The organism is Nitrospira sp. (assembly GCA_029194675.1).
Taxonomy (GTDB): domain Bacteria; phylum Nitrospirota; class Nitrospiria; order Nitrospirales; family Nitrospiraceae; genus Nitrospira_D.
Map to the genome: position 1 here is coordinate 1 of JARFXP010000003.1, position 115,343 is coordinate 115,343.

At 55.8% G+C, this 115,343-nt stretch carries 92 protein-coding genes, 4 tRNA genes and 1 pseudogene (1 of these 97 running past the window's edge); 46 read left to right on the top strand and 51 right to left on the bottom strand.

Annotation, left to right across the window (positions count from 1 at the left end; all coding sequences use genetic code 11):
• From P0120_14990 to P0120_15030, 9 genes are all read right to left on the bottom strand, one after another.
• Positions 1 to 931 (bottom strand): multicopper oxidase domain-containing protein (locus P0120_14990; protein MDF0675627.1); only part of this gene is annotated, 931 nt, incomplete at its 3' end.
• 648 nt (positions 932 to 1,579) lie between these two features.
• Positions 1,580 to 2,086 carry a hypothetical protein gene (locus tag P0120_14995; protein ID MDF0675628.1) on the bottom strand — a complete coding sequence of 169 codons (507 nt, stop codon included), beginning with the start codon at positions 2,084 to 2,086 and terminating at the stop codon, positions 1,580 to 1,582.
• A gap of 22 nt (positions 2,087 to 2,108) precedes the next feature.
• Positions 2,109 to 2,924 (bottom strand): 2OG-Fe(II) oxygenase, encoded by an 816-nt coding sequence (locus P0120_15000; GenBank protein ID MDF0675629.1) that lies wholly within the window; start codon positions 2,922 to 2,924, stop codon positions 2,109 to 2,111.
• Between the two features lie 232 nt (positions 2,925 to 3,156).
• On the bottom strand, positions 3,157 to 3,969 hold the full coding sequence (locus P0120_15005) for a methane monooxygenase/ammonia monooxygenase subunit C (GenBank protein ID MDF0675630.1): 813 nt from the start codon (positions 3,967 to 3,969) through the stop codon (positions 3,157 to 3,159).
• Between the two features lie 348 nt (positions 3,970 to 4,317).
• Positions 4,318 to 5,706 (bottom strand): sigma-54 dependent transcriptional regulator, encoded by a 1,389-nt coding sequence (locus P0120_15010; GenBank protein ID MDF0675631.1) that lies wholly within the window; start codon positions 5,704 to 5,706, stop codon positions 4,318 to 4,320.
• Between the two features lie 334 nt (positions 5,707 to 6,040).
• On the bottom strand, positions 6,041 to 6,430 hold the full coding sequence (locus P0120_15015; protein ID MDF0675632.1) for a response regulator: 390 nt from the start codon (positions 6,428 to 6,430) through the stop codon (positions 6,041 to 6,043).
• 357 nt (positions 6,431 to 6,787) lie between these two features.
• Positions 6,788 to 8,311, bottom strand: a complete 1,524-nt coding sequence (locus P0120_15020; protein ID MDF0675633.1) for a PAS domain S-box protein — start codon at positions 8,309 to 8,311, stop codon at positions 6,788 to 6,790.
• A gap of 159 nt (positions 8,312 to 8,470) precedes the next feature.
• Entirely contained in the window at positions 8,471 to 9,850 is a 1,380-nt protein-coding gene (locus tag P0120_15025; protein MDF0675634.1) for a sigma-54 dependent transcriptional regulator, read from the bottom strand.
• 128 nt (positions 9,851 to 9,978) lie between these two features.
• On the bottom strand, positions 9,979 to 10,221 hold the full coding sequence (locus tag P0120_15030; protein ID MDF0675635.1) for a hypothetical protein: 243 nt from the start codon (positions 10,219 to 10,221) through the stop codon (positions 9,979 to 9,981).
• Between the two features lie 302 nt (positions 10,222 to 10,523).
• On the opposite strand from P0120_15030, the gene P0120_15035 reads away from it, so the two are divergent.
• From P0120_15035 to P0120_15045, 3 genes are all read left to right on the top strand, one after another.
• Positions 10,524 to 10,754 carry a hypothetical protein gene (locus P0120_15035; protein ID MDF0675636.1) on the top strand — a complete coding sequence of 77 codons (231 nt, stop codon included), beginning with the start codon at positions 10,524 to 10,526 and terminating at the stop codon, positions 10,752 to 10,754.
• A gap of 156 nt (positions 10,755 to 10,910) precedes the next feature.
• The gene (locus P0120_15040) at positions 10,911 to 11,105 is read left to right on the top strand and encodes a hypothetical protein (GenBank protein ID MDF0675637.1); all 195 of its coding nucleotides are present in this window, start codon (positions 10,911 to 10,913) and stop codon (positions 11,103 to 11,105) included.
• Positions 11,106 to 11,474: 369 nt separating this feature from the next.
• Complete coding sequence (locus tag P0120_15045) at positions 11,475 to 11,717, top strand: hypothetical protein (protein MDF0675638.1); 243 nt, start codon at positions 11,475 to 11,477, stop codon at positions 11,715 to 11,717.
• Positions 11,718 to 12,676: 959 nt separating this feature from the next.
• On the opposite strand, the gene P0120_15050 is transcribed toward P0120_15045, so the two are convergent.
• From P0120_15050 to P0120_15080, 7 genes and pseudogenes are all read right to left on the bottom strand, one after another.
• The gene (locus P0120_15050; protein MDF0675639.1) at positions 12,677 to 13,126 is read right to left on the bottom strand and encodes a helix-turn-helix domain-containing protein; all 450 of its coding nucleotides are present in this window, start codon (positions 13,124 to 13,126) and stop codon (positions 12,677 to 12,679) included.
• Positions 13,127 to 13,936: 810 nt separating this feature from the next.
• The gene (locus P0120_15055) at positions 13,937 to 16,534 is read right to left on the bottom strand and encodes a DUF499 domain-containing protein (protein ID MDF0675640.1); all 2,598 of its coding nucleotides are present in this window, start codon (positions 16,532 to 16,534) and stop codon (positions 13,937 to 13,939) included.
• Positions 16,535 to 16,939: 405 nt separating this feature from the next.
• A pseudogene (locus tag P0120_15060) lies at positions 16,940 to 17,302 on the bottom strand (Swt1 family HEPN domain-containing protein).
• Positions 17,303 to 17,305: 3 nt separating this feature from the next.
• The gene (locus P0120_15065; protein MDF0675641.1) at positions 17,306 to 20,197 is read right to left on the bottom strand and encodes a DUF1156 domain-containing protein; all 2,892 of its coding nucleotides are present in this window, start codon (positions 20,195 to 20,197) and stop codon (positions 17,306 to 17,308) included.
• Between the two features lie 13 nt (positions 20,198 to 20,210).
• Positions 20,211 to 21,920 carry a DUF262 domain-containing HNH endonuclease family protein gene (locus P0120_15070; GenBank protein ID MDF0675642.1) on the bottom strand — a complete coding sequence of 570 codons (1,710 nt, stop codon included), beginning with the start codon at positions 21,918 to 21,920 and terminating at the stop codon, positions 20,211 to 20,213.
• Between the two features lie 333 nt (positions 21,921 to 22,253).
• Positions 22,254 to 25,835, bottom strand: a complete 3,582-nt coding sequence (locus P0120_15075) for a helicase-related protein (GenBank protein MDF0675643.1) — start codon at positions 25,833 to 25,835, stop codon at positions 22,254 to 22,256.
• A 238-nt stretch (positions 25,836 to 26,073) separates the two neighbouring features.
• Positions 26,074 to 26,505 carry a hypothetical protein gene (locus P0120_15080; GenBank protein MDF0675644.1) on the bottom strand — a complete coding sequence of 144 codons (432 nt, stop codon included), beginning with the start codon at positions 26,503 to 26,505 and terminating at the stop codon, positions 26,074 to 26,076.
• Positions 26,506 to 27,046: 541 nt separating this feature from the next.
• Here P0120_15080 and P0120_15085 point away from each other — a divergent pair.
• A complete protein-coding gene (locus tag P0120_15085) occupies positions 27,047 to 27,331 on the top strand; it encodes a hypothetical protein (protein ID MDF0675645.1) in 285 nt (94 codons plus the stop codon).
• Positions 27,332 to 27,577: 246 nt separating this feature from the next.
• A complete protein-coding gene (locus P0120_15090; GenBank protein MDF0675646.1) occupies positions 27,578 to 27,991 on the top strand; it encodes a hypothetical protein in 414 nt (137 codons plus the stop codon).
• A gap of 488 nt (positions 27,992 to 28,479) precedes the next feature.
• Here P0120_15090 and sthA read toward each other — a convergent pair whose 3' ends face one another.
• From sthA to P0120_15115, 5 genes are all read right to left on the bottom strand, one after another.
• Positions 28,480 to 29,883 (bottom strand): Si-specific NAD(P)(+) transhydrogenase, encoded by a 1,404-nt coding sequence (gene sthA / locus P0120_15095; protein ID MDF0675647.1) that lies wholly within the window; start codon positions 29,881 to 29,883, stop codon positions 28,480 to 28,482.
• A 769-nt stretch (positions 29,884 to 30,652) separates the two neighbouring features.
• On the bottom strand, positions 30,653 to 30,871 hold the full coding sequence (locus P0120_15100; protein MDF0675648.1) for a hypothetical protein: 219 nt from the start codon (positions 30,869 to 30,871) through the stop codon (positions 30,653 to 30,655).
• 131 nt (positions 30,872 to 31,002) lie between these two features.
• Positions 31,003 to 31,078: transfer RNA gene (locus P0120_15105), tRNA-Lys, on the bottom strand.
• Positions 31,079 to 31,345: 267 nt separating this feature from the next.
• A complete protein-coding gene (locus tag P0120_15110) occupies positions 31,346 to 32,662 on the bottom strand; it encodes an adenylosuccinate synthase (protein MDF0675649.1) in 1,317 nt (438 codons plus the stop codon).
• A gap of 354 nt (positions 32,663 to 33,016) precedes the next feature.
• Positions 33,017 to 33,091 (bottom strand) — tRNA-Val (locus P0120_15115).
• Positions 33,092 to 33,251: 160 nt separating this feature from the next.
• Here P0120_15115 and P0120_15120 point away from each other — a divergent pair.
• The 8 genes from P0120_15120 to P0120_15155 all read left to right on the top strand — a co-directional run bounded on the left by P0120_15120 (position 33,252) and on the right by P0120_15155 (position 43,865).
• A complete protein-coding gene (locus tag P0120_15120; GenBank protein ID MDF0675650.1) occupies positions 33,252 to 37,271 on the top strand; it encodes a DUF4062 domain-containing protein in 4,020 nt (1,339 codons plus the stop codon).
• A 136-nt stretch (positions 37,272 to 37,407) separates the two neighbouring features.
• Positions 37,408 to 38,724, top strand: a complete 1,317-nt coding sequence (trmFO, locus tag P0120_15125; GenBank protein MDF0675651.1) for a methylenetetrahydrofolate--tRNA-(uracil(54)-C(5))-methyltransferase (FADH(2)-oxidizing) TrmFO — start codon at positions 37,408 to 37,410, stop codon at positions 38,722 to 38,724.
• Positions 38,697 to 39,638: a tyrosine recombinase XerC gene (gene xerC, locus P0120_15130; protein ID MDF0675652.1), complete on the top strand. Its 942-nt coding sequence runs from the start codon at positions 38,697 to 38,699 to the stop codon at positions 39,636 to 39,638. Before trmFO ends, xerC begins: the two co-directional genes overlap by 28 nt.
• Positions 39,635 to 40,171, top strand: coding sequence for an ATP-dependent protease subunit HslV (gene hslV / locus P0120_15135; protein MDF0675653.1), 537 nt, complete (start codon positions 39,635 to 39,637; stop codon positions 40,169 to 40,171). Before xerC ends, hslV begins: the two co-directional genes overlap by 4 nt.
• Positions 40,172 to 40,174: 3 nt before the next feature.
• Complete coding sequence (hslU, locus tag P0120_15140; protein MDF0675654.1) at positions 40,175 to 41,578, top strand: ATP-dependent protease ATPase subunit HslU; 1,404 nt, start codon at positions 40,175 to 40,177, stop codon at positions 41,576 to 41,578.
• A 30-nt stretch (positions 41,579 to 41,608) separates the two neighbouring features.
• A complete protein-coding gene (gene argB / locus P0120_15145; GenBank protein ID MDF0675655.1) occupies positions 41,609 to 42,505 on the top strand; it encodes an acetylglutamate kinase in 897 nt (298 codons plus the stop codon).
• Between the two features lie 24 nt (positions 42,506 to 42,529).
• Entirely contained in the window at positions 42,530 to 43,396 is an 867-nt protein-coding gene (locus tag P0120_15150) for a M28 family peptidase (GenBank protein ID MDF0675656.1), read from the top strand.
• 253 nt (positions 43,397 to 43,649) lie between these two features.
• Positions 43,650 to 43,865 carry a hypothetical protein gene (locus tag P0120_15155; GenBank protein MDF0675657.1) on the top strand — a complete coding sequence of 72 codons (216 nt, stop codon included), beginning with the start codon at positions 43,650 to 43,652 and terminating at the stop codon, positions 43,863 to 43,865.
• A 123-nt stretch (positions 43,866 to 43,988) separates the two neighbouring features.
• Here the strand turns inward: P0120_15155 and P0120_15160 are convergent, their stop codons facing one another.
• The gene (locus tag P0120_15160) at positions 43,989 to 47,795 is read right to left on the bottom strand and encodes a hypothetical protein (GenBank protein ID MDF0675658.1); all 3,807 of its coding nucleotides are present in this window, start codon (positions 47,793 to 47,795) and stop codon (positions 43,989 to 43,991) included.
• A gap of 364 nt (positions 47,796 to 48,159) precedes the next feature.
• On the opposite strand from P0120_15160, the gene P0120_15165 reads away from it, so the two are divergent.
• The 5 genes from P0120_15165 (at position 48,160) to P0120_15185 (ending at position 50,860) form a co-directional block, all read left to right on the top strand.
• The gene (locus tag P0120_15165) at positions 48,160 to 48,372 is read left to right on the top strand and encodes a DUF2283 domain-containing protein (protein ID MDF0675659.1); all 213 of its coding nucleotides are present in this window, start codon (positions 48,160 to 48,162) and stop codon (positions 48,370 to 48,372) included.
• A 192-nt stretch (positions 48,373 to 48,564) separates the two neighbouring features.
• Entirely contained in the window at positions 48,565 to 48,771 is a 207-nt protein-coding gene (locus tag P0120_15170; GenBank protein MDF0675660.1) for a hypothetical protein, read from the top strand.
• Positions 48,768 to 48,992 (top strand): DUF2283 domain-containing protein, encoded by a 225-nt coding sequence (locus P0120_15175; protein MDF0675661.1) that lies wholly within the window; start codon positions 48,768 to 48,770, stop codon positions 48,990 to 48,992. The genes P0120_15170 and P0120_15175 overlap by 4 nt, the downstream gene beginning before the upstream one ends.
• A gap of 349 nt (positions 48,993 to 49,341) precedes the next feature.
• Positions 49,342 to 49,908: a hypothetical protein gene (locus P0120_15180; protein MDF0675662.1), complete on the top strand. Its 567-nt coding sequence runs from the start codon at positions 49,342 to 49,344 to the stop codon at positions 49,906 to 49,908.
• Between the two features lie 256 nt (positions 49,909 to 50,164).
• A complete protein-coding gene (locus P0120_15185) occupies positions 50,165 to 50,860 on the top strand; it encodes a hypothetical protein (GenBank protein ID MDF0675663.1) in 696 nt (231 codons plus the stop codon).
• Between the two features lie 30 nt (positions 50,861 to 50,890).
• On the opposite strand, the gene P0120_15190 is transcribed toward P0120_15185, so the two are convergent.
• Positions 50,891 to 51,427 (bottom strand): gamma carbonic anhydrase family protein, encoded by a 537-nt coding sequence (locus tag P0120_15190; GenBank protein ID MDF0675664.1) that lies wholly within the window; start codon positions 51,425 to 51,427, stop codon positions 50,891 to 50,893.
• Between the two features lie 81 nt (positions 51,428 to 51,508).
• On the opposite strand from P0120_15190, the gene rimO reads away from it, so the two are divergent.
• Together rimO and purU are read left to right on the top strand one after the other, a co-directional pair.
• On the top strand, positions 51,509 to 52,990 hold the full coding sequence (gene rimO / locus P0120_15195) for a 30S ribosomal protein S12 methylthiotransferase RimO (protein ID MDF0675665.1): 1,482 nt from the start codon (positions 51,509 to 51,511) through the stop codon (positions 52,988 to 52,990).
• A gap of 59 nt (positions 52,991 to 53,049) precedes the next feature.
• Positions 53,050 to 53,916 carry a formyltetrahydrofolate deformylase gene (gene purU / locus P0120_15200; GenBank protein ID MDF0675666.1) on the top strand — a complete coding sequence of 289 codons (867 nt, stop codon included), beginning with the start codon at positions 53,050 to 53,052 and terminating at the stop codon, positions 53,914 to 53,916.
• Between the two features lie 60 nt (positions 53,917 to 53,976).
• Here purU and P0120_15205 read toward each other — a convergent pair whose 3' ends face one another.
• From P0120_15205 to P0120_15220, 4 genes are all read right to left on the bottom strand, one after another.
• Positions 53,977 to 55,461: a DegQ family serine endoprotease gene (locus tag P0120_15205; GenBank protein MDF0675667.1), complete on the bottom strand. Its 1,485-nt coding sequence runs from the start codon at positions 55,459 to 55,461 to the stop codon at positions 53,977 to 53,979.
• 141 nt (positions 55,462 to 55,602) lie between these two features.
• Entirely contained in the window at positions 55,603 to 57,006 is a 1,404-nt protein-coding gene (locus P0120_15210) for an ATP-binding protein (protein ID MDF0675668.1), read from the bottom strand.
• A gap of 109 nt (positions 57,007 to 57,115) precedes the next feature.
• The gene (locus P0120_15215) at positions 57,116 to 57,787 is read right to left on the bottom strand and encodes a response regulator transcription factor (protein ID MDF0675669.1); all 672 of its coding nucleotides are present in this window, start codon (positions 57,785 to 57,787) and stop codon (positions 57,116 to 57,118) included.
• 99 nt (positions 57,788 to 57,886) lie between these two features.
• Complete coding sequence (locus tag P0120_15220; protein ID MDF0675670.1) at positions 57,887 to 58,519, bottom strand: hypothetical protein; 633 nt, start codon at positions 58,517 to 58,519, stop codon at positions 57,887 to 57,889.
• Positions 58,520 to 58,834: 315 nt separating this feature from the next.
• Here P0120_15220 and gcvP point away from each other — a divergent pair, with 315 nt between their 5' ends.
• Together gcvP and P0120_15230 are read left to right on the top strand one after the other, a co-directional pair.
• Complete coding sequence (gene gcvP, locus P0120_15225) at positions 58,835 to 61,723, top strand: aminomethyl-transferring glycine dehydrogenase (protein MDF0675671.1); 2,889 nt, start codon at positions 58,835 to 58,837, stop codon at positions 61,721 to 61,723.
• A 117-nt stretch (positions 61,724 to 61,840) separates the two neighbouring features.
• Positions 61,841 to 63,160, top strand: coding sequence for an aminotransferase class V-fold PLP-dependent enzyme (locus P0120_15230; GenBank protein MDF0675672.1), 1,320 nt, complete (start codon positions 61,841 to 61,843; stop codon positions 63,158 to 63,160).
• Between the two features lie 47 nt (positions 63,161 to 63,207).
• Here P0120_15230 and P0120_15235 read toward each other — a convergent pair whose 3' ends face one another.
• From P0120_15235 to P0120_15260, 6 genes are all read right to left on the bottom strand, one after another.
• The gene (locus P0120_15235; GenBank protein ID MDF0675673.1) at positions 63,208 to 65,463 is read right to left on the bottom strand and encodes a hypothetical protein; all 2,256 of its coding nucleotides are present in this window, start codon (positions 65,461 to 65,463) and stop codon (positions 63,208 to 63,210) included.
• 100 nt (positions 65,464 to 65,563) lie between these two features.
• A complete protein-coding gene (locus P0120_15240) occupies positions 65,564 to 66,787 on the bottom strand; it encodes an SUMF1/EgtB/PvdO family nonheme iron enzyme (GenBank protein MDF0675674.1) in 1,224 nt (407 codons plus the stop codon).
• A gap of 180 nt (positions 66,788 to 66,967) precedes the next feature.
• Positions 66,968 to 67,468: a tetratricopeptide repeat protein gene (locus P0120_15245; GenBank protein MDF0675675.1), complete on the bottom strand. Its 501-nt coding sequence runs from the start codon at positions 67,466 to 67,468 to the stop codon at positions 66,968 to 66,970.
• Between the two features lie 323 nt (positions 67,469 to 67,791).
• Entirely contained in the window at positions 67,792 to 68,166 is a 375-nt protein-coding gene (locus tag P0120_15250) for a hypothetical protein (protein ID MDF0675676.1), read from the bottom strand.
• Positions 68,167 to 68,509: 343 nt separating this feature from the next.
• Positions 68,510 to 69,472 (bottom strand): ATP-grasp fold amidoligase family protein, encoded by a 963-nt coding sequence (locus P0120_15255; GenBank protein ID MDF0675677.1) that lies wholly within the window; start codon positions 69,470 to 69,472, stop codon positions 68,510 to 68,512.
• A gap of 1,537 nt (positions 69,473 to 71,009) precedes the next feature.
• A complete protein-coding gene (locus P0120_15260; protein ID MDF0675678.1) occupies positions 71,010 to 71,591 on the bottom strand; it encodes a hypothetical protein in 582 nt (193 codons plus the stop codon).
• Between the two features lie 213 nt (positions 71,592 to 71,804).
• Between P0120_15260 and P0120_15265 the strand changes: the two genes are divergently transcribed.
• Positions 71,805 to 72,119: a hypothetical protein gene (locus P0120_15265; protein ID MDF0675679.1), complete on the top strand. Its 315-nt coding sequence runs from the start codon at positions 71,805 to 71,807 to the stop codon at positions 72,117 to 72,119.
• 87 nt (positions 72,120 to 72,206) lie between these two features.
• Here P0120_15265 and P0120_15270 read toward each other — a convergent pair whose 3' ends face one another.
• Both P0120_15270 and P0120_15275 read right to left on the bottom strand, forming a co-directional pair.
• Entirely contained in the window at positions 72,207 to 72,527 is a 321-nt protein-coding gene (locus P0120_15270) for a hypothetical protein (GenBank protein MDF0675680.1), read from the bottom strand.
• A gap of 88 nt (positions 72,528 to 72,615) precedes the next feature.
• Positions 72,616 to 72,885, bottom strand: coding sequence for a hypothetical protein (locus P0120_15275; GenBank protein MDF0675681.1), 270 nt, complete (start codon positions 72,883 to 72,885; stop codon positions 72,616 to 72,618).
• Positions 72,886 to 73,158: 273 nt separating this feature from the next.
• Here P0120_15275 and P0120_15280 point away from each other — a divergent pair, with 273 nt between their 5' ends.
• Positions 73,159 to 73,788, top strand: a complete 630-nt coding sequence (locus tag P0120_15280; protein ID MDF0675682.1) for a hypothetical protein — start codon at positions 73,159 to 73,161, stop codon at positions 73,786 to 73,788.
• Positions 73,789 to 73,971: 183 nt separating this feature from the next.
• Here the strand turns inward: P0120_15280 and P0120_15285 are convergent.
• A protein-coding gene (locus tag P0120_15285; GenBank protein MDF0675683.1) for an IS5 family transposase occupies positions 73,972 to 74,729 on the bottom strand; the annotation gives its coding sequence in 2 pieces (ribosomal slippage) (positions 73,972 to 74,388 and positions 74,391 to 74,729; 756 coding nt in all).
• 1,334 nt (positions 74,730 to 76,063) lie between these two features.
• Positions 76,064 to 76,519, bottom strand: coding sequence for a tyrosine-type recombinase/integrase (locus tag P0120_15290; GenBank protein MDF0675684.1), 456 nt, complete (start codon positions 76,517 to 76,519; stop codon positions 76,064 to 76,066).
• A 219-nt stretch (positions 76,520 to 76,738) separates the two neighbouring features.
• On the opposite strand from P0120_15290, the gene P0120_15295 reads away from it, so the two are divergent.
• A complete protein-coding gene (locus tag P0120_15295; protein MDF0675685.1) occupies positions 76,739 to 76,936 on the top strand; it encodes a hypothetical protein in 198 nt (65 codons plus the stop codon).
• Positions 76,937 to 77,288: 352 nt separating this feature from the next.
• Here P0120_15295 and P0120_15300 read toward each other — a convergent pair.
• Positions 77,289 to 77,375: transfer RNA gene (locus tag P0120_15300), tRNA-Leu, on the bottom strand.
• Positions 77,376 to 77,580: 205 nt separating this feature from the next.
• Positions 77,581 to 79,035 (bottom strand): AAA domain-containing protein, encoded by a 1,455-nt coding sequence (locus P0120_15305; protein ID MDF0675686.1) that lies wholly within the window; start codon positions 79,033 to 79,035, stop codon positions 77,581 to 77,583.
• Positions 79,036 to 79,181: 146 nt separating this feature from the next.
• Between P0120_15305 and P0120_15310 the strand changes: the two genes are divergently transcribed.
• Positions 79,182 to 79,451 carry a hypothetical protein gene (locus P0120_15310; protein ID MDF0675687.1) on the top strand — a complete coding sequence of 90 codons (270 nt, stop codon included), beginning with the start codon at positions 79,182 to 79,184 and terminating at the stop codon, positions 79,449 to 79,451.
• 53 nt (positions 79,452 to 79,504) lie between these two features.
• Here the strand turns inward: P0120_15310 and P0120_15315 are convergent, their stop codons facing one another.
• Together P0120_15315 and P0120_15320 are read right to left on the bottom strand one after the other, a co-directional pair.
• Positions 79,505 to 80,536 carry a tetratricopeptide repeat protein gene (locus tag P0120_15315; GenBank protein ID MDF0675688.1) on the bottom strand — a complete coding sequence of 344 codons (1,032 nt, stop codon included), beginning with the start codon at positions 80,534 to 80,536 and terminating at the stop codon, positions 79,505 to 79,507.
• Between the two features lie 16 nt (positions 80,537 to 80,552).
• On the bottom strand, positions 80,553 to 82,040 hold the full coding sequence (locus tag P0120_15320; protein MDF0675689.1) for an FAD-dependent thymidylate synthase: 1,488 nt from the start codon (positions 82,038 to 82,040) through the stop codon (positions 80,553 to 80,555).
• Between the two features lie 158 nt (positions 82,041 to 82,198).
• Here P0120_15320 and hisS point away from each other — a divergent pair, with 158 nt between their 5' ends.
• The 9 genes from hisS (at position 82,199) to smpB (ending at position 94,115) form a co-directional block, all read left to right on the top strand.
• On the top strand, positions 82,199 to 83,467 hold the full coding sequence (gene hisS, locus P0120_15325) for a histidine--tRNA ligase (protein ID MDF0675690.1): 1,269 nt from the start codon (positions 82,199 to 82,201) through the stop codon (positions 83,465 to 83,467).
• A 94-nt stretch (positions 83,468 to 83,561) separates the two neighbouring features.
• Entirely contained in the window at positions 83,562 to 83,882 is a 321-nt protein-coding gene (locus P0120_15330; GenBank protein MDF0675691.1) for a DsrE family protein, read from the top strand.
• 11 nt (positions 83,883 to 83,893) lie between these two features.
• Positions 83,894 to 84,235 (top strand): hypothetical protein, encoded by a 342-nt coding sequence (locus P0120_15335; protein ID MDF0675692.1) that lies wholly within the window; start codon positions 83,894 to 83,896, stop codon positions 84,233 to 84,235.
• A 565-nt stretch (positions 84,236 to 84,800) separates the two neighbouring features.
• Positions 84,801 to 86,144 (top strand): chromosomal replication initiator protein DnaA, encoded by a 1,344-nt coding sequence (gene dnaA / locus P0120_15340; GenBank protein MDF0675693.1) that lies wholly within the window; start codon positions 84,801 to 84,803, stop codon positions 86,142 to 86,144.
• Positions 86,145 to 86,165: 21 nt separating this feature from the next.
• A complete protein-coding gene (gene dnaN / locus P0120_15345; GenBank protein ID MDF0675694.1) occupies positions 86,166 to 87,293 on the top strand; it encodes a DNA polymerase III subunit beta in 1,128 nt (375 codons plus the stop codon).
• A 102-nt stretch (positions 87,294 to 87,395) separates the two neighbouring features.
• Positions 87,396 to 89,864, top strand: coding sequence for a DNA topoisomerase (ATP-hydrolyzing) subunit B (gyrB, locus tag P0120_15350; protein MDF0675695.1), 2,469 nt, complete (start codon positions 87,396 to 87,398; stop codon positions 89,862 to 89,864).
• A gap of 181 nt (positions 89,865 to 90,045) precedes the next feature.
• Positions 90,046 to 92,523, top strand: a complete 2,478-nt coding sequence (gene gyrA, locus P0120_15355; protein MDF0675696.1) for a DNA gyrase subunit A — start codon at positions 90,046 to 90,048, stop codon at positions 92,521 to 92,523.
• 25 nt (positions 92,524 to 92,548) lie between these two features.
• A complete protein-coding gene (locus tag P0120_15360) occupies positions 92,549 to 93,160 on the top strand; it encodes a hypothetical protein (protein ID MDF0675697.1) in 612 nt (203 codons plus the stop codon).
• Between the two features lie 481 nt (positions 93,161 to 93,641).
• A complete protein-coding gene (gene smpB / locus P0120_15365) occupies positions 93,642 to 94,115 on the top strand; it encodes an SsrA-binding protein SmpB (protein ID MDF0675698.1) in 474 nt (157 codons plus the stop codon).
• A gap of 1,780 nt (positions 94,116 to 95,895) precedes the next feature.
• Here smpB and P0120_15370 read toward each other — a convergent pair.
• From P0120_15370 to P0120_15385, 4 genes are read right to left on the bottom strand one after another with little or no spacing between them, the layout of a single operon-like run.
• On the bottom strand, positions 95,896 to 97,314 hold the full coding sequence (locus P0120_15370) for an ATP-binding protein (GenBank protein MDF0675699.1): 1,419 nt from the start codon (positions 97,312 to 97,314) through the stop codon (positions 95,896 to 95,898).
• Positions 97,311 to 97,994 carry a response regulator transcription factor gene (locus tag P0120_15375; protein ID MDF0675700.1) on the bottom strand — a complete coding sequence of 228 codons (684 nt, stop codon included), beginning with the start codon at positions 97,992 to 97,994 and terminating at the stop codon, positions 97,311 to 97,313. Before P0120_15375 ends, P0120_15370 begins: the two co-directional genes overlap by 4 nt.
• Positions 97,995 to 98,045: 51 nt before the next feature.
• Positions 98,046 to 98,663, bottom strand: coding sequence for a hypothetical protein (locus P0120_15380; GenBank protein ID MDF0675701.1), 618 nt, complete (start codon positions 98,661 to 98,663; stop codon positions 98,046 to 98,048).
• Positions 98,660 to 99,100 (bottom strand): ferredoxin-thioredoxin reductase catalytic domain-containing protein, encoded by a 441-nt coding sequence (locus P0120_15385; GenBank protein ID MDF0675702.1) that lies wholly within the window; start codon positions 99,098 to 99,100, stop codon positions 98,660 to 98,662. Before P0120_15385 ends, P0120_15380 begins: the two co-directional genes overlap by 4 nt.
• A 107-nt stretch (positions 99,101 to 99,207) precedes the next feature.
• Between P0120_15385 and P0120_15390 the strand changes: the two genes are divergently transcribed.
• The 9 genes from P0120_15390 (at position 99,208) to folE (ending at position 107,778) form a co-directional block, all read left to right on the top strand.
• Positions 99,208 to 102,195 (top strand): VWA domain-containing protein, encoded by a 2,988-nt coding sequence (locus P0120_15390; GenBank protein MDF0675703.1) that lies wholly within the window; start codon positions 99,208 to 99,210, stop codon positions 102,193 to 102,195.
• A gap of 11 nt (positions 102,196 to 102,206) precedes the next feature.
• Positions 102,207 to 102,614 (top strand): hypothetical protein, encoded by a 408-nt coding sequence (locus tag P0120_15395; protein ID MDF0675704.1) that lies wholly within the window; start codon positions 102,207 to 102,209, stop codon positions 102,612 to 102,614.
• Between the two features lie 14 nt (positions 102,615 to 102,628).
• Positions 102,629 to 103,570, top strand: coding sequence for a malate dehydrogenase (gene mdh / locus P0120_15400; protein ID MDF0675705.1), 942 nt, complete (start codon positions 102,629 to 102,631; stop codon positions 103,568 to 103,570).
• 156 nt (positions 103,571 to 103,726) lie between these two features.
• Positions 103,727 to 104,314, top strand: coding sequence for a urate hydroxylase PuuD (locus tag P0120_15405; GenBank protein MDF0675706.1), 588 nt, complete (start codon positions 103,727 to 103,729; stop codon positions 104,312 to 104,314).
• Between the two features lie 224 nt (positions 104,315 to 104,538).
• Positions 104,539 to 105,843: an NADH-quinone oxidoreductase subunit NuoF gene (gene nuoF / locus P0120_15410; GenBank protein MDF0675707.1), complete on the top strand. Its 1,305-nt coding sequence runs from the start codon at positions 104,539 to 104,541 to the stop codon at positions 105,841 to 105,843.
• An 8-nt stretch (positions 105,844 to 105,851) separates the two neighbouring features.
• Positions 105,852 to 106,187 carry a 2Fe-2S iron-sulfur cluster-binding protein gene (locus P0120_15415; protein ID MDF0675708.1) on the top strand — a complete coding sequence of 112 codons (336 nt, stop codon included), beginning with the start codon at positions 105,852 to 105,854 and terminating at the stop codon, positions 106,185 to 106,187.
• Between the two features lie 76 nt (positions 106,188 to 106,263).
• Positions 106,264 to 106,584: an iron-sulfur cluster insertion protein ErpA gene (gene erpA / locus P0120_15420; GenBank protein MDF0675709.1), complete on the top strand. Its 321-nt coding sequence runs from the start codon at positions 106,264 to 106,266 to the stop codon at positions 106,582 to 106,584.
• A gap of 124 nt (positions 106,585 to 106,708) precedes the next feature.
• Positions 106,709 to 107,113: a 6-carboxytetrahydropterin synthase gene (locus P0120_15425; protein MDF0675710.1), complete on the top strand. Its 405-nt coding sequence runs from the start codon at positions 106,709 to 106,711 to the stop codon at positions 107,111 to 107,113.
• Between the two features lie 98 nt (positions 107,114 to 107,211).
• A complete protein-coding gene (folE, locus tag P0120_15430) occupies positions 107,212 to 107,778 on the top strand; it encodes a GTP cyclohydrolase I FolE (GenBank protein ID MDF0675711.1) in 567 nt (188 codons plus the stop codon).
• Positions 107,779 to 107,808: 30 nt separating this feature from the next.
• On the opposite strand, the gene P0120_15435 is transcribed toward folE, so the two are convergent.
• A complete protein-coding gene (locus P0120_15435) occupies positions 107,809 to 108,636 on the bottom strand; it encodes an alpha/beta fold hydrolase (GenBank protein MDF0675712.1) in 828 nt (275 codons plus the stop codon).
• 79 nt (positions 108,637 to 108,715) lie between these two features.
• Between P0120_15435 and P0120_15440 the strand changes: the two genes are divergently transcribed.
• On the top strand, positions 108,716 to 110,011 hold the full coding sequence (locus P0120_15440; GenBank protein ID MDF0675713.1) for a replication-associated recombination protein A: 1,296 nt from the start codon (positions 108,716 to 108,718) through the stop codon (positions 110,009 to 110,011).
• 83 nt (positions 110,012 to 110,094) lie between these two features.
• Complete coding sequence (locus P0120_15445) at positions 110,095 to 110,454, top strand: PilZ domain-containing protein (GenBank protein ID MDF0675714.1); 360 nt, start codon at positions 110,095 to 110,097, stop codon at positions 110,452 to 110,454.
• 67 nt (positions 110,455 to 110,521) lie between these two features.
• Here P0120_15445 and P0120_15450 read toward each other — a convergent pair whose 3' ends face one another.
• From P0120_15450 to P0120_15470, 5 genes are all read right to left on the bottom strand, one after another.
• Positions 110,522 to 112,363, bottom strand: coding sequence for an ABC-F family ATP-binding cassette domain-containing protein (locus P0120_15450; GenBank protein ID MDF0675715.1), 1,842 nt, complete (start codon positions 112,361 to 112,363; stop codon positions 110,522 to 110,524).
• A gap of 390 nt (positions 112,364 to 112,753) precedes the next feature.
• Positions 112,754 to 112,829, bottom strand: a tRNA-Ala gene (locus P0120_15455).
• A 121-nt stretch (positions 112,830 to 112,950) separates the two neighbouring features.
• Positions 112,951 to 114,084: an ISNCY family transposase gene (locus P0120_15460; protein ID MDF0675716.1), complete on the bottom strand. Its 1,134-nt coding sequence runs from the start codon at positions 114,082 to 114,084 to the stop codon at positions 112,951 to 112,953.
• Between the two features lie 12 nt (positions 114,085 to 114,096).
• A complete protein-coding gene (locus tag P0120_15465) occupies positions 114,097 to 114,270 on the bottom strand; it encodes a helix-turn-helix domain-containing protein (GenBank protein ID MDF0675717.1) in 174 nt (57 codons plus the stop codon).
• Positions 114,271 to 114,369: 99 nt separating this feature from the next.
• Positions 114,370 to 115,343 (bottom strand): IS3 family transposase gene (locus P0120_15470; protein ID MDF0675718.1). Its coding sequence is split into 2 segments (ribosomal slippage): positions 114,370 to 115,268 and positions 115,268 to 115,343, totalling 1,176 coding nucleotides (it continues 201 nt past the right edge of the window); the frame shifts between segments, so codons are not numbered across the junction.

Below are 115,343 nucleotides of genomic sequence, written 5' to 3' on the forward strand. Positions count from 1 at the left end.
CGTTCGGATCTTCAATCATCGCTTCCCAGCCGCTGGGCATCGGCTTGCCGTCGAATGGACTCAAGTACCGGGAGCCGCGCGGCTCCACGACGAGCATGCCGATCAAGCCCTGATTGAACTGCTCGCGCGAGGCGTGGGAGCGGAAGAACCGTGCCCCTTCCTGCGTGTCGGGCTTGATGTACCATTCGAAGCTCTGCTGCTTGCCCGACGCCACAGTCGTGTCCCCGTTCGACGGGGTCGCCGGCTTGCCGGTGGACGACACGACCATCGACGAGCCATTGATGACGAGATTCGTCGCTTCGTCCGCGATGTCATTGTGCAGGGTGAGTTTAAGACAATCTCCCTGGTTCGCTCGGATTACGAGCGGTTGGATGACATCACCTTGCAAGCCGTTCGATATCGCACCGGGGTCATTCTCTTTCTCACGCGCCTCCCTGTTGGCTGTTTCCTCTCCCCGCGCCTTCTCCATGTTTTCGGTCAGCACGTACATGTAGCCGGGGAAATAGTCGAGGAATCGGCTCAAGGTGATTTCGACGTTGATGGCTGAGACGTGGTACTCTTTTACCGGCACATTGGCTGGGCAGCGCTGCCCGTTGTTCACCGCCACCTTGGACGGGTCTTCTGCTACCAGCAACACACCCTGTTGGAGCATGTGGCTATTGGCGCCACTAGTGTAACCGCCCTTCTCTCGGATGAATTCCTGCTGTCGCTTGACCTCGTCCATCATGCGGTCGTGCAGGATCGACCCGCCTTCACGATAGATGACCTTTTCCGACGACGCCTGTCCCGCATCTGCGTGATGATTGTGCCGCTCTGCCGCGAATCCCATCGGCGCAAAGGCAAGGCTACTCGCCAACGCCAGGCCTTGGAATCGCAGCATCACGCCGGCTCTTCTCTGTCTCCGACTGTGGTCAAACTGAGTGGACCTCATGTCTCGGCCTCCTCTCCCTGGTGTACTCGCCTCATCCGGCGATTAGTTGATATCTGTTCGTCAATCATGTGGACGAATCTTCTCTTCCTTGTGGCGATGGAATACGAACCGGCCTCCGAACTGACCTCCGGCCTCGCATCTCAGGAGGGTTAAGAGCTGGTGAAGGGTTCCTTCTTGCGAAGGAATGGGTCATTCGGAGGCCGGTCCAAAATCACCCAGACCCTCACCAGCACCACTTTCGTAGGGCAATCGTCGTGCCTTTCCACGGCCGTATGCCTGTCGAACAAGAATTCTTTTTTTGCGACGCGAAGTTACAGGTTGTTCGGCTGTGGAGAAGGAATCAGTTCAATTTGAGGAATTCTTCTACGGAATGAGACAACAAAGGGGATCTCAATGTGTCTATGGAAAGAAATCAAAGCGTTATACTGTCTAAGATCTTGGACGGTGTCTATCGGCAAACTGGGGCATGACGGGGCAAGGTTGAAGCACCGAGGAGCACGGTCCTCCTTTGAACAGTCAACTGACAGTCATCTGCTGCCCCAAGTCGTCAGCTTGATGAATAGTCGATTTCGTCCGTCTTCGTCGATCCAATAGATGCTTGTACCGCAAACCTTTCGACTTGGCTTCCATCAACTGCAACTTGTTAGTTCAGGCGCTCGATTTTGAAATGCTTAGGTTCGGACACCAGTCCACTTCCGCGTGCCGTGCCAGTTCGATGAGCTGAATCGGAACCGGACTGGCTGGTCGATCGCGCGATATTCCCACGCATCGTGAACAAATAAACTGACAGTGGGACAGACAGGATCGATCAGGACACCCTCCGTCGGCACCCACTTTTGCCGACTGCTGTAGACAGTAGGCAACCGCATCCGGCGCGCTGAGACTCTCGTGATAGCATCGGAGGGCGATGTAGAAATTTATCCGACTCACGACGGCTCTATCGTCGAGCGTGATACGGACATCGTGCAGGTCCCACGCCTCCTCAATCAGCCGCGCAACGATCTCGGCCGATGTTGGAAAGTCATCGAAGAGGGCAACGTACAGCGTACCCCCTTCATCGGCCTCTACGTCGCAGGCCGGGGCCATCCGGACCAGCCGGAGCAAAGCCGGAGCTTCGACTACCTGCGCCTCAGGAATCGCGATGGAAAGACGCACCAGTGGCCCCCGCGAGGAATTGTCATGTTGGATGATCCAACATCGTATCTGACTGCGATGTCGCGTCGTGGCTGATCGGGGTTCGTTCCGCCCTCGGCCGGTTTATCAAGGCCGCCGGACCGAAGTAGCCGAAGACGTCCTTTAGGTTTGAGAATGCACGGTGAAACGGCCCTATTTCCTGATCAGTCACATATTGCAACGTGAGCACGATCCGTTCTTCTCGGGGCCCGAGCGGGGTAACGGCATGCCATAACTTGTCGCCGTTAAAGATCACCAGCGACCCCGGATCAAGGGGAACAGCCTGCTCGCTTACTTCCTCCTTCGTGCCGGGCTTGCGCATGTGGGCCACCAGTCGGCATTGTTCGGATCGCTCTATCAAGCCCATCAGGACCGTATATCGCGTACCCTTGTAGTACGAGGCATCGTAATGGAATCCGATGTGGTCTCCCGGCCGCGTGTAGTAGTAGAGCGCACAGGAATGGGGATCGTTTTCCGGGCAGAGGAACAACTCCTCCTTGACGATGTCGCTTAGGAATCGGCGCAATGCGGGCGAGCGATAGAGAGAGATAATGGCGGATGCCTCATGCAGCTCATTCCAGATCGCATAATAACTGACGCTGCCTCCTTGCTTGTGACCAGGCACGTAATTGCGATAGATATTCTTCCGGAGCAGCTCGACCTCGGTGAGACAGGGATTGATGATCTTTTTAGGGATGAACCGATCGAGAATGAGGCATTCATTCTGGCCCCAATAGGTCCGCCCTGACTGCGCAAGATCCACCTCAGTCAACACACGATTCATGGTTTCTTCCACATCGTTCATCGTCCGGCACTGCATGGAACCTCCTCTCTCGTTAGATCAATCTGATCCATCGATCCACACATCCGTCGGCATCCCTGTCGGATCGCAGCCAATTCAGCCTGAATAGAAAATGAGGGGGTCACTCTCAGCTGTGACCCCCTCAGCGTATTTGGCCCGACCCCTTTCATTGGGAGGTGCCGGACCTCATCAGACCAATGGCGGCAATGGCCTGATACTACGGTTCATGGTCTGCTCTTCATCGCTTACCTCAGTACCCGGTCTTGGCCCCGGTGCCCACCTGTTTTGAAAACGGATCGAGAATATCTTTGGGTGCGCCATTCCAGATCACGTCCGCCAGATTCGACATCCGACTCACGATCTGCGCCGCCACGCCGCCCGCAGCCCCGAACAACCCGCACCACCCTAACGTCACAAAGCCCCAGTGCAACGGCGCCGAGAACAGCTCATCCACAAACCAGAACGCATGGCCCCACTCGTTGAGTCCCACGTTCGGCAGAATGAACATCGGTCCCACCACCGCCGCCACCAACGGGAAGGACGTCGCCTGTGCGTACAGCGGTAACCGCGTTTGCGCATACAAGTAGCTCGACACGCCGCACGTAATGTACAAGGGGAAGCTCCCGTAGAACGCCACGATGTGGCTCGCCGTGAAGCTTGTGTCACGGATGATCACTTGGTGCCACGCCGCATCCTGCTCCAGCGTGTAGCTGCCGGCGTAGTACACGCCCCAGATGTAACAGACCAGCCAACTGAGGAAATAGAAATACCGTCTCAACTCCAGCTTGGGGTCGAGGTTCGCCAGGTTCCGGTCCCGCGTCGTCCAGAGCCAGCCGATGGAGATGGCGAAGAAGATGGCGTTACCGACGATGTTGAACCGCCACAACCCCATCCACACCGAGTCGAACTCCGGCGTCATGGAGTCTAAGCCGTGTGAATAGCCGAAGGCGCGCTGGTAGAGCACCCAGAAGATCCCGATCCCCAGCATCGCGAGCCAGCCGGACTTGAGGGGCCTCGTGTTATACCAAAAGGCGTCGATTTTCCCGGAACGTTCAGAAGCCATGCTCTCTACCTCCTTCTGTCATACAGTGATGGTGAAACTTCCTTACGACAAGACCCCTGCCCATTTTCAGAGGGTCAAACTGTTCCACGGTCAAACAGCTCAACGACTGCTGCGCGGACTGAGCAAGGTTCGTGCGCAGGGACCAGGAAGGAAGAGTTTGTTTCGATAGAAGCGGTGATCGTGAACTTCCCAGGCCGCTTCACTGCTTTACAGAGGGATTATAAAATCTAAGCGAATGGACAGTCTCGGGATGCGGCTGAACCGTTGCCCATCATTTCAATGGGTTAGACAATCCAGCGACTTGGACTGTTGCGACCGAGAAAGAGGTGGAATGGGGCAAACAAAACGCTATTCGATGCTATAGGCACGAAGCTTGTTGTAGAGGCTCGCTCGGCTGATCTTGAGCAGCTTGGCGGCTTTCAATCGGTTTCCTGCAGTTTTCTGCAACGCGTCCACGATCCGAGTGCGCTCTGTCTGAGCCATAGCCCCACGTGACGCGGACCGTAAACTTTCATCTTCAGCAACGACGCCATCTGAAACCAGATCATCGCACACAAGCCATGGCCCGATGGTCGTCACCACGGCCCGTTCGATGTAATGCTGCAATTGTCGGACATTGCCGGGCCAAGGGGCGTCACTCAGAGCCCGCATCGTTTTCTCAGCAACCTGCCGCACTGCTTGGTGGTGTCGAACGCACGAAGCGGCGACGAAGTGCCGGACTAACAGCGGGATGTCTTCTCGCCGTTCCCGAAGCGCCGGCAAATAGAGCGGCAACACGGCTAGTCGATAGTACAGATCCTGTCGAAACGTCTTGGCCCCCACCAGTTCGGCCAGATCCTTGTTCGAAGCAGAGATGACCCGCGCATGGATCTTCAGCGACCTGGTTCCACCCACGGGCTTGATCTCGCCCTCTTGCAGGACGCGGAGCAGCTTCGCTTGAAAGGTCGGCGTGGTATCGGCGATCTCGTCGAGGAAAATGGTACCTTCCTCCGCCTCTTCGAATAGTCCACGCTTATTGGCGACCGCCCCGGTGAAGGCTCCTTTGACATGCCCGAATAGCTCGCTTTCGAGCAGTGTTTCCGGCAAGGATCCGCAATCGACGACGACGAAGGGTCGATCCCTCCGGTTGCTGAGCGCATGAATCGTTTTCGCCAGGAGTTCTTTTCCCGTTCCGCTCTCACCGTGAATGAGGACGGTCGCCGAACTGTCCGCCACCAGGCCGGTCATGTCGAAAAGCTGCTGCATGGCCGGACTCCGGCCGATCAGATCGCCCAGCGATTCTCGCACTGCAGATGGTGGATGTTCCGCTTCCACCGGCTTCACATCCGGCGTCATTGGACCCTGCTCTCTCTTAAACAGAACCAGCATCGAGCTGACCTCGCCCCGACTCGAAGTCAGGGGAAAAGCCTGCCTCATCCCGCAGGCCGTGCCGTCTCCTCCACTCGAACAAGACACGCACTCCACCCCGGGTGCCTCAAACACCTTGATGGCCGGACAGGTCCCGCAAGGGTCCGTCCGGTGAGCAAACGCTTCGTAGCACTTGGCGTGAGACCGGTTAGTTTTTGCAGTCTGGTCCACTGACCATGCGGCTTCGTTCGCGTACACGACGTTGAACGATCGGTCCATGACCGCCACGCGGTCGGACAGCCCCTGTGCCAACTGTGTGATCGCTTCGATTCGCGCGACAATGATCGGATCGACAGACAATGGTGCGGCGGGGATTTGTTCGTCAGACACGATTACCTCGCTCCTCCACATGAAGCGGCTATGGCATATGGTTGATGGCCTAGCGCGCACTATTCACGACGGTTCGTCGTGAAATCGCGCAATCGCCAAGCGAGACACGCGCGAGGAACCGCGAGGAAGGGAGGCATACTTGAGACAGTATGTCGACCGACCGAGCGGCGAGCCCGCCTGCCTGGACGCTCTCGGATCGCGTCCAGGCTTGTCGTAGCGGCGACTCCGCGATTGCAGCAGAAGCGTTCGTGAATAATGCGCGCTAGAGCACGAAAATGAAGGTGCCGTGCGAAATCATCGGAGTTTCTTCTTTTCCACCATAAGCCATCTGCCGTCAACCCTCAGCTCCCGGCTTGTGGTCGAGCAATTGTTGCACACAGTTCTTGAGGTCAGCAATCCGGACCGGCTTGTCGAAGTAGGCGCTCGCACCAGCTTTCACCACCTGCGCTTTCAGTGCCGCGTCGCCGAACGCGGTGATGACGACAATGGGACACTTGGGCGCCACAGTCCGGAGCCGGCTGATGTAATCATCCCCTCCCGCCGGCATCCGCAAGTCGGTAAGGATCAGATCTGGTTCGGATTGCAGGACCGCCAGAAATGCTTCGTCTCCATTCCTCGCTTCACGCAGCTGATACCCCATTCCGCAAAATTCATCGCACAGCAAGTTGCGCATCTCTCGGTCGTCTTCGACGATCAGGACCCTGGCTGTTGTTCTGTTTTCCACCAGCGCCATCCTCTTTCCCCTCCCTTACGTGACTCCATCAGCATGTTATGAGAGTGGAAGCAAAGAAGATGCCGATTAGCGGGCGACCAAGATGCCCCTGAATTCAAGGGGATCCTGATGACGGCGAATATTGAGACAAACCTACAGTGGCGAGAAACACCACGATCGGAAAGGAGCCGGCCGGTGCAAGATGCTACAGTCCTCTGCCTCGCACGGAGCACACAACGCCCGACGCCGGGGCGTGCAGGCTGATCAAAAAGGCCGTCCAGCAAGGCCGCAGCAAGCGAGGAGGCGAAGCGTACTCTGGGCCGTACGTTGAGCCTCTAAGCGATGCGAGAACGCCGCTGGCGGACTTTTTCAACAGCCTGCCTCCTGACTCATTGGCAGCAGGACGGTAAAGCTCGTTCCGTTCCCTTCCTCACTCTCTACAGCAATGGAACCTTGATGTTCTTCAATGATCCCCTTCACCACGGTCAACCCCAAGCCGGTTCCCTTCCCGAACTCCTTCGTGGTAAAGAAGGGATCATAGATCCTCCTGATGACCTCCGACGGAATTCCGTGACCGGTATCAGCGATGGTGAGTTTCACCATCGCTTGCTCCTGCTCCAAACCGACTCGAAGCGTGCCTCCTTCCGGCATAGCGTGAAGGGCGTTCATGATGAGGTTGAGCAAGACTTGGCTTATCTGATCCGCGTCGGCCAGCACCATGGGGCAAGGGCCGGCCATCTCCATTTCGACCCGAATCTGATTTGTTGCGAGACGCTCCTGAAACATCTCCATGCTGTCCGCGATCACCTGTCTGAGGTCAAGTGGAACGCGCCGCGGAGCTTTGCGTCGAGCAAACGAGAGCAGCTGATTCATCACCCGCGTAATCCGTTCAACCTGCGTAATGATCGTCTGAAGGCCCCTTTTGATCGGCTCCTCCGTCACACGATCCATCAGATATTCAGCCCGACCAAGAATCACGTTCATCGGCGTCCCGATTTCGTGCGCCATGCCGGACGCCAGCGTCCCAAGTTCAGCGACCCGCTCAGTCCTCCGCAATTGTTCTTGAAGCCGTTTCCTCTCGCTGACATCTCGGAGCATGATCAGAATTGCCGGTCCCTCTTCGTCAACGAATCGGGCTCCACTGACTTCTACCTCCACGGTCCTTCCGTCGAGCGTTTCGATTTTCTCCTCAAGCACGGGCACTTGCGTCCCTCCTTCAAACAGTTCGTCGATCCTCTGTCGAACGATGTCATGGTCATCGGCATGGAACAGGTCCATGGGCGACTTTTCGAGGATCTCCTCGGCCTTTACCGCCCCGAACAGCTTGATAGCCTGGTCATTGGCAAAGATGATCCGGTTGCCCCGGTTCACGAGGATTGCGTAGGGCGAGATGGCGATCAGCCGCCGGTACCGTTCTTCGCTTTGCCGCAGCAAGTGTTCGGCTCGCCTGCGCTCGGTGATGTCTCGGAGAATGACGGTATAGTATGTTTGTCCCTCTACGACGATATGCGAAATGGCGGCCTCGATGGGAAACTCTTCACCATCGGCTCGAAGCCCCGACACGGAGCCTAAGCGACCCATCTTCCGACTCGTGACACCGGAGCGCCCGAAGTCATGAACATGGTGATGGTGCGCTTCACGGAAGCTGGCGGGCAAGAACAGATCAAGCGGCCGGCCGATGGCATCCTCGATAGAACAACCGAACATCCGTTCGGCGGCCCGGTTGAACAACACCACTCGCTGATCCTCGTTGACGGTGATGATCGCGTCCATCGCAGATTCAACGATGCCTTCCAGCCTCAGTTGGCTGACGAGGAGCTGTTGCTCCGCCTTTTGACGGTCGACTCTAGCGCCACCTGTATCTGAGGTCGATTGCGCCTCGTGTCTCTCCATCACGGGCTCCTCAACAGAAGGCTACGGTCATCCTTTGATCGTGTGTGCTTCGACAGGGCCTGTCTTGCGCCATGCGTACTCGTCCACCGCACGGTGCGTTCGGCGTCACCGGCTGCCGTTGGTGTGCGATCTCGCTTTTCCATGAGCGAAAGACACGCGTCATTCCTCCGGATGAAGCTTGCCCTCGATTTCGGCGAGTTTACGATACAGGGTCTTGCGGTCGATGCCAAGGGCATGGGCGGCCTGATATTTATTGCCTCCGGTCTTTTCGAGGATCTTCTTGATGTACTCTTTCTCGAGCTCATGCAAGGGCAGAGTGTGCTCGGCTGCTTCGTCCAGTACACGACGGTCGCCACGGGCTCCTTGCACCGCCGAGGGCAGATCATCCGGAGAAATCTTCTCCCCCCGACTGAGCGTCACAGCCCGTTCGACGACATTCTCCAGTTCTCGCACGTTACCGGGCCAGGCATAGTCCATCAAGATCGCCATGGCGGCTTCACTGACACCCTTGACCTCTTTCCCGCGAGCTTCCCCGCACTTTCTGAGAAAGGCCTCCACCAAGAGCGGAATATCCTCGCGCCGTTCCCGGAGCGGCGGTAACTTCAGCTCGATCACGTTGAGTCGATAATAGAGGTCCTCGCGGAATCGCTTGCTCTTCACTTCCTCGCTGAGATTCAGGTTGGTGGCCGCGATGATGCGCACATCCACCGAGATCCGCTTGGTCGCTCCCACCCGCCGGATCTCCTTTTCCTGGATCGCGCGAAGGATTTTGGCCTGAAGCATGAGCGGGAGCTCACTGATCTCATCCAGAAACAGCGTGCCTTTCTGCGCTTCTTCGAACAATCCCCGCTTGTCTATCTTTGCGTCGGTAAAGGCGCCTCTCATATGCCCGAACAGTTCGCTCTCCAGGAGCTGCTCCGGAATCGCCGCACAGTTGACCGGAATAAAGGGAGCATCCTTTCTGTCACTGTTGTAGTGAATGGCTTTGGCGACCAATTCTTTCCCCGTGCCGCTTTCTCCCGTGATGAGCACGTTGGTCGGACTATCGGCCACGCGCCGAATGAGATCGAACACCGCCTGGATCGCCTTGCTCTTCCCCAATATATGGTGGAAGCTGTACTCCTTGCGAACTTCTTTCCTGAGCCGGCTGACTTCCCGCCGTAACGCCGCTTCCCTCATCACCCGTTCGACGACCCGGATCAATTCGTCTTTCCTGATCGGCTTGGTGAGGTAGTCGCTCGCCCCGTGTTTCATGGCTTCGACCGCCGTTTCCACTGACCCAAACGCGGTCATGAGGATCACGTTGATATCGGGATGGTCTCGTTTGATATGGGTCAGCAACTCGAGTCCTTGCATGCCTTTCATGCGAAGATCCGTAAGGACGACTGCATGGTCTGTTTCGGTCAATCGTTTCAGAGCTTCGTCACCGCTTCCGGCCATCGTGACCTGATGACCTCGGTCTTTCAGCATGTCATGGGCCAATTCCCGCATGTCGGCGTCGTCATCGACGACGAGGATCGCGCGCCATTCTTCAGTCATGCAGCACCTATGAACCTTGAAAGAGGATAAGCTTGTCTTGAAGTGAGCCTTATCTTATTGCCCCAGATTGCCACGGTCCGCATCATCAGTTGATGAATTATGCCCCATCTGAGGTCCGTTCGGCATCCTTACACCGAGCCGAGGCAAGGGTAGGGCCAGAAAAAGTGGAGGTCTCGAATACCGGAAGTACGGAACCGGCAGCCGGATGGATCAGTATATTCAATGTCCGGCTCAGCCCGATCCTCCAGTGTGATACTGAAGGCCAACCGTTGGTCGTCCACATCCTTCACCTGCACGCGGACGATAGGGTCCTCAGGATACACAACGCTCAATGCCTTCAATCGTTCAACGGCCGATCGTGTGAGCTTCATGATCTATACTTTCACTTTGGACATGACCTACTCGTCACTAGAATGATCTGCGGTTCGCATTCAGCTTCTCACCGTTTTGTGTGGCACCGACTGATGAATCCAAGATAGCACAACATGTCTCATGGCCGCTTCAGCGCTCATGCATGATATACCGGCACGTATCGATCACCTGCACGTTGCTTCCGTCGGATTATCGATGTGCCAGCCTCTCCTACCGTCCAGGATTGACGCGGACAATGACGGTCCGCTGGTCGGCAATTGCGCCTCTTTCCACTCATTCCACTCACCTGTAGACTGAACACATGCTGTCTCCCAAAATCTCGACAGATAGGTGGTGGCTACGCGGCGTCATCGCACGATCAGTCGGCATCGTCGCCGTTGCCCTTGGGTTTGTCATGGGCATGTACGGACTCGATCGCCCTACCTCAGCCTGGCTTCCGACGGCGCTTGGGTTACTCGTGACCGGGGTGGTGGCCCAAGGCTATGGGCTGTACTGCTCGATCAAACGGGTGCGGCAATTGAACTCTCGATGATGTTTCCCTCAACTCGCGTGATCCATGGTTCGCTGAGGTTGTGAGGAGCTCAACCTAATCTAGGCAAAATGGCTCAGGGACTTACGAAGGAAGGCGCGGGGATGCACGTCGGAGCGTTGATGTGGTGTGTGCTCCTGCTAGGACTCACCTCCGGCTGTGCGATTGGACAGGGTCCGCGCCATTGTGGGTGATGCGATGATCGGCATTGTCGCGGGAGGCTTGAATCTGGCGTTGCTAGGAACCGCCGGAGCCGCCATGCTGGAACTCCTCAAAACAGATGTCAATCTCATGAGTCAAGATCTCGAGCGGCTCATGCAAGAAATTCTTGTACAAGGTCACGGCGGAGGATAAAGCCATTGTTCGTTCGCCCGGATGTGCCACTGACTGCTATGAAATGGCTCGTGGTACTTCTGAACCAGTACCTACCAGGCCTGGTGGGTGATCCTGACCTGTTGAAACTGGTGAACCAGCTGGGACTCGAACCCATGCCCTCGCCTTAAAAGGTCAAACATGTTGATTTCAGGAAGACTCGTTATTGCGATGGTTTCCCCAATTAGGCCTTAGATGCCGAACTGTATCATCATGAAACACTGACAACAGTGCCAACCCCTACTCAATAGCTTTCCCTGTTGTTTATTACTCCTCTTTATGTCATATAGTGCAACCCTTAGATCAATCTTACTTATGTATTCCAGCGGAGAGCAAACGAAGGAGGACGTTATGATCAAAGTCCAGAGTCAGCTCGTCCAGCAGACGTTGGGGGCGCTAGCGCTCGTCCTATTTCTCGGTGCACTAGCGATGATCTGGCCCACCATCATTGCCTTATTACTCGGCGCACTACTGTTGCTCCAATCTTGCGGTGCCGAACAGGAGATTGCGGTGCTGTCGTGGACCGAGGTCGGTAATTTGCCGATCGTTTTTGCCTCTCTTCGGCGACCCGGTCTTCCGGCGATTCTTTCGTGACGAGTTCGAGCGGCGCGTTCGTCAGTCGAGCGCATTCCGCCATGATGGGATTGGCTAGAGGGTAATCATGAGCGCCGACGCGAAGGCTCGATTCTACGAGACGGTCGGAATGGGCGAGACAAACGTGACCATCAGCCGCCGGATGTGCTCGTCACGTGAACCTCGCTCCTCGCGGTTGTCGCGCAGCGTGAACCGATTCATCACGAACCGTGAGCAAGCATGCGGGTTAAGGCCGCATGGCTTGTCCTGTTAGCCTTCAGCCATTCCCTTATGCTCCGTAGAATTCGATCCATCGTTCAGACTTGTAGCGCAAATTTGCACAGCCATCTCTTCAGGAAGGTTTAGGGAGGCAGCCTTCAATAAATTGGATCAAATCAGAAAAGATTCCTTGGTCGGCCTGCTTCATGGCAGCAATGTATTGGGCCCGAACCTCGTGACCTTGAGGCATAAGGTGGATCTGGGGCCATTGTGGCAGGGAGTGTTGTCGGGAGTGAAGGAAAACGTCCGTGATCAGCCTTGCGTGTCTGCCATTCCCATTTCTGAATGGGTGAATCTTCGTCAGTCTATTCTGGAGCCGTGCGGCCGCTTCAAGGACTGACATCGTCGAGGTGGGATAGTCCCAGTAGAGAAAGTCGTCACACAGCAACCGAATCTGTTCCGGTATGAGATGCCAGTCAATGCCGATGTTCAACGTATCCGTGCGGTACTTCCCCGCCCACTCCCATATTGAGCCGAACATGTCCCGGTGAACCTTACAGACAAAATAGTCTGTGAGCCATTGTTTGCCGCGTTTCTTTCTGCGAGCCTCAAAAATATATTTGTTATACGCAAGACTAATGGCGTCTGCCTCAACGGCATTCCTCTCTGATCGAGTAGCGAGATGTGTAGGGATAAGACCAGTGGTGTCGTCGCCGGGGGTTGACCCGGCTGGTTCTGTTTCATCCTTCATCGGTACAGAACTATATGTGTTTTCGCCGGCTACGGAGAATATCGTCCGTGCGTTTCTCAAGCAGCCGTCTGAATATTTCATTGTCGGGTGCTTGATCTTCGAGTGCCATGGTTCCCATGGTGTGTTTGAGGTGCTTTAGAGCCACCGTGCGTGCCCGACCTCGGAGTAGTTCTTCAAGAGGTTTCTCCAGTCGTGGCTCAATATTCAGATCGCACCAGAGACCTTGGTAGATTCGTCGGAGTGTGCCTACTTGGGGATCGACTCTTCCAGACTCAATTGCGGCGAGGTTAGGCTGGGTAATATGCGCGCGCTTGGCCAGTTCAGTCTGGGTCATTCTAAGTCGATTACGCAGAATGCGTATCCAGTCTCCGGGCGTGCGGTTACTCGGCTCGGTTGCGTCTTGAACCTGAAGGTGCGAGAGGGCAATGTCATCGATAATCGTGCCGGGTTTTAGCTTCATGGTGCCTTTTTATACCCCATACGATATCAAATCAACTAATAATATACTGTTAACAGTATTTAATTTAACAAACCTATATCGTAAACAGAATAATACATTTCGTAACGTATTGAAATCAATACATAGTTATAGTATCCAATGTACCCTGTAGGGTGCGTTAACTCCATAAGTACAATACTTACGCTGGTTTGTCATATCGGCAGCATACATGGGATGAGGGAAACCCCCGGAAGGCTGGAGGCTTCCCAAGGAAGACCGTTCAGCGCTTCAGTGTGTGAGCGGTGATCCACTCCTTCGCCTCGAAGGCGACATTCATGAGCGCCTCAAGGTCATTGAGGCCAAAGAAATCCCGTTGCGCCATTCACCGGACTCATCCTTGAACGGCCGCGAAAAGGTCACTGAGTAGAACAGGCTCTTCTCGCTGACATTCTGCCAGATGGTGGCCTTGATGTTGCCGCAGCGCAGCGTGGTTGCCGGTCATTTGGATGAATGGTTGGTCGCCATGATGTTTCCTCCTTAGTGTGAAATGAAGGTGACTCTCTCACGGGAGAAGGAGAGGCACCGCCCAGGTCATGGAGGGAACGCGAGGTAAAGCCTGGAACCGGGGGACCGGAGAGGGACAAGCAGCGAGAGTGATAGGTTCACTGGCGCGAGCGATGCGTTTCGCAGGTGCTAGCCGGTCGACAATCGCCAGAGGCGACCAAAACATCCTATGACAATGTGATGCAGAATGGGCGGTTGCCTTCAGAACAAGTCCCGGTACATTTATACTGGTACATTGTGGTCTCATTCGAGACTCACGGTTAACATCTACTCCTCTTCAAATCCCTGACTCATAAACTTCAACGTTCTACCGTTCTCAGTGACCGTACGCACGACGTTGTCCGGCGCCCCGTTCGGAATCTCGGCTTCGATCTCCAGGGTCACCTTCACGTCAGAGCCCATCAGACCGACAAGATGCGAGATCACTTCATCGGCGATCCGACCAGCGTCCCGGCCAACGCGGGTTGGGTCGAGGTTCACGCTGCCGTGAAAACGTTTTGGTGCTCGCGGGCCTTTGGTCGTCGGAGTCCCGCCCGTTGCAGGTCCAGCCGCTCCACCGGTCGCGCCGGTTTCTACTTCAATTCCTCCTTGTCCTGGCGTAGCAGGAGTGGTCTTGGAATCGGCCTCCTGCTGCTGGAATGCCACTTCGGGTCGAACGAGCAATCCAGGATCGGCACTCGCGATAAAAACCGATTGGCCACAACGGAGACCACGATAGCAGCCGGCGGCTTCATCAAAACTGTCCGCATAGGCAAAGGACTCCTGATGCCATAGGAGCAGTCCTAGGCCACTTCGAATCGATTCGAGTAAAACCTCTGGACTCTTCAATCGCGGCAGATAGAGATAGCGAGCGAAATCTTCGACCAGTTGTCTGACAGGCACATGATTCTTGCCTCGCCAGAGAGGAATGCGATCCATCTCCAATCGCAGCACTGTCGGACCATACACGCCCAATAGTCCATCCTTCCCCAGCTTTCTACTGGCGCGCACAGCAAGTGCGTCACTCCCGGACAACCGGATGGCCTGCCATTCCACAGACGCTTGCGGGTTTGACTGACCTGGCACCAGAAGCCATTGATAGGTTTCCGGTATACGTGCCGACACGACACCGTCGGCTGCGGCTAATTGATTTTCTGCTTGCTTGACTTGGTGAGGATCAAGATTGAGAGACTCCTTCTCGGCGAGAATGGTGTCCCATGCGAGATAGCGCCGCACGGCTTCATCCAAGTCTTGGAGCCGAACCTGGTCAGCCGCGAGGAAGATGAGCGTATTGCGGAAGAGCCTCGGGGTATTGCCCCTCGAATCTAAGATGGTTTTGGCAGCAACCTCGGCAGGATTTCCCGGCTGTTTGCTGTACGGATGCTCAATCACAAGCACGACGAGCCGTGCATCCAGATCATCGGGCACATCCTGGCCGGACTCAGGCATGGGATGCACACGGACAAAGTCACCAGTCTTGCGAAGGTCTTCACGAAGCCGTCGATCAAGCTCATGCGTCACCTTGTCGGGATTGCGCTTGAGCTGCTCGGCCCGATCCTCAGCCAGCTTCGTGACCGTCGGCTGTGTCGAGTACCAGTAACGGGCTCCGTCCTGGTACAGATAGGTTGCCGCGCTGCTCAACCGTCGCAACGCATCGCCAAAGATGTTGGGCGACTCACCTGGCACCACACAGCCCAGTTTCACACGACGATCTTCAATGCCACGATTCGCAGCTGTGGCGGTCGGAGCGGATCCGAGATAAATCGTGCGCGCCACACGTCGCCCGGCAGCATACTTCCCAAGATTGGGCACGTCGTTATCCAGGCGAAGCGGCAAGGCACTGGGACCATCCACATCTTTCTCGATCACCGGCACCCAGTTGTCGGACAGATAGCGCGTCAATTCGAACTGAACGCGCGGATCGTCGATCGGGATATTGGAAGGAAGAATCAGCGGATTCCGGTCCCCTTTTTCCCAGAGACTATGGATCACCGAAGCCATAAGACGCAGCACGCCGCGTGTCCGCTGAAACTTCACTAGGGTGGACCAGTCCGTGTAGAGCCGATCAAAGATTTCTGGATGGATGGGGTAGGCGGCCTTGAGGCGCTTCTCGTAGTCGGAGTCGCGGCACTCGGGCGGAAACTCAGCGGCCTGGGTCGAATACAGATCGAAGAAGGCCTTCGCGACCGTATCGCGGGCGACATACTGACTCTTTTCGACCAGCGGTTCGAACAATCGCCGCCGGACGATTTCGAACCCTTCTTCCGCACTCGCCGGCCGCCATGAAGACTCCACCCGTCCCACCACGTTGCGTAATCGGTCCAAGGCTTCGCGTCCGCGCTGGCCGCCCACTTCCACGTCATCCGCCTGGGTGTGGGGCGAGCCGGCCGTATCGGATGCCGGGAGACTGATCACAAGCAGACAGTGCTTCGCGAGTTTCGCGGACTCGGTGAGCACCTGTGCAAAGGTGAACTGCGTCTCGAAGCCGCCCGCCGGGAGATCGCTTTGGTCGTGGAGTTGCCGTGCATAGGCCACCCACTCATCGATCAGAATGAGGCAAGGGCCATACTCTTTGAATAGTTCCCGCAGCACATCGCCGGGGCTGGTTGCCCGTTCATCGTCGGCCTGAAGTCGCTTGAACGCCTTCTTCGCTTCCTTCACCCCTCCCGCCGCATGCCCCAGTTGCCAGGCGAGTTCGCCCCACAATGTTCGAACAACTGTTCCGTCAGATTTTACGACTGGATTCCCCGGTGAGATCCGGTTGCCCACCAGTACTATGCGCTTGACGGTCGGGAGCTTCGCAACCCCAGCATCCTTCAGCACCGTGTCGATGCCAAGGAGTTCGTTCGGCGCAGTTCCAGAGACCAGATGATAGAGCGCCAGCATCGAGTGCGTCTTCCCACCGCCGAAATTGGTCTGGAGCTGCACCACCGGATCGCCGCCTGTGCCAGTTAACCGTTGCACCGCGCCGACTAGCAATTTCTTCAAACTGTCGGTCAGGTAAGTCCGGCGGAAGAACTCCACCGGCTTCCGATACTCATCCGACCCTTCGCCAATGTGGACTTGCCACAGATCCGCAGCAAACTCGGCTTGTTGATATCGCCCACTCGCGACATCTTTGTGAGGAGTGACGACCTCACGCCAAGGCGTCAGTCCACCCGTGGCCTGGCTTTCGATGGCAGTCCCAACACTCTTACGCTTCTCGGTCCGCACCTGTTCATCGAAGCGCACACGCAAGAGTTCCATTTTCATCTTCTCGACGTCGTCGGCTTGTGATGCAGAGACTGCCGTCAGTAACCGAGCAGCAGAATCAAGCGCGCGGTACGTGTCGTCGCCTGAAAAGGGATTCTGATGGGCCCACTTGTTCCGGACATCGCGCAATTCGCTCACGAGCGACCGTTCTGCCTGGCCCAGCGTCTTGCGAAAGACGAGCTGCCATTGGTTCCACATCACGGCCAGAAGCGCGGCCACGTCCTAACGGGGTTTGTCTTCCGTTCCGAACAGATTGGATTGTGTCTCTCGGACCGACGCCTTGACTTGCTCAAACCAGAGTTGCGCGTGCTGCGCCTTCATCTCGCGCTCGACAAAGAGCTGTAGCCCTTCTTTGAGTAAGTCCAAGGCTTTCCCGATACGTTCGTGGTTGGTAATGGCCATCGTTTAGTCCTCAGTCTCTTCAAACAATCCTGACTGTGCCTTCTGCGGTTTGCTGCCCTCTCGCGCCAGCCGGATGATCTCCGGCCAGCTTTGGACGAGGGCGTTGTAAGACAGCGCCTCGGCTGAGCGTTTCTTACGTTCGCACAGTGTGTAGAGGCGATAGGATAGTTCACGGGCTGTCTCGGCTTTGCTCCCAAGCTTTGCAACGAGTTCGGCCGCTGCGCCCTCGCCGCCGGCTTCCAGTATACGAATCAGATGATGAACCATTTCCCAATTGGTCAACCGTTTATCTGTGGTTGGGTCCCAATCACCGGGCAACTCTGATGGCTTGAGCAATCTGACCTTCCCACCCTTCGAATTAATGATCCCGGCCTCAACTAACCCCGAGACGCTTGTATTCTTTGCCTTCGAGAGAGTTTCAGCCACGCCGTATTCGCCAGGAGTAAAGCCAAACTGTTCAAACCATGCCAGCGACCATCGACTGTCCGCGTCGAAGTCGCCTTCCTGCTCTGCCAGCGCTTCGTCAAGGATCTGATTGATGAGCGCCAGCGCCTCACGCACAGACAGTGGCTTACCCTCGGCGTCGAGCACCTTCCCATAGCGGGTGTAGACTGCCATGCCCGGCCCAATTGCCGCCTGAGCCAGATCCACCGGCGCGATGTTGCCGGCTTGCAGATGCGCGAGCGACTGAGGCAATTCAGCCTTCAGGGCACTGACGAATTCGCGGCGGGTGGCGGTGGGAGCGTTCGCCGCGCGCGGTCGACAGACGAGAACAATGCTGGAGGCGAGGGCGTTGGTTCCCGAGCCAATCATGCGGTTGCTCAACTCGGTCCGCATGGGCCATGTCCCACTGATACCGAGGCCAGCCTCAATGACGGCAGCAAGGAAGGTGTCCCATCCGGTGTTGGTCATGCCCTCATCACCGTCGCTCTCCGACTGTTTGAAGGCGTAATAGATCGTAACGGGAAAACCTGGATGTGTCTGCTCCGCAAGCCGATGCATGGCCTGCGTCATGCCATTGAGGAAGAACGCCTCAGCCTTCTCCTTGCTGCCATGACGGTAGGGTGTCGCGACTAACTCTTCAGTCTTCGGTGCCGCCAACGTAGAAAAGAGGTCGGGAAATATCTCTTTCAGTGAGCGACGCAGCCAAACATAGAAGAAGTCTGACAAGTCAGCATAGCCGATGTTGTCGTAATAGGGCGGATCAGTCGAGAGGACCTTGTTTATAGATATAGCCTGACTTACAGCGTCAGCTTGTTGTACATAACCATGTCCGCTTGTAACCTTACCTGACGCTTCCAGATTATCTGCGGAATACTTCACCGCATTTTTCCAACAAATAGCCGAATTACCCAACACGTCTGATTCTGGAAAATCCCAAGTCATTGGAAGTGCTTGGCGCTTATAGCTTTGCATGACTTGCTCACCAGAAGGTTTCCAAGTGGCAATCGAGCTGTTGTAGTCAGCCAAACGGTCAATAGCAAAGGCAAGGTACACGGCCACAGCATCTGCATAAGCCGCCGGACCGATCCCACAGAATTGCAGAGGCTTGCCGTCGTCGACTAAGCCATTGGCCAACACATCTTGTTTAATTCGTTTCCGCGCTTCCCCCAGAATGTCGGAAAGTGTCGTCAGCGCCACCAGTTGCCGAGGCGTGAAGAGGTCGCCGTAAGTGGTCAGGCCGTATTGAACGGTCCAGAAGTTTCTTGGATCGTCTGGCAATGACGATTCTGGCCGCCAATCAGGCTTCGCCCTGGCCGCTGCCGCCTGATGCTCCGGTGTCGGTTCGAGATAGACTCGGCCACGATCCCCTTCGGCGACGATCGCCATGAGTCGCGCGCCGATGCGCCCGGCCCTGCCCTCGGCTTTTATGTAATCGGGCGCAATCGGCGAATCCGAGATCAGACAGCAGAAGTTCGCGCCGCGAGACAGCTTCGTTCCATTCTTCGCAGCCTCTGCATCTTTCGGCTTGCCCATCCTCACCGTGAATCGATAGTTACCACGCTCGATTATCGGCTCGACATAGGCCTCCTTGCCCGTCTTGGTCGAAAGCATAAAGGTCGAGGCGAGTGGTACATCGACATTCGTGAAGGCAGGATTGGGGCTCTTAACCGTCCGTGCCCAGAGCCAGGCGATCACGGTGAGCTTCCGACCGACGTAAGGCTTCAGGTCCGGCCTGTCCTTGGCCATTTCTTTGATGACTTCAATTTTCGGGTACAGATGGCCAATGCGTTTCTCTGCCTCATCACGCATCCACTTGCCATAGTAGCGCACGTCCTCGGCTAACCCTTCAGCACCGTGCCATTCCTTCTTGAAGAGCGTCTTGTCCTTCCGCGATTCGGGATTCACTGGCGGCTTGCTGGCGAACTTCGGCGGGATCTCGATCATTGCTTTATTAATCAGCACCGCGACCGGATTCAGGTCGCTGGCGTAGGACTCCAAGCCAAGGCGCTGTGCTTCGAGTGGTAGTGATCCACCCCCAGCAAATGGGTCGTGAAATGGCGGCAGCTTATTACGATTGAATAAGTTTTTAGCATTTGGATGCTCCGCATTCTCCGCACAAGCCCGGCGCCAGCTTTGCCAAATCTCATCGCGGACTGCTTGTAGCACCTTCTCGTTCGTCGTGTTCTCCCATTGCACAAGATCTTCGATGATCTTGAACAAACGTTGCCGTTCTTTCTCCTGTTTCTTCTCCGTCGGAAACAGGTCCGGCAGCGATGACGGATCATCCACCATCTGGGCAAAGACTACTGCTCTGGCAGCAGCGAGTGGGCGCTGCGCCCACCACTTGTGAAGGGCGGATGGATTGCCTCGATAAATGAAGCTCTCTCGGACGGAAGCTTTGTTAATCGCCTCCAGTGGAAGAGCCACTTCGATGAGTTTCTTACGAATCATCTGATGATCGCTATCAGGCAAAGTCCGAACGCCAGAGATGGACTGCCCGCTTGGCGAGTCTTCGTTGCCGCTCATTCAACAGTTCGAGCGTCCACTGTTCAGTAGCCATCTCAGTTACCTGGCGCGACAATGTGTAGGCGCTTTGCCCGTAGGCCGTGAGCTTGCTCGCATAAGAGAGGTTGCCGACTTGGCGATTCAGAGCAGGCTCCAAGAGAGTGAGATTGCCTAGCCTGTATACAGCCGAATCCCAATGTGCCCGAGGAAAGTGCTCGTTCCAGTCATCGAGCGGGTTCTCTGGCAGAATATGCTCGATTGTGGCGGGATCCGTATCAGGGTCGCAGGCACGGCCGGATGCGTCCTGTTCAAAGAGAGCAAGCATATATTTCGCCAACTTCTTTCGTTGTCCCGCGGTTTCCAGCGTCAACAATGCGAAGTCTTGCTCGAACTTTCCATCCTCCACGTAGATGGGCTTCAGTCGTTCAAATATGTGCCCGGGGGTGACCGCGATCCCATCGAGGACCGCCTTCGCTGCCCCATGATAGATCGGTTCGAGCGCATTCGTGTTGAGGCTGCTCACCACGGAATACCGGAAGGAGATGACGCTGATGAGCCTGAGGAGACGGACAAAGTCCGCTTTCGAGAGTTTCTCCCATGCGGCAAAGATAAGCGGCGTCATCTGTCGCACGCGAAACAGGTTCAGTTCACGGATAAATGGCCTGGCATCGGTCAGTTCGGCCCAATATCCATGGTTAGGGTCGGACAAGGCTGCAAACAGTTCTGCGCGAGCTTCTAGAGCATCAAGTAGCGCAAAGACATCCTGCGGAGCCCGCGCCCGCTCTCTCACCAACTTGAAAAGGCGCTCACTTCGAATCTTCGGTTGTTCACATAGGAGATGATACCGAAGGAATTCAGGAAAACGTTCCTGTCGGACCGTGGCAACCAGCGACCGCCAGCGCCGCTGCAAGATCTGCAGATCGGCCGCTACTTGAACACGAGAAAACAAATAGTTCTTCAGCAAATCGGTGGTCGTCAGCTCGAGCCCCCGGGCGTTTAGCGTTTCGAACACCGTGTAGGCGTTTATTTGATCCTCTACCGTGATCAAGATAAACATGAGCTGTCGAGCGACCGTTTCGGATAATAACTCGGCTAGGATCGTGCCATCGGTTCCGAATTCCGGCACACCATTCAGTTGCTTGTGATAGTACTCGAAGCATTCCCACAGCAAGCGGTTCGACTTCGGTAGTCCCCGAGGATTCAAGGGGGGACGTAGCTGCACAAGATAGTCCTGATAGAACGCGTTGTCCGTCTCATTCAAAAACAGCTTACTACTCTCAACAAGTGAAGCCGGGTCTTTCTCGCCAATGAACCGACTTCGCAGTCCAGCTGCCCGTTCGCGGTTGGCGTCCGGGTCCTTACCGCCCTCTGCCATTTTTCTGAGCTTGGCTATGACCGCAAGGGACAGGAGGCTCAATGTTGCCAGCCTCTGTTGGCCATCAATAATAAGGAACTCTCGATCGCTCTTTCCTTCCACGACGAGAGCGCCCATATAGTGCCGGTCATCCGGCCGGCCGCGCAGATCGATGATGTCGTTCCAGAGGTCCTCCCACTGCTCCTCTTCCCAAGAGTAGTCGCGCTGGTAAGGAGGCACCCGATAAATCCTCCCGTTCCCGATCAGTTCGAGCAGATTGGTCGTGCGGGTGTTTAAGAGATTTGTTCTGGCCATGAAACAACCGCCTTTCCCAAGTGATCGGCTTACCCGATTAGTGCTTTGCTGATGAAGCTTGGTTACCTTGACAGCGACTCCATGTCCCTAAGACATGTCGTTCTCCAAAGGTCTTGGCTCATGCATTGAGCCTGTTCCTCGTAGCAATTCGCATTTGCCTGCGGTCATCCTGGAACATGCTAGCCACGAAGCAGCGCTTTATCAATGCGTTGCAAGAAGAATTGCGTTGGAATTGCGTTTTTATTGCGCCGAATTGCGTTTTGCACCGACCACGAATCCATTAATAAAGACATAAAGGTCTTTCCACCAGAGCCTACAATTCGTCTGGCGTGATCATCCAGGGATCTCCGCTCTCGCTATCAGCTCCGGGAAACCATAATTCACGCTGGTGACGCCAAAGTCCGGTTCACGCTGAAACGGTTGGCGAACGTAATGAACTCGGTGCGAGTTGTCATCGAGAAATTCGACAATGGCCAGAATGAAGTCGTCGGGCTTGTTTAGCGAATACAGAATTTCGTTCTTGGTGACTGCGATGGTGCCCGCCCCTGTCACTCGCCCCTTCACCTCGAGAAACCGCAGCTTGCCAGTTCCAGGAACTCGGCTCTCGATGTCGTAACCCAGTTTGTCCTGTTCTCGATCCACCGGATTAAAGCCGAGGCTGCGTTCGATCTCCATAACCACTGCACGTGCACGTGCCGCCGAGGCTTGAGTGTCGGGCGACTCCGCACTCGTCGGCTTGGATCGCCCTGCCATCGCCACGAGAAGACCCATGGGGACAACCATCAGCCCCCCGATAATCACAGGTGGCAAGGGCGACAGCTGCCGCTCCTGCTTCAGCTCCTCAAGGCGTTTCTCCAATCGAGCTTGTAGACCATCAGCACGTTTGCGAGCTTCAGCTGAATTGAGCCTGGCATTTGCTTTACCCGCCTGCTCCTGGAGCTTGAGCTGTTCGGCTCGATGGTCCCAGTAGGTGATTTCTTTCGTCAGGCGTTCTTTGACAGCAGCTTCGGTTTTCGCGATGAGATCGAGCTTCCGCGAGCGGACCTCTTGAAGGTGTTCCGGCACCACGTTGGCTACTGCGTAGCCCTGGGCCTTGTGCTCCAGCTCGCGTGTGAGCCATGCGCATTCCGGTCTAGCCAGAATCGCCTCTATGGACGGCTCGTCGGACTTGAGGGGACGATAGTCCAGATACGGAGCGTAATGCAGGTGCCTCGCGGTACCGTTTTCGTCGAGTTCGATGTAGAGCATGCGCTTCGAGACTACACGACGATCGCCGGACCGTGTCAGACTCGCGTCTTGGATGGCATGTTCCACATAAAACAGCACCCGCGGCTTTGTGCCTAGGTCTCGCTCGTCCACCAGTATCGTGCCGCGCTTCAGAAGATCCCTGTTCCGTTCAAGGGTCAGATCGATCGTCGCTTCCAGCAGCGGATGCCCAGGGCAGACGAAGGCTGCCGGTGCTTGGCCTTGCGGAGCCACCAGCGCTTTTTCAAATGCGATGCGCTCATAACGCGGTAGGATGGGCTCCCCAATCCCAATCAGACGATCCCGATTGCGAACGGGAGCGGGGACGTGCGTGATTTCATACCGCCGAGACTCCCGCTGTTTTGGTGTTCCACCCAAGCGCTGAAAGGCTTCAAGAAAGAACGACTCGATGTAATGCGGCTGGAGGCGTCTTGCTTCGGCTCGTTCCATATCTTCCCTGATGCGATAGACGCGGCTGGCATCCATCGCATCGTGCGCGAGTGCCCGCTCTTCCAGAAGGTCCTGCAGTTTGTTTCGATCGAACGCATCTGCTACCACTCGCGTGAGGCGCTCCTGCACATCCGGTCTTTCGCCGTATCGTATCGCTTCGATGAGCAGATCACGAAGCTGCTTGCCGTCAAACTGGAGCTTGCCGAGTACATCGAAAACCTTCCCGCCAAGCGCGTTCCTTGCTTCCTCTAGCTTCTCCAGGAACCTCCGATATACGTCACCCTCTCGTGTCTCCTCTGCCACAAGATTCCAGAGATGACAGACTTCGGTCTGGCCAATGCGGTGAATGCGACCGAAGCGCTGCTCAATCCGATTGGGATTCCATGGAAGGTCGTAGTTCACCATCAGGTGGGCACGTTGCAAGTTGATGCCTTCGCCCGCAGCGTCGGTCGCAAGCAATACTTGCACTTCAGGGTCGTGCTTGAAAGACTCCTGCGCCTTCATTCGCTCTTCCCTGCCCATCCCGCCATGGATGATGACCAAGGCTTCCTTCCGCCCAAGAAGTGTCCCGATGCGATTCTCTAAATAATTCAGCGTGTCCCGGTGTTCAGTGAAGATGACAAGCTTTTGACGAGCCGAGGATGTAGGCTTGGGAATGCCACCCTTTCCATAGGGCGGGGAACTTTCGGCGACATGATTCGCAAGAGCTGCTGGGGTGAAAATGACACCGAACAAGCTGGCGAGCTCACGCCATTTGGTATCCGTGCCGCTTTTACGAACTGTGAGTGCGAGAGCTTCAAGCCCCTTGAGCGTTTCAATCTCCGCTTTGAGTTCTGCAATGGTTCGTGCCGCTGTCGCCTGGTCAAGGATTTCTTCCTCGGCTTGCTCGACCTCGTTGTCCGGTGCGTCTTCGAGATCCTCCACATCATCGGCATCAAGCGTGGGGCCAGTGGTTGGGACGGCAGGGGCGGGTTGCCCACCACGCTGAAGCAGTTCAAGTTCGCGCTGCCGGCTTTCTAGCCGCTCGCAACGGCGACGCAGTGACTGATAGATCGCCTCCGGTGAGGATGCCAGTCTCCGTTGGAGAATCGTGAGGGCAAATCCAACGGTTCCAGCCCGTTTGTCGTTTTGCAGAGCCTCGGCCCGGTTGAACTCATCGCGGACATAGTCGGTGACGGATTGGTATAACTGGGCTTCTGGGTCGGACAATTTATAGGGAACGGTATAGGCCATGCGCTCCGGGAACAGCGGAGTGGCATCAAATTTGAGGAGGCTCTCCTTTACCATGCGACGCATGAGATCGGACACGTCCACTTGATGGACGCCATCGCGAAATCGCCCCTCAAAGCGGTCCCCATCGAGCAGCGCCATGAAGAGCTGGAAGTCCTCCTCCTTTCCATTGTGAGGTGTGGCTGTCATTAACAGGAAATGCCGTGTCAGGGTAGAAAGGAGTTGCGCGAGGCGGTAGCGTTTCGTGTACTTGATCTCCCCGCCAAAATACGTCGCAGATAGCTTGTGAGCTTCGTCACAGACGATGAGGTCCCATCGACAATCAGGGGCTTGAAGCTTTTGCTGCACATCTTCATTGCGCGAGAGCTTATCGAGGCGGGCGATGACGAGATTCGTCTCAAGGAACCAGTTTCCTGTCCGCGCGGCTTCGAGTTTATCGTTTGTCAAAATCTCGAACGGGAGCTGAAACCGACGGTAAAGTTCATCCTGCCATTGCTCAGCAAGGCTCCCTGGACACACGACGAGACATCGCTGAAGATCGCCCCGCGCGATCATCTCTTTCATCAACAGTCCGGCCATAATGGTTTTCCCGGCTCCGGGATCGTCGGCAAGCAGGAATCGGAGGGGTTGCCGCGGAAGCATCGCGTCGTAGACCGCCGTAATCTGATGCGGTAGTGGCTCCACTACTGATGTATGAACGGCAAGAACAGGATCAAATAGATGAGCAAGTCGTATTCGATGAGCCTCGGAAACTAAGCGGAAGAGAGCCCCATCACCATCGAAGCTCCAGGGCCGGCCTGCTTCGACGACCTCCAGGCGTGGTTCATCATGGCGGTAGAGCAACTGATTGGCGACCCGTCCGCCTGGATCTTTGTAGGTGAGCTCAATTGCCTCGGAGCCGAACCATTGCACATTGACAACCGTAACGAGGGCATCAGGAAGGATGCCACGAATGGCTGCGTTTGGTTGGAGGTCTTCGAGCTTGCTCATTGGGTGAAATATAACCTCGCGCCTGTCTTTTTACGGCATGGATTTGTATTTCGGGCGCGCAAGCATAGCCACTTTCACGTATTGCAACAAGCGGCGACAAACAACAAGTACGATGCTGCGGCTGCATAGATGCACGTTTCAACCCAACGACACAGTCGCCTTACTGTGAATAGTAAAGCCAGGGCCCTATACCTATAACCGTTCCAAAAATTTCACTACGGATGGAATAATAACCGATCTACTGTCCTTCAATTCTCCATCCTGAACCGTATGGATTGTTCGGTGAGTCGTGTTTGAACCGGCTGCCCGCACCGAATGGGTTATTGATCGAATCCTGCGAAAACGGCGACCCATACCGGCCGAAGCGGTTTGCAGTCGAGTCCGGATCGAACGGGTTGGCGCTCAGCTTGCCGCGATAGTTGTCCTGCTGGTCGTACAGTCTCGGCGCCTCAGTGGCGAAAGGATTCGTTGCTGATTTATTGCTGAAGGGACTGCCGTAGGGACTGAAGGGATTGTTGATGCCGTTCGGCGCGAAGGGACTACCTTTGCCGAACGGATTGGCGGTGGACTCGTACAGAAACGGATTCGCACTGAGATTGCCGAGATCTTCCGCACCAGCCTGGGTCGCCACCAATACCAATGCATTCAAGACAATCAGTGCCTGCTTCACGATATCCTCCCCTCCTTACATATACCTTCCATTTCCCTCGCTCGTCCTGAAGCGACTTTACGCACTGATTGAAGCCCTCGATCGACGCCCGCGCTGCTTATTCCTGGCCTCCCCAATTGGGTTAGATGGCCACGATCATAATAGTAGGGCGTGACAGGGCGGGTCACAAGACAAAGGCGTGAACAATTGACCAAAAACTTCGGATGTACGGTGACTTAGAAGGAAAGGCGGGATGGACCCATCACCTGAGGCGTGACATCCAAGGTCACCTGCCTACGCGGGAAGCCATGGTTGCCCGTCCCCGCAGTACTCTGCTACGGAGGATGGATGAAGCCTTGGCGAAGCGGAACTGTGAGGCTTCGTCTGCGCTGGATGCTGGGAAAAGCACTGGTAGGATTTATCCGTGCACCGTTATTATGAGGCGCACGGCACGAGCAAGCTTGGATTGGTGAGCCGACTGGGACTCGAACCCAGGGCCCTCGCCTTAAAAGCACCGATATTTCTGAACTAAATCAACAAGATCACTCCACGGAATCGTCCGATGAGTGACAAGGATTTCCAACGAGTTACAGTAAGCGTGTCCGATATAGGACACCCCTCTTCGCGTCGTTCTCTTCCGTCACGCCGGAATCACGTCACCCAGAAAGTCCGCGTTGCTGGACGTACCCTCTATATCTCCGTTCACGACGATCCGGCTCCAGCTGAACTATTCCTTCGAGTGAAAGGGGCCGACTGCACCCCGGAGCTCATCGGTCTGTATGACGTGATCGCCCGTTTGATGAGTCTCGCCTTGCAGTATGGTGCCCTCCCTCGACAAGCTCGGTGAGCTCCTTGCCGGCGCCCAATTTGCCCCATGCGGGCCCGTGTCTGGACACGATCGCTTGAAACATTGTTCCAGTCTCCCCGATCTCATCGGGCTGCATCTGTTGGTGGAGTCCTGCGGGCGTGACAACCTCGCGCATGGACCGAGGGCGACAGCAAAGGAGGCCATTGCGTAAGGCAAGGGGGGGGGGTGGGCGCTCTAAGGTGTGAATTTTGAAGCAGTATCATTGATTAATGGGACGGGTGAACGATGGCAGTCAAGGATCGAGTCAAGCGCCACCGCGCGATCAGGCGACAGCAGAATCTTCATCGGCTCGATGTCTGGACCAGTCAGCCGACGATCACCGAGATTCGGAGGGTAGCCGGCGCGCTGGATCTGGCGGTGTGGTCGGTTGTGGAGAATGCGCTAAAGGGATACATCGCTGAATACCGTGCGATTCTAGCCGAAGGAAAGGGGTTGCGGGAGCAACGAGACCGCCTTCTGCCGTACGTGCGCTCGCCTGGATACCAAGACCAGGTTCAGGATCACCAACACCAGGTGGCAGCCTATAAGACGCGTCTGGACCGGTTTCTCGCTCCCGTCGGCCCGACCGATCCAGGAGGAAGGACAGCCGTTACCGGAAACGAAACGCAGGGCAACGCCTCGGGAGAAGGCATGCCGTGAGGCCTGCGAGCAGGGAGAAAACAGAGACACGGCGGGTGTGTCGGACGGCCTTACGACCCGGGGGTGAGTGGAAATCCCAGTGGCCGGCCAAAGCGCACGGTGGAAGAGTTTCAACTGATCCAGGCTTGCCAGGAGAAAACCCCTGCCGCCAAGGCGGGGATGGACCGGCCACCACCTGCGAAACGCATCGCTCGCCCACGCGCACTGTCACTCTCGCTGCAGAATCCTCTCCGGCACTCCGGTTCCGGTCTTGCCCCATGGCAACATCAAGGCCACGATCTGGCGACGTCCACAAGTGGCAGGCAAAACACCCACGGTTTCAGATGCACTTCACCCACGCGTTGTGTCTGGGAAGCCAAGAGGGAGGAGATCCTCCGCAAGATTCACCGGGCTAAACAGGTGCTGACTTTATAACTATTTGAGAGACTCTACACCAGGGACTTCTGCTACCTCCCGAAGCAATCCCAATGCGAAGACATGTCAGCTTCTTACCGGTATGGAGCCCAGGGACGCGGTAGGCGATTGATGCCATCCAGTGCGGCGACTTTGTAACATTCCGCCAGAGTCGGGTAATTGAAGACCGTGTCGATGAAATAGTGAATTCGACTACGATGAGCCATGATGGCCTGACCAATGTGGATGAGCTCCGTAGCCCCTTCTCCGATGATATGGACGCCGAGCAATTCGTAGGTCTGCCGGTGAAACAAGAGCTTGAGCATGCCGGTTTCGTCCCCCATCAGCAGCCCACGGGCGATCTCTTTATAGCGAGCGATGCCCACGGCATAGGGCACCCCGGCCTGAGTAAGTTCTGCCTCGTTCCGTCCCACCATGGAGATTTGCGGAATGGAGTAAATGCCGTAGGGCAACAACGAATTGTCGGTATGATTCGGATGGCCGAAGGCATCGCAGGAGGCATGGCGGCCTTGCTGCATGGAGGTCGAGGCAAGGGCCGGAAAGCCGATGACGTCGCCGGCCCCATAGATATGCGGAACCGCGGTCTGGAAGTGTTCGTTCACGCTCAGGCGACCCCGATTGTCCGGTTTCAATCCCACCGCTTCCAGGTTGAGCCCCTTTGTCGCGCCGACCCGGCCGATCGCATACATGAGCGTGGATGCTTGGATCGGCTTGGCCTGTCGCAAACCGACATGGATAGAATTGTCAGACTCCTTCTTGATCGCGAGGACTTCTTCATCGTGATACAGGGTGACGCCATAGTCTTTCATCTGTCGCTGGAGATTGTCGATGACCTCGGCATCGGCAAACTCTAACAGACGAGGTCGCTTGTCGATGAGGGTGGTGGGAATTCCCAGCGCAGCAAGCATGGAGGCGTACTCTGTGCCGATGACCCCACCTCCGACGATCACGATGGAAGAGGGAAGCTGCCTTAGGGTCAGGAGCCCGTCCGTATCGATGATGGAGGAGTCGTCGAACGGGATCGCGCGCGGGCGGCTTGGTTCTGTGCCAACGGCGATGACGATGAAATCTGCCGTGTGTTCGCTTGGACCGCTCCGGTGTTGGATGAGGAGACGGTGTGGATCGAGAAAACTGGCTGATCCGAAAATCAGATCAACGCGGTTCCGAGCCATCTGATCGTGCACGATCCTGACCTCGTTCGTGATGACGTAGTTGGCGTGGCGGGCGAGTTCCTCGATTGTAACTGTTTGCTTGAGTCGGTACGGGGTGCCATAGATGCTGCGCTGTGGAATTCCGGAAAAATAGAGCACGGCTTCGCGCAGGGCCTTACTCGGAATCGTGCCGGTGTTGATGCAGACGCCTCCGACGACTTCCTTCTTCTCGATCAAGCCCACCTTCTTACCAAGTTTGGCCGCCTGCACGGCGGCCTTTTGGCCGGCCGGTCCCGTGCCGATGACGAGTAGGTCGTAGTGTGCCATGAGTGCCCCGAAGAACTGAGGCTAAGGTTGAGGTTCAGGGGAAAATGAAAGCTCCCGGTTCAGACACAACATTAACATCAACCTTAACCTGATTCACCTTGGCTTTCCGTCACGAATCGACGGGCGGACCTGAAGGCTTCTTCCATGTCCGGAAGTTGGGTGAGCTCAGGGTCGACAAGACAGACGGACTCTCCACGGCCTGGTGCCACTGTTTTGGGACAGTTTCACGCTCAAGAAACGGGTTGATCGGGCTCGCCCGAAGGGCATCCTTGAGAATCACCTCTTGCCGGCCTTGGGCGATCGGTCGCTTGTTTCTCTCACGCCTAAGGACGGCCTCGGCTACGTGCTTGCGCGCCAAGCGGCAGGGGTTGTGGCCGGCACCATTCGACGTGAGTGGCTGCTGCTGATGCGATTGCTGAACCTGGGTGTCCGCTATGATTGGCTGGACAAGAATCGCCTCAAGGCGGTGGAACTGCTTGACCCTCAACGGCGTACCCGTGTTGCAGAGGTTCAGGAACTCGAACGAATTCGACTGCTCAAGGATCGTGTGACGCCTGAAGTTCTCAAAGAATTGTGGCGCGTCATCGTGGCTGAACTCAACACCGGATTGCGAGAAGCCAAGCTCCTCAGCATTGCTCGCGCCTGGGTCCGAGAAGAAGTCGTCGGCTGGTGGTTGGTCCTGCCGCCGAGTGCGACCAAACTGAAGGGCACCCCGGCACGTATTCCTCTGAACGCCTCAGCCTTGTGGGCACTCCGAGACCCCTTGCCCTCACTCGCTGACGGCCGAGTGTTCCGTCGATGGAATGACGTGCGGGCGTTCAAGAAGTATTGGGCTCGTGCCTGTAGTCTGGCCAAAATCCAAGATCTCCACTTCCACGACCTTCGCCATACGTTCGCCACCCGATTGCAGGGTCTTGGCGTCGATTATGAAGTGAGACAGGCGCTTCTCGGCCATCGGATGCCCGGCATGACCGCATGCTACTCGCATGGCGGTCCTGCCTGGGATCAGAAGCTCCGTGAGGCGGTCACGAAGCTCGATTCCGTCTTCAAAATGTCCTATGGCTTGTCCTATGAAAGGAAAGCTGTTATGGCTGGTTCACTGCAACTGCTTGATTTTGATGGTGAGCCGGCTGGGACTCGAACCCAGGGCCCTCGCCTTAAAAGGGCGATGCTCTACCGACTGAGCTACCGGCTCACATGAGGATGTTGAAAAAGGCTTCCGGCGTCGTCCTCGGTCGTCCGTCTCCCTGCGACGTACCGAACAGCGTACGTCTCAGTCGCCGGACAACCTGCGGCCTTGTCGGAAAGCCTTTTTGAACATCCTGTTGCTTTTGTAGTTACCCTGTATCGTGACGTGATTCCTGAACAGCCCAGACTCTTCTCGACGTTGAAAATGATCATCCCTCTTCACGGGCGTTGCAATCCTACCATCATCGAATGACGGATGACTATTGACTATTTTTCAAGAGCGTTTGGGGCGCCGGCGAGAGCAGTCCAAGGGATTACGCAGCATGATTGTCTCCGTGCGCTTGGACCCGGTCGAGATCATATCGATTCGGCACTGCGACAACTCTTCGACACGAGTCAAGTAGCGTTTCGCTTCGACCGGGAGCCGTTTATAGCTGGTCGTCCCTGTCGTTGCAGTGGTCCACCCTTTCATCCGTTGATAGACCGGCTCGCAGCTGGTCAACAGGTCCAAATCAGCCGGCATGCTCTTATAGATGGTACCCCCATGTCTGTACCCGATGCAGAGCTTCAACTCCTTGCAGCCGTCGAGCACATCGAGCTTGGTCAGAGCCAGGGACGTGAGCCCATTCACCAGCGTCGCATGACGAACCACGACCGCGTCAAACCAACCGCATCGCCTCGCACGTCCTGTAGTCGAACCGAATTCCCGCCCTCGTTCCTGGAGCCCCCGTCCGACCTCATCGGTCAGTTCGGTCGGAAACGGCCCACTGCCGACTCTTGTCGAGTAGGCCTTGGCGATGCCCATGACCGCGTCAATCATGGTGGGACCGACACCGGTGCCTGTACAGGCTCCGCCTGCCGCGGCACTGGACGAGGTCACATAGGGATAAGTGCCGAAGTCCACATCCAGGTTTGTGCCTTGAGCCCCTTCAAATAAGACCGTCTTGTTTTTTTCTATCGCGCGATTCAACAACAGGGTGGTATCGACGATGTGGCTCCTGAGTCGATCAGCATAACCCATGTATTGATCGAAGACTTTGTCGACCCGAAACGTCTCGACTTTGTACAATCGTTCTAAGAACCAGTTCATCTCGACAAGATTCTCTTCGAGTTTTCTCTTGAACAACGATGCGTTCAGCAGATCCCCCATGAGAATTCCGATCCGCGCCATCTTGTCAGCGTATGAGGGTCCGATCCCCCGTCCGGTCGTACCAATCTTCCGTGATCCCTTCGACTGTTCCGACGCGCGGTCGATCGCCTTATGATAGGGGAGGATCAGGTGCGCCCGCTGACTGACGGCGAAGTTCTTGCCAATCGCGATGCCCTTCGTCTGGAGCAGATCCATCTCTTCGATCAAAGAACCAGGATCGACGACGACACCATTGCCGATGACACAGGTCGTCCCTCGATACAAAATTCCCGACGGGATGAGATGGAAAATATAGGTCCCCCGCTCGTTAATCACGGTATGCCCGGCGTTGGAACCTCCTTGATAGCGTACGACGATATCGGCGCCTCGGGCTAAGATGTCAACGATCTTGCCCTTGCCTTCATCGCCCCACTGAGCACCGATAATGACGAGATTGCCCATAGTTAAAGATAGCCACAGCCGGCGTCGGCACGAAAAAATGGCTCTGACCGATTGGGAGATCAGAGCCAAGGAGGCCCATGGTAGGTGCGACCTATTCTTTTGTCAAGCTGCTCGCTGAGTATCCGCATTGTTGCCGTAAAAATCCGACGGTCCGGAGTAAGCTCTGGACCCGTAGCACTCTCATCGCCCGCATCTCGGGTTGACCCTGATGCGGCCGCCCTTCGCCCCGACCCCGTTCGCCCAGAAAAGAGGGTCGAAGAGTTACGGAGAATAGGGCGGTATCCGAGGTGTTTATCAAAAATTATTGGTCAGGAATTCCTGGAACGCAGAAAGCGGATTGGGATATGGAGAGCATGGTGGGCGATACAGGTATCGAACCTGTGGCCTCTTCCGTGTGAAGGAAGCGCTCTACCACTGAGCTAATCGCCCGACTGGGAACAAGTCTAAAGAGCGGGGAAACTCTAGCACTGCGCCCCAGGGGCAGTCAACGCAGAGGCTATGCGCTCGCAAGTGATCGACCAGCTCATTGAAATTCTTGTTCCGCAAGGGTAGAAGTCCTCCTGGCAGCACCCCGTAGGGCCAATCAACCATGCAACCCATCGTCCGCGTATTCGTCAGCTCCACCTGGCTCGATCTCCAGCCGGAACGTCTCGCCGTGGAGAAGGCGCTGCAACGCATGCGCCAGACTAAGCTGAACGGGATGGAGTACTTCGGCAGCCGCGATGAGACCACCAGACAGGTTTCGTTGGATGAGGTGGACCGGAGCGATGTCTACGTCGGCATCATCGGAGGGCGGTATGGATCAGGCATCACGGAGGACGAGTATCGAAGGGCGTCGGAGAAGAAGCTACCTCGGTTCATCTATTTCAAGGATGAACAACATATTCGCGCAGACGGCCGAGATCCCGAAGATAAGAAACAAACTCGGCTGGCGACCTGGAAAGAAGATTTACGGAAGGCCCATGCACTCGGCACAGGCCCGTTCACTAGCCCTGACGATCTCGCGGCCCGAGTCACGGCGGACCTGAGCAATTGGCTCTTGGATCAGTGGGGACCACAGCTATACCTCCATGGAGTCGGCGCACTGCCATACGACTATGCGGGGCGAATTGAAAACTTCCTGATCGAATACCTTGGCTCAGCCACTACGCCTGTCCCCTTCGGCGGACGAGAAAAAGACCTCAAGGCCTTGGATGCCTGGTTGGACGATGCAACCGCGCCTCCATACCTTTTGATGGCGGCGCCCGCCGGCCGCGGCAAGTCGGCCCTCCTGGTCCGGTGGACGCGGCAGTTGCTGGCGCGTGCACATATCAGCCTGGTCTTCGTCCCTATCAGCATCCGGTTCAGGACGAATCTGTCCGGCGTCACCTTCGCAGCTCTGGCCGCCCGGTTAGCCACGCTGCACGGGGAAACCATTCCGAACACCCCGTCCACTTCGGTAGAGGTCTGGCGCGGGCTGGTCACAGACTATCTGCGGCGTCCGCTGCCCAATGGGGAAACCCTGGTTGTCGTGCTGGATGGATTGGATGAAGCGGCGGACTGGGAGCCGGGACCGGATCTCTTTCCGCTCAATCCACCTGATCATGTACGAGTGGTGGTCTCGGCTCGGTACCGGGCGGGCGATGAAGACGCTCGGGGTTGGCTCCGTCAGCTGGAGTGGAAACAAGCACACCTCGCGAGATCGTATGACCTGGACCTCCTCACGAGAGAAGGTATGGTTCGGGCGCTGGAAAGTATGGGATGCCCACTCGACCAACTTAGCGCGAAGGTCGATATCGTCTCCGAGTTGTATCGGCTCACCGAGGGTGATCCGCTCATGGTACGGTTGTACGTTGAGGACCTGTGGTCGCACAAAGAACGAGTCGCAACACTCAAGCCGGAAGACCTGGGGGCATTGAAGCCTGGGTTGGAAGGATATTTTAATCGCTGGTGGGACGACCAACGCACACTCTGGGACAAAGAATCGCCGCTCAAAGAACGGAACGTCCAAGCACTGATGAACGTGTTGGCATGCAGCTTGGGACCGCTGAATAAGGGAGACGTGCTGCATCTGACCAAACTATCTTCGTGGGATCTTGAGGAAGCATTGAGGCCCCTGAACCGTTTCATTACTGGAGACGGCAAAACCAACGGGTATGCCTTCAGTCATCCCCGCCTGGGATACTACTTCAAAGACAAACTGTCCGCACGAGAGCAGCAGGACTGGGCGGAAAAGTTTCTCGCCTGGGGCCGAGACACAGTTCGGGGCTCGGAGACGGGTACGCTCGCGCCGGGCAAGGCACCCCCCTACATCGTGCAGTACTACGGCGCTCATCTTGAGCAGGCCCATGCCTCAGCAGAAATGCTGCTCACGCTTGTCTGTCATGGATGGAGCAAAGTCTGGGAGGCCTTGGAGGGAAGCTTCACCGGATTCCTGAACGATGTGGAGCGGGCCTGGAAGGCCGCAGAGCGTGAAAACGAACAGGCCATTAAAAAGGGCAACACAGCTCCCCACATTGGGGCCGAAATCCGCTGCGCGCTGGTTCGAGCCAGCATCAATAGCTTGGCTGCGAAGATCCCGGTCACGTTGATCGTGCAACTGGTGAAACACCAGAAGTGGACAGTCCGGCAAGGTATGTCCTATGTGCGGCAGATTCCTGAAACGAGAAAGCGTGCTGAGGCGTTTGTACAGCTGATTACTGAACTCGAAATGCCAGACGACCTACGAGACCAGATGTTAATGGAGGCATTGGCCGCCGCACGAAAGCTACCCTCCGCACGAGGGCTTCCCGAAAACGAGGATCGCGCAGAGAAACTTGCAGAACTGATCCCTCATCTGCCTGAGAAGAATCGTGCGCTGGTCCTCCATGAGGCGCTAGCGGAAACACGTCAGCTTGAGGACATTGGGGTACGTGCTTTGGTGGTGGCGAAACTGGCCCCCCATCTACCTGAGAAGGACCGCACGAAGATACTCCGGAAGGCTCTTTCTGGAGCACGACTACTGGCAGACAATGGGCGCCGTGCTGAGGTGCTGGCGAAACTGGCCCAACATCTGCCTGAGAAGGATCGCACGCTGGTCCTCCGGGAGGCCCTCGCAGCAGCGCGTCAGATGAAGGACGATGAGCCACATTTTTTTGTGCTGCCGGAGCTGGCGCCACATCTGCCCCAGGATGTGCTCGCAGCAGCACGTCAGGTGAAGGACGACGTACAACGTGCTTGGGTGCTGGCGCTGTTGGTTCCACATCTGCCTGAGAAGGATCGCGCGCCGGTCCTACAGGAGGCCCTCGCAGCGGCGCGGCTGCTGGAGGACGATTATCACCGTCCTTCGGTGCTGACGGAGCTGGTTCCACATCTGCCCGAGAAGGATCGCACGCTTGTCCTACAGGAGACCCTCGCAGCAGCGCGGCTGGTGGGGACCTATATGTTGCGTGTTTACTCCCTTACGAAACTGGTTCCCCACCTGCCTGAGAAGGATCGAACGCTTGTCCTCCTGGAAGCCCTCACGACAATACGTCAGTTGAGGGATAATGGACGACCACGCGCTGAAGTATTGACGGCGCTGGCCCCTCATATATCTGGAAAGGATCGCAATAAAATACTTCAGGAAGCTCTCTCAGCGGCGCGGCTGGAGTGGGACGACTGGCAACGTGCTGAGCTGCTAACGAAGCTAGTTCCACATCTACCTGAGAAAGACCGCCCGCCAGTTATCCAGGAGACCCTCACTGCAGCGCGTCACGTGAAGCATGCTAGAACGCGTGCTTGGGCGCTGACGGCGCTGGCCCCTCATCTGCCTGAGAAGGACTGCTCGAAGATATTCCGGGAGGCCCTCGCAGCCGCACGGCTGTTGGAAGACGATTGGGAACGCACTGGCGCGCTGACGGAACTAGCCCCGCATCTACCTGAGAAAGACCGCCTGAAGTCACTTCAGGAGGCCCTCGCAGCCGCGCGGCTGCTGAAAAAGGATTGGCAGCGTGCTGACGTGCTGACGGCGCTGACCCCATACTTGCCTGAGAAGAATCGCAAGAAGATACTCCAGGAGGCCCTCACAGCCGCACGGTTGCTGGAGGAGGATTGGCAGCGTGCTGACGCGCTGACGGCGCTGGCCCCTCATCTCCGCCTGAAGATTCTGCGGGAAGCCCTCGCAGCGACGCGGCAGCTGCAGGACGATGAGCACCGTGCTGAGGCGCTGATGATATTGGCCTCAGATCTGCCTGAAAGGGATCGCAAGAAGATACTCCAGGAGGCCCTCGTAGCGGCGCGGCTGGTGGAGGACGATTGGCGACGTGCTTACGCGTTAACGGAGTTGGCCTCACACCTGCCTGAGAAGGATCGCAAGAAGATACTCCGGGAAGCCTTCCGGGAGCCCCTCCCAGCGGCGTGGCTGCTGGAGCTCCATGGAGAACGTACTTGGATGCTAACGGCACTGGCTCCACATTTGGCAGCCCTGGACCAACCAATAATCTTTTCTGTCTGGCGTACAACATTCCGAGATCACTTCCCAAAATGCACGAGAGCCGATCTTATGAGCGATTTGGCAGCCTTGGTCCCCATTATCAATGCCCTCGGCGGTTGTAGAGCCCTAGAGACGACGGCACAAGACATCCGGGATGTCGCCATCTGGTGGCCATGATGTAGAGTTTCCTGTCTTACTGCTCCTCACCATTATTCTCACTGTTGGTTCACTGTTTCTTCCCCAGTCAATTGCCTTGACTTCATCAAAAGACGGTTTCTAGAATGACTCCCTTTCACGGGAAAGATTTTCGATTATGAGAGATGATGTTGTCATCGTGGGCGGTGGTCTGGCTGGGTCGGAAGCCGCTTGGCAAGCGGCGAATCGCGGCGCAAAAGTCACGCTGTACGAGATGCGCCCAAAAGAGATGACCAAGGCGCACAAGACCGGAAACTTGGCCGAACTCGTTTGCTCAAACTCGCTTGGTTCCGCCGATCCTTTGAATGCACCCGGTATTCTGAAGGAAGAAATGCGTCGATTGAACTCGCTCGTCATTGCCGCAGCCGAGCAAGCCAGAGTTCCCGCCGGGTCGGCGCTGGCTGTGGACCGCGATCAGTTTTCGTTGCATATCACACGAGCCTTGGAAGGACATCCGCGCATCAGAATTCTTCATGAAGAAATCACGGACATTCCCACTGATTGCCTCTGCATTATTGCAACAGGTCCGTTGACCTCGGATAAATTCTCACAAGCCATCCGTGCCGTGACGCAATCCCAGCATTTATATTTCTACGACGCCATCTCACCGATTGTCGACGCCGACACAATCAACATGGACCTGGTCTTTCGCGCCTCTCGCTATGACAAGGGCGGAGATGATTATTTGAATTGTCCTATGACTGATACACAGTACAATGCCTTTTACGATGCCTTGATGGCGGCGGAAAAAGTCCAGCCGAAGGAGTTTGAAAAGACGTCATATTTCGAGGCCTGTGTTCCGATTGAAGTACTGGCTGAACGTGGCCTCCGGACGATGCAGTTCGGTCCTCTCAAGCCAGTGGGCCTCAAAGATCCAAGAACCGGGATCGAGCCAGCCGCGGTCGTACAATTGCGGACAGAGAACATCCATCGCACCTGTTACAACTTGGTCGGCTTTCAGACCAAACTGACTTATCCGGAGCAGAAACGGGTGTTTCGCATGATCCCCGGGCTTGAACAAGCCGAGTTCCTTCGGTATGGGAGCCTCCATCGCAACACCTTCATCAATTCTCCTCAGCTCCTCCTCAACACGCTGCAATTCAAAGCCCGCGGCACATTGTTTTTCGCCGGGCAGCTCGTCGGCGTCGAAGGCTATACCGAGTCGGCTGCCATGGGAGGCTTGGCGGGCATCAATGCAGCACGAGCCATGGACGGACAACCACCGATCACGCCTCCACCCACGACCGCGCACGGCTGCTTAGTTTCTCATATCACTTCATCGGATCCGCGTCACTTCCAACCGATGAACACCAATTTCGGCCTGTTCCCTCCCTTGTCGAATCCTCCCAAAGACAAAGAGAAGAAGCGTCGCGCGTTGAGCCATCGAGCCCTTGAGGATTTCGACTCATGGAAGATGCAATCAAGGCTTTCCTAATGCACTTCCAGGTCGAACGCAACGCGTCACAGGAGACGATTCGCAATTATCGATCCGATCTTCATCAACTGGCGAGGTTCCTTCAGCGGACCAAGAAGGACGGTGCGCCCAGTCGCGTCGAGGAGGTCACGAGAGACGATATTCGCGCCTATCTGCACAACTTGGATCAACAAGGCGAGAAAGCTTCATCCTTGGCAAGAAAACTGGCTTGCCTCCGAAGTTTTTTTGGTTTCCTCGTACGTGAAGAGGTCCTGCGAACGAATCCTACCGAGATCCTGCGAAGCCCCAAGCGACCAAAGCCACTCCCTCGCGTGTTGACAAAGGATGATGCGGCGGCACTCATGGAGTTTCCGACCGGGCAATCGCCCCTTTCCTTGCGCGATCGTGCCTTGCTGGAAACGTTGTACTCGACCGGGGCTCGGGTGAGTGAGGTCGTGGGGATCAATCTCAATGACCTGAACGAGGCGGACGGAATCGTGTGTTTGAGAGGGAAGGGCCGCAAGGAACGGATAGTGCCGATCGGAGATCTGGCGCTTCACGCAATCCGGCAGTATCGCAAGTCCTTGAAACCGCCGGCCCGAAGCGGTCATCTGTTGTCTCCGATGTTTTTGAATCATCGTGGGGGCCGGATCACCACGAGGAGCGTCGCTCGAATGGTCTCTCGATACTCCAGCCGCCTCGTTGGTGGAGCGGTCAGTCCTCACGCCTTGCGGCACTCGTATGCGACTCATCTGCTCGACGAAGGAGCGGATCTTCGGTCGATACAGGAAATGCTCGGCCATGCCTCGCTGAGCACGACTCAAAAATATACGCATCTGGCAATGGATCAACTCCTCGCGGCCTATGATCGAGCCCATCCTCGAGCACGGGCGGCAGCGAGCCCCTTGCCCGGAAAGGACCGGAAATCGTCATGACCATTCGATCGACCACCATCCTTTGCGTCCGGCGCGACGGACGGGTCGCCATGGGCTGTGACGGCCAAGTGACCGTTGGAACCACGGTGATGAAACACAACGCCAAGAAGCTGCGACGCTTGCATCACGACCAGGTGCTGGCCGGATTTGCCGGAGCCACCGCGGATGCCTTCACATTGTTCGAGAAATTCGAGAGCAAGTTGGAGGAGTATCGAGGCAACCTGACCAGGGCGGCGGTGGAGCTCGCGAAAGATTGGCGAACCGACCGTGTGCTTCGACGGTTGGAGGCGTTGCTTGCCGTCGCCGGCCGTGAACAGTCGTTCATCATTTCAGGAACCGGCGATGTCGTCGAGCCGGAAGACGGCATTTTGGCCATTGGGTCGGGCGGACCCTATGCCCTGGCGGCTGCGCGGGGACTCTTACGCCATTCCCAACTCGAGGCTCCGGTGATCGTCACCGAGTCCATGAACATCGCAGGGTCTATTGACATCTACACCAACCAGCAGATTATTGTTGAAGAACTCCAAGGATAACTCATGATGATGAAGCCGCTCACAAGCGATGCCGAACCACTGAATCTCAATAGTCTCACCCCGCGTCAGATCGTCGAGGAGCTGAATCGCTACGTCATCGGGCAAAAGGATGCCAAACGGATGGTCGCCATCGCTCTTCGCAACCGGTGGCGCCGCCAGCAGGTGTCTCCCGACCTCCGCGACGAGGTGATGCCGAAGAACATCATCATGATCGGGCCGACCGGCGTGGGCAAAACGGAGATTGCCAGACGGCTCGCCAAACTGGCCGAAGCGCCCTTCATCAAGGTCGAAGCGTCGAAGTTCACCGAGGTCGGCTACGTCGGGCGTGATGTGGAATCGATCATTCGCGACTTGACCGAGCTGGCCATCAATATGGTCAAGACGCAACGACTGGCATCCGTTCAGCAAAAGGCGGAACAACAGGGCGAGGAACGATTGCTCGATCTGCTCTTGCCGCCGCCCCCCCCTCGACCGGGCTTTATGGACAGCGCGAGCGAGCCGGCCGCTCAAGCCCCTCAGGATTCCCACGAAACGACCAGGTCGAAACTGCGCCTGCAGTTGCGGGAAGGGAAGCTGGATGAACGAACGGTGGAGTTGGAAGTCAAGGAAAGAGGCCTCCCCGTCGGCGTCATTTCCAACGTGGGTGGACTTGACGACCTCGAGAGCAATCTCCGAGACATGCTGGGCGGCATGTTCCAAGGCAAGAAAAAGAAACGACTCATGAAAGTGCCGGAGGCGCTCAAACATTTGACGCAGGAAGAAGCGCAGAAACTGATCGATATGGAAGATACCACGCGGGAAGCCATCACCAAGGTGGAACAGACCGGGATTGTATTCCTCGATGAGATCGACAAGATCGCCGGCCGCGAGCGCACCATGGGACCCGATGTGTCGCGAGAAGGTGTCCAGCGCGACCTCCTCCCCGTCGTGGAAGGCTGTACGGTCACCACCAAGCATGGCCCGGTCGTGACGGATCACATCCTCTTCATCGCCGCCGGTGCCTTTCATGTGGCGAAGCCGTCCGATCTGATTCCGGAACTCCAAGGGCGATTTCCGATCCGCGTCGAGCTCAGCGCGTTATCAAAGGACGATTTCGTCCGCATTCTCACGGAACCGAAAGGGGCGTTGGTCCGGCAGTATCAGGCCTTGCTGGCCACGGAAGGCCTCACCATCGAGTTCACGAAGGACGGTCTTGAAGAAATCGCCGAGGTCGCGGTGCAGGTGAATGAACGGACCGAGAACATCGGGGCGCGCCGCCTGTTCACCATCATGGAGCGGTTACTTGAGGACATTTCCTTCGAGGGACCCGGCTGGCCCGACAAACGGATCAGCATCACCGCGGCCTATGTCCGGGACCGGTTGAAAGACATCGTCAAGGATCAGGATCTGAGTCGGTATATTTTATGAGAGTCGGGCCCTGATCGCCGCGAGTGACCCATGAACAAACTCATCAAGAAGGCCAACGTCCTCATCGAAGCCCTGCCGTACATTCGCGCGTTTCGCGGAAAGACCGTGGTCGTCAAATACGGCGGCCATGCGATGACGGACTCGTCCCTCAAGGAACGGTTTGCCCAAGATGTCGTACTGCTGAAGTACGTGGGCATCAACCCGGTCATCATTCACGGCGGTGGACCTCAAATCGATAAGATGCTCGATCGACTCGGCATCGAGGCCAAGTTCCGGCACGGCGTCCGGATCACCGATGAGGCCACGATGGAAATCGTGGAAATGGTCCTGGCGGGAAAAATCAACATGGAGATTACGGACCTCATCAACCGTCATGGTGGTAGCGCCGTCGGGTTGAGCGGCAAGGACGGCGGGTTGATTCTCAGCAAGCCGCTGACGGCCAAGGCCTGGGCGGAAAGTCTGGATCGCGATTTGGATAGGGAAGACGGCGAAGGCGACTTCGGACTGGTGGGCGACATTGAAAAGGTCGATCCTGGTTTGTTACGCAACCTCCAGGAGGATCACTATATCCCGGTGATCGCTCCGATCGGAACGGATCGCGAAGGGAATACCTACAACATCAATGCCGATCTCGTCGGCGGAGCTGTGGCCGGGGCCCTGCGTGCGGAGAAGCTCCTCATGATGACCGATATCAAAGGCATTCGCGACGCCAACGGGCGTCACCTATCCACCGTGTCGCGTAAAGATGTGCAGCGCATGATGAAGAAGGGGACTATCACGGAGGGGATGATCCCGAAAGTCCGTGCTTGTTTGGACGCATTGGCCGAAGGGGTCGGAAAAGCCCACATTATCGACGGGCGTATTCCCCACGCCATTCTGCTTGAAATCTTCACACACAAGGGCATTGGGACCGAGATCGTAAACTAATTTCTCGCCTCACGGACCAACCTCGTGCCCGCTGATCGCAACCGCCTCAAAGACGACCTGCATTACCTGGTGGGAGAGCGGCATCCCCTGTCCTCTCCAGTCCGCTTACAGCAGACAGAAGTCTATCTGTCCCGCCGGTTCTCGGAGGCCGGGCTCGCCGTCACCGCGCATGAATTCGAGGCATTGGGCAAGACCTATCGTAATGTGGTTGGCACGATGCTCCCGACATCCGCACAAGGTCAATCTGCACCAGCGCTGATCCTCGCCGCACACTTCGATACAGTTCAAGGGTCTCCCGGCGCCGATGATAATGCTAGTGCACTCGTGGTGCTCCTTCAGGTCGCTCGCCGGGTCCGAGCCATGAAATTGGCTAGAACGGTCCGTTTCATCGCCTTCAACTTGGAAGAAGAGAACTTGCTTGGCAGCTCCGCCTATACCGCGCTTTTGAGAAAGAATCGTGAAGCCATCCACGGAGCGATCGTACTGGAATGTGTCGGCTATGCGAGCCATCAAGAAGGCTCGCAGAAGATTCCTCCCGGTGTCCCAATCGCTGTTCCCACAATTGGAGATTTTCTTGCCGTGATCGGCAACGAGCGGTCGCAAGCCTTGACCGGCTCCGTCGCCCAGGCCATGAAATCGCATCTCCCGATAGTTCCACTGGTTGTGCCGGGTAACGGCGAAAAACTTCCCGACACCAGACGCAGCGACCACACCTCGTTCTGGGAACAGGGATTTCCCGCTGTCATGCTCACCGACACCGCCAACTTCCGCAATCCCCACTACCATCGACCCACCGACACCCTCGACACGTTGAATCTGGACTTCATCGCCTCAGTAGCCGAAGGGGTCACAGCAGCCGTCATTGCCTTGGCCGGTCAACCGACTGCGTAGCTTTGGTTGACCGATTTGGGTAGACTCCCCGGCCATACTACGAGGAATGGAATGAGACGACCATCTGTCATCAAGCCGTTCATTTACTCTCAGGAACTCGCCTATCGCTTCAATGAAGATGAAGCCGTGTGGCGACGTTACATGCAAAAGCATGCTCTGCGCCGGTTGCGCGGTTCGTGGAGTCCATTTTCCGAGGAAGTTCTTGATCGCCTCGACTGGCTCGAAGCGCAACGAGAGTGCCGCGAGAGATGGTATGTTGGAAAGTCAATCGTGGAAACGGTCCAATCAAACCATTCGCAAACGCCTTCCTGAGATTGACAAGACCTTGCTCGAGCAGGATACCGCCTTGGTCGACCTGTACGAGAAATTGCTCCCGCTCCTGCAACCACCTCTCGACACACCCAAGCGCCGGATCGGGTTTCAGTCGAAAGGAAAGCGTGAGGGCGACCGACACAGCCCACTTTCATGATCCTCATCATCATTAGCCCACCGATACCATTGACACGTTGAACCTGGAACTCATAGCCGCCGTCTCCGATGCAGTCACGACCACAGCCAGCCTCGGGAAATGAGCCAAAAACTCCTTTAGATATCATTCGTCAAGAATGTCTCTACTCGACTCTCTCTCGGCATCCCGCTCGTATGTCTCAGCTAAGCCGCGGATTGTGTCAGCAACTCGCTGAAACCCATTGTCTGACAGTGCTTTGGCTTTTTGACGATAATCTTCCGCAATTTGCTTCTCTTCTTCTCCATGAGAGAAGCCGTAAACTCCCCGTTTGTTAAATAGGCCTGTTGTTAATGCTCGGCGCATTTCTGGTGCGTCTCTTGAGTCTAGAGCCGCCGCGATTGATCTGTGAATCCACAGACCTCCTGGGTCTTGTGGCGCATGCGCAAGCGCTTGCCCTAATTGAGACATGGCGACCCCAAAATGTCCTGACTCTCTGCAACGTTTCTTCACTTCGTCCAACCAGGTTCTAAATCGGTCACCATTGAAAGCCCCATCCAGTTGAGTACCCGGAAGGATGCGCCAACCGTGCAGCAATGAATATGCATTCCGGGCTATTTGTTTCTGGGCATCGCTGACTTCTGTTTTAGATTCTTCAGTCTCCTTATCTGAACGGAACACGACTGCAAGTACTTCGCAGAAGAATTCTGGCGATGTCGCCAGCTTTTGCTCGAGAACCTTTGCCTCACCGCCATGTAGCCGATTTAGTAACGGCAGATAGTGCCATTCAATGTTGAATAGATCATCGGAATCAGCAGGTGCGTTCTTTTGTAGCCATTTGATCACTTCCACCGTATGGTGCTGGTCGAGTTGTTTCTGTTGCTCTTCTGTACTTAGAGCGCCCAGCAGCGCCGATGAGGCGAGCGGCATTGGGATGGGCACTTTCTTGTGAGCTAGAACGTAAAGGCAATTCACAGCGGTACCCGGTTGCCCGTTTGAGGTCAACTTCTCAGCAGCATACACGAGGCCGCCAGCCTCCATACCCCACGGAATAAACCGAACCCGCTTCCAGTATTTGTCGGCCTTGGTAGTAAGGATTCGCTCTACACGATTCCAAGTCTCCCGTTCAGAGGGAACTAGTAATAGGAATGCCAAGAGCTGACCCTCGTGCCAGCCCTTCGCCAGTTGCTGATCAACCCATACCCATTTCCGGGTAAAGACCCGTCGCCATACGAAACTCCCGAAAAAAAGACTTATCTCTCTATCACTCTTGTCGAGAAATTCCGGCAACAGAAAGGCGTCAATGCTTGGATCGTCTACCGCACCCAATGCTTCGCCGACCTTACGTGGTGATTCCACGTCCTTTGCAAATCGTACGATCCCTTCCATGCCATTAGTCTTCAGGATTGCCGTAAGGACCTGTCGACGAATCCCATCCAATCTTCGCTGCTGTTCCTCGTAGCCGCCTGCTTCCTCGAAGAGCTCAAAGTCTCGTTCAGTGAACAGTCGTCGATTCGCTAGCTCAACTGATGCAGGGGCTAACATCGCAGTCACCTCTTCAATCTTAGCTAGCCTCTCAGCCGCCATAGCCCACTGAGCGTCCGAAAATCTCTGGTGTTTCAATGCGAGGTCCTTTAAGGCCTCCCAAAGGCGTACACGTTTCTCTTCGGCAAGGGCCGTAACAGGCGGTGACGCGAGGTGGGCCAATATCTGCGAATGTGCCGGTTCCGGTAGGTCTGCTAGACGGTCTACTAACTCGACCAGCTTATTTAAATCGAGTGCAGCAACCCGCGTGCAGATTTCGGCATAAACTTGAACTTGTGCCCAATATTGCGGGACTGTAACTGTCTCCTTCCATCCGTTCGGGATAAATGATCGCCAAACTGGCTTGCGTGTGCCGGATGTACTGCCGTGGGAACTAGGCAGAAGACTGAGCAATAGTTTCCAAGCTACATCTGGGTGTTCCCGAAGCAGTGACTCCAACGCATGTTTTCGTGTCGTCAAATCAGCAAGAGTCTGCGAAATCCATGGAAGAAAGATATCCGTCAGAGAGTTGAGAGGTCGATTCGCCCACGTTCCGCCAGGATCTATGGACGCTAAATCTCCGAGCAAGAGAGTTGCCCGTCCCAAGTAATCAGGATGCCACGCCAGGGTCTCCAATGCCCACAGGACGCCAGTAATGTAATTCCACCCTCCTATTCCGCCGGTGCCCTCCTGCCGAAACACCTCAATGAAGGGGCTCGTGGATGGATCGGCCACTGCCGCTTCGACAGCGTCGAGAAATTCGTCGGGCGCAGCTTCTGCGAGTAGTGGCATCTCGTTATTAAGGCTTGCCCATGTCTCCCAATTCGCCTGGTATAACAACTTCCGCACCAGAAGTTTTGCAGTTCCTTCAGCCTGGCCATGAGAAGTGCTAGTCAGAGCATTGCCTCTTGATCCTAGTAAGGCTAGCGATTCGGTTACCCCTTCTCGAATAGAGCGTGAGTGCAAGAGTGACTTTCCATGAATGGAGGCCGCATAGCGCTCACCCTTCGGCAGCTCGAATTGCGGATCCTTCTCCCCCAATATCTGAAGTGCCATCTTTTGAAAATTTCTTAGATCTTCATCGTTAATACGCGGACCGAGGGCGGCCCATGCCTCTCCGCGGGAGATCACCTTCCACGATTCATTTCGTTGGATAAGGGGAGTGTCCGCGCGCAATGTTTCAACTCGGGCCGCCTCGGCCCACTCCCCGTAGGATTTTCCCAGCACAATCTCCATTGCTTCCCTGTCTGCGCCACGATCACCTTTCCATTTTCCAGTTAGAGATGCTTGAGCCAATATCCGTGCATTCTCCCAGGTAGCGTAAGGTGGCAACTCACCCAGTCCGCGAAAAAAACGCTTCAATGCAGCCAGGCTCTGCGCCCCCACACTCGCCAATTCCGCAGCCCGCTCCATTGAAAAGCCACTGTCGAGGAGGGTCTTCTCAAGTAGGCTATGAGAGGGGCTCATTATCGGGACAAGCTTTTCGGCCCCGCGCGCCCATGCGCCGGAAACCGAAAAGATAATGCCGTGACCTCGGGCACGCGCCGCAACATGTAGCTGCTCATACGAATCTGCAAAATCCAGTCTCGGACTTGCTACAAGTGTGTGAGAAAACCGCAAATTGGAAAAGGTGTGCCAGGCGTCAGGGTCAGAAATGAATAAGCACTGGTTGCTAAATGCACGACGCGTGGTTTCGTCCAGTGACTCGAGAAATGCAGCGACAAAGTCCTCTGCGTCGTTTTCGCTCTCTATGGCGAGAATCAACTGCTGGATCTCGCGGCGGAATAGACGGTCTAGCTGCTGGCAGGCATTTTCTCTTCCCGCGAGGAAAACCTTAGGTGGCAAGGGAGGATCGCCCTGGCTCACCATCTGTGCAAGGTGTGCCCAATGCTCAGCTGGGGTTTGGAATCCGGTAAGGGCTTTTATAAGGCCAATGCGTTGAAGCAGCCACTTTCCGATAGCTGGAAATTCACGAAGCCAATCGCAGAGCTGAACTCCATCAATTACTTTAATTTCCTTCCAACCATCCCCTTGCCGTGCCTGAATCCATGCTGATTGGGAAGGTTGGTCCCAATCCCTACTTCTGGGTGTTACAAAAACAAACGTTGCCTCCGCACGTACTGATTGAGGGGTTCCGTCAGTCCGTTTTTTGTAATCTTCCGTTGCTTTGCTCTGAGCATTCCCGCTACGACCGATCTCCACAAAACTCGTTTTTGGGGGAACGAACTGGCGAAAGCCAACCTCCGTTTGAACGAGGCCATCAAAGCCCGGCAATCCAATCGAATCGCCGTATGGAATTCTGCAATGAGTCAAGTCCGGCACGGACAAATTTACGAGCAGAGCGACTAGTTCCGGTATAACAGGCTCACTGTCCCGTCGATCGGCGAAGTCTTCTAGCTCGCTCGGCGTGACTACCTTCGTGTGTTCCATGCCAGCCTCGCAGTTCGCGGGTAAAGGTTTGCCTGACTATCAAGCAGTTTACATTGGGGCTGCGGGATTCTTATCAAACCTTGTCGGCTTGTCAATGCTAGCCACAGTAATGATTGGACGGAGAGCACATAAGATATCCGGTTTTCGCTGCGGACAAGAGTGGTTGACCTTTGACGATCCAGACCGGTGAATGTAAAAGAGGCCATCTCCCGCTTCAACTGAATGTTTGTTCCAGTCCATGCTTCACCTCGCGTTCCGGGGCGACTTATGAAGATCGTCCGTGTGTCGTGGTAAAGTACCTTTCATCCGATGGGTTCGTGGTCACGGCATACCTGACCGACCAACTCAAAACGGGAGAGACGATATGGCCGAAAAAGTAAAAGTCTGGTTTGATCCAGACGCAGACTATCTTGAGGTCCAGTTCCGCGAGGCACCGGGGTTCATGCGCCCGACCACCCACGATGCTGTGATGGAACGTGTGGACGATCAGGGGCATGTTCTAGGATTCAGCGTGCTTGGTGTCAGCCGCTTTCGGAAAGACCGCCCACTCGAAGCTGAACTTGTGGCTGGAGATTGATTGGGCGTATCTTCGTGACTTCATCCTTCCTTCTTCATCACCACGTCACCGCCGCCAGAGTCCCGAGATTCGGTCGATGGAATCCCAGCAAACCGCCTCCCGCCGCCAGCAGGATGACTTGTTCCACTCGATGCTCCACCGCGCATTCCAGAGAGAACTGTGAAAACTACTCGCTATTTTGACGAGCAGGTAATGCGAAAGCGCCCGTACATCAAGCGAGAGTGGTGCGAACAGGCCCTACGCCATCCTCTCCGCCGTGAAGTGCAGTCTAATGGGCGCATCCGACACTGGGTTCTTATTCCTGAACTTGGACGGTACTTGCGCGTGGTGACCTTGGAGGATAGTATGACGGTGCATAACGCGTTTCTGGATCGCAATTTCAAAGAGGCAGGATCGTGAAGTTTCACTACTATCCTGAAACAGACTCCCTCTATATCGATCTGTCAGATAAGGTCAGCGTCGATTCCCGAGAAGCAGCACCGGGAGTGGTGTTAGATTTCGATGCCGAAGGACATTTGGTCGGGATTGATATCGACCATGCCAGCCAGATTATCGACCTCTCTCGTCTTGAGGCAGAAGCCTTGCCGATTACGACGCTTTCTCTCTCTCAGAAGAGTTAGCCAAGACGACGGAGAAGAAAATCATGACCACTCAGAGCAAGTTTCCTCAGGCTGGGACGAAGCACGCGTTCGTCGAGTACTGACTCACTACGAACAGCAGACGGAGGAAGAGGCGGTTGCCGAGGACGAAGCTGTGGCCGAAGACAAAACCCAGACGGTTATGGAAATCCCCACCGAGTTAGTACCCGCTGTCCGTCAGTTGATCGCGAAACGGCAACGATAGATTGGTCAATGCTTGTTGCCGTCCGCGTCGCTAGGCCTCTCGCGGTGGAAAGTCGGCAAGCCGCCTCCCGCCACCGACTGCATGAACTCTTTCATCTCCTTCTCCACCGGGCGCTTCAAGGAGACTATGCCAAGCGAAAAGACACCCGCCGGCTGGTCGGCGATTCGTCGGCATCTGAGCGCACAGTCGAAGGCAGCCCTGTTGGCGCTGGTCAAAGATCTCTACGACGCATCCTCCAGCAACCGCAATTTTCTGCACGCCCGGGTCCAGGTCGAGGCCGGCGACGGGACGGCCGTCGAGAAGTACCGGCGCACCATCATCGAGCAGTTCTATCCCCAACGAGGATTTGGGAAACTCAAGCTGGCTGAGGCGCGCAAAGCCATCCGGGATTACCGCAGGGCCACGGGTGACTTGACGGGCACGATCGATCTGATGCTGACCTACGTTGAGAACGGCACAAGGTTTACATGCGATTTCGGGGACATCAACGAGGCGTACTACAACAGCCTTGAATCCGTCTTGCGCGAGATGACACAGCTTTTACGGAAGGAACATTCTTCGGTGTATCCGCAGTTCCGGGAGCGGATTCAGGGGTTGGAAACTCACGCCGACCGCATCGGTTGGGGGTATGGCGATGCTCTTCGGGACCATGTCCGCTTGCTCGAAACGGAGCTGGCAGGCAAGCGCAAGTGATCAACCTTGGCAAACAGGAATCTGCTGTCCGCCACCACCGAGATTCGGGCCATGGAATCCCAGCAAAACACCTCTCGCCGGCGGCGAGACGACCTCTTTCAGTCCATGCTCCACCGTGCGTTCGACGACGAATGACAGCCGTTGCCTAAGCCGATCCTGGCCTCATCCGTTCACCAAATCGTGCTGTTCATGAATCATGACCGATGAGAAGCTTGCATCGATTTCATGCACGGTTTTGTGACATAAGTGAGCGGCCATGGGGAACCGCCTCTCAGGCTCAACTCGGCAAGCTATCGGCGACGTATTTGATCGTCTCGATTACAAACGGCTCGAGTCCGTCTATTGTTATGAAGGGGGCGATAAGTTTTGGGTTAGAAAGCGGGCACCCTGTCGGCGACTGGGCACCAAGGTAGCCGAAGCCCTCATAGAGAAGTTACCGCCAGGAGGGCGCAGTCTGTATGTGGGCGCCGGTGTGACGGAGCTGCCGGCATTACTAGCGGAAGCGCTCGACCTTCAGCGCCAAGTTGAGCCCTATAATCTCCGGAGAACGGAGGTGGCGGTACTCAATCGAGCCACCCGAACCCTACCTGTACAGTTCAGGGCTCAGGATGCCTCTCTGGCAACTGGTCTCTTCGATCATCTCTGGATGGTCAGTGTGCTGAACGATCCGGAACGGTTTCCGCACCTGTCGCCGTTATCGTATGGACGAGCCAATCCGGTCACGTTTGATCCGACACGATTCCAGAAGGAACGGCGGCTTGTCCAATCCATCGTGGACCGTTGCATGCCCAAATTGAATGTGCCCGGTCTGGTGACGACGTCAACTGAGGAAGTAGTATGGATTGCAGACTGGTGTCACCGACTCAAGATTCCGTATCGCGTGGAGCGGAGGCAATATCCCACGGCGCTCGTCGGCGATCCGATCTGCTTTATCAAGGTTGGTAAGGAATGAGGGAATAAGCGTCGTAGCATCTGGAGTCAGTCAGAGTTCAAAGCCGGTTTTCTTGCTTGAATCGCCCATATACTGCCTCGCGTACTTCACATAATTCTCTGCCGATTCTTTAATCCAGGCCAACTCCTCGTCCGTGACCGGCCGCTTGACCTTGGCAGGTGAGCCGAGAATCAGACTCTTCGGCGGCACGACCGTGCCTTCGACTACCAGGGCTCCAGCTCCTACCACAGAATCCTCCCCGATCGCTGCCCCGTCCATAATGATCGCGCCCATTCCGACCAACACACGATCCTGAATCGTACAACCGTGCAACACGACATTGTGGCCGATCGTGACCTCGTTGCCGATGATCAGTGGGTGGGTGTCACGAGTCACATGCAACATGCAGAGGTCCTGGACGTTCGTGCGATCTCCGATCCGGATGTAGTTCACATCGCCTCGGATGACGGCGTTGAACCACGCGCTGCACTGTTCACCCATCACAACGTCGCCGATCACGACTGCTGTCTCTTCGATAAAGCACGACTTCGGAACGGTCGGCTTGATGCCTTGAAAGGTTCGTATCACGAAAGGCACTCTAGGCGAAGTGTATCAGCCTCCGCAAGGGTCTATTTGACAGACTTTTTGACCCTCCCGTAGACTACCCCCATGTCTCATCCACTGATCATTCCACGGCGTACGAAACCGATAGCCCAAAGGGACAGGCACCGATCCTTGATCGGAGCCAGTCCCAAGAAAACGACGATCGGGTTTGTAAATCTTGGCTGTTCAAAAAACCAGGTCGACTCGGAAATCATGCTCGGGTCTCTCGTGAAGGAGGGATTTCAACTGACCGGTGACCCGAAACAAGCCGACGTGGTCATCGTCAATACCTGCGGCTTCATCGAAGAGGCGAAAGAAGAATCGATCAACACCGTCCTCGAACATGGGCATCTGAAGAAAACAGGAACCTGCCGTGTCCTGATTGCAGCCGGTTGCTTAGCCCAGCGGTATCAAGGAGACTTGCTCAAGGAGTTACCGGAATTGGATGCGGTAGTCGGCACCGGGGAGTTCGGCAGGATTGCCGACATCTGCCGGGACCTCCTAGCCCCCAAGAAGCGGCATCGGCGCCTTTGGATCAGTCAGCCGCCCTATCTCTATGACGAGCTGGCGCCACGACTGAGACTCGGCAAGCAGCATAGCGCCTATGTGAAAATCGCCGAAGGATGCAACCGTAATTGCACCTTCTGCGCCATTCCACTGATGCGCGGCAAACAGCGCAGCCGACCGGTGGAATCCATTGTCGCAGAAGCACGCCAACTGGCTGAGGAAGGCGTCAAAGAGATCAATCTGATCTCACAAGACACCATCAACTACGGCGTCGATCTTGGTCTTCGCCAAGGTCTGGTTCAACTGCTCCGCTCATTGGTGAAGGTTGAGAAACTCCGATGGATCAGACCGTTCTACCTGTACCCTCAGCAAGTCACGGACGATCTGCTGGATCTGTATGCGGGGGAAGAAAAGATTACCAAGTATATCGACATGCCTCTTCAGCACATCAATGACCGCATGCTCAAACGCATGCATCGTCTGGGTGACCGCGCCGCGCTCGAAGCCTTGGTCGATCGTATCCGTACCCGTATTCCCGCGGTGGCCTTTCGAACCGCCTTCATCGTCGGTTTTCCTGGAGAAACCGACGCCGCCTTCACCGAGCTGCTCGACTACGTGGAACAGACGGAGTTCGACCGAGTCGCCGTGTTCCATTACTCGGACGAGGAAGGGACCGGAGCGGCTGATTTGGGCGACAAAGTCGCGCGGGACGTTATGGACGAACGCCGCAATGTCCTCCTCTCCCTCCAAGAATCCATTTCCGCCACTAGAGGCCGGGCCAAAATCGGCACCACTATCGACGTGCTGATTGATGGACGATCGGAAGAGACAGAACATGTGTTGGAAGGTCGTCACGAAGGGCTCGCGCCAGAAATCGACGGTGTCGTCTACATCGACGAAGACTCAGCTTCGAGCACTCACGTACACCATTCCCGCCTCGAAATGCTTTCTCCCAAGCCAGGCGATTTCTGCACCGTCGAAATCACCGATGCAGCAGCCTATGATCTCGTTGGATGCATCGTCAGGAAATCTGCGTCCTGAGCGTTCCGTTCCTCCGATCTGCTACACTGCAAACGACCACCTCACAGGAGCGAACACCGGTGACGGCTCCGAAGAAAGACTCCGTTGTCCTGCTGATCCAGTGCAAAGACCGGAAAGGCATCGTCGCGCGAGTGTCCGGGTTCATTCACGATTTCGGCGGCAACATTCTCGACTCCGACCATCACACTGACGAAGAGACGAACGATTTCCTGATGCGGATGGAGTTCGCGGCGGAAGGATTTCAAATTCCGCCGGACGATATTCCGGCCGCGTTTGCTCCGATCGCGAAAGTGTACGACATGCACTATGAAGTGCATCCGTCCAGTCGACGGACTCGTGTCGGCATGTTGGTGTCGAAACAGGATCACTGTCTGGCCGATCTGCTCCAGCGGCACCGTCGAGGCGAATTGCACATCGATATTCCCGTGATCATCTCAAATCACGACACCTGTGCAAGCTGGGCCGATCTCTTCAAGATCCCGTTTGCCGTGTATCCCGTTACCAAGGAGACCAAGCCGCAACAGGAAAGACAAGTCTTGGCGCTTCTGAAAGAGCACCGTGTGGAACTCGTGGTCATGGCTCGCTACATGCAGATCCTCACCGCGAATTTTTTAGCGCAGGTCGGCTGCCCGGTCATCAACATTCACCATTCCTTTCTTCCGGCCTTTGTCGGAGCTAATCCCTACCGGCAGGCTTACGACCGTGGCGTGAAGATCATTGGAGCGACGGCGCACTACGCCACTCAGGATCTGGATGAGGGTCCCATCATTGAGCAAGACGTGATTCGTGTGGGCCACCGGGATACCGTAGAAGATCTCGTGCGCAAAGGACGCGATCTGGAGGAAATCGTGTTGGCGCGCGCCGTCCGGCGACATATCGAACGGCGTGTCTTGGTATATGGCAGGAAGACGGTGGTGTTCGATTAGCACTGTTGAAAAAGGGAGCAGGTCATCCGACCCGCTCCCTTTTTTTGCTCCTTCACAGGATTACACTTTCACAGATAGGAACAGCTGATTCCCGCGCCGATTGACCAAGATCAGCACGCTGTCTCCCTTTTTGACGTCGGAAGACACCTTCTCAAAGTCCTTCACAGACTTGATCGGCTGCCGGTTGATCTCCCGAATGACATCGCCCGGCAGGAGTCCCGCCTTCTCCGCTCCGCTGTCCGGAGCAACCCTTGTCACCACCACGCCTCGCTTCCCCTTGAGGCCGAGTTCCTTGGAGGTAGCCTGATCTAAGTCTTCGACTGCGAGTCCCGACAAGGCAGCGTCCGTTTCGCCACTTTCAACCTTGGCGACTCTCGTTTCATCCGGCTGCTCACCAATCTTGACCGTCATCTCACGTTCTTGACTGTCGCGAATCACTTTCACCGGCACTGTAGTGCCGATCGAAGTCCTGGTCACCAGTCGCTGCAACGCGACCCCATCCTCCACAGGAGTGCCGTGATACTCGACAATGACGTCTCCCTGCTTCAGTCCCGCCTGTTCAGCCGGGCTGTCTTCCCGGACATCGCTGACCAAGGCGCCTTTGGAATCCTTGATAGTGAATGACTTCGCCAGGTCCTGGTTCAGGTCCTGAATGCCGACACCGAGATACCCTCGGACAACCTTGCCTGTCTTGAGCAGACTCTCATAGATTGGTTTGGCCATAGTTGTTGATACGGCAAAACCAACGCCTTGATAGCCGCCTGTCTGGGAGAAAATTGCCGTATTAATGCCCACGAGCTCACCTCTGGTATTGACCAAGGCACCGCCCGAGTTGCCCGGATTGATGGCGGCATCTGTTTGAATGAAATCCTCATACTGAGTGATGCCCATGTGGCCTCGGCCGACCGCGCTCACAATTCCGAGGGTCACGGTGGAATTCAGTCCAAATGGATTGCCGACGGCCAACACATACTCGCCGACTTGCAAGCGTGACGCATCACCCCAGGACAACGCGGGAAGGTCGGTCGCGTTGATCTTGACCACCGCAAGGTCCGTCTTTGGGTCGGTGCCGATGATCTTGCCCTTGAACTCACGTTTGTCGGGGAGTATGACATTCACTTCACGGGCCTTGGCGATCACATGATTATTCGTCAAGATATATCCATCCGGAGAGATAATGACGCCCGACCCTTGTCCTCTCCGAGGCCCTCGATGTTCAAAAGGGTCGGATGGTCCCCGCCCACGAGGCCCGAAAGGTTTTCCGAAGAATTCTTCCATTCGGTCTCGTAGCGCGTCAGGCACAGAAAATCCCTCCGAAGCTTTCTCCGTCATCACAGTCGTGATGTTGACGACCGCCGGAGTCACCTGTTTGGCGACATCCGTAAAGCCGTTCGTCGGAGCGGTAGCAGCCACGGGCACGGCAGCGGCAGAGGGGCCGTCGAATGCCTGAGATGAGGTGAATGAGTAGCCGCCCCACACCAGGGCGCCGCTCAGGAAGCCGATTCCGATCATCGAACAGATCGTACGATTAAAATGTGCTGACATACCTACCTCCTCCTTCAAGACCGATTGGTTGAAAATCCGTAATCCGTGAGTGCTACTGCAAGGGGGAATTCTCTTCTAGCCCCACAGGCGAGAAGCTAACAACCGGTAATGAGAGGAAGATTAGTCGGGGATTAAACTCCGTTAAGCACCGGAATGGGCGAGCGGTAGCACAACCGTGAAGGTTGATCCCTGGCCGAGATCGCTTTTGACTTCTACCCGCCCCTTGTGCAAATCGGCGATCCAAGCACAAATGGCGAGGCCGAGACCCGTTCCCTTCTTCGTGTGGGCGCGAGCGACGTCTGTGCGGAAGAAGCGTTGGAAAATCCGCATGTGGTCCGCCGGGGCAATGCCGATGCCATGGTCCGTGACCGACAGCCTGGCCTCTCGGCCATCATTCAACAGTGAGATCTCAACCTTTCCTCCCTGGTGCGAATACTTCATCGCATTCTCAACAAGATTGAGCAGCAACTCGCGAAGCCGCAAGTCGTCGCCTTGCACAACCACCGGCATCACTGTTCCCAGGACAACCTCGATATTTCGGTCCTGCCCGAGCTGTGTGGCCTGACGATGAATATCTTCGACGAGAGACTCCATCCCAACGGGTAACGACTCCAGTTTGACTTCTCCCATGTCGGCACGGGAGAGGAACAACAGTTCATCGACGATTCTGCTCATTCGATCAATCTCTTCCAAATTGCTCTCAAGCACCGACTTATAGTCTTCGAGTGCACGAGGTCGCCGTAGAACCAAGTCCGTCTCACCCTTCATCACCGTGAGAGGGGTCCGTAACTCATGCGACGCATCACTCGTGAATTGACGGATTTGGCTGAACGAGGCATCCAGTCGACCGATCATGTTGTTGAAGGTGGCGGCCAGGCGACCGATTTCGTCGTGAGCCGCCGGCATGCTGAGACGTTGGCTGAGATCACCGGCGGCAATGCGCTGCGCGGCAAGCGTAATCTTATCGACAGGACGTAACGCTCGCCCTGCCAAGAACCATCCCCCCGCGAGGGACACGGTCAGGGCGATCGGGATGGCCACGACAAGCAGAATCAAGAATCGATGGAGGGTTTCTCCGACCGATTCCATCGACGTGCCGACTTGCACGATATACAAGAGCCTACGCTCATACATAATCGGCATAGAGATCAGCCGCAACGGAGGCTCATTAGGATACTTGGCCGACTCAAAAATGCTCTGTCCGGCGAATGCGGTATCGAGAGCGGTCCGGCTGAGTGGAACTTCATGTTGTTTGATGTTGGGAGAACGGATCGATATGGTGCCGGAGGGGCTGAAGATCTGGAAGAACTTATCGATACGCGTCAGTTCGGGAAATTGGGAAAGGAGTTCGTCTTCACTGATCAGAGGAAGAAACCCACGCTCTTCGAGCGACCGCACAGCCGTCGTCGCCGTTTCTTCCAGGGATTGATCGACGGCGTCGCGCAAATTTCGCGCGGTCATGGCGTACAGCACCACGGAGAAAGCCATGAGGACCATGGCAAGGGCGGTCCCGTACCAGAGGGTCAGTCGAACACGTAGCGGCATAGGTCAGCTCCTGGTCGCTGGTGACGAACTGATACCGTCGCAGAGCCTTCCTGTCGGTTTAGCCATCTCGGAGCCGAAGCACGAGAGCGATGGTTGCCTCGGGATTGTACTAATCGGCCTTCAGCATATACCCGCTACCGCGAATGGTATGGATCAATTTCTTGGTTCGGCCTCGATCGATTTTATTCCGAAGGTAGTTGACATAGACATCAATGACGTTGGTGAAGGTATCGAAGTCTTGATTCCACACGTGTTCGGAGATCATGGGCCTGGTGAGCACGCGGCCGGTATGGCGCATCAGATATTCGAGTAACGCATACTCTTTCAGCGTCAAATCGATACGTTGCCCCCCCCGGGTGACGTCACGGGTCGCCGGGTTGAGAACCAAGTCCTCCACCTGGAGGATTCCCGGGCTCTCGGATGCTCCACGGCGCAAGAGTGCCCGCACGCGCGCCAGGAGTTCATCGATCGCAAACGGTTTGGTCAAGTAATCGTCGGCGCCGGCATCCAGCCCTTTGACCCGTTGGTCGATCTGGGATTGAGCCGAGAGAATCAACACCGGGGTGTGGATCCGTTCCCGGCGGATATTCTTAAGCACATCCAGACCGGACATAGACGGCAACATCACGTCGACGACCAGGAGGTCGTAATTGATCACCAGGGCCATCTCTAACCCTTTGGCTCCGTCCTCACAGAGGTCGACGGCATAGCTTTCTTCTTCAAGCGCTCGCTGAATAAAAGAGCCGACTTTGGTTTCATCCTCTATGACAAGCACCCGCATACACACTCCACACATGTTGAGCAGCGGGGTGATTATACCAGACCGATGAATGTGAATCTTGCAGCGTCCAGATGGGCTCGATCGTTCCCGAAGCCGTGGCTAGGTCGAATCCCCAGGGAACGTCTGTTCCAGAGAGGTAATCATGGGCTTACCGTCGCGGATATTGAAAACCAGCGTTTCTTCGCCTTCCGTCTTGAATTCCCGATTGGCCTGCCGAAGTGTCTCGGTCGACTTGAAGGACACTTTCGCGCTTCGCTCATCCGAGGCCAACGAGACGGACGTATTCGTACGAGTAAAGTCGTTGGCGCTGGGAAAGGCGAAGCTCATGGCGAGGGTCTTCCGGTAGTCTGCCCGCGTCAGCAAGGCCATCTGTTGTTGCGGGCCTTGTTTCAGATGAATGGTGATGGTCGCGTCGTGAGTAATGTGGCGCAGGACGCCGTCGACATCCTTTCGTCGAACAGCCTCGTCGAGTGCGTCGAGAAGAAGGTCGATCCCTTCACGAGTCAGACGGACATCGGGCTGGAAGGGCTTCGATTGCGAGTCTGTGAGAACCACGCTAGGCTGACTTCTCGGTAGATGAAGAGCCAGAAAGCTGAATACCAGGCTCTGGTTCTTGACAATGGCATATCCCACGTATCCGATGATCGCGGTAGTACCGAGAACAAGCGCTATGACGATAGGCTTTACCATAGAGAAGCGATGCGGCGATCCCTTCTCTGTCCTTTCATCCATCGGAGCCCCGCTTCATGGCGATCATAGGCCAGCTCTCCGGACTGAAGGTATGAGCTAACAATAGCGTGAATTAACCGAAAAGCAATCAAAGCCCGCGGCTCTGCAAGACGATTTGCCCAGCGGAATGCTTGCCTAACCCGATGGCTGCCTCGGATAAGGCCTTCTTGCAACGCACCAATCACCATGACCACTACGAAATCATCCCCGAAAACGGGTCCGCTCTTGGAAATAGGGCTGATCGCATGGTACCTTGCCCAATTGGCAGAAGCAGTCTCAACACATCCCTTCCGAACAAAACAGAAGGTAGCCGACTTCATGACAGCTCCGAATTGGCTCCGACCGACTGATGACTTTATTCACCGGCACCTGGGTCCCACAAGGGCTGATACACAGGAGATGCTGGCAGTGCTCGGCCTACCCTCGCTCGACACGTTGGCCGATACGGCCATTCCCCCAGACCTTCGTCTTCGTGGACCCTTGGATGTTCCGGTCGGTGACGGCGAGCAGGCGGTCCTGGGCCGCCTGAAAGGCATCGCGTCCCAAAACAAGGTCTACCGATCGCTGATCGGCATGGGGTACTACGATTGCGTCACCCCGGGCGTGATCCAGCGAAACATCCTAGAAAATCCGGCATGGTATACGCAATACACCCCATACCAAGCCGAAATCTCACAAGGCCGCTTAGAGGCGCTCGTGAACTTCCAGACCATGGTGGCGGACTTGACCGGTCTGCCTCTGGCGAATGCCTCGCTGTTGGATGAAGCGACCGCTGCAGCGGAAGCGATGGCCATGTGTTACACGATCGCCCGGAACGCAGGCGGGGAACGGAACGAATTCTTTGTCTCGCGGGACTGTCATCCACAGACCTTGGCGGTGTTGCAGACCAGAGCCGAACCACTGGGTATCGTCATCAAGACCGGCGTCGCCTCGTCCGTTGATTGCTCGCGTCCTCAGCTGTGCGGCATTCTGTTGCAGTACCCGGCTACGGACGGTTATGTGGGTGATTTCAGCACATTGGTCACGCAGGCTCATGAAGCCGGTGTTCGAGTGGCGGTTGCGACCGATCTTCTCGCCCTGACTCTGCTGCGGTCACCCGGGGAATTCGGCGCTGATATTGCCGTCGGCTCGACACAACGGTTCGGCGTCCCAATCGGCTTCGGTGGCCCTCATGCCGCGTTTCTGGCTACCAGAGAGGAGTACAAACGGCAGGTGCCGGGTCGTCTCGTGGGTATCTCAAAAGATGTGACCGGCAAACCGGCCATCAGGCTTTCGCTTCAGACGAGGGAGCAACACATCCGACGGGAGAAGGCCACCAGTAACATCTGTACGGCTCAAGTCTTGTTGGCCGTCATGGCCGCCATGTATGCGGTGTACCACGGGCCGGACGGGTTGCGTCGGATCGCCGAACGTGTGCATGGCCTCACGTTGCTGCTGGCTGAAGGTCTGCGTCGACTTGGGTTCGACGTCTTGCCGAAAGTCTTCTTCGATACAATTCGGGTACCAGTACCAAAGACTCAAGCTGATCAAATCGCAGCGCGGGCGAATGAACAGCGAATCAATTTCCGGCACTATGAGGACGGCTCGATCGGCGTTTCGCTCGACGAAGTCAGCTCCGAGGAGGAAGTGCAGCGCCTCCTGCAAATCTTTGTCGGTCATGACCAGTGGCCGTTCCGTCTTTCCGATCTCGCCGCGGCCATCGATCTCAGCTACTCATCTCCCTTGGTCAGAAGCAGTAGCTATCTGACGCACGAGGTTTTCCATCGCTATCACTCCGAGCATGAGATGCTCCGTTATCTCCACCGATTGCAGGCAAAGGACCTGTCACTCGTCCACTCGATGATTCCGCTGGGCTCCTGCACGATGAAACTGAATGCCACCGCTGAAATGCTGCCGGTGACCTGGCCGGAGTTCGCTCGGCTGCATCCATTCGCGCCGGCTGAGCAAACGCTCGGCTATCGAACCTTGTTCGGACAGCTCGAATCGTGGCTGGCCGAGATTGCCGGATTTGCGGCCTTCTCGCTTCAACCGAACGCCGGATCTCAGGGCGAATATTCGGGCCTGATGATGATCCGAGCCTACCATCGAGCGAAGGGAGAAACACATCGCGACGTCTGCTTGATCCCAGTATCGGCCCACGGCACGAACCCTGCCAGCGCCGCCATGGTCGGCATGGAGGTTGTCGTCGTCGCATGCGATCGAAACGGAAATGTAGATGTCGCCGACTTGGAGACCAAGGCCGCTCACTATCGAGACCGATTATCGGCCTTGATGCTCACGTATCCATCAACCAACGGGGTGTTTGAGGCAAGCGTGCGGCGGATTTGCCAAATCGTCCATACCCATGGCGGTCAAGTCTATATCGATGGGGCCAATATGAATGCCATGGTCGGTCTTTGCCGCCTGGGCGACATCGGGGCCGATGTTTGCCATCTCAACCTCCATAAGACGTTTTGTATTCCCCATGGAGGTGGAGGGCCTGGCGTGGGACCGATCGGAGTGGCACGGCACCTCGTGCCGTTTCTACCGGGACATCCTGTGGTCAAACTCGGTGGGCCTCAATCCATCGGCCCGGTGGCAGCAGCCCCCTTCGGCAGTCCGAATATCCTTCCGATCTCCTGGGCATACATCGCCTTGATGGGGCGTGACGGATTGACCAAAGCCACACAGGTGGCCATCCTCAATGCCAACTACATGGCGAAGCGGTTGGAGAAGCATTATTCGATCCTCTACAAGGGGGACTCCGGGCTGGTAGCTCATGAGTTCATCCTGGATCTGCGTGAATTCAAGGAAAGCGCCGGTATCGAGGCGATGGATGTCGCCAAGCGATTGATGGACTATGGCTTCCATGCGCCGACCGTTTCGTTCCCGGTGGCCGGCACGCTCATGATCGAACCGACGGAAAGTGAAGCTAAGAGCGAACTCGATCGATTCTGCGAAGCACTCATCCTGATCCGTGCCGAAATTCAAGAGATCGTGGATGGGCGTCAGCCACGGACGAACAATCTGCTGAAGAATGCCCCTCATACCGCCGCGATCGTGACGGCGACGGAGTGGAATCGTCCCTATAGCCGCGAGCAGGCAGCGTTTCCCGCTCCCTGGCTCAGGAGCAACAAGTTCTGGCCGAGCGTGAGCCGCATCGACGAAGCCTACGGTGACCGCCATCTCGTGTGTAGTTGTCCTCCCATGGAAACCTACCAGTCCTAGCAGGGTCGCCTCCTATATTGCTGCCCGTTGGTCCGCTCGAATGGTTCCGCTCGTTCCTTGCCTGACTTTCTGGACAAGCAGTAGAGTACAGCTGTCAGCCCTGACCTGGAGGTTCGTATGACTGATATTGGACGTCGCGGTTTCCTTGTGCGGACGGGATTGGCCTTGGGCACAGCGGTTCTGGCTGGTGCCTACTCTCGCGCGATTGCCGATCAACAGCCCCCGCAGTACAGGTTCAAAAATTGGGAAGACTTTCGGACGCAGTTTCCTTTGTCTCCTCAGCTCATCCATCTCGCCGCGTTTTTTCTCGCATCCCATCCCACCCCGGTACGCGAAGCGATCGAAGGGCATCGCGCCGGCCTGGACGCGGATCCCATCGGCTATTGGTACCAACACGAAGAGAAGCAAGAAGCGAAGGTGCTTCAGGCAGCTGCCGACTATCTGGATGCGGACCCTCTCGATATCGCCTTGACCGACAGTACGACGATGGGGTTGGGTTTGCTCTATGGCGGCTTGGCGCTTCGCCAGGGACAGGAAATTCTAACGACGACGCACGACCATTATTCGACAGAGACTGCTCTGCGTCTTCGAGCCGAACGGACTGGTGCTACCGTGCGGCAGATCCCTCTCTATCGTTCGATCAAAACGGTATCTCGCGACGAGCTGGTCGATTCCCTACAAAAAAGCATCACCCCCGCGACACGTATCGTGGCCGTCACCTGGGTCCATTCCAGCACGGGACTCAAACTGCCGATTCGTGAGATGGCAGATGCAATCCAATCCCTCAATCGCTCGAGGGACGAGCAAGATCGGGTCATCTTCTGTGTGGATGGGGTTCATGCCTTAGGGGTGGAGGACTTTCGGCTCAGCCGGCTCGGCTGTGATTTTCTGATCGCCGGAACCCACAAATGTATGTTCGGCCCTCGTGGAACCGGTCTCGTTTGGGGCCATCCTCAGGCCTGGCCCGTTGCCCAGCCGATCATTCCGACGTTCGACACGCAAGCATTTGACCAGTGGCTGAAGAACGGTTCTACGCATGGCCTTCCACAAGCCACTTATATGACACCCGGCGGGTTCCATTCATTCGAACATCGCTGGGCGCTGGACGAAGCCTTCAACTTTCATCAAGCCATCGGGAAAGCTAAAGTGACGCAGCGCATCTACGAACTGAATCAGCAGCTGAAGCAAGGCTTGGCAGCCATGCCCCATGTCACCCTGCACACACCGATATCGCAGGATCTTTCGGCCGGGATCGTCTGCTTCGAGGTGGCTGGAATGACTCCTCGTCAGATCGTGGAGAAGCTGCGACAGCGTAAGATAGTCGGCAGCGTGACACCGTACGCGACGCAGTATGCCAGGCTCGCGCCGAGTCTCCTGAACTCACCACAGGAAATCGAAAAGACCTTGGGAGCGATCCGACATCTTCGTTCGTCGTAGACAGGAACCATCAGGCACAAGACCAGTGATATTGGAAGTGCCTCTTTTCAACGCCGATGATAGGGAACACAGAAGCGGTTGGAACAGTGGGCCACTTTCAGGTCGCCGTTCGTGGCGTCGTAGTAGCTGACCAAGGGTCGGCCATCCGTGCCGATCGTAATCGTCGTGAACTGGCCGACATCGTCCCAGCTCTGGACAGCCGCGTGGGTGACCGTTTCACAGCCAACATCGGCGCAGCGAGCGACTCGTAAGTCCCCGTTCGTTGCATCATAATAGCTGATCAACCCCCGTTCATCAGCACCAATAGTGATCGAAGAGAATCGACCGATGTCGTCCTGGCTGTGAAGTGTGCCGACTCTGGACGAGCGACAGACAAGATCTGCGCAGTGGGCCACTTTCAAGTCACCGTTTGTCGCATCGTAGTAGCTGATTAAACCAAACCCGTCGGCCCCAATCACAACGGAGCCATACTGGCCGACATCGCCCCTACTATCCACCGTGCTTTCTGTCGCAGAACCACAGGCAACATCGACACAATGTGCTATTTTCAGGTCCTGGTTGGTGACGTCATAGTAGGTGATGAGCGCCAGGCCATCGGCACCGATCGTGATCGAGGTGAACTGACCGACGTCGTCCTTGCCGGCCAAGGTGGTCACCGTGGCTGAGCTACAGACGAGATCATCACAATGCGCCACTTTCAGATCTCCATTCGTGGCGTCGTAGTAGCTGATGAGACCTCGGCCGTCAGTCCCGATCGTCACCGACGTAAACTGACCGACCTGACCTGCCTGGTCTAACGCATAGGACATCGCGGAGATGCAGATCAGATCCTGGCAGTGCGCCACTTTCAGATCCCCGTTCGTCGCATCGTAATAGCTGATGAGAGGAAGCCCATCTGCGCCGATCGTCACGGAACTGTATTGACCAACATTGTCCTGGCCCTGAACGGTCGTCACCGTGGCAGAGGCGCAGGTCAGGTCAGCGCAGTGGGCCACCCTGAGGTCGCCGTTCGTCGCATCGTAGTAGCTGATCAATGCCTTGCCGTCGGATCCAAGGACCATCGAGGAGGATGCGCCGACGTTAATAGCTGCTCCGTCCAACTGGGTCACAGTCGCCTCGGTGCACCCCACATTGCCACAATGAGAAATCTTCAGATCGCCGTTGGTGACGTCGTAATAACTGATGAGCGGTAGACCATCTTTCCCGATGGCAACGGACGTGTACGAGCCGACGTTACCGGTACTGTCCGGCGCGGCAAGGGTAGCGGAGGTACAGGCGACATCGCCACAGTGGGCCACCTTCAAATCCCCGTTCGTCACGTCGTAGTAACTGATGAGGCCCAGCCCATCGGCTCCAATCACGATGGACGTGTACTGGCCGACATTGCCTTCGCTCTCAAGAACGGTGCGCGTCGGGGAGACGCACAGGACCTCCTCGCAGTGGATCACTTTGAGATCGCCGTTCGTCGCATCGTAGTAGCTGATGAGGGGCCGACTATCCGTCCCGACCGTCACGGAGCTGTACTGGCCCACATCGGCGGTTTTATCGGGGGTCGTCGTGAGAGTCGGTTCAGTGCAAGCTAAATCAGGACAGAGGGCTGACTTCAGGTAGTGGTCGGTCGCATCGTAATAGCTGATGACGCCCTGGCCCATAGCGATAGTAACCGACGTGTACAGGCCGACGTTCCCCTCTGCCTGCAGAAACGTGAGAACGGTAATCGTCGCGGCCTCACAGGCCACATCGGTGCAATGCGCGGCCTTTAAATCTCCGTTCGTGACATCGTAGTAGGTGATGAGGGGCAGCTTGTCGATGCCGATGGTCAAGGAACTGTACTGTCCGACGTTCCCAGCATGGTCGAGAGTCTTGAGCGTGGCCGAAGTACAGGCGAGATCAAGGCAATGGGCAACCTTCAGATCTCCGTTCGAGGCGTCGTAGTATGTGATAAGCCCTCGATCGTCGCTCCCAAGCGCGACAGAGGTGTACTGCCCGACGTCCCCCGTGCGGTCCAGCGAGCTGATCGTCGCGGATGTGCACAGCTGGTTCGAACAGTGCGCCACCTTTAGATCTCGGTTGGTCGCATCATAGTAGCTGATGAGGCCGAGGCCGTCGGCACCGACGGCAACCGAGGTGAACTGACCGGCATCGCCGGAGCCATCCCTGGTGATCAGCGAGAATCCCGGGCGCTCCAGACCTGTATCGTCCGCTCTGGGGCCCTGGCTCAGCTGTAGGCCGGACAGAAGCGGGATGAGGGCACCAAGAACGATCAGCCGCTCCATCGATTTCTTGCCTGGTCGAACCTTCATGAGACACCCGCCGTCCATAGTGTGAATGACATAAACCTAAGAGACAAGGGGCAGAAGAATCGAATTGGAGGCAAAGGGTCAAAGAGCAAAGGGCAGAGGGTTAGGGCTCAATGTCCTGGGCAAGGCGGAAACCGATGGTGTCGAGCCGGTAGACGGCGCTGTACCTGAGCCGGGCCGAAGCACGCAGGTACACCGGTTCGTAGTTCCAGGAACCGCCGCGGATCGCGCGCTGGCCATGACCGTCATACCGGTCCGCGCACCATTCCCAGACATTGCCCGCCATGTCGTAACACCGATGGGGGCTCACCCCGTTGGGATACTGGGTCACCGGGGTCGTATGACCAATCCCAGACTGTGAACTGTTACATAGATTCTCGTCGAATCCCTCGCCCCAGGGATACTGGCGTCCGTCTTCGCCCCGGGCGGCCTTTTCCCATTCCTGCTCAGTGGGGAGGCGCTTGCCGGCCCAGGTGGCATAAGCCTCCGCTTCGTAGTAACTGACACCGACAACAGGATGATCCCCCTTGTTCCATTTCACATCATTCCAATAGGCGGGACCAGTGATGCTATTCGCGACCTTCCATTTCCACCCGTCATCTGACCAGTACTGCCGATTCTTATAACCACCCGCTTTAATGAAGGCTCGATATTTCTTATTGGTCACGGGATACCTGTCGATCCAATAGTCATGGTCGATCGTTTCGCGGGTCTTCTCGTGGCCATACAGAAATGGCCCTTTGGGCACTTTCACCATGTCCGCTGGTGCGTTACCTGACGGTCGCCCAGCCGACGGAGCCTTTTCCACGTCCTCACCAACCGCCCGCACTGCCTGTCCCGGTATCTTCTGACTTTCTTGCTGACCCTGAATCACTCGCTTTAGAGACGCGATTAACTGATTCATGTCGTTGCGAAAATCAGCGCCGGATCGTAGTGCAAGGCCATGCCGATACGCTAAATCCTGAATGGTTGTCGGAAGCTGCTGGGCTGGTGGGATCGAGGCCCCTCTCACGAACACGGGAATTACAGGAATCTGACGTTTCAAAGCCGACTCAACTTCAAGCCGCACGAAATCTCCCGGGTCTTCAAGTCTGGTCTTGCCCTGGCTATCTCTTGGCCCCATCCAGTCTGGCCCGATCACGGCGAGGAATACCTCACATTTGGCCACCTGCTCATCCAGATACTTGCGAAAGTCAACGCCATGGGGGATGGAATCCACGTCTAAGAAAACGGCCTGGCGCCCAAACTCCTGGACAAGCCGCTCATCGATACGATCGATGGCATAGGCGCTATCTTCACGACGATACGAAATCAGGATCTTGCTCATGGTTGCACCACACGAAGCCCAAGCCTTCCAGCCATCCCGATGGGTCTTCGCGCCAGATTCTACGCATTTTTCCGACCAACGCAAGACCGAGAAACTGGCTCTCGATTGCAGCGGTAATTACGTGCTTGGCGGAGTTAGGTAGGGTTGGGGAGAGGCGATTTCAGTTCTGTGGCAAAAACCCTACTTTTCGTCGCATTTCTGGAGCTTCGACTCTAAGCATCGCTGGGCCATCTCCTGCGCTTTCTGAATCTGAGCCGGAGTCATACGTGATGCCACCTTTTCTCGATCCTTCGCCAGCTCTTGTTTCGACCCACCGCCTAACGATTCCCCCGCGATGCTGTACCACATATAGGCACGAACATAGTCCTGTGGAACGCCTTGTCCATTGGTATACATTTGCGCCAATTCGTTTTGCGCTCCCGCGTGACCCTGCTTCGCGGCCATGCGATGCCATTTCAACGCTGCCTGGTAGTCCTGCGTCACACCCAGACCGCTGGCATAGAGCAGTCCGAGATTGTACTGCGCTCGTGCATCTCCTCTCTCCGCCAGAGGGTAAAAGAGTCCCGCCGCGAGCCTGTAGTCTCCCCGCTGCAAAGCCTCATACGGTTCCTCTCCGGAGAGTGCTGCCACCGCTGCCGAACTATGGACAACCAATACAACCGCGAGCAGAAATGACCACATCGTTGACCTGCCTTTCAGCATCGTAAATAGCCTTGCCTTAGAATGCTCTACGCCCGACTACAATACAACCATTGCCTGCATGTCTGCTACTCCGACAGGGCACCGTTCGGTCGCCCTCCTATTATTGACTAAGATCGAGGGATCATCAACCATCGTTCTGCCGCGAGTTTCGGCGACCTCATCGGGCAGAACCAATGCCGTCGCCTCGCTCACTTGCGCATTCCTACGGAACTCAGAGTGCCTGCCGCTCGTTTCTATGCCCCCTACTTTGGCATGAGGCCTTTTGAGTTGTCGCAATTGGTTTGCTCTGATATGTAAACCGATCAAGCAAGGGCGCGGTCGGAGAAACCTTGCTCGATGCACAGCGATCGAGGTGAGCCGTGCCGACGACGTACCAAGAACGATTCGGGAATAACGACGACCTCATCCATGCCTACGCCGATGATAATTCTCCTCGCGCGTCCGAGATTCAATATCTCTATGACGCGATAAAGCGTCTCAAAGCCCGACGGGTCCTCAACGTTCCTTTCGAAGGCAGCCTGATAAGGAGCGTGGCGACAAATGAGCAGGTCACCTTCGCGGATTTCGTTGTGCCGGCTACGTTGCACAGGTGGAATATTCTCAAAACAGACTTCAACTTGACCGACATACGGAGAAACTATTTTGATGCGGTGATCTCCATCGCAGGAATACATCATCTTACGAATCAGGAACAGTTTGAGTTCCTTGTAGCCACCCGAAAGACACTCAGGGTCGGAGGACGGCTGCTAATGGTAGAGGTGACGCCTGATTCGCCCACGAGCCGTTTCCTTGACGGCTTTGTCGGAAAAAATACTCCTACGGGACATGTCGGCAACTACCTCAAAAATGACTTCGTCCGCATGGTAGAACAGGCTGGATATCAAACGATCCGGAGGAGGACCGTGGTCCATGAATGGCTGTTTCGGAACCAAGAACACCTGCATGCCTGGATGACCAAGTTTTTTGGTGTCTCTGTCCCCAAACCGGATCTCATTGCTCAGGTCGACGGCATCTTGGGGATCAACAAGCGAAAAGACTGTTTGACGGTGAATTGGCCGCTGGACTTTGTCGGCGCGCAGGCCGAAAGAACACCTCTGAAAATATCTTCTCCCCATCGGCTGGATAAAATCGGCCGATCCCGCCTGCGGGCAAATTCGTCAGTTCGCCGAAAAGCACCCGCTTGGTATCGGTAAAAAAGTCCACTCTTATATAGGTGAACTCAGCCGACAGAATTCGCGATTGGCTCAACAGGCCCGGCAAGAAGTCCCAGCTGGCCGGCTCGAATTCTTTCAGGGGATAATACAAGCTTACTCCCAAAGGTGTTCCAGCTATATCGAAAGTCTGCCGCGCCTTGGTGTATCGATCGATCAGGCTGACGAGCTTCGGCTCCCCCCTCAGACAGTGAACCGATCCTTCGAGCGAAAAAGAGTCGTCGATGTATTCCTCAATGATGACTTTCCGTTCAAGGGTGGCATAATTCTTTTCCAGATCGGACACAAAATAGTCCTCGTGAAACCAATTCTTGATTCTGGGCAGGGCCTCAATGTACTCGGTTTTGGAGCGCGCGATGATTACCCTTCCGGAGCTATTGGTCGGCTTAATCACGCAAGGAAACGCTGGTGGCCTATACCGCTCAACCTCGTCCGCAGTCCGCAAGACACAGATCGTTGGAGTGGTAGTTCCCGCACCGATCCTCTCCTCCGTGTACAGCTTGCAATATTCCTTGTCCGACACACGTCTTCGTAATGGGCTTTCCAGCTCAGCCCCTGACTTCACTTGAAAGAGGAAATCATTGAACAACCGGTCCGGTTTCATCGGGAGCCTGTGATGCACGACTACAAACTGAAAGAGATACGTCGGATACAGGACGACATTGAGAATTGAGGACGAGACGTGTCTTCTGTAGAGCGCCAACGAAACCCGTCGCAAGCGCCCATAGAGACGAGCAGCGACTTTCACAAGGACAGCGGAGGATTGTCTCATTGCAGAAGCGCGATTCGTGAATTCTCGCGTTTGTTCTTCGTCGAGCCGCCAGCTCTTTTGATTGAAACATTCCTGGCGTGTCGGCTGACCGTCGGTCAGCAGCTATACTACAAGGTCGTCGAAGATACCTGGCCTACGTCTTCCTTTACTCTCCATTGCCGTTGCATCTTCGATCATATTTTTTGCTTTCCTGAGACAAAGCAGCGACTGGAGGCTCAGGTCTGAACAGACGGTAGAGGAGATGCCAGCAGATTTTAAGAATGGCGACTCGGAAAAAAGCCTTGGGACAAGCTGAAGAAGTTGGTGCCGAAGCCGGGATAGCAAAAGTGGGAATCGCTGAAACCATTGATGGGAGCGGCGATTCTCGCTTATCTCCTTGATACATGCGGACTTTGTCTTTGTGTATCTTTGTTTGTCCTTGTCTCTCTCTGGTCCGACTCAGCTCAATCTGTAGTCGAGTGTAACACCCTAATAACACCTGGCGGAAGCCCCCCGGCATGTTCGGCAGCTGGGGCGTGGCTCCTCTAGCGCATAGCCTTGCATCTCCTGCGCAGGTCGCCCCTGGCCTATCCCGGACCTCCGTTCTTCACCTCAATTCACAAGGGGAACTCACCAGAAGGGTGGCTGAGCCCCACAGATGCAGGATTGGGTCTCGTGTAGGTTAGGGCAAGATGGACGCACCGGCTCATGGGTCAAACCCCTGTGCTTATCACTCGCACGGCAAGGAGGCGACGATGTTCATGTTTATATACCCCCAAGAGGGCCACGAGCTTCACACTGGATATAGAGGTCCTCTCGCGCTCGGCGCGTTGCTGTGGCTGATCCTGTCGCTGATTGGCTGTTCCTCGTCACGAAAGGAATACGTTGTGGATTATACCCGTGGGAACGATGCAACAGCCCAGGGTTCACGCGATCGCCCATGCCAGACCGAGGGGCACTGTCGGATGCTGGCTGAGCGTGACGGGGTGCGTTCGTATTGGATGGTGTATCAGTGAGGGCACCAACGGCTTGAGCGGTGGTCACGGAGGCTAGTTGGATGAGCGTGCAGGAGAGTCGCTAATGGCCGCTCCGTCCGGTCGCGTGAGTCACATGATTGCGGACCCCAGCAGCCGACGAGCCCTGGTCCCGCGTGCTAGGAATCCGGCAGGAAATATCCCTAGGAGATTGACACGCTCGCACCCCAGACCCCCCCCGGCCTTCCAACGATACACCAGCACCAGGATTAAAGGACGAGCGTTGCAATGCAGGCTTGGAACCGGTATCCTTAATCAAAGCAGGCACATGATGATGAAGTTCCTCCAAGCCCTTTCCATCACGGCACTACTCCTACTTATCAAGCGCCTCCTGGTACGGAAGCCTCCATCACGGCCGTACCGCCACCCAGAGGACGAGCGGTCCAAGATTCGTGGATACAGGCGGCCTTCATAGGTCAGCGCCTCGTAAGTCCATCGCAGTCCCCATTTTTAGTGCGTCGTCCCTAATGTCACTCTCGACCGCTCGTACGGGGGTCGGATACGAGGACCAGGTTGCCAACAAATCAATTCATTCCTCCCAGGTGCCCATCTCGTCGGGCATCCATGACGAATTGAGCGGTGGTTGATTTCACAGCGTCTTCAAGGCTGTAGGTGAAGACGTTCATCCAGGAGAAGGGGAGTAGTCCAGCCCAATAAAGCTGTCTCGCCGTCATGTCGTAGGTGTACGTCTTGGTAAGCATCTCCCGATGAGTGACGCGGTAGGAAAATTCCCAGCCGCCTTCGTTAATGTAACAGGGAATGACAAAGGACGTCATTGATGAGAGGTGTCCGAGAATCTCGCCGTACCAATGCCACGGATACGGTTTTTCCCGCACCGTGATCACGACTTCCGTCCTAGGCCATGTCGTGGAGACGAGATCGCTGCTACAGCCTGCGGCATGTTCCAGCGCGGCTTGCAGGGCATCAGCGATACCCGGCGGGGAGAACACGCCACTATAGGTCCACTGGTACGTTCCTCCCCATGTCGACGCATCACTCCCTCCCTCACTGAGACCATAGGAAAACTGAATCGTCAGATGACACGGAGCAGGCGTGGTAGAACTCGTGGGAAGAGAATTGGCAATGGGGAAGTCACGATACGTCACGAGACAACCTGAGAGGGGAATGAGGAGTATCAGAACGATGAGGCCGCGCCTTGTCATAGCGTCTGTCCGTTTCGTCACTCTCTCGGAACGGCGTCTACGGCGATAGAGAAGAGGGCCGTGACGAGGTGCTTCTGTATTGAACCACCTTGAAGATCCTAACGGATCCTGAGTGGAGGGTCCACGAGGAAATAAGGGAGCGGGGACAGGAGATCTATGAGTCGGAATTGGAAAGCCGGGACAGAGGGCCGGGGATCGGAGTCCTGCAATCATTGGTCGTCCATGCCCTCGTTAGCCGAACAGCATCAACGAATGGAATCATTCACGGCATCCTTTCCGGTGCTGCGGCTGTTGACGTCGTTGAAGATGTCCTATGAAGCTGCCAAGAAACGAGCGAAGCCCTATAACAGGATTGTCGGGGGGCTAGCGGAGATGCGACGGGACACGGTGGAGTTTGTGCAAAGGGCAATAGCCGATAACCGGCGAGCCTCCGTGATCGTGAACAATCGATATGAGGGGATTCCTTGTTAACGATTCAGGCCTGAAGAATGTGCTGCAAGGCGGAGAGCAGTGACCACTTGTCGACCTTCAGCGTGTGTCTGTCCCGCCGCAGGAAAACTACGAAAGATTTTTCTCTTCGACGGTGATGTCCCTATACTTCGAAATCTGAATTCGCTTCCCGGGATTCTGATGGACTTTCTTAATGACCTTGTCTTCTACGAATCGCCGCAACTCCTCGATGGAAATGTGACCGGCTAGAAACTCCTCGTTCATGACAAGGTGCCAGGACACCTTGCCGATGTCACTGCTAAAGATAAATGTCGGTCTCATATTCTGACTGAACTTCACGTCTACAAATTGCTTTTCGAGACATTCCCGTATGGTCCGAATTGTGACCGGATCAATTCCACCGTTACCACTGTCCATGGATTTTGCCATCACTTATCCAGATAATTGTTCTGACCAAAATGCTGACGCGGCCACTTGCGCAGGGAGGGCTCCTCATACTGTGTGGGGCGAGCTCCGATTACTTCCCCTTCGGCAGCTGTCCCTTCTTTTCCAGTTCCGCCCAGTGCGCCTCGACCAGTTGGACTATATAGGCCTTAACCGAAAGGCATTCAAGCGCCGCCCCAATCTTAGCTTTAACGACTGCATCGCGAGGCAGTCTCTCTCTGGTCCGACTCAGCTCAATCTGCCGCCCAATGTAACACCCCAATAACACCAGGCGGAAGACCCCATCCGAGGTTGCGTCATATACCGCTACCGCCCGCCATATAGAGCCCTCCACGACTAGCATGATCTGTCCACGATATGGCAGCGGGCCAGTAAGCCTCCAGCCTGGGCATGGTTACAGTATGACGAGCTAAGGTCAAGATGGTAGAACTGAGGAGGGAATGGACCGAGTATACTTCTAGGTTTGTCCGTTGATCCTTGTGGGTGGAGTTTCCTACAATACCGGCCACTGCCACTCATTACCTAGTGTATTAGCACATGAGCAAATTGAGCTTGGACGTTGAAGAACATGGGTAGTCCCAAGGACCGAGTACTCCTAAGAACACAGAGGAATTACTTGTTCACCCGGCTACAAGAACGGAGCTTCTCCCCATCCGATTTTGAGCTTACGGAGAAGTCGAACGATGCTTGTCTGCGCCATCGTTCAACAGACTACTTCTTTATCATTGAAATCAATTATAGCGGAGAGTACTCAGCGTCCTTCTCGCCTGGTGAAAATATAATCAAAGAAGTCAGACCAAGCCTTAACTGGATGGGGGTTGAAATCCACTTCACGAGATGGATGGACAATCTTAAGGAGGAAATTGAGGCACTGGACTTATGGGCAGCTATTTCAAGTGATACCCAACTAATAAAATCTGCCTCCGATCAGGACAACCGACCGTTCACACCCGACGAACAGATTCAGTTTAAGAAGGCTCTTAACGAGATCAAAGCCTATCTCATCAAGAGCCACAGCCTCACTGGTGCTAGGCTCGAAACTATTGAAGGTCGATTGAGCTACCTGGAAGAAGCTGTCACACGAATGGGACGAAAGGATGCCATTCACATTGCCATAGGTGTGCTTGCGAATATCGCCACTGGACTAGCACTAGATGCTAGCAGTACCCGTGAGCTTTTTCAGTTCGCAGGACAAATCTTCAAACAGCTTCTTGGAACAGTGCTGTATTTGGCCGGACCACATTGAAAGTATCTTCCATGACCACCACGCCACACCAACAACCTTTACACTCGCTGATTACGTTGAACTCCATCATCTATTTTCTGATGGTGATATCACGAAATCAACAAAGGCAGAACTGGAACGTTTTGCCGTCATGCCATCTCGCCCAGACGCACACGTTAAGTTTGGTTGGACTAGGGCGTGTCATCAATTAAGCCATGTCATCGAAGCAGCGAGATAGATGGCACCGAGGAAATTGGCGGCGCGTTTATCATAGCGGGTGGCGATGGCACGGAATTGCTTGAGTCTCGCGAAAAAGTTCTCGATCAGATGGCGGGCTCGGGAGAGGTCTTGATCGTATTCACGTGGGGTTGTTCTGTTGGATTTGGGTGGGATGACGATGGTCTTCCCTGCTTTTCGCAGCGGTTCAATCACCCGTTCATCGGCATCGAAGGCTTTATCGGCGATGACGGTATCCGCCTCAATGCCGGGTAGCAAGACATCGGCGCCCTCCAGATCATGCGCCTGTCCTGGGGTGAGATGAAACCCGGTCGGATTACCCAGCGCGTCACAGGTGGCGTGGATTTTCGTGGTCAGGCCCCCCTTGCTGCGTCCGATGGCTTCCTGCACTTGGTGCCCCCTTTTGCCCCAGCGCTGTGCTGGTGGGCACGGACGATGGTGGAATCGATCATCGCGTATTCATTGTCGAGATCCTCGGCCAGACGCGCAAACACCCGTTGCCAGACGCCGCGTCGACTCCAGCGCGTATGGCGCGTGTGGATCACTCGGAAATCTCCGAACCGCTCCGGCAGATCCCGCCACGGGATTCCCGCGCGATACCGGAACAACACCGCTTCCACAAATAGCCGGTTGTCCTGCGCGGTCACCCCCACCGTGCCTTCACGCCCAGGCAACAGGGTTTCAATCTTCTCCCACTGGTCATCCCGCAACCCGTACCGTCTCACCATCCGCAGGCCCCTCCTTCGGCCTGGGACGGAGTGAATCACACCACGATGGCTTTGTGAACCTAGAAAATTAATTGATGACACGCCCTAGTTTTCCTCAGGTGTGTGAAACCGTCCGAACGCTTCTGATGGTCCGCTTGAGGTTTGGGCACATGGGGAGAAGGAACACCGGGTAAGTCCGCTGTCGCTCGGGGCAGCTCCGTGTACAGTCCCTCCCATCGATCCATTCGATCCTGGCGTAGTTCTGCTTGACTCTCAGTAATCTCCTACACAGTCGGCCATACTCGGCTGAATCGTGATCGAGAAGTGGGAGACCAGCTGACTTTAGTAACTCATCTGCTTCCTTCTCAATTCGGCTAAAGTCATTCGAAAGTAAGTTATCTGCCGCGTCTTCTAGTTGATCGTGAAGGACAAGAAAGACTCCTACGTTGGTCATCTGAGATGGGACGCAAGCTTGCACGATAGTCCTCTGCCTCTTCAAGAGGCGTATCCAGCCAGCGAGCTATGAGGCAATCAATTTGTTCTGGGGTCATCGAATGTCCATGTCTTTTGAGCGTGAGGAAGACCCGCTTCGCTTGACTTTCCAACAGGTGAGCACGCCAACGAGCCTCTTCTTTGTTAAGAGTCTTGAGGCTTCTCAAGACCTCTGCACGACCATGGAAGAATGGCCGAAGAGCCTTCGGAATCCAGATGCGATGATAGAGGGATTTGCGTTTGCGAGAAAGAAAAACAGTAAACATGGCTGCCTCCTTGGACTGTAGATTTGGCTACAGTTCTCAAGAAGGCTGTCTGTGAATCGGCTCTGGTGGGCGATCAGGGGATGGTTGGTGCCGAAGCCTGGATTATATCAGGGAGGGTTGCCGAAGTTATTGATAATATCGGCAATCCTCTCAATCCCCTCAGCAGCAGCTCGGCTCATTTGTTTCTCTTTGTCTGTCTTTGTTGCTCTCTCCATCGATCTGTCGATAAAACTAACACCCTAATAACACCTGGCGGAGCCCCCCGGGCCTTTGTCGGTTGGCGGGGCGCCTCTTGGAGTCCTCTAGGACATAGCCATTCATCCATAGCGTTACTGTTCCCAGACAGGAGTGATCTCCAAAACGCAAATGAAGCCCCCTAGTACGGCTTGCGTGCAGTTCGTCCCCTGTGGTACTGCTCCTTCCGACCTGTGAAGTCTCCAAGGTAATCCCATAAGGGGGAATAGTGAAGCGATTGTGCGAATGCCGCTCGATGGGTGGTGGCGGATCTTACGCCGGGAGGTCTGAATGCTAGTCGAATGGATTTATCCTGTAATGATCCTCCTGGCTATTTCCATCATTATGATGATGGGGACGCTATTCATAACCCCCCATGTTTAATTTTTTCATTGCTTCGCCTTGCGCCGCGAGGTCGAAATGCGCGTATTCTGGCGTCGTTTGGACTTGGCTATGGCCCGCGAGTTTTTGCACGGCGAATAGCGGCACCCCGTTTTTCAGCGCATCCGTAATTCCACTATGTCTGAATCTGTGGCTGCTCAGTCTTATCCCCGCGCGGACGCCAATGTTGTCCAGCCGGTGGGCTAGTGCGTCCTTTGTCATTTGCTTCCCGTCCGGTCCAGGGAAGACATGCTCGCTTTCTCCCGCACAGTGCTTTGCGGACGCTAGGGTTTTGGTCAGCACGGGTGTTACTCGCAGGATCTTTTTTCGCTGCTCCTTCGGCTGTCTAAATTCCAATGTCCCCGCTTGGTAGTCCACGTCTGACCACTCTAGCCCCCGGAGTTCGGACGCCCGGCGGACTGTCGCTCTCGTCAAGGGTTTAGTGTGCCGGCACCGAGAAATAGCTAGGGCAAAATGGGCAGTCGGGATACCATGGTATGCGGCGCTAGACCAGGATAATACAGCTATTCTGGGCGTGCGTCCGGGGTGCAGCGGGCCCACTACGCCGTGGCTTGTACCCAACGAACGCGGGGGCGTTACGCTGATGTTCCCAGAGGACTACTAGTAAACTTCTAAAGACGAATAGGAGGCCCTATGGCGTTTGACGCCGCATTCCGTGCCCGGTTTATGGCAGGCCAAGCCGACGAGGCGGAGATCCTCGAAGCTATAGCCGACGGACTACGGACCGGCATGGTCTGGTCCGCCAGAGGGTACTATAGGCGCCTGGCGCAGACGATGATAGATGGCGGATGGGTCACAGCACGCGGGGACATCATCCGCCGGAGGAGTTAACCATAAGGAGTTAGTGATGTCTGATTTTAACCACAAAGATGAGCGGATCTATAAGATGTATCCCCGTGGTTTGAGCATTGCGCAAATAGCACGAAAAATCGGTACGCCCGATAATACCCTAAGTGTTCTAGTTGGATTGCAGCGAAAGGGGGTAACACATGCCCGATCAAACATACCATTAGGCGTCCTGATTTCGGTGCTAACGATTTGCTAACGATCTGTGTCGAAAACGGCGACAAATGACCCGTTCCAGTAAGAACTACACCAAACTCCACGAATCGGGGAGGGTATACCTTAACTGGCGTATCTCCCATTTTTATTGCCTTTTTTCGTGTTTTCAGTGGGTTAGGGGTGGTGCCGAAGCCGGGATTTGAACCCGGACACCCGTGAGGGCGCTAGACCCTGAATCTAGTGCGTCTGCCAGTTCCGCCACTTCGGCCTCAGGGGATGTTGAAAAAGACCGTCAGCTTCATTCTCGTTTCGCTCAAGGTCTCGACGTACCGGCGAAGGGTACGACTCAACCTTTCGCTCACTGCGGCCTCGTTCAAGACCATTTTTGAGCGTGCCAAGACGTCGGCCTCTAAAGGAGTCGGATTATGCTGAATTCTCGTTACCCACGTCAAGCAAGTGTCAGGGGCTGCTGCTCAATGTGCGGTACGGGTGGCTGCCTGAGGCGGAGCCCATTGTCCCGCGGCAGCGATGTCACGTGGATCGCCGCTGACGATAATGCGTTCACGTGCGAGCCCGGCCGCAGCCAGAAGTGAAGGGACGGCGATCCTCGGGGCCTCATCGACCATTAAGACGTCGAAACGCACCCGGCTGAACAAAGGATCGCTCGCGACTCGCGTGGGCGTGACGGCAACAACTCGTCGATTCTGCAGGAAGGCCTGGCGGTTCGGATTTTCCTCAGCAGCCATCAGCTCACGAACCTTTTTCGTACCACCGAGTTTTGCGATGTGCTCCTTGAGTGCGTCAAACTCGGCTCGCATCCCTCTGGGAACGGCCGCCTCCGGAGCCAGCTGCTGAATGCTCACCTTGGCGACATCGAGTTCTTTGTTCAGTTGGTCCATCTGATCCTGATACAACGCGCAGTACTGTTTGAGGGATTCCGCATTCTTCCCCACCGCCTGCATCGTCAGCCGTTGAAACAGGGGTAGGTTTTCGAATTCCTCGAGCGTCTTCCGGGCATCGGCCATTCTCACTTGAAGATCTCGCACTTGTGTGACGAGGCGCCATTCCAACAGGCGGAGTTCGTCCAGGTCTTGCTGTTTCGCTTCTTTCTGAGACAAAAAAGGTGCGAGCGCTCGGAAGCGGTCGTACTTGTGTTTCAAGGAGGCCTTGTCGCCTTGTGACTTGGCATAGAATTGATGCATTTGCGCTTCGAACCCCAGTTCGTGAAGGTCGATGCCTCCGGCTTGCGAAGCAATCGGGAGTTCATACCGAGTGATCCACGTTTTGTGGTTCAGTCCGCCGGCCTTCACGGTACGCCCCACTATCCCTACAATCTCATCGCATTCTTGGTGATCCGGACTGATCAGGAGAATGCGTTTGTTGGTGCGAATGAGTTCCATCGCCAGGTCAGCGAGCTTCTGACGCCGGAATGACCGGTCATCCGACCACATTGCGGTGAAGACGGATGAGGCGGAGGGGAATGTTGCGACCTGATCTTCCTGCATCTGTAACAGCGACGTTAACCGCTCGGCCGGCCCGAGGTGATAGAGGTCCGGCTTCGCCAGCATTTCTTTCAGACGGAGGGCTGACATACTGACCAGACCGGCCTGATCTGGAATGAGAGTGACAGAAGAAACTTCGGCTCCAAGAGCATCGACCAGCTGGACAAGGATGCTGTTCCCCGTCTGCCGGAGCACTATTCCTTCCGTCGTGTCCGCTTCGTTGGCGGGGACGACAGACACCGGAAGATCGACGCATAGCGTGACCTCAGAAGGCACCATAAACTCGTACAGCTGGAACCCCCCGATTGTTTGCACCAGGCGACCTTGCGACGCCGCGACAGGAGCATCCTGCTCTGTTTCAGACAGGCGGACTTGTCCCGCTTCAAGGCGGCTGATCCATAATTCGATGAGGTCTGTTGCAGTCATCAGGACTGAGCTCATCTGCATTTCACGGGAAGGAAGGGTCATGATAAATGCCCTCTGCGATACCTGTCCACCATTGTGACCGAGAAGTTGCCCTTGTCTTCACGACCAGATCTTGTCTAGAATGAGCGCCTTCTGTGGAGGAACCTGTGAAGGGCTTACGGTTTGAGCGGATTGCCAAAGGACGGCACTACAACGTGGTCTTCCATATCGGCAGCACCTACATACCCGTGAGTGACGACACGGTAGAAGAACTCAAAGAGCAAAGCCTGCTCCCGACCGAACGATTTTTGGACGTCCTCATCGACCGTGTCGGCTATTCATCCTACCTGAAGGACCAGATCCGCAATGAACTGAAGGCGACGGGCGATCCCACCACGCAGATCACCGTGCTGCAGGGTGCCATCCGCGAGCTGTAAGGTATGGCTTCGCCGTTCGTGAAGCGCACTCGGCGAGCCCCGGCCCTATTCCTTCAATCCCCTACCTGCCCTTCCTGGAACAGCTGGTTCATGATCTGATTCTTTTTTTCGGGATCGCGATAGTACTTCAGCGCCTTGGTGTAGTTTTCCATCGCGCTCTGGCGCTTGCCGCGCAGAGCATAGATTTCAGCGATGCCGTGATAGGCTCGCGCATCTTCCTCATTGCACTTGAGCGCCCGGTTGAACATGTCCGTCGCTTCCTGAAGTCTACGCTTGCCTAATGCCAGCCACCCGAGCGCGGAATGGGCGGGGCCACAGTCAGGATCGGCGTTGAGCGCCTCTTGATAACTCTTGTGCGCTAGGTCCATGCGTCCCCGCACTTCGTAGAGTCCGCCCAGCGCGAAGTGGACTTCGGCATCCTGTGGGTTCAGTTTCAAGGCAGTCTTGTAGGATTGCACCGCCGGCTCCATCTTCCCCTGCTCTGCGAGAGCACAGGCGAGATTGGAATGTGCTGCCGAATCGTTGGGCGTAAGCTTCACCACCTCCCGGTATTCTTTGATCGCCATTTCCAGGCGCCCTTGATCTTGATACGCGACTCCTAGATTCATCCGTGCCGGCGCGTAGTCCGGGGCGAGACGGACGGCTTCACGATACCCCTTGATCGCCATTTCAAGATGGCCGGCACGTTCGTGAATCTGTGCTAAAAAGTAATGCGGATGGGCAGATTGCGGGAGTAACCGAGCGGCTTCTGCGTATGGCCTCATGGATTGCTCCGATTGACCCGATTGCGCCAGAAATATTCCCATGACCAAATAGCAGTAGCCATTGTCCGTCTGCCGATCGAGCAGATCCTTCACCCAGGTTCCTACGGCCGCGATGTCCTTCTCAGCTTCGAGGCAGAGCGCATGGGCTTTCCAGGCATCCGCAAACCGACCCTGCAAGAGATACACGACGTTTCGTGCGAAGAGAGGACGTGGATCCTTTGCCCCGTCCGGATCTCGGCTCCAATCCAACGACTCGCCGAACAGCGTGTCCCAGGCTCCCGCCACGATGGCGGCTTCGCATTGTTGCTGATGGGTGCTCATGTCCGATGCGAGGATCTTATCGAGTCAGTGCGTCTTCGACATCCGGCGGTGTTGCCTGGATACCTTCGCCGAGGAAGGGAAATTTCCTGGCCAGCTGCTGCTTCATCTGCCAGGCGACCGTTCTGTACGACCAATGGCCTTTCACACCGGACCGGAGTTTGGCGATATACTCCGCCTCGGCATAGTCCATCTTGAACAAACAGCGCACCTTGAACCCGAACGGAATGGCGTAGAGTGATGCTTCCTGATCCTTATTCTTGAGCGACTCGATATCCTGACGCACGGCATCCATCGCCTGCCGATACTCTTGATCCAGCCCTGCCTCAATAAGCGGCGGCGGAACGTCATAGCCGTGAAGAGTCGTGAAGTTTTGCTGGACTTGCTGGCACCGCCGATGGCGGTGCATATCCCGCCAGGCCCCGATGTCCATCAGGATATCGAAGTTGAATGCATAGCCGCTGCGGAACTCTTTGATGAGTTCATCGTATGGCCCGCGCTGTCTTGTGGCCACTTCGATGGTCTCTTGTTTGTCCTTCTCAGACCACTCTTTCACGACCTCGAGTATCTTCCGGTACGGGGCCTGCGACACGCGATAGAGGAGCGTCGTGACGATTTCGTCGAGCGGATGATGTGGGTCAATAAGCTCGACCGACTCCACGGCACCCCACGTACCGGGCTGATCCAACCCTGTGCCGCGTAATGCGGCTTTGGCATGGCGGGCTAAATCGGAGTAGACCGATTCTTGATAGGCATTCGCCTTCGCATGCCGTGCCAATGTTGGAGCCAGAGGATCGTTCAATCCTGAGGTCTGACCACAGAGTTCGCTCCACAGATTCACCGGCGGCCGTTGGCAGGCCTCTTTCAAATCCTCACCGATCGCCCGCAGTTCCGGCAATTGCGACGACAACAGGCGCGTCATCTGTTTTTCCAAGGTCCGGATGCTGACGACTTGCCCTACGTTGGTCTTTGCTGCAAGAGGAAGCAGGTAACGAGTGACATCAAAGGCGCGTGCCCCGATTGTCCTCTGGTAATCGGCCTGTTTCATGGACTCCGGACGAGGCTCCCGTTCAGAGAGGTATGCGATCAAGGGATCGTGCAGCAATCGATAAATCTCTGACAGACTGCGGAGAATGCCTTCATAGAGGGCTTCGGTTTCGCTGCCTCGGATCTGGCCCGGCACAAACCACCGGCTCGAGGCAAAATTCTGATAGCGGCTCGATTTCGCCTGGCCGTCCCAGAGCGCCTCGTCCTCCAAGCGAATGGCGGCGAGTTCCGAGATGTCTTCAAAACAGATGATGACGTGGCCGAGGTCGGCGATCGACGCATGACCGTAATCGAAGTAAAACTGTTCCCAGAACTTTTCCGAGGAATGTCCATGAACCCACCGGATGCTTTGTTCGATGGAGTCCGGCGACCGGCTGTAGCGGGCCAGCGCATAAGCAGATTTCTCCGGGGGCATGGGAGCGATGGCCACGACCCGGCGACCTGATTGATCCTGACTCATAGAAAGGCTTTCACGTCGTACTGAACCATAGGCCGCGCACTATACCTATCACGCCAGCATGGCGCAAGTTGCCGGTCCGTTGACTTGCCTCGAAAGCCGTCGCTATAGTCCGCACAAACTCTGTTATGTAACACATATCCTCGTATGGAGGTGACTGGATGTCCCTGATCAAGGGCATCAAAGGTGTCAAAGATCTGTTGCCGGAAGAGACGCCCCGTTGGCGCCTCATCGAAGAGGCTGCCAGGCGGTGGGCCGACCGCTATGGTTTTCATGAAATTCGCATTCCGATCTTTGAAGTAACGACCTTGTTTGCACGGAGCATCGGTGCGTCGACCGATATTGTCGAGAAGGAAATGTACACGTTCCAGGATCGGGACGGTACCTCACTAACCCTTCGACCAGAAGGAACCGCCGGGACAGTCCGAGCCTATATCGAACACAATCGGGCCTCTATCCCTGTTCCTCAGAAGTATTTTTATTTCGGACCTATGTTTCGTCACGAGAGACCTCAGGCAGGCCGCCTGCGGCAATTTCATCAATTTGGCGTCGAATCGCTTGGTATGGCTGATCCTCAGGCCGATGTCGAGGTCATTGCCCTCCTCTGGCGAATCCTGTCTGACCTCGATCTACCCGGTCTCACCTTGGAGATTAACAACCTCGGCTATACCGCTGATCGAGACACCTATCGGCCCCACCTCGTGAGTTACCTCAAACAGCATGAATCCGGCCTTTGTGCAAATTGTCGACATCGCATCGAAGCGAATCCTCTGCGCGTCCTCGACTGCAAAGTTCCTGAGTGTCGGGCGATTACGGAGATCGCTCCGCGGTTAACCGACTCGCTTTCCGAGGCAGCTCGTTCGTACTTCACGCGAGTCTTATCTGGTCTTGATGTTGTTAAGATTCCCTACTCGTTGAATCATCGGCTCGTTCGAGGCCTTGATTACTACAACCTCACCACCTTCGAGGTTACCACGACCAACTTGGGTGCTCAGAATGCTGTAGGGGCAGGTGGACGGTACGATGGATTGGTTGAAACGCTCGGAGGACCGTCTACCCCGGCTGTGGGTTTTGCCGTCGGTCTTGAAAGAGTGACGATGTTGTTGCCTGAGTCCGCGGTCAAGAAAATTCCACATGATGTGACTGTCTATGTCGCCGGCTTCGGCGGTTACGGTGCTGTGGCTGGTCTCACAGCTCTCGAAGAACTTCGTCTTGCCGGGCTACACGCTGTCTCCGATTTTCGATCCATAACCTTGAAGGCTCACTTACGGCAAGCAGATCGCCTGGGGTGTCGGTTCACTCTCATCATCGGCGATGACGAAGTCGCGAAACGGTCGGGTATTCTTCGCGATATGGAGACCAAGGTACAGCATGATGTGAGTCTCTCCACCCTAAGTCCTCAGATTCACTCTCTCGTTACCGGCTCCTGAAGCGCCCATCTTTCAGGTTGACTTTCTGCCAAAAACCACTTATTCTCCAATGACATTGAAAACTATAACTATATAAAATTAATCGTAAATTCCTGTGAATTCAAAGAAGATAGGTTTCCTCCTGGCTCTTCCCCCATCACACAGTAGTGCTGAGACTGTTCACGGGCTTGCGCGCGCGGCCCTCGATGCCGGCCATGATGTCTATCTCTATCTTATTGATGAAGGCGTGAAGAACATCCACACCGAACACTACCGAGAGCTCGCCCAAGCAGGGGCCCGCGTTTTTGCATGTGCCTATGGGTGTCAACAACATCATGTTCCAACGGCGACTATTGATCCGAAGATGTCACTCTGCGGCCTCGTCGTGCTGTCTGGAATTATTGATGCCTGTGATCCGTTTTTGTCGTTTACCTGATTAACTTCACTATGGCAAAAAATATAGCCGTTGTTATTCAGGAAGATCCTCGAAAGACGCATAGGCCAGTCGAAGCCTTGCGTATTGCGCTCGGTCTTGCGGCGGGATCTCATACGACAACGGTTGTTCTTCTTGGGGAGGCTGCTCGTCTTCTCTCGGAGGAGGCTGACGACATCATCGACGCCGACATCCTCGAAAAGTATCTTCCCTCGATCGAGCAGCTCGAAATCCCGATTGTTCTGCAAGACACATCAGACCAGATACAGGTTCGGGACGAATTCTCTACCAGACGGGAAAATGATGAAACGATCAGCTCCTTTGTACGATCCATGGACTGCACCCTCGTTTTTTGATTCGGGAGTTTCTTCTATGTCGTCGCTCGTCTATGTTGTTCGTTCTCCGCTTCATAGTCTGTCCCATGCACTCCTCCCTGAGGACGGTTCTGCAGTGGTGCTCTCGCTAGAAGATCCCCTTCTTCCAGGAAAAGTATTGCGTGCGGCGACTATCCCCCGATTAACAGAGGGGGAGCGGTTGTCCTATGAACAGGTGTTGACAATAGTCCTTGAGAGCAAGGTTGTGACTCTATGACTCCGAAGTCTTTCCGTAAAGAAAATTCGTAGTCGTGGGAGTAAGAGTAGAAAAGTGAATAAGGAGTAGAAGTATAACGGTATTGATTTTATTAATGAAATATAGACGCGTAAGGAAGGATAACCCTGTGGATTATGTCTTTATGGAAGAGGTGGAACCTGTGAAGAGTTTGTGAAGGGGAGCAGAGTGCTGAGAGAGGTGTCTTCATAAGTCTCGACATCACCCAGTGTGGCATGGTATTCACCGTCGCTTTTTATCAACCATGTAACGGATGAGAAGATGGTTATTCACAGGTGTGAATAATCCTGTGCATAAGGATTTTGACAGGTTATGAGTTTTGATACCGTGTGGCAGGAGGTGCTGCAGTATATCCAAGAGAAGGTCCCGAAGCAGGTGTATGACACATGGTTCCTACCAGTTCGTCTAGATCGGATTGAGAACTCGACGGCGCATATTGGAGTTCCGAATAAATTTTTTGGAGAATGGTTGAATACTCATTATGGATCCCTGCTGGCGGAAGCCATGACCACGGCTCGTGAGGGAGAGGTGATGACCGTTGCATTTACCGTCCGTGAGAATGGAGCTCAGCTGCAGAGCGAATCCCAAGCCATCAGGAACGCGCCTCGGAGCCCAACTCAGGCCAAGCCTCGACGGGGAATCCAGCTGAACCCAAAATATACATTCAAAAACTTTGTCGTTGGTGCGGGGAATCAATTTGCTCATGCAGCATGTATGGCAGTGGCGGAACAACCTGGACAGACCTATAACCCGCTCTTTATTTACGGTGGTGTGGGACTTGGAAAGACGCATCTTTTAAACGCGATAGGGAATCATGTGGCTGAAAAGAGCGATTTGCGCATTGCCTACTTGACCACGGAACAATTTACCAACGAGGTGATCAACTCCATCCGCTATGACAAGATGATGGATCTGCGGAAGCGCTATCGCCATATCGATATGCTGATGATCGACGACATTCAGTTCTTGGTCGGAAAAGAACGGACACAGGAAGAGTTCTTTCACACCTTCAATGCCCTGTACGAAGGCCATAAACAGATCGTGCTCTCGAGTGACCGGTTTCCGAAGGACATGCCTGACATCGAAGAACGTCTACGTTCCCGTTTCGAGTGGGGATTGATCGCCGATCTGCAACCTCCGGACGTCGAGACCCGGATCGCGATTTTGAGAAAGAAGTCGGAGGATGAGGGAGTCAAGCTGCCGGAAGACGTGATCCAGTTCCTCTCCACGACGATGAAGAGCAATGTCCGCGAGCTGGAAGGCAGTCTTGTCCGATTGGGCGCCTATGCGTCGTTGACGGGGCAAGTCATTACCCTCGATCTGGCCAAGAGCGTCCTCCGTGATTTGATCGGAGACAAGAAGAAGATCGTGACGATGGACGATATTCAAGAGGCGGTGTGTACCCAGTTCCATGTAAAACTGACCGAACTGAAATCGCGCCGGCGGAGTAAGACCCTCGTTCATCCTCGGCAAATCGCGATGTACCTATGTCGAGAGCTGACCGACGCATCGTATCCTGAAATCGGGCGGCAATTCGGCGGCAAGGACCATACGACGATCATTCATGCTTGCCGTCAGGTTGCGAAGTCTAAGGAGAGCGACACGACCTTGCAAGCGACGATTGAAACACTGAAAGAGCAAATTCTTCGGAGCTAAGACATCGGGGAGAATGTTTCCATGAAGGTACGGATGGGGAGAGATGAATTGCTGACCGGGCTTCAACGGGTTCAAGGCGTCGTTGAGAAACGGAACACGATGCCGATTCTATCGAACATCCTCTTTGAGGCAAAACAGGATGGGGTAGAAATCGTCGCGACCGACCTCGAGATCGGGGTGCGAGGCCTCTATAAGGCGACCGTCGTCGAGACGGGAGGGGTCACCATTTCGGCCAGAAAGCTGTTCGAAATCATCAAGGAAGTGCCACCCGGTGAAGTTGAGCTCACGTCTGCCGACAACAACTGGACCACCATTCAGGCCGGGAAGAGCCAATTCAAAGTCGTGGGGTTGCCCAATACGGAGTACCCGGCGTTGCCGACGATCGAGCGCGAGGGATTGACGCCGCTTTCTGGAGAAGGCCTGCTTGAATTGATCCGAAAGACTCTCTTCGCCGCAGGAGATAATGATGCTCGGTATATCTTGAATGGGCTCCTCGTCACCCTTCTCGCCACCGATAGAAAAACGTCGCTTCGCTTAGTGGGCACGGACGGCCACCGTCTCGCCGTGTCGGAACAGGAAATCGGAAAGGCCGGCACGAAAGGCGTCCCGCAGGAAATCAAGGCGATTATTCCGAAGAAGGCCGCACACGAAATCCGGCATCTCTTGGAAGAGGGAGGAGACAGCGAACCACTGATCGGTTTTACGAAGAACCTCATGATTTTTCGAAAAAGCGGCCTCCTACTCACATCGCGATTGATGGAAGGCAACTATCCCAACTACCAACAGGTCATCCCTAAAGAGAACGGCAAGAAGATCAGCGTGAACCGGGCTGAACTGGAAAGCGCGCTACGGCGAGTCTCGGTCTTATCGAAGGATAAAGCCAGCGCGGTGAAAGTTTCGTTCGCGTCCGGCACGATGACTCTGTTTACCAGCAGTCCGGACTACGGGGAAGCCTCGGAAGATGTGCCTGTTCGATACGAGGGGGATTCACTCAGCACCGGCTTTAATGCCCGCTATCTTTTGGATGTCTTCAGTGTGATGGACGGAGAAAGCATCTCTATGCAGATGGAAACCCCTTTGAGTCCCTGTCTGATCCAGGAACCGGAGAACCCGGGGTTCAAGTGTGTGGTGATGCCGATCAAGATCTGAATGGCTCCGATAGCAGGGCGTCCAACATGCACACCGAGAATTCTGTTTTCGCCTCACAGCCGACGAATCATATGACCGTATGACGATTGAGTCAGGAAACGAATGACCACAGAAGACTCGCTTCAACCGAAATCGGACAGCTACAGCGCGGATCAGATCAAGGTCCTTGAGGGGCTCGATGCGGTGCGCAAGCGGCCTGCGATGTATATCGGGAGCACCAGCGTCGACGGACTTCACCACCTCGTGTATGAGGTCGTCGACAACAGTGTCGACGAACATATGGCGGGCTTCGGCGAAGCGATCGAGGTCACGATCCACATCGACGGCAGTCTGACGGTCATCGACAACGGGAGAGGCATTCCCACCGGCATGCACCCCACGCAAAAGAAATCCGCCGCCGAGGTGGCGCTGACGGTGCTTCATGCGGGAGGCAAGTTCGAGCAGGGCGCCTACACGGTTTCCGGTGGCTTACACGGGGTCGGGATCTCCGTTGTGAATGCCTTATCAGAGTGGCTTGAGCTCGAGATCTGGCAGGACGGTCAGGTATTCGAACAACGGTATGAACGCGGCAAGCCAAACGCGCCGCTCAATGCCACGGGCAAGACCAAACGACGCGGCACCAAGGTTCGCTTCAGGCCGGACGGCCAAATCTTTGAGACGCTGGAGTTCAGCTTTGACGTATTGGCTCAGCGCCTACGCGAGCTCGCTTTTTTGAACAAGGGTCTGGCCATCACGCTCAGGGACGAGCGGAAAGAGCCGGCGAAAGAGCAAGTCTTTGTGTACAAGGGCGGCATCGTATCCTTCGTCGAGCATCTCAACGAAGCCAAAACGCCGCTGCACAAGCCGATCTACGTCAAGGTCGAGAAGCTGGAAATGATTCTGGAGGTGGCCCTCCAGTACAACGACAGCTACGCCGAGAACCTGTTTTCGTTCGCGAACAACATCAACACCAAGGAAGGTGGGACACACTTGGTAGGGTTCAAGGCCGCCCTCACCAGGACGATCAACAATTACGCGAACGCGAACGATTTGCTTAAGAAAGAAACCGAATCGCTGACCGGAGATGATGTGCGGGAAGGTCTCACGGCGGTGGTCAGCGTCAAGGTCCGCAATCCGCAGTTTGAGGGTCAGACAAAAGCCAAGCTCGGGAACAGCGAAGTGAAAGGCGTTGTCGAGGCTGCGGTCAACGAGGCCTTGGGCAATTATTTCGAGGAAAATCCTCCGGTCGCGCGAAAGATCATCGGCAAGGCCGTCGACGCGGCGCGTGCGCGCGAGGCGGCCCGAAAGGCCAAGGATCTGATCCGGCGCAAGAGCGCCCTCGACGGCGGCTCGCTTCCCGGGAAATTGGCGGATTGTTCCGAGAAGGATCCGGCCTTGAGCGAACTCTACATCGTCGAGGGTGACTCGGCGGGCGGGTCTGCGAAGCAAGGACGCGACCGCAAGTTCCAAGCGATCCTGCCCCTAAAAGGAAAGATCTTGAACGTCGAGAAGGCACGGTTCGACAAGATGCTCTCGAGCGACGAGATTAGAACGCTCATCATGGCGCTGGGGACCGGTATCGGTCGCAAGCGGGAAGAGAGCGACAAGTCGGAGAAAGATACCTTCGACATTGCGAAGGCGCGCTATCACAAGATCATCCTCATGACCGATGCCGACGTCGACGGGAGCCACATCCGGACCTTGCTCTTGACGTTCTTCTTCCGGCAAATGCCTGAGTTGATTGAGCGAGGCTATATCTACATCGCTCAGCCTCCGCTGTTCAAAGTCAAAAAGGGCAAGATCGAACGGTACCTCAAGGATGAGGGGGCGCTGAACGAGTACTTGGCCGATTTGGCGGTCGAAGACGTCGAACTGTACACGGAAGGGGCCCAAGGGTATGTGACCGGGCGCCGGCTGTTGCCGATCTTGAAGAAACTGATCGCGTTCGAAACATTGCTCGGACGGTTGAATAAGAAGCCGTATGAAGCCGCGATGCTGAGGGCTTTTGTGGATGAACCAGGGCTCGATCGCGAGCTCCTCAAGGATCGAGAGGCCCTCAATCGCGTAGTGGTCGATGTAAAGAAGGCGCTCCTCCTGGCGTTCCCGAAGTTGGAACCGACGTTCGAGATCTTTGCGGATGAAGAACATCAGTCCAACAAAGCCACGTGCCGGCTTCTTGTCAACGGCATGACGCACAGCATCGAAGTCAACCACGACTTGGTGGGATCGGCCGACTTCCGAGAGCTTCAAAAGCTTGCGCCGTCCGTCGTCGGTCTCGGACGGCCTCCCTATAGGCTGAAAACAAAGGGCCAGGAACGGCAGCTGGTTTCTACCGCTGAGACGGTGAGGACCATTCTTGAACTCGGGAAGCAAGGCCTCGGTCTTCAACGGTACAAAGGACTGGGCGAGATGAATCCGGGGCAATTGTGGGAAACGACGATGGACCCGGAGAAACGCACGCTCTTGAAGGTCCAGCTGGAGGACGTGACCGGCGTCGATGAAATCTTCACCATTTTGATGGGGGACGAAGTCGAGCCGCGGAGAAATTTCATCCAGGAACATGCGCTCGAAGTACGGAATTTAGACGTGTAGCTGGTCGGCGAGACCCGTTAGAAACATGAAGCACTCTGCATTAGTCTTGTCGGATGCTCAAAATGGTCATCCGGCAAGGCCGCAAAAAAAAAGGACCGGAGGCGGTACCCTCTGGGGTACGTTGAGGGTCGTTTCGAGCCGAGAACGAAGCCGGTGATCATTTTCAGCATCCGAGGGAAGAATGCCTCCCGATGAACGACTAGAACATATCGATATCGAAGACGAAATGCGCTCGTCGTACTTGAGCTACGCGATGAGCGTGATCGTGGGACGCGCACTGCCCGACGTCCGCGACGGGCTCAAACCGGTTCATCGCCGCATCTTGTTCGGTATGAATGAAATGGGCCTCGCCTCCAACCGGGCCTACCGCAAATCGGCCAAGATCGTCGGCGAAGTCATGGGGAACTATCATCCACACGGGAACATGCCCATCTACGACGCGCTCGTCCGGATGGCGCAAGACTTCAACATGCGCTACCCGCTCATCGACGGTCAGGGGAATTATGGTTCGATGGATGGCGATCCTCCGGCCGCAGAACGGTATACCGAAGCTCGCATGACGAAGCTGGCTGAAGAGATGTTGGCCGACATCGACAGGGAAACCGTGGATTTCGGGCCGAATTACGACGAATCGAGGCAAGAACCTCTGGTTCTACCGACCAAGGTGCCGAATCTCCTGATCAATGGAGCGGGCGGCATCGCGGTGGGCTATGCCACGAACATCCCGACGCACAACATCGCTGAGATCATCGATGGCTTGCTTCTGTTGTTGGAGAGCCCAGAAGTCACGATCGCCCAACTGATGAAGAAGATCCCCGGCCCTGATTTCCCCACGGCCGGGTTCATCTACGGCATGAGCGGCATTAAGGAGGCTTACGAGACTGGCCGGGGTCTCCTGACGCTGCGGGCGAAAGTGGTCGTGGAAACCGACCAGCGTACCGAGCGCGAGCGCCTGATCGTCACGGAGGTTCCGTATCAAGTTAACAAGGCGAAGTTGATCGAGAAGATAGCCGAATTGGTTCAAGAGGATCGAATCAAGGGTATCTCCGATCTGCGGGATGAGTCATCAGACCGCGAAGGGGTGCGGGTGGTGATCGAGCTGAAGCGGGGTGAAATCCCCTTGGTGGTGTTGAACAACCTGTATAAGCACACCCAGCTTGAAGCCACGTTCGGCGTCATCATGCTCGCGTTGGTCAACAATCGCCCGGAAATCCTGAACTTGAAGCAGATCTTGGGTCACTTCCTCGAGCATCGTCGCGAAGTCGTGGTGAGGCGGACGGCTTTCGAGCTACGAAAAGCCGAAGAGCGGGCCCATATTCTGGAAGGGCTTAAGATCGCACTCGACCATCTCGATGCCGTCATCGGGCTCATCAGACGGTCCCAATCGCCCGACGAAGCGCGGGCTGGGCTGATACGGCAGTTCGACCTCACCGAAATCCAAGCCACCGCGATCCTCGATATGCGGCTCCAGCGTCTGACACAGCTCGAGCGAACCAAACTCGTCGACGAATACCAGGAGGTGCTGAAGCAGATCGAATATCTCAAGTCGGTGCTCGCGAGCGAGGCGCTGGTCCGGACCATCATCAAAGACGAGCTGGCCGAAATTCGTGAGGCCTATCAGGACGAGCGGCGCACCCAGATCGTCAAGGAAGAGGCGGAGATCAGCCTCGAAGATCTTATCGCAGAAGAAGAGGTGGTCGTCACGATATCTCATGCCGGATATATCAAGCGAAATGCCGTATCGCTGTATCGCGCGCAGCGACGAGGCGGTAAGGGTAAGATCGGGATGGGTATCAAAGAGGAAGATTTCGTCGAACATCTCTTTACCGCCTCGACCCATGATTCACTCCTCTTTTTCACGGACGCCGGAAAGGTGTATTGGCTGAAGGTGCATGAAATTCCGGAAGCCAGCCGCGCCGCGAAAGGCAAAGCTCTTGTCAATCTGCTCGCTCTGTCCGGCAGTGAAAAGGTTACGGCCATCTTGCCGGTCAAAGAGTTCCGGGCTGACCGGTATGTCATGATGGCCACGAAGAACGGCATCATCAAGAAGACGGAACTGTCTGCCTTCGGCAACCCGAGGCAAGGGGGGATCATTGCGCTCGGATTGGAACCGGGCGATAGGCTCATCGAAGTCCAACTGACCGACGGACAGCGGGAGATTCTTCTTGGAACCAAACAGGGCATTACCATTCGATTCAAAGAGGATGACGTGCGACCGGTAGGTCGGGCGGCTTATGGCGTGAAAGGGATCACGCTTGAAGAGGGAAATGAGGTGATTGGGATGGAAACCATCACCCCCGATTCCACCACATCGATTCTGACCGTCACGGAAGGTGGCTACGGCAAGCGAACGCCGGTGGGCGAATATCGGGTACAGGGTCGTGGAGGCAAAGGCATCATCAGTGTCAAGACGACCGAGCGAAACGGACCGGCCGTCGGATTCCTGCAAGTACGAGATGGCGACGAAATCATGTTGATCGCCGCGCAGGGCAAAGTGCTTCGTTGCAAGGTGGACGACATTCGCGAAATCGGTCGGAATACCCAAGGGGTTCGCATTCTCGACCTCGATGGCGAGGGGGATCGAGTCGTAGGTGTCGCGAGACTGGCGGAAGCGGTCGAACGAGAGGACGCTGGTCCGGGAGAGATCCCCGAAGCCTAACCCGACCGAGCCGCGCAGTTGTTCAATGTACCATCGGATTTCGACTCCCATTCCTCCCACTGGTCCCAAGACCGAGAAGCCGCTCGATGTTGTCGTCAAGTTTGCGCTCAGTGTCTTCGTGGGATCCTTCGCCTTGATCTGGGGAGGGATGTATCTCAGTCGCCCCGATCGCTCGATTCCTCCCTATACTGTCGGTGCTCAGTCCAGCTATCTCGTGGCGACGGATGTTCCTTCAGGGACGCAAGATGACCAGGTCGAAAAACTGGTTAAGCGGTTTCGAAAGATCGGCCATCAGACGCGCGATTTCGGTCCCATGAAGATCTATCCGACAACTCCAGGCGATCCGGAAGGCCGGTACAGACATATCGTGATTTACGTGTTTGATGATCACAGGCGGACTGATCCAGAAGTCCTGGCGAAATATCTGGCCGGAGACGCGACAGTCGTTAACGACTATGAAAGATCGATGCGCGGATACTATCGACTCCAGGATCAGGATGAAGAAGGAGGAATAGGCCCTATCCTCAAGAATGGGCAGGTCACCAGCGACACACGGATCCTCTTCAAGGGACTTGTGACGGCCCCTTTGCCGGTTGAGGCGGAAGCTGAGCAGGGTATCTCGATATCACCTCTCTAAGCCGCTCGCGGATAGTCGGATCTTGAATCATGGCGGTCTGCGATACCAGCTCAGCCCAAGATTTCTCTGACTGAGCGGACCCGAGGTCGGTGGCGAGGCTTGCGGGGGAAACCTCCCTTTCACCGGGAATCTCTCCGACGCGAAAGGCAATGTCCGTGACAGACCCCGTTCCTGACTCTGCCTGCAGCTTAGCTAAGAGTGCTGGTTTGAGGAACGTCAACTGCTGTAGCCAGACGGAATTCCTAACGATGAGGTAAAGCTTCTTGAATCGAATCTGGGCCGGCCAGGTGTGGGAAGCCATGGGTTCGCCCACGATGTCCCACCAGCGACGCTGCAAACGAAGTTCCACTAGTCTCGATTCAAGGCCGAGTCGCTTGGAAAGCCCTGAGAGGATGCTGCCGAAGGGATCGAGTGTACCTGGGCCGGTCATGTGGCATCATAGGCGGTAGGGGAGAAATAGATCAAGGCGGGGTGTCGGGTCATGGCTAAAGAGACGGAAGATCATCGGAAAGTCGTGGCCACCAATCGGAAAGCCTACCACGATTATTTTATCGAAGAAAAGTTCGAGGCCGGGATTGTCCTCAAGGGCACCGAGGTGAAATCCCTTCGGGACAGACGAGTAAACTTACAAGACAGTTATGCGGACGTCAAAGATGGGGAGGTCTTTCTCCATCACTGCCACATCAGTCCCTATAGTCACGGCAACATTATGAACCATGATCCGATCAGGACCCGCAAATTGCTCCTTCATCGAAAGGAGATCAACAAGCTCCTCGGTAAAACCCAGCAGAAGGGGCTCACCCTGATCCCGCTCCGAATCTATTTTTCTGACCGAGGTCAGGCTAAGGTGGAGCTTGGATTAGCCAAAGGGAAGAAACAGCATGATCGCCGAGAATCGATCAAAACTCGGGAAGCCAGCAGAGAAGTGGAACGGGCGATCAAAGAACGGAAGTAGGACCGAAGTTCATATTCGTTCACACCGCAGTGACGATCGAGAAGCTTCCTCCTCATGTATCTCTACGAACTCGACTGACAACAAGGAAGCTGCGCCGTGTCGCCGTTCGTGGACGACGCTGCGGGACACGGCGCGCATCGAAGTGCGTACCCTCGGGCTACCGATGGAATGATGACGTCCCTGCTCTAGCCGTGAGAGGAGAACCGTTCTATTTACTTTTCACCGTCAAGGAACACCGCCTTATACATAAATCCAAAAACAGCGGTCAGCGCGAGCAAGGCAAAAAATATAGTCGTCACGGTACGTCACCTCCCTTCACTCAATGGGGAGTATACCGCTCAAAGATGAATGATTGATGATGAGATCGTGAAGAAATCTTCATCATTCAACGATCCTGACTACTCTACCCGATTGAATTGGTCCGTATGAAACAGGTGGTCGATGTCTGGAAACCTTCAAGGAAGAATTGGTCGGTACAAATGGGAGAGTCCAATGAGCGCGCTTCTTATGTTTTGGAAGGACTTGGAAGATGGTGTGGAGCAGCCTCAGGCTTCACGAACCTCCGGATTGGAAGTAAGAAGCCCCAATCCAATACCGACCAGATCTCACGATGTTGCACTTATGACCAATTTACACTGCACCACAACATCAAGAACCAAGCGGAAGACGCTTTCTCTGCAGTGGGCGATCCCGATCACCAACGCGTGGTTTTCGACAGGATCTTCTATGCCGACTTCCAGTTACACCCTACAACCCGTCGTTCTACGGCATCGCCCATAGCCAGGTTCTGTCACCTTCGGGCGAGCTGCAACATTGTGTACAGTACTCCGAATATTCCGGCCACTATGAAGACTTCGATGAGGGAAATCATGCTAGAAGCTCACCTCCTTTTACTTTCCTCATTAGGTACGCTTTCAAGATGAAAACTCCATGATGAGATCATGAAGACTTCTTCATTATTGGCGATTCTCAGGAAATTCGATATTCTCGTTAAGGAGAATAAGACCCCCAATATGTAGGCATCTTAAAAGAAGGTGAAGCGAACAGTCGGATTTTCCCATCGGATATTCCAGCCACATCCCTCGTCCGGTCCGTTGAAGGTTCTCAACGCGGTGTAAATATGGGACACCCGGGTATGAAGCAAACCGTGCAGCGTGTATCTTCTTTGCGTGATGCCATAACGCTCTCGTCAAATGTCGTGAGAGAGATCACCCGACCTGCGGTCTCGCCGGTGTCACGAACTGCTCTTCCGGCCAAATGCGTTCCCACGATGATCGCTTGTCCGAGTCCCACAATGATATACGGAAAACAAACCATTGAAGCAGCGATGATATTTGCCATTACTTTGGAATCCTCCTTAAAAAGAAAATAACCAATTAACAGCAAGACAGGATGAAGTCAAGGTGAAGAGCTTTTTATGTGAAGAGCTCTTCATCCCGCTCGTGGGGAATCATGCTGCCGATGTTGTCTCGTTGTGTCACGTCGCATCGCTTCCCATCTCTCTTCAATGGGAAAGCAGTTCAGCAGTTGCGGCGAGAGGCCATTACCGAGTGACCCGGTGCAGCTTATGGAGAGAACGTTTCGCGTTGGTTTCTGTCATGTGAATTGTGTGCGAAGGATGGTGCGATGATCATAATGAGTGGAGTGCTACGGCAAAGTTTGCAGGGGAAAGTCGTTCTGGAAGAGAAGCATTCACTTGGCAAGACAAAATGCCGGGTAGGAGACGAGTTAAAATGGAGTCCGAACGTAGGTGGGACGAGGCCAAAATGCCTTGAGAACTCTAAGCAGGAACCGTCTGCTGGGCGAGGGCTGGTAAACGCAGGGTGAAGACAGAGCCTTTGTTGACTTCGCTGGTGACGGAAATACTACCTCCATGAGCATCCATGATTTCTTTCACGATGGGCAATCCAAGGCCGGTACCGGCGGAATCTTTCGCTCGGGCCCAATCAGTGCGGTAGAATCGCTCGAACAGATGGGGAATATGCTCCGGTTCGATGCCATGCCCCGTGTCCTCGACGGCCACGGTGACCTTGGAACTGATTGTTTGTAGGCGAACCGTGACGGAACCGCCGGATGGGGTGTACCGCAGCGCATTGTCGAGCAGATTGATCAGCGCCTGTTTGAGCCACTGTACATCGCCGAGGACGGACGGGACCGGTTGGGACTCGAATGTCAGGGCAATCCGGTGGTCATCCGCCAAGAGCATCAGTTCATCCACGATCTCTTGAATCAGCGGCTCCAAGGCTAGCGGGACAAGATTGACCGGCGGTTTGCTACTGGTAAATTTCGCCAAAGTCAACAATGGGCGAGTCAAGGCGATGAGCCGATCCACTTGCTGGAGGTTGTTGAGCAGCACCTCGTGATATTCTTCGACGGTCCTCGCTTTCATGAGCGCGACCTCCAGGTTGCCCCGCAAGATGGTCAAGGGGGTTTTCATCTCGTGTGCGGCGATTTCGCAGAAGTTCCGTTGAACTTCGCTGCCTCGCTGGAACCGATCCAAGACGGAGTTGACCGCCTGGGTCAGTCGACGAAATTCGCGGTGAGGTGAATCCACCGCCAGCCGTTTTCCGAGATCGGCTTCCGACATCGTTTCGGCGCCCGCGCATAAGGCCTCGATCGGGGCCAGCACCTTCTTTGACAGCCAGAGGCTTCCGACCCAGGCGACAAAAAGAGTGGCCCCGGATCCCAGAGCCAGCAGAAACACCAGACCGTTCAGAGTTTCACGATAGTGGAGCAATGAGGCTTCGGCTTGCAATACGTACCGCCGTTGACCGCCTTGTGCGACGGACAGAAACAGTTGTCGAGCGGGGACGCTGGTCGAGTCGACAGTTTCGAACACTGCGTGGTCACGCTGGAGTCGCTGCAGGACGTCGGCAGAAATCGACGACTGCGTCTCGGCATGGGAACTTTTCCAGAGGAGCCGACCATCTATGGAGAAGACGCGAAGCGAATGAGGAACTTCAGGCAGCTCATATGACCGCCGCACGTCTGCCCGCAGGCCATCCTGGCTGCCCTGATCGATAAGATCAGGATGCCGCTTCACAATATCGGCAAGCGTCTCTGCCAACGCGAAGAGCCGTCCGTCCACAAAACGATGCAACAATACCTCGCTGACGGCGTACACCAGCGCCGAAAACACGAGGAGCCCCGCCAGCAAGACGAAGGCGGACCAGCTGATCAAGCTGCGGAGCGATTTCACGGAGGCGTTTTCGGCTCTTCGAGCATATATCCCGCGCCGCGGACGGTGGCGATCAAAGGCGGCGAAAAGTCACGGTCGATCTTGGAGCGCAGGGCCCGAATATGAGTGTCGACGATGTTCGTCATGGGGTCATAGCTGATATCCCACACATGTTCGATGATCGCCGTTCGAGTGAGCACCCGATTCTTGTTCCGCAGCAAGAACTCAAGCAGGGCATACTCTTTATTCGTCAACGAGATTTCCTGTCCTCCCCGCCAGACGCGGTGAGCAGCAGGGTCCAATCTCAAGTCGGCCGCCTGCAGGTGAGCGAGCTGCTGGGAACTGCCTCGGCGCAGCAGGGCCCTGATTTGAGCCAGCAGTTCCACGAACGCGAATGGCTTGGGCAAAAATTGATCCGCTCCGGTATCAAATCCGGAGACTTTGGTCTCCAGCGTGTTGCGCGCCGTCAATAGGAGCACCGGAGTCATGATTCCTTTGTCACGAACTCGGCGGCAGAGGGTCAAACCGTCAAGCTTCGGCAGCATAACGTCGAGAATCACGAGATCGTAGGGGTTGTTCAGCGCCAACGCCAAGCCTGCTTCGCCGTCGGCTGCAACGTCCACCGCGTAGTACTCTTCTTTCAATCCTTTTCTTATGAATTGAGCAAGATCCGCATCGTCTTCAACGAGCAGAATTCTCATGGTCTACCTCATGATAGGACCACGCAGACCGGCAGCAATGGAAGCGGTTGCTCAGCAGAGGCTGCTCTTGCAATCCGTGACCACCAGGTTGGTTGCTTTTTCGTCGGCTTCGAGGTCCATGGTCAGCCAGGCGATTCCCATCGCCCGCTCATCCTGATGGGCTCCACCACTCCCCTCAAGGAGACTGACGACATAATACCGGCCGCCGGGAACTTTCGTGAACCAAAAATGACCGGTTGGATTGGCTCTCGTCGTACGGAGATAGGGAATCAGACGTTTATCGGTCAGCAGTTGGGCCATGATCTCCCGAAGGCATTCCACAGGCGACCCCTGAGTCATGAGGGGTTCTGAAGACGAGGCCCCACCTTTGAGAGGGCAGGAGTAATCCCGCACATTCTTATCAAACCAATAGCGAGTATATGGAACCATTGGAATCAAGTAGATCGAGGCTCCCGCCTGCGTCACGGCTCTTCCAGAGGGTGTGCGCAAGAACACCTGTCCGGCCGCACTTCCCCGACCTTTCGCTCTGTAGGCGAAGAATTCTTTCTCGTTGAAGGACGGTGGGCTCGATGAGCCCGACGCCACCGCCTGTGCCGGTGTGACAGGGAAGCCGCTGATCAGCAACAACCCTGCAAGCCAGAACCTGAGTTGCCTGTCACGCCACGTCATGTCGAGGAAGCCGACGCTGCGGCGGGCTCGTCGGGCACGGTTGAAGGCGGGAGGGATTTGTGTTTGAGGGCGCGGCCTTTGTCCGGGGTCGGATCGGTGACAAGACCATACACTTCGCGACCTTCGTGGCCATCCGGCAAATATTCCGTAATCGGCATCCCATCTTCACGAACAAACAGGAGACAATGACAGTACTTGTAGATCTGCATTTCGTCGCAGGCGCAGATCCAGCGTCGGAGCTTGGCTTCGGCTTCTTTGTCCTTGTAAAAGTTGCAAGGGCAGAGCGGTTTCCCGAGTTCGTCGATATGGGACGCTAATCCCTTGACCACCGCCTCCGTCACGGCAGTATTGGGGTGCATCGCGGTTCCGCTTTTTTCAGCAAAACCCTGTACGAACTTCCTGATCTTATCGAGGCTTTCCTGCGTCGGTTCGGCCATGGACTTCTTCCTCCAGCGGTGACGGGCAGTGTCGCTAGTTTACAAGGATAATTCGCTGCTTTACAATCCGTGCTCTCAGCTGATTCTCGTAATAAGTCGTGAAGGACATGTCAAGTCGACAGATCTTGCTACAGCGGCTGGTTCCCGAGTTGAGTCCGGCGGTCGCGGAGACCGTGGTGGCTGCTTTGCAACCGGCCACCGGTAAACCGGATGCTGAGGCACGGGTACTGACCCTGCTGGATGAGCTCCAAGAGTTGTCCGAAAAGGCAGCAGGCTCAGCGGTGGCGGCATTGCCTGAGCTTAACCGACGGGCCGGCCTCGCGCATATCATTTTGTGGCTCGATCTCGGAGCGGCGCTGGCTCAGTCATCAGGGGCATCCGCGCTCAAATATTTCAAAGATAGCCCCTTGGTCCTTGGGCTGATCGAAGAAGGTGATGCGCGCACAGAAGTCTTAACAATCGGTCTGGAAATCGCTGAGCAAGATGCCAACGTGGCGCTCGAATACATCCGACATGCCCCGCAGATTCTGGCAGAGGTTCCTGCCACACAGTTGCGACCCTGGCTCGAGATCGGCATCGAACTGACTGAGGTCAATGTCGTCGTCGGTCTTGAGTTTATCCGACAAATCTCCAAGCTGGCTCCCGTGCTGTCTTGGGAGAGTGTGCGTAGTTGGGCCACGGTGGGCATGAAATTGATCGTGCCGAATAGCCTTGGGAAGCCGGACTATGTGGCCACCATGGAGTTTCTCAGGACCAGCCCATCGATCCTTGGAAATGTCGAAGACCCTCCCGTTCGGGAAAAGGTGGTATCCCTGTGCCGCCTGTTGGCTGAACATTCACCAGAGTCCAGCCTAACATGGCTCGCAGAGTCACCCACCCTCTTAAGAACGTTGCCGTCGATGGATTGGCGGATCCGGCTGTTGCAGTACGGCGCCCTGCTTGCCGAGCAGCACGGTGAAGTGACTCTCGATTACCTGCGTCGTGCCTCTGAACTCGTCGGACTCATCGGAAATGGACCTGAAGCCCTCGCGCGATTCGAGAATTGGTTCAAGGCGGGGATGGAAGTAGCGGCCTACAGCCTAGAGGGAGCGCGTGCTTATTTTGCAGTGGAGTCAAGAAAAGCGCTGGCTTCGGTCGAACAAGCTTTGAGCGGGGTGCCGTTTCGGCAGGTCGCGCGACGAGTGAAACTGTTCGTCCAGGGACTCTGTGGAACCGACGTCGCCGTGATGGCCCTGCCAGATTCTGTGACTTCTCCAGCTCGGGCGACGGTCAGTCCCGACGGTCGGAGCATTTCCTTGCCGGCGCTGCTCCGTCGATATCCGACGGCCGCGGAAAACGAACGTCTCTATCTGGTGATGGCGGCGCATGAAGCTGGACATTTGGAGTTTGGTACCTATGACCTCCGCCTTGAATCTCTCGCCGATTTGGTTGAAACCGTACGACGCCGGTATGGTCGATCCAATGAAGCGAGACCAGAGACATTGGCCGCCTTCTTTCAGATGTATCCGAACCTCGAGCTGGTGCGGGACCTCTGGACGGTGCTGGAAGATGCGCGTATCGAATTCCTGCTGCAAATCGAGTATCCGGGACTCCGGTGCGACCTTGCGCGATACGCTGCTGAAGCCATCGCTCCGCGCGATCCGGCTCATGGAGTGACGGCCAAGGAACTGATCGTCGATGGTCTCCTGAGACTCTCCACCGGTGAAACGGTAGATACCGCAGTGCCCAAGGCTGTCAGGGAAGAAGTCTCTATCCTCTGGAGCATGTGCCGTTCGGTTCTCAAGACTACGGCCACGGCAGAAGAAGCGGTTCGTGTGGTCGATGGTGTCTACGTGCGGTTGGAAGAACTGCTGGCGGCTCGCGGCGAGATGATACGCACAGAGAAACGTGAGGAGCCGAAGGATACGGAAACGGGACGGACGAAACCGGAGCAACCGAGCGACCAATATCGCGCCGTGACCGATGTGGCCTATCGTGGCTCGATGAATCCGGAGTTCATCACGTGGACTGAGGAACAATTCGACCAGCAATATGAGTCTGGGGCACAATCGGACGGTCGAACGAAGGAGAAGGTCCGGAGCGGTGAGCAAGCTCCCGGAAGCAGAGATCTGTTGAGCGAAGGGCGTTCATTGCTATCAGCCGTTGAAGGATGCCTAATGCTTGAAGCTGACACCCAATGGCAACAGGAGCCAACGGCTCATGGAGGACGAGCCATCGTCTACCCTGAATGGGATTATCGGATTGGAGACTTTCGGATCAACTGGTGTCGTGTGGTTGAACAACCAGCGGATCTGGGATCCGACGGCTTCGTCACGGAGACGTTGATCTCCCACCAGAGCACCGTCAAGTCACTGCGCAGGGTTTTTGAAGGTTTGCGTCCACCAGCCTTCCGCCGCGTCGCGGGGCAACCCGACGGTGAAGAGGTGGATCTCGATGCCGCTGTCCGGCGAACAGCGGAACAGCGGGCAGGCATGGAAGGCGACGATCGGCTGTACATCCGGCGGGAAAAACGAGAGCGCGACGTGGCGGTGGCTTTCCTCGTTGATGTCAGTGGATCCACAAGCCGAGATCTCGGAACGGGTCGGCGGGTGATCGATGTTGAGAAGGAGGGCCTAGTATTGCTCTGTGAAGCACTGGATGCCGTCGGCGATCAGTATGGACTCTATGCTTACTCGGGCCAAGGACGAGCGAAGATAGAGTTTCTCACGATCAAAGACTTTGACGATCGACTTGGGGCGGCGACAGCTCGTCGTCTTGGTGGCCTGGCTCCTCGTCATCAGAATCGCGACGGCGCGGCGATTCGGCACGCAACAGCGAGGCTGCTGACACGGGAAGCCAAGAGCCGAATCCTCGTGCTGTTGAGCGATGGAAGACCCTTGGACGACGAGTACAAGGACGACTACTCGTTGGAAGATACGAAGGTGGCACTTCGCGAGGCAAGACAACAGGGAATCGAACCTTTTTGTATCACCATCGATCGGGAGGCTGAAAATTATCTACGCAGCATGTACGCCGATGCAGGATACTGCGTCATAGACCGCGTCGAGGCCCTTCCGGCGAAGTTGCCTGGAATTTACAGACGATTGACGGCGTAGAAGTCAAGAACATGACGAATTCGATCGGAAAGCCGGCGATCCCTGCATGGTTGTATAAGCTCTTCACAGGGCATCAGTATCCCTATGTCCGTCGACTGGCCAAGTTCGGACAGGCCGTGAAGCCGGGTGAAGATCGTCCGGAGCCGACGAAAGAGATGATTGAAGCAAAGTTCTGGGAAGTCTATCCTCGTTGCCGAATAAAAGTATTGCAGGAGGTCAAAGAAGGGATGATCGTGGTCTTTCATGACCTGAGTGAGTATTCTCCGGGCGGCTTTCAAGAACTCGTCGACCATCCGGAGGAGTTTCTGGCAAACACATTCGGCAAGAAGAAGATCAAGGTCAATTTCTACGACGGAGATAATTTTGTCTGTACGATCAACTTCAAAGTTGCAGGCTGGACGGAGCACGAACATGCGTGAAGAGTGAGGTGGTCATGATGAAGCGACCGAAAGTCACGGTAGTCGGTGCGGGAAACGTCGGAGGGACGACGGCGCAGCGGTTGGCCGAGAAGAATCTCTACGACGTGGTGCTGGTCGATATTGCCCAAGGGATTCCACAGGGCAAGGCACTCGATATTTCACAGGCGGGGCCGGTCTGTGGGTACAGCACGCAGGTGGTCGGCACCAACGATTACGCCGAAACAGCTGGATCATCGATCGCCGTGATCACATCCGGCAAGCCGAGAAAGCCCGGCATGAGTCGAGATGAGTTGCTGGCGACGAATGCCAAAATCGTGCAATCCGTCGTCAGGGAATTAGTCTCCCACTCTGCGGACATTATCCTGATCCTCGTCACCAATCCATTGGACGCCATGGTCCACGTAGCGCGTTCTGTCAGCGGTCTCCCTAGATCGAGAATCATCGGGATGGCCGGAGTGTTGGACTCGGCAAGAATGCGGACGTTCATTGCCGCTGAACTGAAGGTGCCTGCCACGGAGGTGCAGGCGATGGTGTTGGGAGGACATGGCGATACGATGGTGCCGCTGCCGCGGTATACAACCGTACGAGGTAGGCCGGTGTCGGAACTCATGTCGAAGGAGAAACTCGACGCGATCGTCAAACGAACGCGACACGGGGGCGCTGAAATCGTGGGCCTTTTGAAAGCGGGCAGTGCCTTCTATGCGCCGTCCGCCTCGGCGGTGGCGATGGTTGAATCGATCCATAAGGATGAGAAGCAGGTGATGCCCTGTGCGGTGCTGTGTGAAGGGGAGTACGGACTCAAAAACGTGGTCGTCGGGGTTCCGGTGAAGCTCGGACGGGGCGGGGCCGAACAGATTCTGGAGTATGAATTGACCAGCGATGAACGGGCGGCGTTGGAAACGTCGGCCAGCGCGGTGCGAGAACTCTGCGCCGCAGTCGATCGGTTGATGACATAGGGATGGGTCAGTGGAAAGAAGACGAGTCCCTCATCATTGACGAGTGACCACTGACAAGTGAGCGACGATCAGTCCAACCTGGTGGCTTGACAAGCGGAGAAAAGCTACAGTACAGACATCGGACTAGGCAATCAACCGTTCAGAGGAGAGGGAGCAATGAAATTTCTTGAAGATCCGATGCAGACGATGGGGGCGGGATTTGCGCTGTCCATCGTATTGATAGTCATATATTTGGGCTTAACAGGAATTGGCGCGGGTGAAGCCGAGTGGGCTTCTCTGATCCTTCGCTGGATTCACTTCCTGGCCGGGATCACGTGGATCGGGCTCTTGTATTTCTTCAACTTGATCAACGCCGCCTTCCTGAAAAGCTTGGATGGTCCCACCAAAAATATCGTGATCCCAAAGCTCATGCCGATGGCACTCAATTGGTTCCGGCACGGAGCGACGGTGACTGTGCTTGCCGGTGTGTTGTTGTATGGCCACATGTATCATAAAGGCGGAACGGGAGCGGTCGCCTTGGCGATCGGTGGGCTGCTCGGCATTATCATGATGGGCAATGTCCATGGGATTATCTGGCCGAACCAGAAGAAGATCATTGCTGCCGTCACGGCCGCGGCTCAGGGGACTCCGGCCCCCCCTGAGATGGCTCAGTGGGGACGGAGCGCATTGCTGGCCTCACGCGTGAATTTCATGCTGTCGATTCCCATGTTGCTTTTCATGGGTGCCGGCAGCCACTTTAGATAGAATCTGTACCTTTCTTGGCCGGTGGGGGTAAACTCTACCGGCCAGGTTTACATCTCGACTTTATTTCTCCTGCCCTCAAGACCCAGCCTCGGAGTAGGTCCCCAGCCTTAACTTCTTGAGATTCTGGCCTATTTAAGCCTGTTGCCTTGCCCATTGCCTTGACGGACGAAGAGGTGGAGCCGTATAGTACGATTTCCACATTGAGGACGTAGATCGGCACAAGTATGTCTACGAGTAAAGAACCACGCCTTGTACAACAGACGGAGGGTGCCCCTTGGGAGATCGAGGGGTATCTCAAAGTTGGTGGGTATGAAGCCTGGAAGCGTTGTGTCAAAGAATTGAAGGCGGCTCAAGTTATTGATGAACTGAAGAAAGCCGGACTGAGAGGGCGAGGTGGAGCAGGGTTTCCGACGGGCATCAAATGGGACAAGGTTCTGAACCATCGAGTCCCAGAGCGATATTTTGTCTGTAATGCCGGTGAGCACGAGCCAGGCACGTTCAAAGACCGGCATCTATTGAAAACATTGCCGCACCAATTGATCGAAGGCTGTCTGATCGCGTCCCATACGGTGCAGGCGAAAGCGTCCTTCATTTACGTGAATCATGAGTACCATGAAGAGCAGCAGAACCTGAAGAAAGCGTTAGCCCAAGCGAGAGAACGAGGACTTATAGGGAAGAATGTGTTGGGCAGTGAGACCGATATTGAGCTAGAGGTTTTTGAAGGCCATGGCAGCTACGTGGCCGGTGAAGAGACGGCCATGCTTGAGTCGATGCAGGGCCGTCCGGCGATGCCACGGCAGAAACCTCCGTTCTATCCGACGGACTTCGGCCTCTATGGCAAGCCGACTCTCGTCAACAATGTGGAGACCTTGTGCAATATTCCTAGGATTCTTCACAAAGGCGCCGCGTGGTTTACGCAAGTTGGAACGGAGAAGTGTCCAGGAACAATGATGTTTTCATTGAGCGGCGCGATCAATCGTCCCGGTGTGTACGAGATGCCGATGGGTATAACGATCCGTGATCTGATCGAGCAATGCGGCGGCGGGGTTCCCAATGGTCGCAAGATCAAGGCTGTCTTTCCCGGTGGTCCGGCGTTTTCCATGGTAACGGCTGATCAGCTCGATCTTCCCATGGATTTCGATTCGTTGAAGAAGGCCGGGACGGGGCTAGGATCGGCCGGTGTGATCGTCGTCGATGATGCGACCTGTATGGTGGCCAAGACGCTGCACTTTTCAAATTTTTTCAAGAACGAGAGTTGCGGGCAATGTCCCCCGTGCCGAATGGGGACCATCAATTTAGCCGCGCTGATGACCAAGATTGAATCGGGGCAGGGTACTCAAAAAGACCTGGACAGTCTGCTCCAACTGTGTGGATTCGTCAAAGGGACTGGGTACTGCACCCTCGTAACCGGAGCCTCAGTATTGGTGCAAAGCAGTTTGAAGCTGTTCCGTCACGAATATGAGGATCATATTCGGCTGCAGAAGTGTCCCTATCAGGAAGCGCCGGCGGGGATTGGTGCTCATTCTTAGGAGGAGTCATGCCGCGGGTGACTTTTCTTCATTCGGACGGGCGAAGCGGGGAAGTGGAAGAGAACATTTCTCTCCTCGATGCTGCAAAAGAAGTGGGGTTCCGGTTGAATCATGACTGTGGAGGAAATGCCTCCTGCACGACTTGCCGAGTGGAAGTTCAGATGGGGCATGAGCACCTCTCGGAGATCGATTTCGATGAGCAAGACTTGCTGGATCGAGAAGCATTGACAGAGCCGTGGCATCGCCTTGCGTGCCAGGCACGTGTCTTGGGAGATGTTGTCGTGCGCGTGCCGGAAGCTAAATGGGAGAATCCAGCAGCAGCGGCGACGGAAGCGTGGGGTTGATATTGGAGGGAGAGGTGTTAGACTAACCTTCTAACCCGTTGGGGCGGGTTGGACTGACCCATAGAGGAGGAAGACGATGGTTACAATTACGTCGGTGGCGGAACAGAAGATCAAGGAGTTGATGGCCGAGGAAAAAGACGTCGTCGGATTGCGGGTGTACGTCCGCGGCGGCGGGTGTCATGGCTACCAGTATGGGATGGCCTTTGAATCCAAAATGGCCGAAGACGATACCGTTATCGAAAAGGGTGAAGTGAAGCTCATTATGGATTCTCAGAGCGCGCCGTTGCTGCAAGGTGCGGAAGTCGACTACGTCGACAGCGTGCAGGGCTCCGGCTTTTCGATCAAGAATCCTCAGGCCAAAACGACATGCGGCTGCGGCAGCTCGTTCAGCGCGTAAGCTTGCCCGAGGAATCGTCGCCACGGGATCGCCGTAGAATGCCGGCAATGAACCTCCAGGTGAGGATCGCTCATACCCTGAGCGGTCCTCACCGTTTATTCCACTCCAAGAGACACACAATCGAATGTCACAGGTACATGTGACAAGGCGGTATCGTTTTTGCGCCGCACACAGGCTTCACACTGACCTCCTCTCGGCCGAAGAGAATTGGGCTGCCTTCGGAAAATGTAATAATCCAAATGGTCATGGGCATAACTATGTTGTGCTGGTCACAATCAAGAGCGGAGCGGAGCATGAATCGCGTGACCTTGATCGACTCGACCGGCTGGTTAACGAGAGGATCATCGATCGCTTCGATCATTTGGACCTCAATCGTGACCCTGCGTTTGCCGAACTAACCACAACTGGGGAGAACATCGTCAAACTAATTTGGGACATCCTGGAGCCGTTATTGGCTAACGGCTGTCTACAAAAGGTCGGAGTCATCGAGACGAGAGACAACTACTTCGAATATGCGGGCGTCGCTTGAAACGGTGAGGGGACGGAGTGAGGAATCAACAGAAGAGAAAGAACAAACGAGAACCAGTTGAGGACATCAGCGGGAGTGGGAAGCCCGTGGACTTACCGGTGCTCCAATCTCTGGTTACCGAGCTGCTGTTCGCCTTGGGGGAAAAGCCGAGTCGAAACGGTCTGCTCAAAACTCCCGAGCGAGTGGCCAAAGCGCTGGCTTTCATGACGCAGGGCTATCAACGCGATATCGACCATCTGTTGAACGGTGCGCTGTTTCCGATCGAATACGACGAGATGGTCATCGTCAAAGACATCGATTTTTTCAGCATGTGTGAGCACCACCTGTTGCCGTTTTTCGGGAGAGCGCATGTCGGCTACTTACCCAACAAGAAGGTCGTCGGCCTCAGTAAGATTCCTCGGATTGTCGATACATTTTCGAGGCGACTACAAGTACAGGAACGGCTGACCGTCCAGATCGCCGAAACCTTGAGCACCAAGTTGAACGCGCACGGCGTCGGGGTCGTCGTCGAGGCTCGACATCTCTGCATGATGATGCGCGGGGTGGAAAAACAAAACACCATAGCCGTCACCAGCTCCATGTTGGGAGCATTCCGCAATCAATCGCAGACTCGGGAGGAGTTTTTAAAGCTGATTCGTCACGGCAGCGTCGGTGATCCAGACTGAGTTTTCGGCGGTTTCCCTCTCGCTCTCCTGTTACCTCGTTGTGCTCAAAACAAAAGAGCGGACGGCTTCGGTGAATGGGCGAGGCTGTTCCAGGTTCGAAAGATGGGCGGCTCCCGGAATAATGGCCAGGCGAGCGTTGGGAATCCGGTCTGCCAGAAGCTTGGCGTCAGGGGGTGGGGTGGGAAGATCCAGTTCACCGACGATAATTTGGACAGGACAGGTCATCCTTTCAAGGAGGGGGATGGAATCGGGCCTTTCTGCCATTGCCATTAAGTCGCCCGCTATGCCGCTGACTTGATTGCCCTCGATCATCCTGCGCACTCGTTGAACCAGCTCTGGTCTTGTCTGGACCGTTTCGGGGCTCAGCAATTTCGGAATCATGATGTCGGCAACGGCACTCGGCCCCTGTTTATACGCGACCTGAGCCATTTCAAACCGCGCCTGCTTCCCTCCGTCGGTATCTGCCTGGGCTCTCGTATCGGCTAGGACCATACCTTTCACACGGTCGGGATACTTTCGATAGAACGCGAACAGGAGGTAGCCTCCCATGGAAAGCCCGACGAAGACGGCCTGCTGGATCGACAAGCGGTCAAGCAGACCGCGCACATCATCGGCCGCTTGGTCCAGGGTATAGCGCCAGAGCGGCGCATCGGATTCGCCATGTCCGCGCAAATCGATGGTGATGACTCGGAACTGGGACGACAGTGTCTCTTCCTGTTCCTTCCACATGGTGCGGTTGAGCGGGAAGGCATGGAGAAAGATGATGGGAAGCCCTGTCCCTTGATCGGTGAACGCCAAGGTGATGCCGTTGATTTTGGCTTGCACGGCCCTTTCCCTATTCTGCGGTGTTCGTACCATCGGCTGCCTGCACGGTCAAGAGGCTGTTTGCGATCATACGGCACGGCGTATACAATTCCCGCTATTCTCAAGGAGTGAGATGACCCGTTCTCGCGATCAAGCTGCTGATCTGTTCACTTCTCCTCGCCGCGAAGACACGGTCCAGGCCCCTCTCGCTGAGCGGATGCGGCCGCGGCAGTTTGCGGATTTTGTAGGGCAAGACGATATCACGGCGCCGGATCGGCCGCTGCGACGGGCGATCGAAGCCGATCAGCTCTCGTCCGTGATCTTCTGGGGGCCACCCGGTTCAGGGAAGACGACGTTGGCTCATCTCATTGCCCGGCATACGAAGGCCCAGTTTGTCCCGTTCTCGGCCGTGACCAGCGGCGTGCCCGAGTTGCGCACACTCATCAAAGCAGCCGAACAACGCCAGGCGCTGACTGGACAGCGGACCATCTTGTTTGTCGACGAGATCCACCGCTTCAACAAGGCGCAGCAGGATGCCTTTCTTCCTCATGTCGAACGTGGCACTATCATTCTAGTCGGGGCGACCACGGAGAATCCTTCCTTCGAGGTTATCAGCCCGCTACTGTCGCGGTCTTTGGTTGTTGTCCTCAAACCGCTTACTGAGGAGGCGTTAGGTCTGATTCATGATCGTGCGCTAGCCGACGTCGAACGGGGTCTAGGCAAGTACAAAGCGCAGTTCTCACCGGAGGCCCGGCAGCGGCTGATCTCGTTCAGCAACGGTGATGCGCGGGCGGTGCTCACATCGTTGGACTTCGTGGTGACGCAAGCGCCGACTGGACCAGATGGCACGCGTGTGATCGATAAAGCGATGTTGGAAGCCGCGCTGGGGAGGAAGGCGCTGCGGTACGACAAGACGGGCGAAGAACACTACAACGTCATCTCGGCTTACATCAAAAGCCTTCGCGATTCCGATCCGAACGGGGCGCTCTATTGGCTCGCCCGTATGCTGGATGCCGGCGAGGATCCGAAATTCATCGCAAGGCGTATGGTGATCTTTGCCTCCGAGGATATCGGCAATGCCGACCCCTTGGCTCTGATGGTCGCCATGTCTGTCGCGCAGGCCGTTCAATTCGTGGGGCTGCCTGAAGCACAGATCAATCTGGCTCAAGGCACGACGTATCTCGCTTCGGGCCCCAAAGACAACGCGTCTTATGTCGGTCTGTTAGAGGCCCTCCGGGACGTCAAAGCCCATGGAAACCTTGGAGTTCCCCTCCATCTTCGAAATGCCGTGACCTCGCTGATGAAGGGATTAGGCTATGGGAATGAGTATCGTTATGTCCATGACGACCCCCTCGCCCAAACGGAACAATCCCACCTGCCAGGACCGCTCAAGGATCGACGGTATTACCGCCCCAAGCCGCCAGAATAGGGCCAATTATCCTCTTTTACATTCTTGTCTAATCGGTTATACTTAGAGTGATGAAGCGAACAGAAGGAAAATCGTCAGGTGGCGTGGCTGCACTGAGCGAACGGAGGAAATTTGTCCGGGCCACCTTGGTCGGCTCCGCCTTGGTGTCGCCGAAAAGCGGCGGACGCGCGAGTACCGCGGTCCTGGATAATGTAAACAAGATCGGGGCCGGTCTTCACACCAAAGATCGCTTCCCTCCGAATGAAAAGGTCACTGTTTCGCTTGCCTTCCTCGATTCCGATCGAGTCGAGCAACAGGAAAAGCTCGACGGAACCGTCGCCTGGGTCAAGCCTTGGGACAAGAAAGGTTTCTTGATCGGAGTGGTGTGGGACGAATTGGTGACGAAAGAGAAGAACCGTTGGCTGTATTACTACCTCGAGGAAACCCTCAAGGCCTCTGTTTAAGGTTCTCTTTCACAACCGCATCGCGCCATTGACGACCACCAGCGTGCCGACCTATATGGAGGCAGCGCTAACCCAGAGATATGAGCTGTTGTTTTACATTGTCCAATTCTGCCGACAGCGATTCCCAGCGTGAGGTCAGTCGTTCGAGATCGCGCTTCCAATTCTCCTGTTCTTGATGCAGGAGATTCCAACGGTCGAACTCGGCGTAGAGTTGAGGATCGGCCAGCTCCGCTTCACGCGTCTTGATCTTGGTCTCAGCCTCGGTAATTTCTGCTTCCGCTCGAGACACTTGCTTTTCCAATCGTGCTTGAGTCTTGGTCAGGTCGCGCCGCTCTCCTCCTCGTCCTTTTGGCAGTACTTGCTGCTCCATCGCGCGGGTAGGGCCTGAAGCGGCTGGCTGCGCGGCTCCCTTGAGTTCCTCGCTCGTTTCCTTGATCGATTCGAACTCCTGAGCCTTCTTCCACAGGTAGTACTCATAATCGCCGATGTAGTTTCGGGCCTGTCCCTCTTCGATCTCAACGACCCGGGTGGCGATGCGCGCCAGAAACGTCGGGTCATGGGAAATGAAGATGATGGTCCCAGGGAATTCAGCCAATGCATCTGTGAGCACATCCACCGAGGCCGGATCCAAATGGTTCGTCGGCTCGTCGAGCAGTAAGGTATTGGCGGGTTCGACCAGCATGCGGGCTAAGGCCACCCGGTTCCGCTCACCACCGCTCAAAGCCTTGATCGGTTTTTTCTGATCCTGGCCGGAAAACAAGAAGGCGCCCGCGATCCCACGCAGAAAATTCATCTCCGCATGTTTGGTGACTTCTTCGAGAGATTCGAGAATCGAATGCTCGGGGTTCAGGGTTTCCGCCTGATGTTGGGCGAAGTAGTGCAAGCTCACGCCGTGCCCCACGGTTCTGGTGCCCGTATCGAGAGGAAGCACACCTGCAAGCATCTTCAAGAGAGTGCTTTTCCCCGCCCCATTTTCACCGACCAGTGCGATACGTTGGCTACGCTCCACGGAAAAATCGAGTGTCTTATAGACCACCTTTTCACCATAACGTTTGCTCGCTCCGGCGAGGTCCAATACCTGGCGGCCGCTGGCTGACGGAAGGGGAAACCGGAACTTGACTCGTTTTGGATCTCGTTGGATTTCAATCCGCTTGATCTTTTCCAGCTGCTTCAGTCGCGATTGAACCTGACTGGCCTTGTTAGCCTGGTACCGAAAGCGATCGACGAACTTTTGGACTCGGGCGATTTCTTTGGATTGGCGAGCTGCAGAGGCGTGCAGCTGCGTATCCCGTTCCATCTTTAGTTTGCGGAAGAGAGTGTAGTTACCTCGATATTCCTCGATCTTATGATGCCGTAGTTCCCAGATGTGTGTGACGACCCGATCCAAAAAGGCGGTGTCGTGGCTGATGATCAGAAGCGTCATGCCGGATTGGAGCAGAAACTGCTCGAACCAGCGCTGTGTCGGTTTATCCAAATGGTTGGTCGGCTCGTCGAGCATCAATACATCGGGGTTGGATAAGAGCAAATGCGCCAGCGCAACCCGCATCCGGTAGCCTCCGGACAGTTTCTCGACAAGACGATCGAAATCGACCTCCGTAAACCCCAATCCCATCAAAATGCGCTTCGCTTCGTGCTCAGGATACTCATCGCGATGCGCGGCATCGAGGACGGTTTTGCCGGTAATCGTTTCGAGTTCCTGTGGGAGGTAGCCGATCCGAAGCCGAGGCCGCTTGCGAATCGAGCCTTTGTCCGGCGATTCTTCACCAAGGACCATGCGAAAGAGGGTAGTTTTGCCGGCGCCGTTCGGCCCGACCAAACCGACTCGAGAATTCGGGCGAAGATGCGCGGAGGCCTCAGTAAGTAGCAGTTTCGTGGAATATTGCTTGCTGATGGATTCAATTTGGAGCATCGGCACAAACCTTCCGTGTGAAATGAATTGCTTGGATCATCCGAAATGAGGTCGACGGAACTAGACAATTAGCGGGTTGGGAGGCGAGGCAACGTGAGGAAAATAAACACAACGAACATTCTAGAATCCGAATTTAAGACACTTGAGGCGTCTATCCGGGCACGACGATTACGATAAACCTCAAAGGAGCGGCCGGCACGCGCAAGCAGTGAATCAAAAAATATCGACGTGGGTTGAAGGGCTCTTGCCGATCGCGCCAATGACGATACTACAAAAACCAGCGAACGGTTCAACCGACATATCAGCAAACTGCACAGCACTTGTGGGTCTTATCCGTCGGCTCAATTATGAAAAACCCCAAATAGCCGACGGTACGCACGAAGTGCGGTTTGGTGGAGCTGGCCGGGATTGAACCGGCGACCTCGTGAATGCCATTCACGCGCGCTCCCAACTGCGCCACAGCCCCACTCTAGAAGAATCAGAGCTCAAAATTAACATGGAAAATGCAGCATTGAATCGACTCTGGGGATGCTAACACGCAGCTTAGAGTCAGTCAACCGACCAATCGCCGACGTGTAGATAGCAAGTTAAGTTGTCCGGTTTCTGTAGCACATGATCTGTCCGGTCTTTCTTCTCGAAGAATTACAGCCGCGCGCCGAAACTTTTTCGCGCACAATTGGCCTAGGATCAACGATCGGTCGGTTGTCCGATCCACGGGTCGGGCTGCGACGACCTGCGGGAGTCCCGTCCAGCTCGATCACCTGCCCATCCGACTGATACCGCGCCAAGCATCGGGGGCCATGGAACACCGCCAACGTGCCATCCGGATATGCATGGACCCGAACCGTGACCTTCACATCATGGAACCGATGCCGGTCGGGGGGAATCTGCACGCTCAGGCCCGGATAGCGCACGGTGTTGTCGTTGGCCACCACCCGTTCTTCTTGGACACAGAGCATATCGCCCAGGTTCGGGCCAATCCATGGGACGAAGGCCGTCCCCGCTTCAATGGCCGACCCCGCAAACCGCCGGGTGTAGGCCGGAAGAAACTGCTCGGCGAGATACCGGTTGGCCGCGGCCATCGTGGTGATCCCGACCAGGGCCAACTCTTTGGGCAGCCGATCTTGCAGGGGGCGGAAGACGCGTTCCGAGCGGCCCCGCGCTTCCGGCGAATAGGCCGGGATCAGAGTGATCCCCAATTGCCGCAAGGCACGATGCACCTGCGTGAGCCGCGTCTTATCGACCTTGCCTCCGGTCTCTTCCGTGTGCCAGTAATGCGTCCCACGATCCGTATAGAGGGAACTGAACAGGCCCTTCGCCTCAATGACCTCCCGCAGCCCCTGGAAGCTGCTCATCGTCCCTTCTTCCTCGACAAAGAAGGCGGAGTAGAGCTCGGTGGTCGCATCATCCAGGGTCGCAATGAGATCCCACTGACAGCCGGGCACCCACTCATGCCGGGAGCCGTCCTGGTGCAGCATCATCCCCGGCAAGGGGTTGCGCGGTCGCTTTTTGCGATGGGCCCCGCGTCGACGAGCACGGGTGACGTGGCCAGCCGCTTGTAACCGGTTCTTGGTCCACGTATAGGAGCGTGTGCCGCCGTGTTCCTGGTGCCAGCGCTCGTGGAAATGCTTCACCGTCCACCCCGTGTAGCGAGTCTCATACAAGGTCACCATCTGCACGACCTCATCCACCGGGGCTGCTCGAGCGGAGGCCCGATTCAGGCGCCGATCCGCTCACCCCGCCGCGCCTTCGGCTTCGTAGCGGGTAGTCCAGCGGCGAAACGTCCGTTCCGTGATCCCCAGCATCTCCGCCGCCTCGGCCATCGTGAGTTCCCGGCGTTGTCGCCGTGTATCCAGCTCTTCAAATCGCATCTGTCTGACCTCCTGTAGGACTGTCGCCCGTGTCATGGTGGCCCTCCTTGAGGGCCCACCCTAAGCCGGACAGGTGATGGGCTAGCTACAGCTGATGACCTGGGTTGTCAATAGTGGACGCCATGAATTGCCGCCTCACGCCGCCAGCTGTTGACGAGCCCACTGCTGGGCAAACACCGCGGGCGAGCAATTTCCCAGCCTGGAATGCCGACGCTGACGGTTATAGAAGAGCTCGATGTACTCCGTGATCTCTCGCCGAGCCTGCTCCCGTGTTTCATACCGCCGGTGGTGCACCAGCTCATTCTTGAGCGTTCCCCAGAAACTCTCCATCGGCGCGTTATCATAGCAGTTGCCCTTCCGACTCATAGACGGGGTCAGGCCGAACTGCCGCAATTGCGCTTGATAGTCCTGGGCACAATATTGAGAGCCGCGATCAGAATGATGAATGAGCCCCGGGGCCGGGCGCTTGGTGTCGAGAGCGTTCCTGAGCGCCCCCTGCACCAAGTCCGTCGTCATCCGCGCCCCCATCGCATGCCCAACCACCTCACATGTATACAGATCTTTGATCCCCGCCAGATACAACCACCCTTCTGCGGTGGGGATATACGTGATGTCGGTGACCCAGGTCTCGTTCGGGCGCGTGGCGACAAACGTTTGGGCCAAGACATTCTCCGCCACCGGCAGCGAGTGCTTTGAATCCGTCGTGGTCGTGAACCAGCGCACCTGTTTGCAACGTAGTCTCAGTTTCTTGCGTAGCCGTTTGATGCGTCCGACCCCAGCGGGGAACCCATCCTCACGCAATTCCGCTTGGAGACGTTCCGGCCCATAGGTCTGCCGGGTGCGCACATGCGCGGCCTGGATCGCCACTTCTAGGCGCGCGTTCTCCTGAGCGCGCTTCGAGGGACGGCGCGTGCGCCAGGCATAGTACCCACTTCGGGACACCTCCAGCACCCGACACAACACACTCAGGGGATACTGGGGCCGCAGCGTCCTCATGAGCGCGTACCGGGCAGCTGCGCCTTGGCAAAGTACGCGGTGGCTTTTTTTAAGATGTCGCGCTCCATCCGCGCCTCGGCCAGGTCGCGCTTCAGCCGAGAGACCTCGGCCTC

Bases quoted from the DNA above. Each gene is read 5' to 3' on its own strand.
- P0120_15385 (MDF0675702.1), bottom strand. From the start codon at position 99,100: ATGGCCGAACCGACGCAGGAAAGCCTCGATAAGATCAGGAAGTTCGTA.
- P0120_15215 (MDF0675669.1), bottom strand. From the start codon at position 57,787: ATGCGGGTGCTTGTCATAGAGGATGAAACCAAAGTCGGCTCTTTTATT.
- P0120_15030 (MDF0675635.1), bottom strand. From the start codon at position 10,221: ATGAAGCTCACACGATCGGCCGTTGAACGATTGAAGGCATTGAGCGTT.
- P0120_15240 (MDF0675674.1), bottom strand. From the start codon at position 66,787: ATGAGCAAGATCCTGATTTCGTATCGTCGTGAAGATAGCGCCTATGCC.
- dnaA (MDF0675693.1), top strand. From the start codon at position 84,801: ATGAGTTTTGATACCGTGTGGCAGGAGGTGCTGCAGTATATCCAAGAG.
- P0120_15075 (MDF0675643.1), bottom strand. From the start codon at position 25,835: ATGAGCAAGCTCGAAGACCTCCAACCAAACGCAGCCATTCGTGGCATC.
- P0120_15380 (MDF0675701.1), bottom strand. From the start codon at position 98,663: ATGACGTGGCGTGACAGGCAACTCAGGTTCTGGCTTGCAGGGTTGTTG.
- P0120_15205 (MDF0675667.1), bottom strand. From the start codon at position 55,461: ATGTCAGCACATTTTAATCGTACGATCTGTTCGATGATCGGAATCGGC.
- P0120_15315 (MDF0675688.1), bottom strand. From the start codon at position 80,536: ATGAGCACCCATCAGCAACAATGCGAAGCCGCCATCGTGGCGGGAGCC.
- P0120_15185 (MDF0675663.1), top strand. From the start codon at position 50,165: ATGGGGAACCGCCTCTCAGGCTCAACTCGGCAAGCTATCGGCGACGTA.
- P0120_15435 (MDF0675712.1), bottom strand. From the start codon at position 108,636: ATGGTACGAACACCGCAGAATAGGGAAAGGGCCGTGCAAGCCAAAATC.
- nuoF (MDF0675707.1), top strand. From the start codon at position 104,539: ATGTCTACGAGTAAAGAACCACGCCTTGTACAACAGACGGAGGGTGCC.
- P0120_15170 (MDF0675660.1), top strand. From the start codon at position 48,565: ATGCGAAAGCGCCCGTACATCAAGCGAGAGTGGTGCGAACAGGCCCTA.
- P0120_15050 (MDF0675639.1), bottom strand. From the start codon at position 13,126: ATGAAGCTAAAACCCGGCACGATTATCGATGACATTGCCCTCTCGCAC.
- P0120_15155 (MDF0675657.1), top strand. From the start codon at position 43,650: ATGTTGGAAAGTCAATCGTGGAAACGGTCCAATCAAACCATTCGCAAA.
- hslU (MDF0675654.1), top strand. From the start codon at position 40,175: ATGATGATGAAGCCGCTCACAAGCGATGCCGAACCACTGAATCTCAAT.
- P0120_15440 (MDF0675713.1), top strand. From the start codon at position 108,716: ATGACCCGTTCTCGCGATCAAGCTGCTGATCTGTTCACTTCTCCTCGC.
- P0120_15180 (MDF0675662.1), top strand. From the start codon at position 49,342: ATGCCAAGCGAAAAGACACCCGCCGGCTGGTCGGCGATTCGTCGGCAT.
- trmFO (MDF0675651.1), top strand. From the start codon at position 37,408: ATGAGAGATGATGTTGTCATCGTGGGCGGTGGTCTGGCTGGGTCGGAA.
- P0120_15335 (MDF0675692.1), top strand. From the start codon at position 83,894: ATGGCAAAAAATATAGCCGTTGTTATTCAGGAAGATCCTCGAAAGACG.
- P0120_15235 (MDF0675673.1), bottom strand. From the start codon at position 65,463: ATGAAGGTTCGACCAGGCAAGAAATCGATGGAGCGGCTGATCGTTCTT.
- P0120_15465 (MDF0675717.1), bottom strand. From the start codon at position 114,270: ATGACACGGGCGACAGTCCTACAGGAGGTCAGACAGATGCGATTTGAA.
- dnaN (MDF0675694.1), top strand. From the start codon at position 86,166: ATGAAGGTACGGATGGGGAGAGATGAATTGCTGACCGGGCTTCAACGG.
- P0120_15390 (MDF0675703.1), top strand. From the start codon at position 99,208: ATGTCAAGTCGACAGATCTTGCTACAGCGGCTGGTTCCCGAGTTGAGT.
- P0120_15035 (MDF0675636.1), top strand. From the start codon at position 10,524: ATGCTGTCTCCCAAAATCTCGACAGATAGGTGGTGGCTACGCGGCGTC.
- P0120_15295 (MDF0675685.1), top strand. From the start codon at position 76,739: ATGGCGTTTGACGCCGCATTCCGTGCCCGGTTTATGGCAGGCCAAGCC.
- P0120_15070 (MDF0675642.1), bottom strand. From the start codon at position 21,920: ATGGCCAGAACAAATCTCTTAAACACCCGCACGACCAATCTGCTCGAA.
- P0120_15250 (MDF0675676.1), bottom strand. From the start codon at position 68,166: ATGATGTATTCCTGCGATGGAGATCACCGCATCAAAATAGTTTCTCCG.
- P0120_15275 (MDF0675681.1), bottom strand. From the start codon at position 72,885: ATGCTAGTCGTGGAGGGCTCTATATGGCGGGCGGTAGCGGTATATGAC.
- P0120_15245 (MDF0675675.1), bottom strand. From the start codon at position 67,468: ATGTGGTCATTTCTGCTCGCGGTTGTATTGGTTGTCCATAGTTCGGCA.
- P0120_15020 (MDF0675633.1), bottom strand. From the start codon at position 8,311: ATGGAGAGACACGAGGCGCAATCGACCTCAGATACAGGTGGCGCTAGA.
- xerC (MDF0675652.1), top strand. From the start codon at position 38,697: ATGGAAGATGCAATCAAGGCTTTCCTAATGCACTTCCAGGTCGAACGC.
- P0120_15320 (MDF0675689.1), bottom strand. From the start codon at position 82,040: ATGAGTCAGGATCAATCAGGTCGCCGGGTCGTGGCCATCGCTCCCATG.
- P0120_15000 (MDF0675629.1), bottom strand. From the start codon at position 2,924: ATGCAGTGCCGGACGATGAACGATGTGGAAGAAACCATGAATCGTGTG.
- P0120_15065 (MDF0675641.1), bottom strand. From the start codon at position 20,197: ATGATTCGTAAGAAACTCATCGAAGTGGCTCTTCCACTGGAGGCGATT.
- rimO (MDF0675665.1), top strand. From the start codon at position 51,509: ATGTCTCATCCACTGATCATTCCACGGCGTACGAAACCGATAGCCCAA.
- argB (MDF0675655.1), top strand. From the start codon at position 41,609: ATGAACAAACTCATCAAGAAGGCCAACGTCCTCATCGAAGCCCTGCCG.
- P0120_15305 (MDF0675686.1), bottom strand. From the start codon at position 79,035: ATGACTGCAACAGACCTCATCGAATTATGGATCAGCCGCCTTGAAGCG.
- gyrA (MDF0675696.1), top strand. From the start codon at position 90,046: ATGCCTCCCGATGAACGACTAGAACATATCGATATCGAAGACGAAATG.
- P0120_15265 (MDF0675679.1), top strand. From the start codon at position 71,805: ATGAGTCGGAATTGGAAAGCCGGGACAGAGGGCCGGGGATCGGAGTCC.
- P0120_15085 (MDF0675645.1), top strand. From the start codon at position 27,047: ATGAGTGACAAGGATTTCCAACGAGTTACAGTAAGCGTGTCCGATATA.
- P0120_15025 (MDF0675634.1), bottom strand. From the start codon at position 9,850: ATGACTGAAGAATGGCGCGCGATCCTCGTCGTCGATGACGACGCCGAC.
- P0120_15395 (MDF0675704.1), top strand. From the start codon at position 102,207: ATGACGAATTCGATCGGAAAGCCGGCGATCCCTGCATGGTTGTATAAG.
- P0120_15230 (MDF0675672.1), top strand. From the start codon at position 61,841: ATGACTGATATTGGACGTCGCGGTTTCCTTGTGCGGACGGGATTGGCC.
- erpA (MDF0675709.1), top strand. From the start codon at position 106,264: ATGGTTACAATTACGTCGGTGGCGGAACAGAAGATCAAGGAGTTGATG.
- P0120_15045 (MDF0675638.1), top strand. From the start codon at position 11,475: ATGATCAAAGTCCAGAGTCAGCTCGTCCAGCAGACGTTGGGGGCGCTA.
- P0120_15425 (MDF0675710.1), top strand. From the start codon at position 106,709: ATGTCACAGGTACATGTGACAAGGCGGTATCGTTTTTGCGCCGCACAC.
- P0120_15005 (MDF0675630.1), bottom strand. From the start codon at position 3,969: ATGGCTTCTGAACGTTCCGGGAAAATCGACGCCTTTTGGTATAACACG.
- P0120_15255 (MDF0675677.1), bottom strand. From the start codon at position 69,472: ATGAGACAATCCTCCGCTGTCCTTGTGAAAGTCGCTGCTCGTCTCTAT.
- P0120_15270 (MDF0675680.1), bottom strand. From the start codon at position 72,527: ATGGCAAAATCCATGGACAGTGGTAACGGTGGAATTGATCCGGTCACA.
- P0120_15090 (MDF0675646.1), top strand. From the start codon at position 27,578: ATGGCAGTCAAGGATCGAGTCAAGCGCCACCGCGCGATCAGGCGACAG.
- P0120_15450 (MDF0675715.1), bottom strand. From the start codon at position 112,363: ATGCTCCAAATTGAATCCATCAGCAAGCAATATTCCACGAAACTGCTA.
- P0120_15415 (MDF0675708.1), top strand. From the start codon at position 105,852: ATGCCGCGGGTGACTTTTCTTCATTCGGACGGGCGAAGCGGGGAAGTG.
- mdh (MDF0675705.1), top strand. From the start codon at position 102,629: ATGATGAAGCGACCGAAAGTCACGGTAGTCGGTGCGGGAAACGTCGGA.
- P0120_15405 (MDF0675706.1), top strand. From the start codon at position 103,727: ATGAAATTTCTTGAAGATCCGATGCAGACGATGGGGGCGGGATTTGCG.
- P0120_15220 (MDF0675670.1), bottom strand. From the start codon at position 58,519: ATGGATGAAAGGACAGAGAAGGGATCGCCGCATCGCTTCTCTATGGTA.
- P0120_15165 (MDF0675659.1), top strand. From the start codon at position 48,160: ATGGCCGAAAAAGTAAAAGTCTGGTTTGATCCAGACGCAGACTATCTT.
- hslV (MDF0675653.1), top strand. From the start codon at position 39,635: ATGACCATTCGATCGACCACCATCCTTTGCGTCCGGCGCGACGGACGG.
- sthA (MDF0675647.1), bottom strand. From the start codon at position 29,883: ATGGCACACTACGACCTACTCGTCATCGGCACGGGACCGGCCGGCCAA.
- gyrB (MDF0675695.1), top strand. From the start codon at position 87,396: ATGACCACAGAAGACTCGCTTCAACCGAAATCGGACAGCTACAGCGCG.
- P0120_15360 (MDF0675697.1), top strand. From the start codon at position 92,549: ATGTACCATCGGATTTCGACTCCCATTCCTCCCACTGGTCCCAAGACC.
- P0120_15055 (MDF0675640.1), bottom strand. From the start codon at position 16,534: ATGCTGGCGCTCTATCATCTGGTCTCTGGAACTGCGCCGAACGAACTC.
- P0120_15100 (MDF0675648.1), bottom strand. From the start codon at position 30,871: ATGCGAGTAGCATGCGGTCATGCCGGGCATCCGATGGCCGAGAAGCGC.
- P0120_15375 (MDF0675700.1), bottom strand. From the start codon at position 97,994: ATGAGAATTCTGCTCGTTGAAGACGATGCGGATCTTGCTCAATTCATA.
- P0120_15110 (MDF0675649.1), bottom strand. From the start codon at position 32,662: ATGGGCAATCTCGTCATTATCGGTGCTCAGTGGGGCGATGAAGGCAAG.
- smpB (MDF0675698.1), top strand. From the start codon at position 93,642: ATGGCTAAAGAGACGGAAGATCATCGGAAAGTCGTGGCCACCAATCGG.
- hisS (MDF0675690.1), top strand. From the start codon at position 82,199: ATGTCCCTGATCAAGGGCATCAAAGGTGTCAAAGATCTGTTGCCGGAA.
- P0120_15160 (MDF0675658.1), bottom strand. From the start codon at position 47,795: ATGGAACACACGAAGGTAGTCACGCCGAGCGAGCTAGAAGACTTCGCC.
- P0120_15120 (MDF0675650.1), top strand. From the start codon at position 33,252: ATGCAACCCATCGTCCGCGTATTCGTCAGCTCCACCTGGCTCGATCTC.
- P0120_15210 (MDF0675668.1), bottom strand. From the start codon at position 57,006: ATGCCGCTACGTGTTCGACTGACCCTCTGGTACGGGACCGCCCTTGCC.
- gcvP (MDF0675671.1), top strand. From the start codon at position 58,835: ATGACAGCTCCGAATTGGCTCCGACCGACTGATGACTTTATTCACCGG.